This window comes from Kocuria rosea (assembly GCF_006094695.1).
In the GTDB taxonomy this organism is placed as follows: Bacteria; Actinomycetota; Actinomycetes; order Actinomycetales; family Micrococcaceae; genus Kocuria; species Kocuria rosea.
The window spans coordinates 2,895,422-3,009,419 of sequence record NZ_CP035103.1 but is presented as its reverse complement, the minus strand read 5'-3'; the positions used below and the strand labels follow the sequence as shown (position 1 = coordinate 3,009,419).

Here is a 113,998-nt window from a genome sequence, read left to right as displayed (position 1 = left end):
CAGATCCTGCGCCACGTCAAGTTCGTGTCCCTGGGCACCAACGACCTGACCCAGTACACGATGGCCGCCGACCGGATGATGGGCTCCCTCGCGGAGCTCAACAACCCGTGGCAGCCCGCCGTGCTGCGGATGATCCGGTACACCGTGGAGGGCGCCCGCCGGGCCGAGTCCGAGGGCGCCGGTCCGCGCAACGTGGGCGTCTGCGGCGAGGCCGCGGCCGACCCCGCGCTCGCCGTGGTGCTCGTGGGCCTCGGGGTGCACACCCTGTCCATGAGCCCCCGCGGACTGGCCGCGGTCGCCGCCGTGCTGCGCAGCGTCGACCTCGCCACCGCCCAGGCCCTCGCCGAGGTCGCGATCGAGCAGCCCAGCGCGGAGGAGGCCGCCGCCGCCGTGCGGACCGAGCTCAGCGTGCTCGCCGAGCTCGGCCTCTGACCCACCGACCGCACCGTTTCCGCACCACCCCAACCACCGGGGCCCGTCACCCAGGGCCCCGCAACCCGAAGGAGCACCACCATGGCAGAACGCACCGCCACCATCGCCTCGTCCGTCGGCCTGCACGCCCGTCCCGCCGCGATCTTCGCCGAGGCCGCCGGGGAGTACGACCTCGACATCACGATCGCCGCCGAGGGCGAGCCCGAGGACGAGGCGATGGACGCCTCGAGCGTGCTGTCCCTCATGTCCCTCGGCGCCGGCCAGGGGGACAAGGTCGTCCTCCGCGCCGAGGGCGCGGGCGCCGACGACGCGCTCGACGCGCTCGTGCAGATCCTCGAGACGGACCACGACGCCGAGTAGGACCCCGCCGCACCGTCCAGCCACGGCGCCCGCCCACCGCACGGTGAGCGGGCGCCGTCGCGCGTGCCGACCCGCCGCACCGACCTCTCACGTGCTCCGACTACCGTGGAGGGGATGCCCGCACTCTCCGATGGAGGACCGATGACCGCCGATCGACCACCGCTCGACCACCGCCGCCGGGAGCCGGAGCGCGCCGCGCAGGCCCCGCGGCGGGCCCTCGTCGTGGGCACGGGCCGGGACCGGGGGGCCCTCGCGGCGGCGCGCGCCCTCGAACGGGCGGGCTGGCACGTGGGCGTCGGCACCCCGGACGGACCGGGCATGCTCGGCGCCACGCGGGCGGCCGCGGCCCGCCACGAGGTGCCCCGCCCGCGCGGGGACGGCGCCCGCTTCATCGACGGGGTCCGCCGGGCGGTCGCGGAGGGGTCCTACGACGTCGTCTTCGGCGCCGGCGACGACTGGATGGCCGCGGTCTCGGCCTACCGCCAGCACCTCCCGGCGGCGGTGGCGCACCCGGGCCCGGACGTGGTCGCGGAGGCCCTCGACAAGGTCGGGCTCGCGGACCGGGCGGCCCGGGCGGGCCTCGCCGCCCCCCGGACGCTGGCGGCCACGGACGAGGCGCTCGCCGCCTGGGACGGCCCGCTCGTCGTCAAGTGCCGGGCGCACTGGGCGCCCGGGCAGACCCGGCCCCACCGCATCGAGGCCAAGCTCTTCCCGGACGGCCCCGCCGCCGCCGGACAGGTGCGGCGGATCCGCGAGGCCGGTGCCGAGCCGGTGCTGCAGGTGCCCGTGCGCGGCACCCTCGGGGCCCTCATCGGGGTCCACCACGACGGCCGCCTGCGCGGCCGGGTGCAGCAGACCACCTCCCGGCTGTGGCCCACGCCCAACGGCGTCTCGGCCCGTGCGCAGACGGTGCCCGTCGACGAGGAGCTCGCGGCGCGCGCCGAGGTGCTGCTGCGCGACCTGGGCTGGTGGGGCCTCGTGGAGCTGCAGTTCCTCAGCGGGGACGACGGCGTCCCGCAGCTCATCGACCTCAACGGCCGCTTCTTCGGCTCGATGGCCCTGGCCGAGGCCGCCCGCCCCGGGCTGGCCGACGCGTGGGGCCGGCTGGTGCTCGGCGCGCCCGTGCCGGAGCTGCCGGACGCCCGCCCCGGGGTCCGCTACGCCTGGCTCGCCGGGGACCTGCGGCGGGCCTCCGTGGAGCGCCGCGGCGGTCTGGCCGCGGACGTCGCCGACACCCTCCGCTGGGGCCGCGGCGCCCAGCACAGCGTGTGGGACCTGCGCGATCCCGGACCCACGTGGCACCTGGCCACCTGGCGGCTCAGGAACGGCGCCCGCTCCGGGTAGGGCGGCGCCGCGTCAGCGCCTCCGGCGCAGCGTCCGCAGCGTCTCGCCCACGAGCAGGCGCTCGGGAGCCCGCAGCACGACGAGCCCGAGCAGGTACGTCCCGCCCACCACGGCGGCGCAGAGCGCCGCGAGCACGAACGAGGGCAGCTCCGCCAGCGCCTCCCGCGCACCCAGCCCTGCGGCGCCGGCGACGGCCGCCAGCACGAGCGCCCGCGCCACCAGTGCCGTCGTCGCCCTGGCGTCCAGCCCGGCGTGCCGCCGGTGCAGCAGCCACGCGTTGAGCAGCGCCGCCACGACCAGGGACGCGGTCGTGGCCGCGGCGATGCCGGCGAGGCCCAGCACCGGGGCCAGCAGGACGTCGCCGACCACGTTGACGACCATCGCCAGCACCGCCACGACCACGGGCCCGCGGGAGTCGCCGATGGCGTAGGACGCGCGGACCACCACCTGGCGGAAGCCGAGCGCGAGCAGCGCCGGCGCGTACCAGGCGACCGCGGTGGCCGTCGCCGCGACGTCCCCGTCGTCGAACGCGCCGTGCCCGAAGGCCGTGGCGACGAGGGGTCCGGCCGCGACCACGAACACCGCGCACACCGGGGCGAGCACGGTGACGACCACGGACAGCCCGCGGTCGACGAGCCGGCGCAGCTCGGGCCGGTCGTCCGCGGAGGCGCCCAGGGCCGGGTACAGGGGGACGAGCAGGGCCGCGATGACGAGGGTCTCCGGCAGGTCGACCAGGCGCCAGCCGTAGGTCAGCGCCGTGATCGTGCCGTCCTCGAGGGTGGAGCCCACCGCCCGGTCGACGAGGGTGTTGATGTTGACCACGGCGTTGCCCACCAGCATGGGCGGCACGAGCCGGGCGATCTCCCGGAAGCCCGGGTCCCGCAGGTCCCACCGGGGCCGGAGCCGGGAGCCGAGCGCCCGCACGGGGGGCACCTGCATCAGCAGCCGCGCCGCCGAGCCCACCACGTAGCCCACGGCGAGCGCCGAGACGCCGTACCGGGGCCCGAACAGACCTGCCGCGGCGATCATGACGAGGTTGAACGGGACGCCCTGCAGGGAGGACCACGCGAAACGGCCGTGGGCCTGGACGAGCGAGGCCAGCAGGTCCGTGCCGGCCACGAGCACCGTCGCGACGAGGACGATCCGGGTGAGCGAGGCGGCCGTGGCGGTCTGGGCGTCGTCGAACCCGGGGGCGAGCAGGGCCGTCACCGGTTCCGCGAGCAGCCCCGTCACCACGGCGGCCAGGCCGAGGAGGACCACGGTGACGGTGAGGGAGACCTCGAAGCCGCGGTGGCCGCGGCACCCCGTGCCGTCGGCGCGCTCCCGGGCGGCCTCCCGCGAGGTCACGGGGGTCACGGAGCGCGCCATCGCCCAGGCGATCAGGCCGAGGACGACGTTCAGCACGCCTTGGGCCACCAGCCACGCGTCGAGCTCGGCGCCCGCGCCGAAGACGGCGCCGACGACGACGTCCCGGGCGAATCCCAGCACGGTGGAGACGGCGGTCAGTCCGGTCACGAGGACCGCGGCGCGGGCGATGCTCCAGCGCCCGCCCGGTCCACCCACGGCTCCCGCCACCTCCCTGGTCCGGACCGCGCCGGGGATCGGAGCGGACCTGCCGGTGCGCGCCGCGGACCTGCCGGTGCGAACCGCCTGAACAGAATACACAGCGCGGCACCCGGTGCCGCCCCGGCCCCGTCCCGGGCCCGCCGCGGGGACGGGAACGGCGGCGCGGCGCCCGAGCGGCACAGCTCAGAGGCCCCTCAGGCCCGCGCGGTTAGACTGACCGGGGCCGGCCCCCGCCGGCGCACCGGCCCGCCGGCCACCCCCGGCCGGCCGGCCCCGACGACCCCGACGATTGAGAGAGCCTTGCGAGAGTTCACCGCACGCTTCGCCACCGCCCAGGAGATCGAGGCCTGGGACACCCAGGTCACGGCGAACCCGCACGGCGGCAACCTGCTGCAGTCGGCGTCCTTCGCGGACGTCAAGGCGGACCACGGCTGGCGGCCCCTGCACCTCGTGCACGAGCCCGCCGACGGCGGACAGGCGTCCTACAACCTCGTCCTCGAGAAGGCGGTGCCCGCCCTCGGCAAGCTCTGGTACATGATCAAGGGCCCGGACGTCGCCTCCGTCGACGACATCCCCGGGATCGCCGCGGCCAGTGCCCGGCTCGTGGCCGAGCAGCGGCTGAACGTCTTCGCGATCAAGATCGAGCCGGACGTCCTGGACTCCGACTACGCCCGCGGCGTGCTCGCGCGGGCCGGGCTGAAGAAGTCCTTCAACATCCAGCCCAACGACTCCACGGCGGTCCTCGACACCGACCGGGACGAGGAGGCCGTGCTGAAGTCGCTGCACTCCCGCGGGCGCAACGCCGTCCGGCGGGCCCTGCGCGAGGGCTGCACCGTCGAACGCGTCGAGCTGACCGAGCAGAACATGCGCCGGATGTACGCGCTCATGGACACCGTGGGGCAGGGGGACGCGAACGTGAACCTGCGCTCCTACGAGTACTACGCGAAGTTCTGGACGGCGTTCGAGCAGGCCGGCCAGGGGCGGCTGTACTTCACCTACGAGGACGGCGAGCCCTCGGTGGGCGCCTACGTCATCGCCTACGGCACCAAGGGCACCTACAAGGACGGCGGCTCGAAGCCCCGGCGCCGCCAGTACGGTGACTCCCACCTGCTGCAGTGGACCGCGATCACGGACCTCATGCGGGAGCACGGGATCGTCGAGTACGACTTCTGCGGCACCCCGCCGAGCGACCAGCTCAAGAACAAGGAGCACCCCTACTACGGTCTGGGTCTGTTCAAGACGAGCTTCACCAAGACCGTGGTCGACTTCGTGGGCGTCCACGACCAGGTCCTGAGCCCCGCCAAGTACGCGGTGTGGACCAATGTGGCCGAGAAGGTCCAGCGCCAGCTGTGGGTCCGCCGCACGGGCCAGCCCTTCTACTGATCCGACCCCGACCCCGACCGCCCGCCGGGCCCCCGCCCCCGCGCCCCGGAAGGAGGAACGCCGCGTGGTGACCGACCAGCGCGCCCCCCTGCGCCCGTTCGCCGCCTACCCCTCGTCGGACGGGGCCGAGGAGCCCGACCTCCACGTCGTCGAGCCCTTCGGCCCCGGCGGGGACACGACGCTCACGGGCGCCGCCCGCCCGGTCGCCCGGCACGGCGCGGGCCTGCCCACGGTGCGCCCCACCGAGGACCAGGCCCAGCACGCCCGGCGCCGCGCCGGGACCACCGTGCTCGACATCGTGCCCGACGCCCCGCAGGCGCTGCCCGTGCTCAGCATGAGCCTGATCCGCCGGCACGGGGACACCCCCGAGCCGGAGAAGCGCCGCGAGCTGCTCTCCGCCGCCGAGACCGTGCCCCTGCCGGCGTCGGCGCGCCGGCGGCGCCGCACCGGCACCGACACGGTCCCCGTCTCCCGCCCGGAGACGACGACGATCGGACCGCTCCCGGCTCCCGGCAAGAGCTCCGACCGGATGCAGCGGGGCGCCTACCCGTCCACCCGGGCGCAGGGGGCCCGGCCCGGCGGGCGCGCCCGGCTGCGCTCCATCCTGCAGGGGGAGGCCGCCCCGACCGCCCCCATGCGCGTGGTGGAACGGCTCAACGCCTCGCCCTTCGCCAATCTGCGCCGGTTCGGGGAGTCCACCAGCCGGCAGGCTCGGCGCACCCTGAACTTCGCGCTGCGGCTCGCGGAGACCATGTTCCACTACGGCGCGGACGCCCTCGACGTCGAGAACGCCATCATCGCCGTGTGCGCCACCTACGGGGTCGAGAACGTCGAGGTGGACATCACCAACCAGGCCGTGACGATCAACTACATCGCCGACGACCAGCCGGACGGCGGGGACACCCGGACCCGCGAGGACGTCTTCAACGACCCGGACACCAACAGCCACACGGTCATGCGGGTCGTGCGCTCCTGGACGGACAACTACGCGGGGCTGGCCGAGACGCACCAGCTGGTCGCGGACATCACGGGCGGTGAGATGCCCCGCGGGGAGGCGGAGCGGCGCCTGGAGGCGATCAACGCCAAGCCCAAGCCCTATCCGCGGTGGATGGTGCGGGCCGCCACGGCCGCCGCGGCGATGACCATCACCGTCGGCATCGGCGGGGGAGTGCTGGGTGCGCTCGTGGCCGGTCTGTCCTCGGTCGTCAACCAGGTCGTGGCGCACCGGCTGGGCGTCTGGCGGATCCCCGAGTTCTTCACCATGGCCGCCCAGTCGGGGATCCTCACCACGATGGCCCTGCTGATGTCCTGGGCCGGTGTCGACCTGTCCCCGGCACGGGTCATCGCGGGCGGGATCATCCTGCTCCTGCCCACCACCCGCATGGTCTCCACCATGCAGGACGCGATCAACGGGTTCCCCGTCACGGCGGCCGGGCGGCTGCTCTCCACGTCCATGGCGTTCCTCGGCATCGTGGCCGGCATCGCCGGCGGCATCTCCGTGGCCGGCTACGCCGGCATGCCCCGGGTCGACGTCTCGCAGAGCGCCTTCGACCCGGTGGGCCCGCTGACCAACTCCGTGTTCATGCTGATCGCCACCGGGCTCATCGCGGTCACGATGCAGGCCAAGCCCCGTCACGTGCTCTCGACCGTGGCCGCCGCCCTCGGCGGTCTCGTGGTCTACCACACCGGCATGGCCGCCGGCCTGGGCTCCCGCCTGGACACGGCGCTCGCGGCGATCACCAGCGGGTGCGTGGCGACCGTGCTGGCGGCCCGGCACCGGATTCCCCAGCTGGTCCTGGCGATCCCCGCGATGACCTTCCTGTTGCCCGGGCTGTCCATCTTCCGCGGCATGTACACCATCACCGTGGAGACGGACACCTACGGCCCCGGGATCGTGGGGCTCGTCAACGCGATGGCCTCCATCGTGGCCCTGGCCTCCGGAGTGGTGCTCGGCAAGTACCTCATGCGGCCCTTCGTGGGGCACCTCAACGGCACCAGTTCCCGGCGCAACCGGCGCCGCTGACACGCTGACCAGTGTCAGCACCGTAGGGCGCTGTGGGCCGGGCCGGCACCGCCGTGGGCTGTGGGCCCGGGGCAGCACCGGGCTGGATCCTCGGAGCGGCTCAGAACGGGGGCGGGTCGTCGTCCTGCCGGACCCCGTGGGGGCGGACCTGGTGAGGCCGGGCGCCGGAGGGCACGGTCCTGCGGGGTGTCCACAGGACCGCAGCCGGTGACGGCTCGTCCGGTGCCTGCTCTGCCGGGGGGCCGCCGTCGACGGGCAGGTCGTCGGCGATCCGCAGCGGCGAGAGCACGGGGTGGTGGTGCTGCTGGGGGTAGGTCACGTGGACGCGTCCTGCCGGTGAGGTCCATTCCAGGACGCCCTCCGGGGACTCCCGGCGGCGGTGCCGGACCCGCCAGCGCCCGAGCGGGCCGTCCCGGTGCTTGAGGACGTGGTGGTGACGGCACAGATGGGCGAGGTTGTCCGCGGCGGTCGGCCCGCCCTCGACCCAGGCCACGGTGTGGTCGAGGTCGCAGCGCTCGGCACGGCGCCGGCATCCGGGGAACCGGCAGGTGCCGTCCCTCGCTCGCAGCCGGCGCTTGAGATCGGCCGGCACGGCGTACGTGGTGCGGTCGTGGTCCAGGACGGTGCCGGTGACCGGATGTGTCAGAACCCTCGACCAGGACCCGGCGCCGGCGGCGATCCGCTCGGCCACGCTCACCGGGATCGGCCCGTAGCCGGCCAGCTCCGCGCAGCCCGGGCTCCCAGCAGGCCCGCCGCGGCCGGTGGCTCCGCCGGCGCTGCATGATCGGCCGGGGAGCCCGTCTCCGTTGGATGATTCACCGGGGACCGCGTGTCCGCCGGGTGATCTGCCGGGGAGCGCGCCTCCGTCGGGTGATCCTCCGGGAAGCCCGTCTCCGTCGGGCGACCGGCCGGGGGATCCGCGGTCGGGAGTCTGTGCGCTGTGCTCCAGCAGCGAAAGCACGGGAACGGTGACCGTGACCTGCCCGCGGATCCCGCGCAGGTGCTCCGGCATGCAGGCGGGCTCGCCGTCCAGCAGCAGTGCGGCGAGCACGTCCGCGCGCAGCTGCCCTGCCGTGCGCGGCCCGTCCTCCCAGCAGCTCCGGTCGTCGTCCGGGCCCCGGCCCTCAGCGACGCCCTGGCCGCCACACGCGGACCCGGCCAAGTCCGACGACGGGCTGTGCGGATCCACACGGGCGGCGATGGACGCGAGACGGGCGTGGACCGCGTGGGCGGTGGCCGCGTCCAGGAGCGCGCACAGCCGCGCCATGCCGTCCTCCTCGGGTTCTATCCACACCCTGCGCCCCCGGCGGGCCAGCCGGTGACGGTCCTCCTGGGACCCGGCCAGCAGCCAGGCCCGCCACCTCCGGGCCAGCGCCCGGAGCTGCGACGCGGTGGCCGTCGGGGCCTTCTCCAGCAGCTCGTCCACGACACGGGACACGGCCTCGCCGAGCGGCCGCTGCTCGGGCGGCCGACCGGTCACACCCACCAGGTCCCGCCACAGGTCCACGATCACCTCGGTCTGGCGCGGGGCGATCGCCCCGGACTCGAGGGCCTGCAGGACCCGGGGCAGGCTCTCGGCGAGCAGGACCGCGTTCTCCACACGGCGCACCGCCGTACCCGCCGGCAGCCGCAGCGCCGGGCCGATCTCGTCGGCCACGTCCAGCACCGTGCGCTTCTCCGGTTCCGGGACGTGCTGCCCACGACTGCGGGCTCGCTCGTTCGACCAGCGTGCCCGGGCCGCCCGTCGCCGATCGTGCGCCTGCTCCTGCAGCTGCCACATCCGGTGGATCACCCGCAGCTGCCGGCCCGCAGCCCGTGCCTCCGCCCGGGCGTCCTCGACCAGCTCCGTCACAGCACCGGCGTACTCACGGTCGGCAACGGCCGTGTCCTCCCCGAGGACCTCCTCCGGGCTCCGCGGCCGGCCGGCGGTAGTGGTCATGTCTCATGATCCCCACCGGATCCGACACCATAAGGACGGAGACGGAGACGGAGACGGAGACGGAGACGGAGCCCGTGGCCCGGGCCGGGGCCATGCCCTGGGGCGGGGAGGAGCGGCCGTGAGACGCGGAGGGACGGCCCGGCTTCCGGGCGCGTCCGAGAACCGGTGCCCGATCTCGGGACGAGCAGCTCAGCGCCGCGCAGTCCGAAGGATCACCGCTCGCGGGTCCGGCTCAGAGGATCTGGCCGACCGGCAGCTTCTTCTCCGCCTGGAACACGTCCTCGGTGCGGCCCCTCGCCCAGTAGCCGGACAGCGAGACCTGGTCCCGCTCCAGCCGACGGCGCGTGAACAGCTCCTCACGCAGGGCCTTCATGACCTCCCGCTCGCCGTGGGCGAAGACCTGGACCCCTTCCGGGTCGGTGGGCCACCCGGCCTCGCGCACGGCCCGCACCAGGGCAGCGTCCTCTCCGGGACCGATGTCCGCCCGGAACACCCAGCGCACCGCCATCCCGGCCGGGGCGGACACCGGCTGGACGTCGGAGGGCGTGTCCACCTCCAGCAGCACCTCTCCCTGCGCGGAGGCAGGGAGGGTCTCCAGGACGGCGAGGGCGGCGGGGATCGCGGCGTCGTCGGCGGCGATCAGGGTCCACGCGGCGTCCGGGGCCGGCGTCCACCTGCCCCCGGGGCCGAGGGCGATGATGCGGTCCCCGGGCTCGGCGCGGGCCGCCCACGGGCCGGCGAAGCCGTCGTCGCCGTGCAGCACGAAGTCCATCCACAGCTCGTGCCGCTCCGGCACGTACCGGCGGATGGTGAGGTGGCGGGTGACGGGCTGCCGGTCGCCCGGCAGGGTCTCCTTGAGCTCCCAGTAGTCGGGGTTCCGGCCGGGCTCCGCCCCCGGCCGCGACGAGCCTGTGGTCTCGGCGTCAGGAGCGTCCGTGCCGGGGATCGAAGTCCCGGGGAGCGCGGTGCCGGCTTCGCCCGTGCCGGGCCGGAGGAAGACGAGCTTCACGTACTTCTCGGGCGGGACGATGTCCGCGTAGCGCTCGGGCTCGTCGATGCCCAGGACCACCCGGACCATCGACGGGGACAGCAGCTCGCGGGAGCGCACCGTCAGGTTCAGCTGCGGCTTGCGGGGTCTGGCGGGCCGGGCCCCGGGGGTCGTCGTCATGCCGCCCACCCTAACGGAGGCCTCCTGGTGTCACAGCCGCCAGTCGACGGGCTCCGCGCCCTGCTGCTCGAGGAGCTGGTTCGTGCGGGAGAACGGCCGGGACCCGAAGAAGCCCCGGGACGCGGACAGCGGGGACGGGTGCGCGGACTCGACCGTGGGGAAGCCGTCCAGCCACGCGGCAGTGCTCCGCGCGTCCCGGCCCCACAGGATGGCCACCAGCGGGGTTCCGCGGCCGGCGAGGGCCTTGATGGCGCGCTCCGTGACCGCTTCCCAGCCCTTGCCCCGGTGGGAGGCCGGGGCCCCCTCGCGCACGGTGAGGACCCTGTTCAGGAGCATCACGCCCTGCCGGGACCACGCGGAGAGGTCCCCGTGCTCCGGCGGGTCGACGCCGAGGTCGTCCCGCAGCTCCTTGTAGATGTTCTGCAGGGAGCGGGGTACTGGACGCACGTGGGGCTGCACGGAGAAGGACAGGCCCATGGCGTGGCCGGGAGTGGGGTAGGGGTCCTGCCCGACGACCAGCACCCTGACCTGCTCGAGCGGCTCCTGGAACGCCCGCAGGACCGCCGGGCCCTTCGGGAGCGTGCGGTGCCCGTCGGCGTGCTCCTCGCGCAGGAACCGGCCCATCTGCCGGATCTGCGGTTCCACGGGGGCCAGGGCCTCCGCCCAGTCGGGGGCCATGATCCTGTCCAGGGGCTGGGTCTCGCTCACGGTGCTCCTCGGTGCGGGTGCGGGGTCGATGCGGGTGCGAAAACGGGTGCGCCGTGCACCACTCTAGGCCGGTGCCGTGCCGTCCCCGGCGCGGGCGTGCTCCGTGGGGTCGGGACCGGCGTGCCGACGGCGCAGCGCGCGGCCCTCCTCGACGAGCTCCTGCTCCTTCGCTTGCATCCGCCGCACGCCCCGGAGGTCCCGCGGCGGCAGCCGCAGGTTCTCCTCGGCCTCGATCCCGGCCTGGAGCTGGCGTCCGCGCTCGATCTCGGCGTTGAGCTCGGCGCCCGCGAGCAGCACGATGTTCATGATCCAGATCCACAGCAGCAGGACGATCACGCCGCCGATGGCACCGTAGGTGGCGTTGTAGTCGTTGACGTTGGACACGTAGAAGCTGAACCCTGTGGTCGCAGCGCTCATGACCAGGATGGCGACCACCGAGCCGATGCTGAGCCACCGGAACCTCGGCTGCCGGATGTTCGGGGTGGCGTAGTAGAGCAGGGCGATCACGAAGACGAGCAGTAGCAGCAGGGCCGGGATCCGGGCGGCCTGCCAGAGCCGGAGTGCCGCCTCGCCGAGGCCGATCAGCCCGCCGAGCCGCTCGGCGACCGGCCCGGAGAGCAGCAGGAGCAGCATCATGCCCACCACCAGGACCACCAGGGACAGCGTCACCGCGATCATCAGGGGGTAGAGCTTCCAGACGGGGCGGCCCTCCTCGACCTCGTAGATCCGGTTCATGGACCGTCCGAAGGCCCGCACGTAGCCCGAGGCCGTCCACAGGGCGCCGACCAGACCGGTGACCAGTGCCAGGCCCGCGGACGGGAAGCCGGTGAGCTCGCCGATCGGGCCCTCGAGCACGGCCACGGCCCCCTCCGGGACCCCGAACTCGTCGAGCAGGCGCAGCAGGGTCCTGGTGGTCGCCTCGGCCTGACCGACGACGCCGAGCATCGACACCACCGTGAGCAGCCCCGGGAAGATGGACAGCACGGCGAAGAACGTCATCACCGCCGCCGAGTCCGTGCACTCGTCGCGGCGGAACTCGTGGACGGTCCGGCGCAGGATGTAGCCCCAGGAGGGTCTCGTGATCTGCGCCGGCGACGAGGGCTTCTCCGCGCTGTCCGGGTCCGCCGCGGGATCTCCCGCGGCGTGGGGGTCGGCTGCCATGGGGCTCCTCCGCGTGGTCGGCTGCGGGCCAGGATACCGGGGCCGCCCGCCCCGGCCCGTTCCGTCCGGGGCGGGCGGGACCGGCGGCGGACTGGCTAGAGTGGGCGCATGAGCGCTTCCTCCACCGAGACCCGACCCCTCGCCGTCGTCACCGGGGCCACCGGAGGCATCGGCCGCGCGTGCGTGGTGGACCTCGCCCGCGACCACGACGTCCTGGCCCTGGGCCGGGACGCCGGCCGGCTGGCCGAGCTCTCCGGCCTCCCGCACGTCACCGTCCGCGCCGCCGACCTGACCGACGTCGCGGCCCTGCCGTCCGTGGTGGCCGGCCTGGACCGGGTCGACGTCCTGGTGCACTCGGCGGCCGTGGCCGGGCGCACCACGGTGGAGGCCGCCTCCGTGGCGGACTGGCGGGCCCAGCTCGAGCTCAACGTGGTGGTCCCCGCGGAGCTGACCCGGCTCCTGCTGCCGGCCCTGCGAGCGGCCCGGGGGAAGGTCGTGTTCCTCAACTCCGGCTCGGGGCTCAACGCCCGCGCCGGGGACGCCGTCTACGCGGCCTCGAAGTTCGCCCTGCGCGCGCTCGCCGACTCGCTCCGCCAGGAGGTCGAGGCCGACGGCGTCGTGGTCAGCTCGGTGCACCCCGGCCCGGTCGACACGCAGATGCAGCGGGACATCCAGGCGGGCCTGGGCCACGAGTACGTCCCGGAGCGCTACCTCCGGCCGGAGTCCGTGGCCGCGGCGGTGCGCGCCGTCGTGGACGCGGGCGAGGACGCGCAGCTGACCACCCTCTCCCTGCGGCCGCGGGCCGAGTCGCGGTGACCGGCGAGGACGCGGTGCCCGCGGACGCAGTGCCCGACGACGCGGTGCCCGCGGACGCCCGGCCCGGCGACGACGCCGCCCTCGGCGCGGAGCCGGTGCCGGACGGGGAGGCCGCCCTCGACGGGGAAGACCCCGGGGAGGAGACCGGCCTGGACTCCGTGGACCGCGAGATCCTCTCGCTCGAGAACCTGCAGTGGAAGTACCAGGGGGCCAAGGAGATGGAGATCCGCCGCCGCCTGAACCTCTCGCCCACCCACTACTACCAGCGGCTCAACGTCCTGATCGACACCCGCGCCGCCCTCGAGCACGACCCGATGCTCGTGGCCAGGCTGCGCCGGCAGCGAGGAGACCACGGATGACCCGGTACCCGCACGACGAGTTCGACGACGTTCCCGAGGACGGTCCCCGCCAGGGCGCCCACCGCGGTGTCCGGCCGACCGTCCGCGTGGGCGCCCGGGAGCTCACCGCCATCGTCCTGGCCGGGGTGCTGACCCTCGGCGTCGGGGTGTTCTCGTTCCTCAACGCCCCGGGCGAGGCCGCCCCGGCGCCGGGCGCCACGTCCACGGGGTCCTGAGCCGGCCCGGTCCTCGAGGCGTCCCCCATCGGGCTCCGGTCCCGGAGCCCGACCGCTCCGACGCCGTTCACCACGACGTCGTCCACCACGACGTCTTCCACCCCTGACGCCACCGGAAGGAACCACCGTGCAGATCGAAGGAATCCGCGTCCGCGTCCGCGACTGGACCGAGGAGGACCTCGTCGACTACGAGGCGTGGATCATGCCGCCCGCCGGCGGCGGCGAGCACGAGTGGCAGCGCACGGACGGCCCGTTCTACCCGAACTTCACCGCCGAGGGCGCCCAGCGCTGGCTCGGCACCCTCCGGGAGCACGTGACGGCCGGGGACTGGCCGGACCCGCGCGAGACGATGGTGATCGCCGACGCCGCCGACGACCGGTTCATCGGGCAGGTGTCCTGGTACTGGTCGGAGAAGCCCACCGAGGACCCCGGTGACGGCACGCACCTGCTGCCGCTGCGCTCCCTGGGCATCACCGTGTACTCCCCGGAGCACTGGAGCGGCGGCTACGGCACCGAGGCGATGCGCCTGTGGATCGACTACCTCTTCGCCCACTCCGACTCCCACCGCCTCGACCTGGAGACGTGGAGCGGCAACGCGGGCATGTGCCGCGTGGCGGTGAAGCTGGGCTTCACCGAGGAGGCCAGGATCCGCCGGGCCCGCAGGGTCGGCGGCGAGTACTACGACCGGATGGTCTACGGCGTCCTGCGCGAGGAGTGGCAGGGCTGAGCGGAATCGGCTCAGGGGTTTGCACTCTCCGGGGACGAGTGCCAAGATTGCGATTAGCACTCAGTCGTGTGGACTGCTAATGGCTCGGTCCCCGGCCCGACCCGGGCAGCCACCGGCACAGGAGTGACACCTCAACCACCACGGTGAGGTGCCGCACGGCGTCGGGAAGAGTCCGCCGTCGTGCGCGCCGTCCGTCGCGGGCACCGTGGAGGTCGACCGTTTGTCTACCGTCCAGGAGGGACGAAGTCACATGGCAAAGATGATTGCTTTCGACGAAGAGGCACGCCGCGGACTCGAGCGGGGCCTGAACACCCTGGCCGACGCCGTCAAGGTCACCCTCGGCCCGCGCGGCCGCAACGTGGTCCTCGAGAAGGCCTGGGGCGCCCCCACGATCACCAACGACGGCGTGTCCATCGCCAAGGAGATCGAGCTCGACGAGCCGTTCGAGAAGATCGGCGCCGAGCTCGTCAAGGAGGTCGCCAAGAAGACCGACGACATCGCCGGCGACGGCACCACCACCGCCACCGTGCTCGCCCAGGCGCTCGTCAAGGAGGGCCTGCGCAACGTGGCCGCCGGCGCCGACCCGCTGAGCCTCAAGCGCGGCATCGAGAAGGCCGTCGCCGCGGTCACCGAGGAGCTGCTGGCCTCCGCCAAGGAGGTCGAGACCGAGGAGCAGATCGCCGCCACGGCGTCGATCTCCGCCGGCGACCCCGAGATCGGCCGCCTCATCGCCCAGGCGATGGAGAAGGTCGGCAAGGAGGGCGTGATCACGGTCGAGGAGTCCAACACCTTCGGGCTGGACCTCGAGCTGACCGAGGGCATGCGCTTCGACAAGGGCTACCTCTCGGGCTACTTCGTCACTGACGCCGATCGCCAGGAGGCCGTCCTCGAGGATCCCTACATCCTCGTGGTCAACTCCAAGATCTCCGCGGTCAAGGACCTGGTCCCCGTGCTCGAGAAGGTCATGCAGGCCGGCAAGCCGCTGCTGATCATCGCCGAGGACGTCGAGGGCGAGGCCCTGGCGCTGCTGGTGCTCAACAAGATGCGCGGCTCCATCAAGTCCGTGGCCGTCAAGGCCCCCGGCTTCGGCGACCGCCGCAAGGCGCAGCTGGCCGACATCGCCATCCTCACCGGTGGCCAGGTCATCACCGAGGAGGTCGGGCTCTCCCTCGAGACCGCCACCGTGGACCTGCTGGGCCAGGCCCGCAAGGTCGTCGTGACGAAGGACGAGACCACCATCGTCGACGGCGCCGGCACCGCCGAGGAGATCGAGGGCCGCGTGGCCCAGATCCGCGCCGAGATCAACAACTCGGACTCGGACTACGACCGCGAGAAGCTGCAGGAGCGCCTGGCCAAGCTGGCCGGCGGCGTGGCCGTCCTCAAGGCCGGTGCCGCCACCGAGGTCGAGCTCAAGGAGCGCAAGCACCGCATCGAGGACGCCGTGCGCAACGCCAAGGCCGCCGTGGAGGAGGGCATCGTCGCCGGCGGCGGCGTGGCCCTGATCCAGGCCGGCCAGAAGGCGTTCGACAAGCTGCAGCTCACCGGCGACGAGGCCACCGGCGCGAACATCGTGAAGGTCGCCATCGACGCCCCGCTGAAGCAGATCGCGATCAACTCCGGCCTCGAGGCCGGCGTGGTCGTGGACAAGGTCCGCGGTCTGGCCCAGGGCCACGGCCTCAACGCAGCCACCGGCGAGTACGAGGACCTGATGGCCGCCGGCATCAACGACCCGGTCAAGGTGACCCGGTCCGCGCTGCAGAACGCGGCGTCCATCGCCGGGCTGTTCCTCACCACCGAGGCCGTCGTCGCCGACAAGCCGGAGCCCGCGGGCGCCGGTGCCGGTGCCGACGACGGCATGGGCGGCATGGGCGGCATGATGTGATCGACGGCTGACCCGTCGAGCGTGCCCAGCACGCATCCGGCACGGGCCGGGCACCTCGCGGAGGTGCCCGGCCCGTCGTCGTCCCGCACCTGGTGCCGCAGGGCCGGAAGTGGTGTTCAATCGTGAGCACCAGCTGCCGGAGGAGGTGCCGTGGACGTCGTCGTGTGGGACGCGGTCCCCGTCCAGGTCTCGCTCGTGCTGATCGCCTTCGGGCTCACCTCGCTGGTGGGCCTCGAACGGCGGCTGCGGCGCAAGAGCGCCGGACTGCGCACGCACGCCCTGGTCGGCACCGGGTCGGCGGTGTTCACCCTCGTGTCCGCCTACGGCTTCGGTGTCCTGCCCGGCATCGACGCCGGTCCCGACCCCTCCCGCGTGGCGGCCCAGATCATCACGGGCATCGGCTTCCTGGGCGCGGGCGTGATCTTCACGAACCGGGACGTGGTGCACGGCCTGACGACGGCTGCGAGCATCTGGCTCTCCGCGGCCATCGGGATGGCCTGCGGGGCCGGGCTCGTGCCGCTCGCCGTCGTCGCCACGGGCCTGCACTTCGTCTCCGCGATCCTGCTGACCCCGCTCTCCCGCCGCCTGCCCGGGATGGTGGCCCCGCAGGGACTCCGGCTGCGCTACGAGGACGGGCACGGCGTGCTGCGGGAGGTCCTGACGGTGGTCGACGAGCTGCAGCTGAGCGCCTCCGTGGTCTCGAGCCGGACGGTCGAGGGGTCCGAGGGCACCGAGGTGGAGCTGCTCCTGCGGCTCGAGGGCAAGACGGACCTGCGCACGGCGGCCGTGCAGCTGTCGAGGGTCGCCGGGGTGCGCGACGTCGCCCAGCAGCAGCTCGATCAGGAGCCCGGCGACTGAGCCGGGGGCGCACAGGACCCGTGGCGCACGGCGTCCGGGCGCCGTGAAAAGATGAGTGCCATGACGATCACTGCTGCCGCCGACGGCTCCGCGCTGGGCAATCCCGGTCCCGCGGGATGGGCCTGGTACATCGACGACAACACCTGGCGGGCCGGCGGGTGGCCGCACGGCACCAACAACATGGGCGAGCTCAAGGCCGTCCTGGACCTGCTCGAGGCCACGGCCCACCGCCCCGACGAGCCCCTGCGGGTGCTGTGCGACAGCCAGTACGTCATCAACTCGATCACGAAGTGGATGCCCGGCTGGAAGAAGAAGGGCTGGAAGAAGAGGGACGGCAAGCCCGTCCTCAACGTGGAGCTCATGAAGGCCCTGGACGCCGCGATGGCGGGCCGCGACGTGCGCTTCGAGTGGGTCAAGGGCCACGCCGGCCACGAGCTCAACGAGGCCGCCGACGTCCGTGCCCGGGCCGTGGCCACCGCGTTCCAGACCGGTCGCCCCGCGCCCGAGGGACCCGGGTTCGACGGCGCCGCCCGGCACCCGGACGGAGCGGGCACCCGGACCTCGGCCCGGGAGTTGCTGGACGCCCCGGAGCCGGTGGACGCCGCGCCGCTGGTGGAGGCCCCAGGGCCGGGGGAGGACACGGATCCCGGCGCGTTCGAGGACCGGCACGACCCCGATCTGCTGAGCGAGCTGCTCGCCCACGAGGAGGAGCTCGCCCGCGGCCGCACGGCGGGGGAGACCGTCCAGGAGCTCGAGCGGGACCTGCTCCGCCCGGAGGTCAGGGCGGACCCGGGCCGGCTGGGCCAGCTGCTGCACGAGGCCTTCGCCGAGGTCGGTGCCTCGGGGTCGTGGCGCTCCCGGGCGGACGTCCTCGACCGGCTGCCCCGCGAACCCGGGCTCGGCGCGGTGGACGTGCACGTGCTGGAGGCCACCGAGCTCGGCCCCGCGGCCGTGCACCTTGTCTACCGGCTCACGGCGGGGGACCGCACGAGCCTGCGCAGCTCCCTGTGGGTCCGGGAGGACTCCCGCAACGAGCTGGGGCCCTGGCAGCTGCGCTTCCACCAGGGCACCTACGAGTCCTGACGGGCCCGCTCACACCTCCGGGGCGTCGTCGGCGGGCTCGATGCCCGGCACGCGCACGGTCATCGTCGCCCCGCCGCCGGGGGTCTCGGTGAGCCGCACCGTGCCGTCGTGCTGCTGGACGATCGCGGCCACGATGGACAGCCCCAGCCCCGTCCCGCCGGTCTCGCGCGTGCGGGAGGAGTCGGCCCGGTAGAAGCGCTCGAAGACGCGCTCCGCGTCCTCGCCCTGGATGCCCGGGCCGTGGTCGCGCACCTGCAGGACGGCGTTGAAGGAGTCGTCGACCGAGCGCTCCACGCCCACCGCGATCTCGATCGGCGTGCCCTCCGGGGTGTAGCGCAGGGCGTTGGTCACGAGGTTCGCCACGACCTGGCGCAGCCGGAACTCGTCGCCGTGCACCCATGCCGAGACCGGGCCCCCGCCCCCCAGGCCGCCGACCTCGATCCGCCGGTCGGGGGCGGAGGCGCGGGCGTCCCCTGCCGCGTCGAACGCGAGGTGGAGCAGGTCCACGTCGACGTTCTCCGCGGGCCGCCGCTCGTCGAGGCGCGCGAGCATCAGCAGGTCCTCCACGAGCTGCGTCATCCGCTTCGCCTCCGACTCGATCCGGGACATCGCCCCGGCCACGTCCTCGGGCTCCTGCAGGGCGCCGTGCCGGTAGAGCTCCGAGTAGCCCCGGATGGTCACCAGGGGCGTGCGCAGCTCGTGGGAGGCGTCGGCCACGAACCGCCGGAGCTTGGTCTCGGACCGCGTGCGGGCGTCGAAGGCGTCCTCGATGTGGCCGAGCATCGCGTTGAGCGACGCCGAGAGCTGGCCGATCTCGGTCTGCCGGTTGTAGCCCTCCATGCGCTGGGAGAGGTCGCCCTCGGCGATCCGGGCGGCGGTCTGCTCCACCCGGTGCAGGGGCGCGAACGCCCGGGTGACCAGGATCCAGCCGACCGCCATGGCCGCGAACAGGGTCGCCACCCCGAAGCTCAGCGTCAGGAGGGTCACCGCGCTGAGCATCGCGTTCATGTCGTCGAGCGGCTCGGCGACCGCCACCACGAGGTTCAGCCGTTCCGTCTCGGCCGCGACCACCCGCCACCGGCGGTCCGGGGCGTCCACGGAGCCCACGGTCGTCGGCTCGAAGGGGTTCTCCCGCACGTGCTCGAGGTCGACCTGCGACAGGTCCGGCCGCCGCTCGAGCACGCCCTCCGGGGTGTGCACCGCCTCGGCGAGGGTCTCGCCGTCGGCGTCGAGCAGGAACCCGGCGTGCGGCACCTGGACGCCCTGCGCCCCGCCCATGTCGGCGACCAGCACCGTGGAGACCGGCCGGACGGAGTCCCGCAGCCCGCGGTCGATGTCGTTCAGGAGCGAGGTGCGCAGCACCGAGATCGCCACGAAGCTCGTCACCAGGATGGACAGCGCCAGGAGCAGTCCCGTGAGCACCATGAGCTGCGAGCGCAGCGATGCCGAGCGCCACCGGGAGGACAGGGTGTGCATCCCGGGACCGGGTCAGTGGTTCTTGTGCTGGGAGCGCAGGAGGTAGCCGACGCCGCGCTTGGTGTGGATCAGCGGGGGCAGCTCGGGGTCGTTGTCGATCTTCCGGCGCAGGTAGGAGATGTAGGACTCCACGATCGAGGCGTCCCCGTTGAAGTCGTACTCCCACACGTGGTCGAGGATCTGCGCCTTGGACAGCACCCGGTTCGGGTTGAGCATGAGGTAGCGCAGCAGCTTGAACTCGGTGGGGGACAGGTCGATCTCCCGCTCGCCCCGGAACACCTCGTGCGCGTCGTCGTCGAGGACCAGGTCGTCCACGCGCAGCCGGGAGTCGTCCTCCTCGGCGGGCTGCGTGCGGCGCAGGACCGCGCGGATGCGGGCGACGACCTCGTCGAGGCTGAAGGGCTTGGTGACGTAGTCGTCGCCGCCCACGGTCAGACCGGTGACCTTGTCCTCGGTCTCGTCCTTCGCCGTGAGGAAGAGGATGGGGAAGTGCTGCCCGGACGCGCGCAGCTTGCGGGTCACGGTGAAGCCGTCCACGTCCGGGAGCATGACGTCGAGCACCGCGAGGTCCGGGTTCTCGGATTCCGCCTTGGCCAGGGCGTCACGGCCGTTGGCGGCGGTGACCACCTCGAAGCCGGCGAAGCGCAGGGACGTGGCCAGCAGCTCGAGGATGTTGGGCTCGTCGTCGACGACGAGCAGTTTCGCTTCGGGGTTGTCGTTCTTCACGCCGCCCATTTTCTCGGAACACCCTGAACGCCGCCTGAACGGCGCTCACCGGTCCTCGGGGAGTTCGCCGGGGGCCTCGACGACGGCGGCGTCGACGATCCGGTAGGCGTAGCCCTGCTCCGCGAGGAAGCGGCGGCGCCGGGCCGCGTAGTCGGCGTCCACGGTGTCGCGGGCCACCACGGTGTAGAAGGTCGCCGGGCGGCCGTCGTGCTTGGGCCGCAGCAGCCGGCCCAGGCGCTGCGCCTCCTCCTGGCGCGAGCCGAAGGCCCCCGAGACCTGCACCGCGACCGAGGCCTCCGGCAGGTCCACCGAGAAGTTCGCGACCTTGGAGACCACGAGCACCGGCAGCTCCCCGGCCCGGAACGCGGCGAAGAGCTTCTCCCGCCGGGCCGTGCCGGTGCTGCCGTTGAGCACCGGAGCGTCCAGCAGCGCGCCCAGCTCGTCGAGCTGGTCCAGGAACTGCCCGATCACGAGCACCGGCTCCCCGCGGTGGCGGGCCACGAGCCGGGCCACGACGTCGAGCTTGTGCGCGGAGGACGAGGCGAGGCGGTGCCGGTCGGCGTCCTCCGCGGAGGCGTAGGCCATCCGGTCCGCGAGGGGCAGCTCCACCCGGACCTCGACGCAGTCGGCGGGGGCGATGTGGCCCTGGGCCTCGATCTCCCGCCACGGCGCGTCGTAGCGCTTCGGGCCGATGAGGGAGAACACCTCGCCCTCGCGGTGGTCCTCGCGCACCAGGGTGGCCGTCAGGCCCAGCCGGCGCCGCGCCTGCAGATCGGCGGTCATCCGGAACACGGGGGCGGGCAGCAGGTGCACCTCGTCGTAGACGATCAGCCCCCAGTCGTGCCCGTCGAGCAGCTCCAGGTGCGGGTGGATCCCGCCGCGGCGCGCCGTCAGCACCTGGTAGGTGGCGATCGTCACCGGGCGGACCTCCTTGACGGCCCCGGAGTACTCGCCGATCTCGTCCTCCGTCAGGGTGGTCCGGCGCAGCAGCTCGGCCTTCCACTGCCGCGCCGAGACCGTGCTCGTGACCAGGACGAGCGTCGTCGTCGAGCTCGCGGCCATCACCCCGGCGCCCACCAGCGTCTTGCCGGCGCCGCACGGCAGGACGACGACGCCGCTGCCGCCCGCCCAGAAGTTCTCCACCGCGTGGCGCTGGTAGGGGCGCAGGGCCCAGGCCTCGCCCGTCACGGGGTCCGTCTCCGTCAGGGCGACGGGGTGGGGCGTGCCGTCCACGTAGCCGGCCCGGTCCTCCGCCGGCCACCCCACGGTGAGCAGCAGCTGCTTGAGTTGGCCGCGGGCGCTCGCGTGCACCACCGTGGTGGAGCCGTCGATGCGGGGACCGAGCAGCGGGGCGATCTTCCGGTGCCGGGCGATCTCCTCCAGGACGGGGGCGTCGTGGCAGCGCAGCACGAGCCCGTGCACCGCGTCCTGCTCGAGCACCAGGCGGCCGTAGCGGGACATCGTCTCGTCGATGTCCAGGAGCAGGGCGTGGGGGACCGGGAAGCGGGAGCGGGTGAGGAGGACGTCGAGCACCTGCTCGGCGTCCAGCCCGGCGGCCCGGGCGTTCCACAGGCCCAGCGGGGTGATGCGGTAGGTGTGCACGTGCTCCGGGGCGCGCTCGAGCTCCGCGAAGGCCGCGAGCTCCCGCCGGGCGTCGTCGGCGTCCTCGTGGTCGAGCTCGAGCAGCACGGTCCGGTCGCTCTGGACGATCAGGGGTCCCATGTGGCGGCTCCTCCGCTGTCGGTCGGGTCGTCGGTCAGGTCCTCGGCCGGGTCGTCCGGCGGGCGCCGCGCGCGGTCCCGGCCGGTGAGCCGGTCCACCAGGTCCTCGATCTCCTCCGCGGAGCGGACGGGCAGGCGCGGGGCGGGCACCTCGAGCAGCAGGGTCGGGTCCGCGGCGGGGACCTGCGGCGCGGGCTCCGCGGGGGCGACGTCGAGGGCCGGCTCCGTGCCGGTGGCCCGGACGGCCGCCGCGAGCTCCCGGAGCCCGCCCTCCCGGCCGGCGGGTCCCCGGCGCCGGCCGGGGGCCTCCTCCCCGGCGTCGACCACGAGCACGCCGGGGGCGGGCCGCCGCAGCCGCCGCCCCGCGAGGTCCGGGGAGCCGGCGAGCGCCTCCAGCAGCTCCTCCTCGCCGGTGAGCACCCAGTCCGCCCGGGTGATCCGGATCCGCCCGTGCCCCCGGCCGGCCTCCTCGACCAGGTAGGCCAGGGCCTGGGGCACCGGGCCCCTGCCGTGCTCCTCGAGCCAGGCCAGGATCGAGGGCGGGGTCCAGCCGGCGTCGAGCGCCCGGTGCAGGGAGCGCTCGCTGAAGCGGTGCCGCGGGACGGGCCCGTGGCCCTCCGGCTCCGCGAGCCGGTCGAGGGCGCGCGCCACGTCCGGGGCGAGGTGGCCCGTGGCCGTCGCCGTGAGGTCGCTCTGCAGCAGCACCGTCCGCGAGGGCGCGGGCAGCCACCCGGCCACGGAGCGGACGGCGTCCTCGGGCCGGTCCTCCGCGAGCGCCCGGCCGGGCTCGGTGAGGGCGTCGGCGCCCACCAGGCCGAGCTCGGCGGCCTCCGTCAGCATCCCCGGGCCCCACCGGTCCAGGGCGCGGGCCAGCCGCGGGCGCCGCCAGCGGGCGAGCGCCAGCACGTCCTCGGGGCCGTGGCCCCCCGGCGCCCGCTCGGCGAGCTCGGCGTGGGCGGCGAGCAGCGCCCGGCGCACCACCGGGGCCTCCGGGGCGTGCGTGCCGCGGGTGAGGACGCCGACGACCGTGCCGTCCGCGAGGGGCAGGCCCACCGCGGAGGGGACGACGTCGGAGGCCAGCCACGACCGGACCATGTGCCGCCACTGGCCGGCGCGCTCGGCGTCCTCGAAGGGCGCCGGCGCGGGGCGCCAGGCCGAGGTATCCGGGTCCAGCCGCACGAGCCCGGCCAGTTCGCCCAGACCGAGGAGCCGGACGAGCTCGGGGTGCTCGATCCCGAGGGCGGAGCGCAGCCGGCGCAGCTCGCGCACGCCGATCCCGCCCGCCCGCAGGGTGGTCAGCGGGCGGGCCCGCAGCTCGGCGCGCAGGGCCGCGGTCCGGCGCAGCAGCTGCTCGACCGCCGCCGCGGCGGCGTTGTCCCGCAGCCGGTCGGGCACCCGGAGGGCCGGCCCGACCGGCGGCTCCGGGGAGGTCGCGGCCCACGGGTCGGGCCCGCGCAGGAGCAGCCCGACCTCCCTCGGGAGCTCCACGTGGCGGGAGTCCACGGGGAGGAGGACGCCGTGGGCCAGGAGCCAGTCGACGGGCCGGGTACCGGCGTCGACGGCCGGGTCGACACGGCGCAGGGCGTCCGGCAGAGCGCCCACGGGACGGGAGCGGAACCGCTCGAGGACCTCCCGCGCGGGGGCGGACCACTGCGCGAGGTCCTCGGCGGTGCGCGGCAGGGCCGCGGCCCCCGCCGCGTCCGGGGCCCCGCCGCGCAGCCGGGCGGCGAGGGCGGCGAGCACCGGCCGCGGACGGCCCAGGCCCGCCGGATAGCGGCCGAGGGCCTCCGCCAGGCCGGGCACGAGCCGGAGCGCGTCGTCGTCCCGGTGGACCAGGCCCAGACGGTGCAGCCGGTCCCAGGGCGGGCCGGCCAGCAGCCGCGCGGCGGGATCCTCCGGCGGGCCCAGCAGCACGGCGCGCTCGACGGCGTCCAGCTCGGGCCGGGAGAGGGCGTCGAGGGCCCGGCGCAGCCCCGCCCGGGACAGCAGGGCCTCGGCGAGGTCCTCGAGGAACTCCGTGCCCGGGCGCGCGGCGTCGGGCCGGGCGGCGAGCAGCTCGCCCAGCTCGGCGGGGGAGCGGGACGCGAGATCCCGGAGCAGCCCGTCCGGGAGCACGGATCAGGCCCGGCGGCGGCGCAGCAGGGAGCGCACGAGGACCGCGCAGAACAGCAGGAAGGCCACCGGGAACGCGAACCACGGCACCACCGTGAGCCCGTCCCAGGGGTCCGCCCCGACGGCCGTGAGCACGAGCAGCAGGGCGAGGCACACGGCGCACACCAGGCCGAGCACGACCGCGGAGACGCCGAGGACGTCGATCCCGGGGCGTCGGGCGGTGCGGTGCGCGGGCGCGCGGTCGTCGGAGGCAGGCATGCCTCCAGGGTACCGAGCGCAACGGTGTGCCGCTGACCGCGCCCCGGCGGTCCCCGCCCCCGGAGCAGGGCTAGAATGGGAGGTTCCACAGGGTGGCTCGGCGGCAGGGACCGACGGGCCGCCCCTCCACGAACACGAGGACGAGGGAGACAGCGTGCCCACCGGCAAGGTCAAGTGGTTCGATGCGAAGAAGGGCTTCGGCTTCCTGGCGGCCGACGACGGCCAGGAAGTGTTCCTGCCCTCCTCGGCGCTGCCCTCCGGTGCCACCACGGTGAAGCCGGGCACGCGGATGGAGTTCGGGGTGGCCCAGGGGCGGCGCGGCGCGCAGGCGCTCTCCGTCCGGATCCTCGACCGGACCCCGTCGGTCGCGAAGAACGTCCGCAAGCCCGCCGACGAGATGGCGGTCATCACGGAGGACCTCATCAAGCTCCTGGACGAGATGTCCAACGGGCTGCACCGGGGCCGCTACCCCGACTCAGCGCACGGGAAGAAGATCGCGGCCATCCTGCGCACGGTGGCCGACAACCTGGACGTCTGAGGCCGCCGCGCCGTTGCCGTCCACCGATCCCGAGCACCCACCCGCCGGCCCCCGCCGGCACCCACCCGAGGGAGACCAGCAGTGACCGAGGAGACCGTCCAGGACGCGCCCGCCGAGGCCGTGCCGCCGGCGCCCGAGCAGGCGGCACCGGTGGCAGCGGCGCCCCGTCGTCGCCGGGCCCCGAAGCAGGACCCCCTGCTCGTGGCCGACGTCGCCACGGCTCGCGCCGGGGTGGAGCAGATCGCGGAGCCCTCGCAGATCGGCGCCGGTCACCGGGTGACGGTGGAGGAGGACCGGCTGGTCGTCCACCACTTCGAGTGCACCCTGCCCGGGTACCGGGGCTGGAACTGGTTCGCGAGCCTGGCCCGCGCCCCGCGCAGCAAGGCGGTGACGGTCTGCGAGGTCGGTCTGCTGCCGGGGGAGGACGCCCTGCTGGCGCCCGAGTGGGTCCCGTGGTCCGCCCGCGTCAGCGCCGAGGAGAAGGCCCAGGAGGAGCAGGACCGGGCCGAGGACGAGGCCGGGGAGACCGCGGCGGCCGGCGGGCCCGAGGGCTCCGGCGGCGCCCCCGACGGCGAGCCGGCGTCCGGTGACCGGGCCGAGGACAGGCCGGTCCCGCCGCAGGAGGGCGAGGAGCTCTGACCGTCCCGCCGGGGACCGCGAGGACGGACGAGGCCCCGGAGCCCGCGCGCGGGATGTTCCGGTCCTTCCGGTTCCGCAACTACCGGCTGTGGTTCCTGGGCGCGCTCGTGTCCAACATCGGCACGTGGATGCAGCGCACGGCCCAGTCGTGGCTGGTCTTCGACGAGCTCTCGGACCACGACGCCACCGCCATGGGCGTGGTGACGGCCCTGCAGTTCCTGCCCCAGCTCTTCCTCGCGCCCTGGGCCGGCGTGCTCGCGGACCGGCTCGACCGGCGGCGCCTGCTGCTCTGGACCCAGACGGCCATGGCGGTGCTGGCGGCCGGTCTGGGGGCGCTGGTCCTGGCCGACGCGGCCACCCTGTGGCACGTCTACGGCTTCGCCCTCGCCCTGGGCGTCGTCTCCACCCTCGACGCCCCCGTGCGCCAGACCTTCGTCTCGGAGATGGTCGACGACGCCTACCTCTCCAACGCCGTGGCCCTGAACGCGACCTCGTTCAACGCCGCGCGGATGATCGGGCCCGCCGTGGCCGGCGTGCTCGTGGCCTCCATCGGCTCGGGCTGGGTGTTCCTCCTCAACACGCTGACCTTCGGCGCGATGCTCGCCGCCGTCCTGGCGATCCGCGCCGACGAGCTGCGCGGGATGCCGCGCTCCGGCCGGGGGCGGGGCCAGATCCGGGAGGGGCTGGCCTATGTGGCCGGCCGCCCCGACATCGTGGCGGTGCTGGTCACCATCTTCCTCATCGGCACCTTCGGGCTGAACTTCGCGGTCTTCCTGGCCGCCATGGCCGGACCCGAGTTCGGCCGGGGCTCGGAGACCTTCGGGCTGCTCAACTCGGTGCTCGCGGTCGGCACGGTGGCCGGGGCCCTGCTCTCGGCCCGGCGCCGCAGCGCCCGGCTGCGCTACGTCTACGGGGGCAGCGCCGTCTTCGCCCTCAGCTGCCTGGGCGCGGCGACGGCGCCCACCCTGCCGCTGTTCGCGCTGTGGCTGGTCCCCTGCGGGCTGTCCTCCCTGACCATCATGACCACCGCCAACGCGTACGTGCAGTCCACCACCTCGCCGGTGATGCGCGGACGCGTCATGAGCCTCTACATGGCCATCTTCATGGGCGGCACCCCGATCGGGGCGCCGGTCGTCGGCTGGATCACCGACGCCCTCGGGGCGCGCTGGGGCATGGGGGTCGCCGTGGCGGCGGGACTCGGCGGGGCCCTGGTGGGCTTCGTCGTCTGGCTGCGGCTGCGCGCGGAGCGCTCCGCGCCCGAGAACTCCGGCTAGCGCCCGGCTCCTCCGCGGAGCTGCCCGACGACGTGGTCCACGCAGGCCAGCAGCCGGGCGACGTCCTCGGGCTCGATGGAGACGAACGTGGCGATCCGAAGCTGGTTGCGCCCCAGCTTGCGGTAGGGCTCGACGTCGACCACGCCGTGGGCGCGCAGGACCGCCGCGACGGCGGACGCGTCCACGGCGGCGTCGAAGTCCACGGTGGTGATCACGGTGGAGCGGTCCTCGGGGCGTGCCACGAACGGGGACGCGAAGGACGAGGCCTCGGCCCACCCGTAGACCAGGTCCGAGGAGGCCTTCGTGCGGGCCGCGGCCCAGGTCATGCCGCCCTGGTCGTTGAGCCAGCGGACCTGCTCGTCGAGCATCACCAGCGTGGCCAGGGCCGGGGTGTTGTAGGTCTGGTTCTTCCGGGAGTTCTCCAGCGCCGTGGTCAGCCGCAGGAAGTCGGGGATCCACCGCCCGGAGGCGCCGATCCGCTCGATCCGCTCGATCGCCGCGGAGGAGAACGCGCCCAGCCACAGTCCGCCGTCCGAGCCGAAGTTCTTCTGCGGGGAGAAGTAGTAGACGTCCGCCGCGGCCACCTCCGCGGCCATCCCCCCGGCGGCCGAGGTCGCGTCCACCAGCACCAGCGCGTCGTCCGCGATCCCGGAGGGCCGGTGCACGGGCGCGGCGACACCGGTGGAGGTCTCGTTCTGGGGCCACGCGTAGACGTCCACGCCCTCCTCCGCCCGGGCCTCCGGGCGGGTGCCGGGGGCGGACTCCACGATCGAGGAGGGCTCCAGGAACGGGGCGCCGTCGGTGGCCTGGGCGAACTTCGCGCCGAACTCCCCGAACACCAGGTGCTGGGCCCTCCGCTCGACCAGCCCGAACGCGGCGGCGTCCCAGAACGCGGTGGCCCCGCCCAGGCCCAGGAGCACCTCGTGGCCGGAGGGCAGGCCGAGGAACTGCGCGAGGCCCTCCCGCACCGAGCCCACGAGCTCCTGCACCGGCGCCTGGCGGTGGGAGGTGCCGAGCAGGCCGGCCCCGGCGCGCGACACGGCCTCGACCTGTGCCGGGCGGATCTTGGAGGGGCCGGCGCCGAAGCGGCCGTCGGCGGGCAGCAGGTGCTGGGGGATGGTGACGTGTGCGGGCAACGGGCGCTCCCTCGTGGGTGACGTGCGGCGGGTGGTGCGCGACGGGCACGGCCGCCGCGGAGGCCGCTCGCGCCGTTCGCGACTCGGCCCATTCTGCCCCACCCGCGGACGGCGGGCCCCGCGGGCGCCTCCTCCCTCCGGGCGGCCGGAGGGCTCGCGCACTAAGCTCGTGCGGGAAGACCGGACCGGGCGGGATCCCCGGGCCGGGACGGCCGGACGAAGGATGACTGAGGCATGAGCGACCTGATCGACACCACGGAGATGTACCTGCGGACCGTCCTCGAGCTCGAGGAGGAGGGGATCACGCCGATGCGGGCGCGGATCGTCGAGCGCCTCGACCACTCCGGGCCCACGGTCTCGCAGACGGTGTCCAGGATGGAGCGGGACGGGCTGCTGACGGTGGGCCAGGACCGGTCGCTGCTGCTCACCCCTGCCGGCCGTGAGCGTGCGGTGCAGGTGATGCGCAAGCACCGGCTGGCGGAGCGGCTGCTCGCCGACGTCATCGGCCTGGACCTCGCCCAGGTGCACGACGAGGCGTGCCGGTGGGAGCACGTGATGAGCGAGCAGGTCGAGCGGCGGCTCGTGGACCTGCTGCACAGCCCCCGGTACTCGCCGTACGGCACGCCGATCCCCGGTCTGGCCGCCCTCGGGGTCGAGGAGAGCCCCGCAGCGGCGCACCCCTCCCTGCTCGACGCCGCCCGCCACGACCCGGACGGATCGCACACCGTGGCGCTGCTGCCGGAGGTGGTCCAGGCGGACGCGGACCTCCTGGGCGTGCTGAGCGACGTGGGAGTGCTCACAGGGGCGGAGGTCACGGCCCGGGTGGACGGTCAGCTCGTGCGCATCGAGGTGGCGGCCACGGGGCGGTCCGCGGAGATCGACCTGCGCACCGCCGCGGCCATCCGCGTCCTCGCTCCCTGAGGCGCCGCCGCCTCCCGGAGCGGGGCGGCGAACGGTTCGTCCCGGGTGTGGGGACGTTCACAAGCCACTTTCGGCCAGTCCGGCCCAGGCCGGACCCCGGAGGCGCGGCTTCCCTGGTGACAGGCGGATTCCCAGGGCGCTCGAAGGCACTGCACAGCTCGTCACAGGTGCGAATTGATCGTCCCACGCGTCTCAATGGCATGGCATTGAAACCTGAGGCGTTGTCCAGCTGTTATCTGTCGTGATCAAAACGTGACACTTCCGTAATCTGTCATGTACTGTTCAACGCGTGCCGATCACTGGTCGGATCGGCGCCCTCGGAGCACATCGCCGAATTCTGCCGGTGCCCGTGGCCTCTACACAGAAACTGCTTGGCAGAAGCGGGGGAACCATTTTCGGTCCCGGTGATCCGGGTCCTTGGGGTTAAGTCGTCAGAGCGCGTGCGTTCTGCGGCCGGGTGTCTCCCACCCGAATCCGACAGCTCACCTCGTAGGCAAAGGGAGGAACTCAACCATGTCGCTTTTCACGCTGAACGCTGCCCGCCACCGTGCCGAGACCACCTCGCACGTCGTGCGCAACACCACCATCGCCGCCGCCGCCGGCGCCGCGATGATCGGCTCCGTCGCCCCGGCCCAGGCCTTCGCCCAGGCCCCCGTCGAGACCGGCGCGGCCTACTCGGCCCCGGCCTCCGCCTCGCTGGCCGAGTACTCCTCGTACACCTACCAGGCCCCGGTCGCCGCGCAGCCCGCCGCTCCCGCCTACGAGGCCCCGGCCCCGGCCCCGCAGCAGACCGCCGCCACCTCGAGCGTCACCCCGCAGTCCACCGCCACCACCGAGATCGCCCCGGCCGCCGGCGGCGTCGTGGGCACCGCGATGTCCGCGCAGGGTGCGGGCTACGTCTACGGCGGCACCGCCTACGGCGCCTGGGACTGCTCCGGCTTCACCCAGTGGGTCTTCGCCCAGAACGGCATCGACCTGCCCCGGACCACCTGGTCCCAGTTCGCGGCGGGCACCCCCACCGCCAACCCGCAGCCCGGTGACCTCGTCTCGCAGAACGGCGGCGCCCACGTGGGCATCTACATCGGCGGCGGCAAGATGATCTCCGCCCTCAACCCGACCCAGGGCACCCAGGTCCACTCCGTCAACGCCATGCAGCTGGACGGCTACTACACCTTCTGATCCGGTCCGCCGCCCGCGACGACCCCGCTCGTCGCGGGCGGCACCCGATCACCCCCCCCCACCCCGCACGCCGAGAACCGCTCTCCCGGTTCCCGGCGGTGCCTGCTGTCCGACCGGACGGCGCCCCCCTCCTCCGCTCGCCCGGCCGTCGTTCCCGATCCCGGAACGCACCCCTGCCGGCACCGGTCCACCCCGCGCGCTGCCCGGGGTGATCCGTGCTGTCTCCCGCGCCCTCCGGCAGGCCCGGCTCCGAAAGAAAGTCGTCTGAACTCCTCATGACCCGTGATCTGACCTCCTCGAACGGCATCGGCTCGCTCTTCTCCGGCAAGGCCCGCACCGTGGCCGCCGTGGCAGCCTTCTCCGGGCTGGCCCTCGCCACCACCGTCTCCGTGCAGGCCGCTCCGGCCCAGGACGCCTCCACCGACGCCCCGCTGTCCGCCGTGGCCGCGGCCACCCCCGCCGCGGCGCCCACCGTGTCCCTCGAGCCCGTCGCCCACGTGCAGAAGGCCGAGTCCGACCGGAAGGCCGAGAAGAAGACCGAGAAGAAGACCGAGAAGGTCGAGAAGCAGAAGGTCGAGACCGCGGTCGTCGCGGCTCCCGCCGTGGCCGCTCCGGCGCCGAAGGCCGCCGCCGCGCCCGCTCCGGTCGCCGCCCGGCAGCCGGCCGTGCAGGCGGCCCCGAAGCCCGCCGCCGCGCCCGCCCCGGCCCCGAAGGCCGCTCCGGTCGCCGCTCCGAAGCCGGCCGTGCAGGCGGCTCCGGCCCCGAAGCCCGCCGCCGCGCCCGCCCCGAAGCCGGCCGTGCAGGCGGCTCCGGCCGCCCAGCGCACCGTCGCCCCGCAGAGCTCGGCCTCCGGCAAGGGCGCGACCATCTCCTCCGCCGCCATGGGCCAGCTCGGTGTGGGCCAGGACTGCACCGCGCTCGTCACCAACGCGCTGCGCGCCGCCGGCATCAACCACCACGGCTGGCCGGCCTCCTACCTGAGCCTCGGCACGCAGGTCTCCGCTGGTCAGGCCAAGCCCGGCGACCTCGTCTACTACGCCGACGGCGGCATGGGCGCGGCCCACATCGCGGTCTACATCGGTGGCGGCAAGGCCGTCCACGGCGGCTGGAACGGTGGGACCACCGCCATCTCCGGCGTCAATGTGGGCTCCGGCCCCGTCTTCGTCCGCGTGCGCTGACCGCACGCGAGAGCACCTCTTCGGGTGCGCGGTTCCTGGTCGGCCAGACGGGAACCGCGCACCCGCTGTCGTCCCGCCGCCCACCGCGCCGGCCACCACGGCGCCCCGCCGGCGGCCGATAGACTGGGCCCATGTCCACCGACTTCAGCCGCAACGCCCGCACGAGCCTGGATCGCGAGTACGCCTACATGGCCTACGGCATGATCGGCGGCGCGGTGCCCGGCATCGTGGCCGGCTTCGTCGTCGCCGCGTTCGTGGGGCACGCCGCGATGTGGCTCTCGGTGTTCGGGGGCATCGGGATCGTGCTCGGCCTGATCACCGGGATCCTGCTCCACCGGAGGCGGCACGCTGCGGCCGTGACCGAGGACCGCCGGGAGCGCGGCGCAGCGCCGGAATGACGTGCTCCCGCAGCAGCGGGGCCAGGTCCGCGGGCAGCGCGCCGGGGGAGTCCTCGTCGACGGGCTGCCAGCGCAGCTCCTCGATCTCCGCGAGCGGCACCGGCCGCCCCGTGAGAGGTGCCGTGAACACGGTGCACCGCACCCACGTGCCCGCCTCGTTCGCGGCCGGCGCCACGAACACCCCGAGCGGGCGCAGCTGGGCGGCGTCCAGCCGCAGCCCGACCTCCTCCGCGGTCTCCCGCACGGCGGCGGCCGCCGGGGACTCGCCCGGGTCGAGCTTGCCGCCCACCAGCATGAAGCGCTCCGTGCCCCGCTTGCGCACCGTCAGCAGCGCCCCGTCGTCGTCCTGCAGGCACACGGCGGTGATGGTCAGCACCTCGGCGTCCGCCGGGGGAGCGGCCGGGGACTCCTCGGCGGCCGCGCGCAGCCGGTCGATCTCCTCGTCGAGGTTGCGGGCCGCCGCCGGACCCCACCGGCGCTGGGCCGTGTCGGTCCGGAACAGCGGCTGCCGGCCCCGGAGGTCCTCCAGCACCTCCAGCCGGGCCCGGGCGAACTCCGGTCCGGGCACGTGCGCGTACTCCTTCCGCACGCCCGTCGTGTAGGCGGCGTACCCGTCCGGGTCCGCGCCGAGCACGGAGAGGTCGGCGTCCAGGAGCACCCGTCCGGCGGCGTCCCCCTCGGGGACCCGGTGCCCGAGGGTGAGCAGGACGAGCCGCTCGACCTCCGCCACGAGCGGCGCGGCGAAGCCGGCGGCGCCCAGCCGGGTGCGGGCCAGCTCCGCCGACGCCCGCTCGTCCGCTCCGGGGCGGCCCCGGTAGACGGCGTCGTGGAACCAGGCGGCGAGGACCAGGGCGGCGGACCGGTCGGGATCGAGGTCGACGCCGGGCCGCAGCAGGTCGACGGCCTCGAGCACCGCCAGCAGGTGGGCGGGACCGTGGTAGTGCCGGTGCGGCTCGCTCCACCGGTCCACGAGCTCCTCGCCCAGCGCCGGGTGCCCCGGGAAGCGGGCGGCCCACCGCCGCAGCAGGACCCGGGCGATCCGGTCCGGGCGCGCCCGCGCCGGGACGCGCAGCCCGCTGCGCACGAGCAGGCGCGTGAGCTGCCGCCCGTCGACCGGCACCGCGCCCGCGGCCACCGCCCGCCGGTACAGGCTCTCCGGCACGTCGTAGTGGTCCCGGTCGAAGGCGCGCCGGGCCACGCCCAGCCGGTCCGCGAAGTCGTGCAGCTCCTCGTAGGAGGTGTCGGAGACCAGGTGCGAGAAGTGCGTCCCGTGGGCGGGCCAGAGCGGCGGATCGATGTAGACGGGCATGCGACCGATCCTAACGGGGCCGGTTAGCGGGGGTCCGGGGGACCCCCTAGACTGTTCGCGTCGCCCTCGTAGCTCAGGGGATAGAGCACGGCTCTCCTAAAGCCGGTGTCGTTGGTTCGAATCCAATCGGGGGCACGCACGGACGCCCCGGACCGCACGGTCCGGGGCGTCCTTCTGTCCGGAACGGAACCGGCGGGGCCGGGCGGCCTCCGCGCGACCGGGAGCCGGGCTCACCCCCGCTGTCCGGAACGCGGGTCCTGCCGCGGGGCGCCGGCGGTCCTCGACCGGCGCCGCAGGGCCTCCACGGCCACGGCCCCGGTCACGGCGAGCAGCAGCACGAGCAGCACCCAGCGGGCGATCACCAGCACGGACGCCGTGGTCACGGCGGCGCCGTCCCCGGGGTCCGCGAGAGCGGCGTCGATGGCCGCGTTGCCGGCCAGGGACACGGACGCGAAGCCGAGCACCACCGCCGAGCGCAGCCACCGCCGGGCTCGGGACTGCGTGTTGACCGCCACGAACAGCAGCCACGCCAGCCCCACGAACAGCGGCGCCAGCAGCCCGGAGGAGCCGTGCACCGCCTCGTACTGGGCGAGTCCCTCCTCGCCCAGCGCCGCGGCGAGCCGCTGGGCGTGCGCCTGGTCGAAACCGCCCGGCATCCACTCGGGCAGGGTCAGCCCGCCGGCCGCGGCGGCGCCGAACCGGGGGAGGACCCCGGCGTGCACCCAGAGCCACAGGAGCGCCGAGACGGACATGGCCACGCCCACCACGAGGCCCGAGCTCGACCTCGTGGGCTCGGGGCGGAGCTCACCGGGAGCCGCCTCGTGCAGGCGGGTGCCCCGGGCCGGTCCCGGGGGTGCCGCGGTGCCGCCGTGCTTGCGTGCCTTCTGTGCGCGTGTCAGTCCCATGCCCCCATTATCCGGCGCGCGCGCCCGCCGCCCAACGCCGGGACCGCGGGGTAGGCTGGGGCCACCCGCACCGGCCCTGACGGGCCGCACGGGGGGCGGACCGGCCGACGACGACCGGGCGCTCGACGAGGACGACACGGAGGTGCCGGTCATGGAACTGTCCATCGGACTCCCGGACGGCCTGCTCATGCGGCTGACCGAGGGCAACGTGCTGACGCTGTTCGAGAAGGACCACGAGACGGTGCGCCGCACGGTGGACTGCTCCGTCCTCGGAGGCGCCCCCATCGCCGACATGGTGTGGTCGCACAAGCTCTCGGCCGTGATCGTGGCGGTGCCCTCCCTGCACCGGCTCTTCCGCTGGGACCCGTACACCGACGTGCTGTACGAGTTCGCCGGCACGGGCGAGTCCGGGCGGCGGGACGGGAAGGCGGCGCAGGCGAAGTTCGCCGCGACCGTCTCCATCACCGAGGACGGCAACGGCACGCTGTGGCTCATCGACCGGGACTCCTCGTCCCTGCGCTGCATCGAGATCGACACCGACAAGCCCGACGGCTCCCCGCAGGTCTGCACCGTGGTCGGCCGGGCGGGCGCGGGGTTCGCGGACGGGCCCGCGGACGTGGCCCAGCTGGACCACCCCGAGGACCTGCAGATCCTCTACGACGGCTCCATCGTGATCGCCGACACCGGCAACGACGCCATCCGGCACCTCGACCCGGCCAGCCGGGAGCTCGACACCGTCTACGGCGGAGGGACCGAGGGCTCCGTCGAGTTCGACGACGACATCGAGCTGAAGCGGCCCGTCCGGGTCACGGTCGCCGACTCGGAGCTGTGGGTCGAGGACGACAACGGCCGGCACCGGCTCGAACTGCACTTCGTCTGAGGGCCGTTCCCCGGCCGGCCCGGCTGTCACCGGGCCTCGGTAGACTGGGTCCACGATGGACTACCTCTTCGACAACCCGCTCCTGCCCTCCGCCTCCGTGGCCCGCCCCGGCACCGACGCCCGTCCGAGGCGGGGCACCGTCTCCGCCGAGGCCCTGGTGGAGGGGCTCAACGACCCGCAGCGGGCAGCCGTGGAGCACTCCGGCTCACCGCTGCTGATCGTCGCCGGCGCCGGCTCCGGAAAGACCCGGGTGCTGACCCACCGGATCGCGCACCTGCTGGCCACCGGGCGCGCCCACCAGGGCGAGATCCTGGCGATCACGTTCACGAACAAGGCCGCCGCCGAGATGCGCGAGCGCGTGGTGGAGCTGGTGGGGGACTCCGCGAGGTCGATGTCGATCTCCACCTTCCACTCCTTCTGCGTGCGCGTGCTGCGGCGGGAGGCCGCCAGCGTGGGCCTGAAGTCGACCTTCTCCATCTACGACTCCGCCGACTCCCTGCGGCTGCTCACCCTCGTGGCCAAGCAGCACGACCTCGATCCGAAGCGCTTCGCCCCCAAGAGCATCCAGCACCGGATCTCCGCGCTGAAGAACGAGCTCGTCGACGACGAGACGTACCTGTCCCGGGTCTCCGAGACCGACCCCTTCGAGAGCGCCGTGGCCCAGGTCTACCGCGGCTACACGGAGCGGCTGCGCGCGGCCAACGCCATGGACTTCGACGACCTCATCGCCCAGACCGTGCACATGCTCCGGGCGTTCCCGCAGGTCGCCGAGTACTACCGGCGGCGGTACCGGCACGTGCTCATCGACGAGTACCAGGACACCAACCACGCGCAGTACGCGCTGGTCCGGGAGCTCGTCGGGACGGGGGCGGACGCCGGGACCGGGCCGGGGGCGAGCCCCGTGCCGCCCGCCGAGCTGACCGTCGTGGGGGACTCGGACCAGTCGATCTACGCGTTCCGCGGGGCCGACATCCGCAACATCGTCGACTTCGAGCAGGACTACCCCCAGGCCCGCACCATCCTGCTGGAGCAGAACTACCGGTCCACCCAGAACATCCTCACCGCGGCCAACGCGGTGATCGCCAAGAACAAGGGCCGCCGGGACAAGCGGCTGTGGACGGCCTCCGGCAGCGGCGAGAAGATCACCGGCTACGCCGCCGAGAACGAGCACGAGGAGGCCCGCTTCATCGCCGAGGAGATCGACCGTCTCCAGGACGAGGACGGGTACCGCCCCGGCGACGTCGCCGTGTTCTACCGCACCAACGCGCAGTCCCGCTCTCTCGAGGAGATCCTCATGCGCGTGGGCCTGCCCTACAAGGTGGTGGGCGGCACCCGCTTCTACGAGCGCAAGGAGATCAAGGACGCCCTGTCCTACCTGCGCGCGATCGTGAACCCGGACGACGACATCAACGTCCGCCGGATCGTCAACGAGCCCAAGCGCGGCATCGGCGACCGCGCGGAGGGCGCCGCCGCGGCCCTCGCCGAGCGCGAGCGGGTCTCCTTCATGGCCGCGCTGCGCCGCGCCGACGAGGCGCCCGGCATGGCCACCCGCTCCCTGAACGCGGTCAAGGCCTTCGTCCAGCTCATGGACGACCTCGCCTCGGTCGCCGAGGGCTCGGGGGCCGCCACGGTCCTCGAGGCCGTCCTGGAGCAGTCCGGATACCTCGCCGCGCTGCGCCAGTCGCAGGACCCCCAGGACGAGTCCCGGGTCGAGAACCTCGCGGAGCTCGTGGCCGTGGTCCGCGAGTTCGAGCGGGACCACCCCGAGGCCGGGCTGCCCGAGTTCCTCGAGCACGTCTCCCTCGTGGCCGACGCCGACCAGATCCCGAACCGGCCCGCCGCCGGCACCGAGGGCGGACCGAGCGCCGAACAGATCGCGGCGGAGGTCGCCGAGGCCCGCGCCCAGGGCGTGGTCACGCTCATGACCCTGCACACCGCCAAGGGCCTCGAGTTCCCCGTGGTCTTCCTGACCGGCATGGAGCACGGGCTGTTCCCGCACCAGCGCTCCCTCACGGACGAGAAGGAGATGGAGGAGGAGCGGCGGCTCGCCTACGTGGGGCTCACCCGGGCCCGCGAGCGCCTCTACCTCACCCGCTCCGAGTTCCGCTCCATGTGGGGGCAGTCCCAGTACAACCCGGCCAGCCCGTTCCTCGACGAGATCCCGGCGGAGCTCCTCGACTGGAAGCGCGAGGGGTCCTCGGCCCCGGCGTCCTGGGGTTCCTCGCTGCACGGCGGCTCCGGGCAGCGGGACCCGATGCGGGGGTCCTACTGGGGCGCCGCCGCGGCGTCGAACGCGGCCTTCGAGCGGATGGCACCGTCCCGGGCCACCACGGCCGGACGGGTCCAGCCCAACAAGGAGATTCCCAGTCTCGCGGTCGGCGACACCGTGGACCACACGGCGTTCGGGAAGGGCACCGTGGTGTCCCTCGAGGGCGCCGGCGACAAGACCGTGGCGAAGGTGCGCTTCGGGGCCGACGAGAAGCGGCTGCTGCTGCGCTACGCGCCGCTGACGAAGGTCGGCTGAGCCGACCCGGTTCCGCCCGCCCCCGCGGTGGTCGTACCGGTGGTCCCGCCTCCGGTCCCGTGCCGGAGCGGGGGCGGGACGTGCGAAGAGCCTCCGGCCGGAGCGTGGTCAGGGACCACGTCCGGCCGGAGGCTCTCCTCGGGTCAGGGCGTCCCCGCCGCTGACCTCTCGGGCTTGTTCCCTAGGAGGACTTCGCCTTCACCGTGTAGATCGCGCCGGTCGAGACGTCCTCCTCGAGCGCCTCGAGGGTGCGTCCCCGCGTCTCCGGGACCTGGGTGTAGACGAAGATCAGGGACAGCACGCCGAACCCGGCGAAGAGGAAGAACGTCCCGGTGATCCCGACCGCGTCGACCAGGGAGGGGAAGTAGAGCGCGAGGACGCCGTTGGCCACCCAGAGCATGAAGACGGACACGCCGATCCCGAAGCCGCGCATGTGCAGGGGGAACACCTCGGAGAGGTACACCCAGACCGCGACGTTGAGGAAGGTCTGCATGGAGCCGACGAAGGCCACCACGAGGGCCAGGATCACCCAGGGCCGCAGCGGGTTGTCCACCGTCATCGTCATCGCGGCGATCCCGATCAGCAGGTGGCACGTGGTGGTGAGGCTCAGACCGATCATGAAGGTCTTGCGCCGGTCGAGCCGGTCCATCATGTACAGCGCGATGAAGCCGCCGACCACGGCGATCACCCCGGGGGCGATGTTGGCGATGAGGGCCGCGCCGGCCTCGAAGCCCGATTCGATCAGCACGATCTGCCCGTAGTACATGATCGAGTTGATGCCGGTGAACTGCTGGACGATGCCGAGGCCGATGCCGACGAGCAGGATGCGGAGCAGGTGCTTGTTGGTCAGGATCGCGCCCAGCCCGATCCGGTTCTCGGCGCGCTCCTCCTCGGTGATGTGCTCGACCTCGCCGAGCTCGGCGATCGCACGGTCCTCGGAGCGCACCGTCTTGAGCACCTCGAGGGCCTCCGCGTGCCGGCCCTTCTCGACGAGCCAGCGCGGGGACTCCGGCATCCGGAGCATGCCGATGAACAGCGCCACGGCCGGCAGCGCGCAGATCGCGAACATGATCCGCCAGACGCCGGTGACGTCGCTGAAGACGTTGCCGATGATCGCGTTGATCACGAACGCGGAGAGCTGGCCGATCACGATGGCCACCTCGTTGCGTCCCGCGATCGAGCCGCGGATCTCGTACGGGGCCATCTCCGCGAGGAAGACGGGCACCACCGCCGAGGCGCCGCCCACGGCCAGGCCGAGCAGGACGCGCCCGAGCACGAGGATCTCGTAGTTGGGGGTGAGCACGACGACCAGGGTCCCGACGAAGAACAGGACGGCCAGCAGGAGGATGGTCTTCCGGCGCCCCCAGGCGTCCGAGAGGCGTCCGCCGGACAGCGCGCCGACGGCGGCGGCGAAGACGAGCGAGCTGGTGACCACGCCCTCGGTGAACGGGGTGAGGCCGAGCTCCTCCGACATCGGGCGGAGCGCGCCGTTGATCACGCCGGTGTCGTAGCCGAAGAGCAGGCCGCCGAAGCAGGCGACGACGGAGATGAGACCGAGGCGCTTGCGATGCGGCCCGGACGTGAGGGGAGGCAGCGTGGCTGCTGCTTCCCGGGGTGAGGAGGTGGCCATCGGGAGTTCCTTTGCTCGGACGCAACCGGTGCGCTCTGCACGGTGCTGACGGGTCGGACGGGTCACTCCGTGCGTGACGCACGTCTCAGTGGTCCTGATGTCATTATGTTAGGACATATGGCCGGGGTGGGGAACCCCGGCGGGCAGATTCTTGTGATCGCCGCAACATTTCTCCGCCACGGTCCTGCCCGGGTCGGAGCCGGAGGGGCGCACGGCGACAGGGGCCCCGGCCGACGCCGCTAGACGAACAGCAGCACCGCCACGGCCGCGGGGGCCGTCCAGCGCAGCGACCTGCCGGTGAGGTTGTGCACCACGCCCAGCAGCGTGCAGCAGACCACGGCCGTGGCGACGGAGGCCCAGCCGCCCAGGACCAGCCCGGGCAGGGCGAGCAGGAGCCCGAGGACGAGCCCGCCCACCGGGGCGACCCGTGCCCAGGGGGCCGGCCGGCGCAGCTCCGCGGCCCGCTGCACGCACGTCAGGACCAGTGCGAGGAGCAGGGCCCGCCCCACGTGGTAGGCGGCGAAGCCCACCATGCCGAGCCACGCGCCCGCGCCGTACTCCGCGTAGAGGTCCAGGTAGAGCTGGATCGGCTGCACGCGCCACTCGCCCACGAGGAAGACGGGCAGGATCACCCCGAGCAGGACGGCCAGCACGAAGACGACGAGGGCCGTGGTGGTCCGCCGGTGGTCGACCGCGGAGGAGGGGGCGGGGTCCGAGGGCGCAGGGACCGCGGGGTCCGCCGCCCGGTGGCGCAGCCACGCCACGAGGCCCCGCTGGATCGCGAGCCACGCCGCGCCGAGGGTCAGCCAGGTGACGACCTGCCAGCCCAGCGGGTAGACGTCGGGGATCCCGCCGGTGAAGGTGAGCACCGTGCCGTCGACCACGGCCTCCAGTCCGAGGGCCACGAACGCGAAGGTCGCGATCGAGACGAGGAAGCCGGCATCGGCAGGGGCGAACGCCCGGTTCTCGGGGGAGTCGACAGAGCTCATGGGGCCAGTCAATCAAGAATCGCCGGGCCGCACGCGCGCGCCCCCGGTTGTGGCCGCAGTTTCAGCATGCACTACAGTCTCGTACAGGGAGTGCACCGGTACGTCCCGCGCCCGGAACGGCTCCGCGGAACGGCCCGGACGCATCCTGCCGGCCCCGGCCGGGAGGATGCGCAGTGCTCCGTTCACCACCAGGTCGGAGGACGACCCGCACACTGCCCGGGTCGCCGCCGCCCACGACTTCGACGAAGAAGGGCATTCACCCGTGGACCTGTTCGAATACCAGGCACGCGACCTGTTCGAGAAGCACGGCGTCCCCGTGCTCCAGGGCATCGTCGCGACCACCCCCGAAGAAGCAAGGGCCGCCGCCGAGAAGATCGGCGGGGTCACCGTCGTGAAGGCGCAGGTCAAGGTCGGAGGCCGCGGCAAGGCCGGCGGCGTCAAGGTCGCCAAGACCGCCGACGAGGCCTACGAGTACGCCCAGCAGATCCTCGGCATGGACATCAAGGGCCACACCGTCCACCGCGTCATGATCGCCCAGGGCGCGGACATCGCGGAGGAGTACTACTTCTCGATCCTGCTGGACCGTGCCAACCGCTCCTACCTGGCCATGTGCTCCGTCGAGGGCGGCGTGGAGATCGAGCAGCTCGCCGTCGAGCGGCCCGAGGCCCTCGCCCGCGTCGAGGTCGTCCCGACCGAGGGCATCACCGAGGCCAAGGCCCAGGAGATCGTCCGCGAGGCGAAGTTCGACGACGAGACCGCCGCGAAGGTGGTCCCCGTGCTCGTGAAGCTGTGGGACGTCTTCAAGAAGGAGGACGCCACGCTCGTCGAGGTCAACCCGCTGGTGAAGACCGGCGACGGGCAGGTCATCGCTCTCGACGGCAAGGTCACCCTCGACGAGAACGCGGAGTTCCGCCAGCCGGAGCACGCCTCCCTCGCCGACAAGTCCAGCGCCGACCCCCTCGAGGAGAAGGCCAAGGAGCACGACCTCAACTACGTCAAGCTCGACGGCGAGGTCGGCATCATCGGCAACGGCGCGGGCCTGGTGATGTCCACCCTGGACGTCGTCGCCTACGCCGGCGAGAAGCACGGCAACGTCAAGCCGGCCAACTTCCTGGACATCGGCGGCGGGGCCTCGGCCGAGGTCATGGCCGCGGGCCTGGACGTGATCCTCAACGACCCGCAGGTGAAGTCCGTGTTCGTCAACGTCTTCGGCGGCATCACCGCGTGCGACGCCGTGGCCAACGGCATCGTGAAGGCCCTCGAGATCCTCGGGGACGAGGAGGACAAGCCGCTCGTGGTCCGCCTGGACGGCAACAACGTCGAGGAGGGCCGGCGCATCCTGGCCGGCGCCAACCACCCGCTCGTCACCCTCGCCGAGACCATGGACGAGGGCGCGGACAAGGCCGCCGAGCTCGCCCACGCCGCCAACTGATCCGCCGACCGGACGAACACTTCTAAGGAACGAACAGCAATGTCAATCTTTTTGAACAAGGACTCCAAGGTCATCGTTCAGGGCATCACCGGCGGCGAGGGCACCAAGCACACCGGCCGCATGCTCGCGGCGGGGACGCAGGTCATGGGCGGCGTCAACGCCCGCAAGGCCGGCACCACCGTGGCCCACCAGGACAAGGACGGCAACAGCGTCGAGCTGCCGGTCTTCGGCACCGTCGCCGAGGCCGTCGAGAAGACCGGCGCGGACGTGTCGATCGTCTTCGTGCCGCCGGCCTTCACGAAGGACGCCGTGATCGAGGCCATCGACGCCTCGGTCCCGCTGGTGGTCGTCATCACCGAGGGCATCCCGGTGCAGGACTCCGCCGAGTTCTGGGCCTACGCGAAGTCGAGGACCGGTGCGGACGGCAAGCAGACCACCCGCATCATCGGCCCGAACTGCCCCGGCATCATCACCCCGGGCGAGTCGCTCGTCGGCATCACCCCGGCGAACATCACCGGCAAGGGCAAGATCGGCCTGGTCTCCAAGTCGGGCACCCTGACCTACCAGATGATGTACGAGCTGCGCGACATCGGCTTCACCACCGCCATCGGCATCGGCGGCGACCCGGTCATCGGCACCACCCACATCGACGCCCTCGAGGCGTTCGAGGCGGACCCCGAGACCGAGGCCATCGTGATGATCGGCGAGATCGGCGGCGACGCCGAGGAGCGCGCCGCGGACTTCATCAAGGCGAACGTCTCCAAGCCGGTCGTCGGCTACGTCGCCGGCTTCACCGCTCCCGAGGGCAAGACCATGGGCCACGCCGGCGCCATCGTCTCCGGCTCCTCGGGCACGGCGCAGGCCAAGAAGGAGGCCCTCGAGGCCGCGGGCGTGAAGGTCGGCAAGACCCCGTCCGAGACCGCCCAGCTGATGCGGGAGATCTTCGAGACGAAGTGATCCGGCGGGCTCCGGCCCGTCGACCCAGCACCCGGGGAAGGCCCCGTCCGCGAACACCGTGGACGGGGCCTTTCCCGTGCGCCGAGCCGGCCGAGGAGTCAGAGCCGGCCTTCGAGGAACTGCGCGACGCCCTCGCCGAAGGACCAGTCCTCGCGGGTGTTCTCGGTGACGGAGACGATGAGGTCCTGCGGGTCCAGCCCGGTGCGGGCGCGGAGGCGGTCGGCCAGGGCCCGGTACATGGCCTGCTTCTGGGCCTCGCTGCGGCCCTGCTGGACCACCTGGACGATGACGAGGTCGTCGGTGCGGGTGAAGCCGAGGCCGGTGTCCTCGGCGATGATCTGGCCGGGCCGGTGCTCGGTGATGATCTGGTAGCGGTCGCGGGGCGGGGCCGCGAAGGTGTCGAGCATGACGTCCTGGACGGTGTCGGCGAGCTCGCGGAGCTGTTCGGGGGTTCGACGGTCTTCGATGACGTCGATGCGCACGAGGGGCACGGGTGGGTCCTTCCGGTGGATGGCACGTGGTGGACGACTGTTCCACCATGCTCGAAAGTATGTCAACACATTACGACAAAGAAAAGACCTGATGGGCGTCCCTTGCCCCCTCCGGTGGCCACGAATCGGGTCTCGGGGATCGCCGGGCGCGCAGTTAGACCGTATGTCTTTACAAACTGACCTGATGTCGTATTCTGGTTGTGATCCGGACCACTGATCGGCCGGGCGCACGGGATCCGCACCGTGACGCCGGTCCAGCACCAGAAAGCAGGGCACCATGGCGCAGCAGAGCGCGACCTCCACGACCGCCGGCGCGGCGGCACAGCAGCAGAACCCCGTCCTCATCGGCACCGCCCCCGACTCCTGGGGCGTGTGGTTCGCCGACGACCCGAAGCAGACCCCCTGGGAGCGCTTCCTCGACGAGGTCGCCGAGGCGGGCTACTCCTGGATCGAGCTGGGTCCCTACGGCTACCTGCCCACGGACCCCGCCCGGCTCGCCGACGAGCTCGCCCAGCGCAGCCTGAAGGTCTCGGCGGGCACCGTCTTCACGGCGTTCCATCGCGGCGCCGGCCAGTGGCAGGAGGCGTGGGAGCCCGCGCGGAAGGTCGCTGAGCTGACCGCCGCCATGGGTGGCGAGCACATCGTGGTGATCCCGGCCATGTGGCGGGACGACGTGACGGGCCAGGCGCTCGAGAACGAGCACCTGAGCACCGAGCAGTGGAACGCGCTGTGCGAGGGCCACGACCGGCTGGGGAAGGTGCTGCGCGAGGACTTCGGTCTGCAGCAGCAGTTCCACTCCCACGCCGACTCCCACGTGTGCGGCCAGCCCGACATCGAGACCTTCCTGCAGCGCACCGACCCCGAGCTGGTAACCCTCTGCCTGGACACCGGCCACGCCGAGTACGGGGGAGCGTCCTCCGTGGACCTCATCCGCCGCTACCCCGAGCGGATCGGCTACCTGCACCTGAAGCAGATCGACCCCGTGGTCCTCGAACGCGTGCGCCGGGAGAACCTGACCTGGGCCGCGGCCAACCTCGCCGGTGTCATGGTCGAGCCGCCCGCCGGCCTGCCGGACCTCGCGGAGGTCATCGCGGAGGTGGAGAAGCTGGAGCGACCGGTCTTCGGCATCGTCGAGCAGGACATGTACCCCGTCTCCTCCTTCGACGTCCCGCTGCCCATCGCCACCCGCACGCGCTCCTACCTGCTGGGCTGCGGCTCCCGCACCCGCGTCCGCTGACCCGTCCGCGCACCACAGACCTGGAGATCCGCCCATGAAGATCGCCCTCGATCCCACCCCGTTCCATTCCACCCACTCCCTGCTCGAGTTCCCGCAGCTCGCCGCGGACCTGGGCTACGACCACCTGCAGCTCACGCCGCACGCCGACTTCCTGCCCTTCTTCGGCCACCCCAAGGCCGACGACCGGCTCGTCGCGGACCTGCGGGCGGCCTGCCGTGCCGCCGGGGTGCAGATCGCCTCCGTGCTGCCCGTGCTGCGCTGGTCCTCCCCGGACCCCGACGCCCGTGAGGCCGCCGTGCGGTACTGGAAGCGCGCCGTCCGGATGACCGTGGACCTCGGGGTGCAGCAGATGAACACCGAGTTCTCGGGCCGGCCCGAGCTCTCCGAGGAGTCCGAGCGCGCGTTCTACCGCTCCATGGAGGAGCTCCTGCCCCTCATCGAGGCGGAGGGCGTGCACATCGCCATCGACCCGCACCCCGACGACTTCGTGGAGCAGGGCCTGGCGGCGTGGCGGGTGATCCGGGGCGTGAACTCCCCGAACCTCGGCTTCGCCTACGTGGCCCCGCACACCTTCCACATGGAGGACGCACCCCTGGAGATCATGGCCGCGGTGGGCGACCGCCTGCGCGTGGTGCACGTGGCGGACACGATGGACCACCACCGCTCGCACGGGCTGCGCTACATCACCAACCCCCCGGGCAACGCCGCCCGGGTGCACCAGCACCTGAAGATCGGCGACGGCGACGTCGACTGGGACGAGTTCTTCGGCGGCCTCGCCACCAACGGCTTCCTCGACCGGGCGGACTCCGTGATGGTCTCCTCGGTCTTCGCCGAGGACGAGAGCGCGATGGAGGTCTCCCGCTACCAGCTGGAGCAGATGACCGAGCGCGCCGAGGCGGCCCGGAAGGCCGCCGCCGGCACCCCGCAGCACACCGAGCAGAGGACGGAGGCCCACGCGTGAGCTACGACGTCGTGACCCTGGGACGCATCAGCGTCGACATCTACCCCGACGACATCGGCGTCGGACTCGAGGACGTGACCACGTTCCGCAAGTACCTCGGCGGATCGCCGTCGAACGTGGCGGTCGCCGCGGCCCGCCACGGCGAGTCCACCGCGGTGATCACCCGCACCGGCGACGACCCGTTCGCCACCTTCCTGCACCGCGAGCTCACCCGCTACGGCGTGGACGACCGGTTCGTGAGCGCCGTGCCGGGGCTGCAGACCCCCGCCACGTTCTGCGCGATCCGCCCGCCCGAGGACTTCCCGCTGTACTTCTACGGACGCTTCCCCACGGCCCCGGACCTGCAGATCCGGCCCGAGGAGATCGACACCGAGGTCGTGGCCGACACGCGGATCCTGTGGTCCACCGTCACGGGCCTGTGCCAGGAGCCGTCCCGGGCGGCCCACTTCGCCGCCCACGAGGCCCGTCCCCGCGAGCAGCTGCGGGCCGACCAGCACACGATCCTGGACCTCGACTACCGGCCCATGTTCTGGGAGTCCGAGGAGGACGCCCGCGCGCAGGTCCACGAGCTGCTCGGCCACGTGACCATCGCCATCGGCAACGACAAGGAGTGCGCGGTGGCCGTGGGGGAGGGCACCCCCGACGAGCAGGCCGACCGGCTGCTGGAGGCCGGCGTGCGGATCGCCGTCGTCAAGCTCGGCCCCGAGGGGGTCATGGCCAAGACCCGCGACGAGCGCGTGGTCTCGGCCCCCGTCCCGGTGGAGACCGTCAACGGCCTCGGCGCCGGCGACTCCTTCGGCGGGGCCTTCTGCCACGGCATCAACCAGGGCTGGAGCCTCGAGCAGGTCCTCGACTACGCCAACGCCTCAGGCGCGATCGTGGCCTCGAAGATCTCCTGCTCCGACGCCATGCCCACCCCCGCCGAGGTCTTCCAGCTGCTGCGCGAGCGCGGCCGCGCCGTACCCGAAGGAGCCACCCGATGACCACGACCACCCCCCTCGAGCTCGACACGGCGGACCCCCGCCGCTACGAGCACCTGACCCGGGTCCGGCTGGAGGACCCGCGCGCCGTCCAGCGCGCCGCGGACTCCCGCCGTCGTCACCCCGGACCCGTGCACGGGCGGCAGAACTTCGTCGTCGCCGCCGACCACGCGGCCCGCGGCGCCCTGCGGGTGCGCGGCGAGGCCGACGCCATGGCCGACCGGCGCAGCCTGCTCGACCGGCTGCAGATCGCCCTGGCGGACCCCCAGGTGGACGGCGTGCTCGCCTCCCCGGACGTGCTGGACGACCTGCTGCTGCTCGGGGCGCTCGAGGGCAAGCTCGTCTTCGGCTCCATGAACCGCGGCGGACTGCCGGGCCTCGTCAACGAGATCGACGACCGCTTCACGGGGCACACCGCCGAGGCCCTGGACCGGATCGGCGCCGACGGCGGCAAGATGCTCACCCGCATCTGCTTCGAGGACCCGCACACCACCTCCGTCCTGGAGAACACCGCCAGGGCGGTGGACTCCCTCGCCGCCCTCGGCCTCATCGCGATGGTGGAGCCGTTCATCTCCCGGATCACCGGCACCGGCATCGTCAACGACCTCTCCGCCGACGCCGTGATCCAGTCCGTGGCGATCGCCCAGGGGCTCGGGGGAACCTCCGCGCACACGTGGATGAAGCTTCCCGTGGTCGAGGACATGGAGCGCGTCATGGCGGCCACCACCCTGCCCACGGTCCTGCTGGGCGGTGACCCGAGCGGCCGGCCCGACGAGGTCTTCGCGACCTGGGAGGCCGCCCTCGCGCTGCCCGGCGTGCAGGGCCTGACCGTCGGCCGCACCCTCCTCTACCCCGAGGACGGCGACGTCGCCGGCGCCGTGGCCACCGCCGCGTCCCTGCTCAAGGGGCACACCGTCGAGGAAGGAGCCGCCCGATGAGCACCCGCACCCTCTCCGTCTCCCAGGCGCTCGTGGAGTTCCTGGCCAACCAGTGGACCGTCGACCGGATCGGTGCCGAGGAGTACCGGCAGCGCACGATCCCGGGCATGTTCGGCATCTTCGGCCACGGCAACGTGGCCGGGGTGGGGCAGGCCCTGAAGCAGTACCAGGCCCAGGACCCCGCCCTGATGCCCTACTACCAGGGCCGCAACGAGCAGGCCCAGGTGCACCAGGCCGTCGGCTACGCCCGGCACACCCGGCGCCGGGCCACCTTCGCGGTGTCCACCTCGATCGGCCCCGGCGCCACCAACATGGTGACCGGCGCCGCCCTGGCCACCACGAACCGGCTGCCCGCGCTGCTGTTCCCCTCGGACCAGTTCGCCTCCCGGCGCCCGGACCCGGTGCTCCAGCAGCTCGAGCGCCCCGACGCCAACGACATCACCGTCAACGACGTCTTCCGGCCGGTGTCCCGCTACTTCGACCGCGTCTGGCGGCCGGAGCAGCTCTTCTCGGCGCTGCTCAACGGCATGCGGGTGCTCACGGACCCGGCCGAGACCGGCGCCGTGACGATCGCGCTCCCGCAGGACGTGCAGGCCGAGCCGCTGGAGGTGCCCGAGGAGTTCCTCGCCCCCCGGGAGTGGCGGATCCGCCGGCCGGCGCCCGAGGAGGAGGACGTCCGCGCGGCCGTCGCGGCGATCCGTGCGGCCGAGCGGCCCGTGGTCATCGCCGGCGGCGGGGTGCACTACTCCTTCGCCACCGAGGCGCTGGCCGAGTTCGCCGAGACCACCGGGATCCCCGTGACCTACACCCAGGCGGGCGTGGGGGTCATGGACTGGGACCACCCGCTGTGCCTCGGGGCCGTCGGCTCCACCGGCTCCACGGCCTCCAACGCCGTGGTCGCCGACGCCGACCTGGTGATCGGCATCGGCACCCGGTACGAGGACTTCACCACCGCGTCCCGCACCGCGTTCCAGCACCCGGACGTGCGCTTCGTCAACATCAACGTCGCGGCGTTCGACGCCTACAAGCAGGGCACCGCCGTGCCGGTCGTCGCCGACGCCCGCAAGACGCTCGTCGAACTGACGCAGGCGCTGGGCGGGTACCGGGTCGGTGCGGACCTCGCGGCGACCGTCGAAGCCGAGAAGCAGCGCTGGGACGCGACCGTGGACGCGGCGTTCTCCGAGCGGCACCTGCCGCTGCCCAGCCAGAACGAGATCATCGGGGCCGTCAACGAGGCCATGGACGACCGCGACGTCGTCGTGTGCGCGGCGGGCTCGCTGCCCGGTGACCTGCACAAGATGTGGCGGGTCAAGGACGCCTTCGGCTACCACGTCGAGTACGCGTTCTCCTGCATGGGCTACGAGATCGCCGGCGGGCTCGGGGTCAAGCGGGCCGCCGTGGCCGAGGCCCAGCGGGCCGGGACGCCGCAGGACGCGCGCGACGTCGTCGTCATGGTCGGGGACGGCTCCTACCTGATGATGCACACCGAGCTCGTCACGGCCGTGGCCGAGGGGCTCAAGCTCGTGGTGGTGCTGATCCAGAACCACGGCTACGCCTCGATCGGCGCGCTCTCGGAGCAGCTGGGGTCCCAGCGCTTCGGCACGAAGTACCGCTACCTCGACGGGGCCCGGCACAGCTTCGACGACGGCTCGACGCTGCCGATCGACCTCGCCACGAACGCCGAGTCCCTCGGCGTGCGCGTGCTGCGGGTCGAGCCCGGCGAGGGCGTGATCGACCGGCTGCAGCGGTGCGTGGCCGAGGCCAAGGCCGTGCCCGAGGGCTCCGGTCCCGTGCTCGTGCACGTGGAGTCGGACCCGCTGATCGACGCGCCCAGCTCCGAGTCCTGGTGGGACGTGCCCGTCACGGGCACCGCCACCCTCGAGTCCACGAACGAGGCCTACGAGGCCTACCAGCAGCACAAGGCCCGGCAGCGTCCGCTGCTGGGGAACTGAAGGAGGAGTCCCATGACCCAGCAGATCGACAGGACCGACCAGCAGATCCAGCACGTCGAGCACTTCATCGCCGGGGCCCGCACGCCCGGCACCGGTGACCGCACCCAGGAGATCTACAACCCCGCCACCGGGCAGGTGTCCGGCATCCTGCACCTGGCCACCGACGAGGACCTGCAGACCACGGTGGCCGCGGCCCGGGCGGCCGCCGACTCGTGGGGCGACGTGTCCCTGGCCAAGCGCACCGCCGTGCTGTTCAAGTTCCGCGAGCTCGTGGCCGCCCACACCGACGACCTCGCCGCCCTGATCACCGCCGAGCACGGCAAGGTGCTCTCAGACGCCAAGGGCGAGGTGGGCCGCGGCCTCGAGGTCGTCGAGTTCGCCTGCGGGATCGCCGAGCAGCTCAAGGGGGAGTACTCCGACCAGTTCTCCACCGGCATCGACGTCTACTCCTTCCGCCAGCCCCTCGGCGTGGTCGCGGGCATCACCCCGTTCAACTTCCCCGTCATGGTGCCGCTGTGGATGGCGCCGGTGGCGATCGCCACCGGCAACGCCTTCATCCTCAAGCCTTCCGAGCGGGACCCCTCCCCGGCCCTGCTGATCGCCGAGCTGTGGCAGCGGGCCGGACTGCCGGACGGGGTGTTCCAGGTGCTGCACGGCGGCAAGGAGGCCGTGGACGGGCTGCTGACCCACCCGGACGTGGACGGCATCTCGTTCGTGGGCTCCACCCCGATCGCGCAGTACGTGCACGAGACCGCGACCAAGCACGGCAAGCGCGTCCAGGCCCTCGGCGGGGCGAAGAACCACGCGATCGTGCTGCCGGACGCGGACATGGACTCCGCGGCCGACAACCTCACGGCGGCCGCCTTCGGCTCCGCCGGGGAGCGCTGCATGGCCGTGTCCGTGGCCGTGGCCGTCGGCGAGGCCGCGGACCTGCTCGTGGACAAGCTGGCCGCCCGCGCCAAGGACATCACCGTGGGCAACGGCATGGACGCCTCCTCCGACATGGGCCCCGTCATCACCCCCGCGTCCCGGGACCGGGTGCGCCGAATCGTCACCGCCGCCGAGCAGGACGGCGCCGCCGTCGTCGTGGACGGCCGCGACCTGATCGTGAAGGACCACGAGGACGGCTTCTTCGTGGGCCCCACCGTCCTGGACCGGGTTCGGAAGGACATGCAGGCCTACGAGGAGGAGATCTTCGGGCCCGTCCTCGTGGTGCTGCGCGTGGACACCCTGGAGGAGGGCATCGAGGTCATCAACGCCAACCCGTACGGCAACGGCACCGCGATCTTCACCTCCTCCGGCGCCTACGCCCGCCAGTTCAAGCGGCAGGTGACCGTGGGCATGATCGGCGTCAACGTCCCGATCCCCGTGCCCGTCGCCTGGCACTCCTTCGGCGGCTGGAAGGCCTCCCTGTTCGGCGACCACCACATCTACGGGCCCGACGGCGTGCGCTTCTACACCCGCGGCAAGGCCATCACCGAGCGCTGGCCCGAGCCGCACCACGCCTCGGGGGCGTCCTTCGCCTTCCCGTCCTCGTCCGACCACTGACCCGCACGCCACCCGCTCCCGCCGGTCCCCGGACCGGCGGGAGCGCCCCGCACATCCCGCCCCGCAGGGGCGGCGGAAGGAGAACACCATGAACACCCCGCTGCGCGTAGCCGTCGTCGGAGCCGGCCGCATGGGCGCCGACCACATCGAGCGCATCCACCGCCGGATCAACGGCGCCGAGATCGCCGCCGTCGTCGACATCGACCGGGCCCGGGCCGAGGCCGCCATCGCCCACATCCCCGGCGCGGTGGCCCACACCGACTTCCAGGAGGTGCTCGACCGGGACGACATCGACGCCGCCCTCATCGCCACCCCCGGGTTCCTGCACGAGCAGGTGCTGCTGTCCGCGATCGAGCACGGGCTGCCCACGCTGTGCGAGAAGCCGCTGACCCCGGACGCGGAGTCCTCCTGGCGCGTGGTCGAGGCCGAGGTCGCCGCCGGCCGGCAGCTGATCCAGGTCGGCTTCATGCGCCGCTTCGACGCGGGCTATCTCGCCCTGCGCCGGATGATCGAGGAGCAGACCTACGGGGAGCTGCTGACCCTGCACCACCAGCACCGCAACCCGACCACCCCGCCCGGGTTCACCAACGAGATGATCATCAACGACTCCGTGGTGCACGAGTTCGACGCCGTGCGCTTCTTCACCGGGGAGGAGATCACCTCGGTCCAGGTCCGGATCGGGCGCTCCACCCGCAACGCCCCGGAGGGCCAGAAGGACCCGCAGCTGGTGCTCATGGAGACCGAGTCCGGGATCCTCGCCCAGGTCGAGGCCTACGTCAACGCGCAGTTCGGCTACCAGGTCGCCACGCAGGCGTCCTTCGAGACCGGTGTGGTGGGCATCGGCGGCGACACCGAACCCTACGTCCGCACGGCCGGCACCTGGGGCGGCAGCGTCACCCCGGGCTTCGAGGAGCGCTTCGTCGAGGCCTACGACCGCGAGATCCAGGCGTGGGTCGACGCCGCCGCGCGCGGGCAGATCGGCGGGCCCTCCGCATGGGACGGCTACGCCACGGCCGCGTGCTGCGAGGCCGGCGTCCGGGCGCAGGCCAGCGGGGAGATCGTGCCCGTGCGGATGCAGCCGAAGCCGGAGCTCTACAGCACGGCACCGGTGGCCGCCCGCGCCTGAGTGGCAGCGGGGGCCGGCGTCAGGGCGCGGCGGGGCGAGGGCCCCGCCGCGCCCTGACCCGTTTCCCCGGCGCGGCGGCGGGGCGCTCGCGGGGCCCCGCCGTCACCCGGTCGCGCGGGGTGCCGCCGTGGAGCCGCGGACGACCAGCTCCGGCTCGAGCAGGACCGCCGCCCCCGTGTCCGGGCCCCCGCCGATCCGGGCCACCAGCCGCTCGGCGGCGACCGCGCCAATCTCCGCGTTGCGGCTGTCGACGGTGGTCAGCCGCAGGAGATGGGTGGAGGCGATGGGGGAGTCGTCGTAGCCGACCACCGAGAGCTCATGCGGCACGCGCAGCCCGCGCTCACCGGCCGCCGCGAGCGCCCCCATGGCCATGGTGTCGTTGGCGGCGAAGACCGCCGTGGTCTCCGGAGCGGCGTCGAGCAGGCGCACCGCGGCGGCGTAGCCGTCCTCCTCCGTGGTGGCACCGTGCCCGGCGACGGTGCGGGGCTCGAGGCCGGCCGCGGCCATCGCCGCCGCGAAGCCCTCCGCCCGCAGCCGGGCCGCTCCGCCGCCGCCCGTGAGGTGGCCGATGCCGCGGTGGCCGAGGCCGATCAGGTGCTCCGTCGCCAGGCGCGCGCCGAGCCGGTCGTCGTTGGCGACGACCTCGGCACCCGGCACCACGCCCTCCCGGTGGCCGGCCACCACGACGGGCAGTCCCTCGGGCACGCGCATGGCCCCGGTCGGCTCGGTGGCGATCACCAGCCCGTCGACGCGCATCGACAGGAAGCCGTCCAGCGGGTGCGCCTCCACGTGCGCGTTGAGCGTGTGGTCGGCGACCGCGATCCGCAGTCCGTGCGGCGCCAGGCCCTCCTGCAGACCGCGCAGCAGCTCCACGAACCACAGGTTCCGCCAGTCGTCGATGACCACCCCGATGGTGCGCGTCGTCGCCCCGGCCAGCGCCGCGGCGGCCTGGCTGGGGCGATAGCCCAGCCGCTCCACCGCCTCCAGGACGGCGGTCCGCCGGGCCTCGGAGACGCTGGGGGAGCCGCGCAGGACGAGGGACACCAAGGACTTGGAGACGCCCGCGCTCCGGGCGACGTCGTAGATGGTGGGCGGTCGAGTGTTCACCACAGCATTGTCCCCGATCGCTCTCCCGAATTTGTCCTGACAAATCTCTTGACCCGGTCCGCAGAAGATCCTACGCTCGTTGGAGCGCTCCAATCGTGACCGGTGCCACAGGGCCCGGAGCGACGGCCGCTCTTCGTGCGTGTTCGTCCCCTTTCCCGAACCGTCCCCGTCCCGTCCCCAGTCCAGGAGAGAAACATGACCGACAGCATCGGCATCGCCGTCATCGGCGCCGGCATGGCAGGCCAGGCCCACGCGGCCGCCTACCGCGTGGCCCCCACGCTCTACGACCCCGTCCTGCCCCCGCTGCGCTACGTCGCCATCGGCGACGTCAACGAGACCCTCGGTGGCCACGTGGCCCGCCGCTACGGCTATGAGAAGGCCGTCGGCTCCTGGGAGGCGGTCGCGGAGGACCCGGAGATCGACGTGGTCAGCGTCGTCATCGCGAACCGCTTCCACCGCCGGGCGGTCGAGGGCCTGCTGGAGGCGGGCAAGCACGTGCTGTGCGAGAAGCCGCTCAGCGACACCCTCGAGGACGCCCGCGCCATGGCCGCCGCCGCCGAGCAGGCGGAGTCCGTCGCCCGGATCGGCTTCACCTTCCGGCGCACCCCCGGCATCGCCGCGATCCGCGACCTGATCCAGGACGGCACCCTGGGCAAGGTCCTGCACTTCAGCGGCCGGTACTGGACCGACTACGGGTTCAACCCCAAGGCCCCGATGAGCTGGCGCTACAAGGGCGGCCCCGGCTCCGGTGCGCTGGCCGATGTCGGCAGCCACCTGGCCTACGTCGCGGAATTCCTCTGCGGCGACATCGCCTCCGTGTCCGGCGGACGCCTGGCCACCACCATCACCGAACGCCCCCTGCCCCTGGGCGCGGTGACCGGCCACCACCTGGTGGAGGTCAGCGACGTCCACGAGCCGGTCGAGAACGACGACTACGCCGCCTACTCCGCGGAGTTCGCCTCCGGCGCCGGCAGCCTCGAGGTCTCCCGGGTGGCGGCCGGGCACCCCAACACGCTGACCTTCGAGGTGTTCTGCGAGAAGGGTGCGGCCCGGTTCAACCAGCTGCGCCCGGCCGAGATCGAGCTGTTCCTCCGCGAGGGGCCCGAGGCCACCAACGGCTACCGCACCGTCAACCTCGGCCCCGGCCACCCCTACCTGTCGCAGGGACTGGCCATGGACGCCCCCGGCGTCGGCTTCGGCCAGAACGACGCCTTCGGCTACCAGGCCCGCGCCTTCCTCGAGGAGGTCGCAGGTCTCGACGAGTCCGTTTCACTGCCGCGCAACGCCTCCTTCGCGGACGGCGTGCACAACATGGAGATCCTGCAGGCGGCCGTGGAGTCGGCCACCCACCACGGAAAGAAGGTCGTCCTGTGAAGCTCGGCGTCTACAACGCGATCCTGCACGACCGCCCGCTCCCGGAGGCCCTGAAGGTCATCGCCGACCTCGGCCTGACCGGCATCGAGATCAACACCGGTGGATTCCTGCCGGCCGTCCACGTCCCGGACATGGACCAGATCCTCGAGAGCGACGCCGCCCGCGACGACTACCTGGGCGTCTTCGAGGGCACCGGCGTGTCGATGGCCGGGCTGAACTGCAACGGCAACCCGCTGCACCCCAAGCGTGCCATCGGGGAGAAGCACGCCGAGGACATCCGCCGCTCCATCCGGCTGGCCGAGCGGCTGGGCCAGACCCGGGTGGTCACCATGTCCGGGCTGCCCGGCGGGGAGCCCGGGGCCACCGTGCCCAACTGGGTCGTCAACGCCTGGAACTCCGCCTCCCTGGACGTGCTGGACTACCAGTGGGGTCTCGTCGCCGATTTCTGGCGGGAGACCGACCGGATGGCCGCCGACCACGGCGTGAAGGTGGCCCTGGAGCTGCACCCGCAGAACGTCGTCTTCAACACCGCCGACGTCTACAAGCTCGTCGAGCTGACCGGTGCCACCCACGTGGGCGTGGAGCTCGACGCCTCGCACCTGTTCTGGCAGCAGATGGACCCGGTCGCCGTGGTCCGCGAGCTCGGCCCGCTGATCCTCCACGCGGCCGCGAAGGACGTGCGGATCAACCAGGACAACGCCGCGCTCTACGGTGTGCTGGACAACAGCTTCCGCCGCCTCTCCGCCGAGGAGGACCGCACCAACCTCGGCGGGGACGAGTGGGCCAACGAGTGGCCGAAGGACTCCGCGTGGGACTTCGTGGCACTGGGCCGCGGCCACGACACCGCCTACTGGGCCGAGTTCCTCACCGCGCTGCACGAGGTCGACCCGGACATGGCCGTCAACATCGAGCACGAGGACGTCTCCCTGGGCCGGATCGAGGGCCTCGAGATCGCCGCCGGCGTCCTGAAGGACGCCGCCGCGTCCGTCGGCGCCCTGCGCTGACACCGTCCACGGACGACGACAGGGCCCCCTCCGGGTGGAGGGGGCCCTGTCGCGCACCTGGGCCGGTGGAGCGGGGGCTCAGAACTCCTCGTACTCCTCGGGGTCCTGGCCCCAGATGCGACCCTGCTCCAACCTGTCGACGGCGGCCATCTGCTCGGGACTGAGCTCGAAATCCAGTTCCCGGTTGACGCGGCGTCGCTCCGGGTTCGCGGAGGTGCGGATCGGGACGACCCCCTGCTGGACGTGCCAGCGCAGCACGACCTGACCGGTCCCGACGCCGTGGGCGCGGGCGATCTCCTCCAGCGCCGGTTCGGCCAGCAGGGCCCCGCCCCGCCCGAGCGGGCTCCAGCTCTGTGTGAGGATGCCGTGCTCGGCGTGGAACTGTCGCTGCGGGCGCTGTCCGAAATAGGGGTGCATCTCGATCTGGTTCACCACCGGAGTCACCCCGGTGGCCTCCTAGCTCAGGGCGGTGTCCAGCAGCCGGTAGCCCAGGTCCAGGGCGTGCTCGGTGACTGCGGCGGAGTCCGCCTCTTCGTGCGGGAAGGTGCCGAAGCCGAGGGCCGGCAGGGTCGTGGCGTCGCTGAGCGGGCGTTCGGGAAGAGCGGTCATGGTGTCCTCTTTCCTGAAGGGGTGCGGGGTGGCGCCGGGACGGTGGTGGCGTGCCCGCTGACGTGCTCGGCCACCGAGGGTGGGAGCCGCAGCGCACTGACCAGGGGCAGCAGGAGCAGGGTTGCCATGACGGCGAAGGCCGCCCGGTACGGGAGCAGGTCTCCGGCCTCGGGGAGAATTCCGGCAGCGGCCGAGGCCAGCTGCAGGACGAGGGCTCCCACGGCGATCCCCAGCCCGGTGGCCAGTTGCGCGCTGGTGGCGGACAGGGTGTTCGCCGAAGAGATCTGCGCCGGTTCCACGTCGGCGAACTGCAGGGAGTTGTAGGCGGTGAATCCGATCGAGCGCAGCGCCCCGCTGGCCAGCAGCAGCAGGGTGACGAGCCACAGGGGCGTGCCCGGAGCCAGGAGCAGGAACGTCGCGATGCAGACCGCACCGCCGGACACGGAGGCGATGAGGACGGTGCGGAACCCGAACCGGCGCAGCAGCGGGGTGGTGGCCGGCTTGACGCCCACGTTGCCGAGGAACACGGCGGTGACGAGCAGACCGGACTCCACGGGCGACCGGCCGAATCCGTCCTGGAGCAGCAGCGGCAGCAGGAACGGGACCGAGCTGACGACCGCCCGGTAGACGAAGCCGCCCGAGTTCGCCGCCCGGTAGCCGGCGATCCGGTAGACCCGCAGGTCCAGCAGGGGGTTCGCGGCGCGCAGCAGCCAGCGCACGGCGACGGCTCCGCTGAGGGCCGCGACGCACAGCAGCCCGACCGCGGCGCCGGCCCATCCGGCGTGCGGGACGAGCTGCAGACCGGCGACCAGGCCGAACACGGCGACCGTGCACCACAGCAGCCCCGGCACGTCGAGGGACCGGCGTTCGGTCTCCGTGTCGCGGACGAGCCGCAGCGCCGCGACGAGGGCCGCCGCGCCCACCGGGACGTTGATCAGGAAGATCCAGTGCCAGCTCGCCCAGGAGGTCAGCAGCCCGCCCACGAGCGGGGCCAGCACGGGCGCGAGCAGCGCCGGCCACGTGATCCATGCGATGGCCCGCAGCAGATCGCGCCGGTCCGTGGCGCGCAGGACGATGAGCTGCCCGACCGGGACCATCATGGCCCCGCCGAGGCCCTGAAGGACCCGCGCCGCCACCAGTGCCGGGAGGCTGCTGCCGGCAGCGCACAGGAGGGAGGCGAGCGTGAAGACGACAATGGATGCGCAGAACACCCACCGGGGCCCGAATCGGCCGGCGAGCCAGCCGCCCACGGGGATGAACGTGGCCACCGTGACGAGGTAGACGGTCATCGCGAGGCCGATCTCGGCGCTGCCGACGCCGAGATCGGCCGCGATGCTCGGCGCCGCGGTGACGAGGATCGTGCCGTCGAGGTGCTCCATGAACAGCACGGTGGACACGAGCAGCGCGAGCCGGCGGCTCCATGTGCGGGCGGTCCCGTCGTCCGGGGGACGAGTCCGGGTGCGGTCGCCCGGACGGATCGGCACGGAACCGGTCAGCGGCCGAAGGGCAGCCGGGGGTCGACGGCCGACTCGTCCCAGGTCCGGCGGATCCAGCCGTGGTGGGGGTCGTCGCTGATCAGCCACTCCCGCACCCGGCCCGGCCCGGCCATGACGTTGAGGTAGTACAGGTCGTAGCCGGGGGTCGCCATGGCGGGCCCGTGCCAGCCGTAGGGCACCAGGACGACGTCGCCGGAGCGCACCTCGGCGCTGACGTCGATGGGGCGGTCGTCCGAGGCGTAGACCCGCTGGTAGCCCATCGGGTCGGTGCCGCCGGACTCCGGGGCGGGCATGCCCTCGGCGAGCTGCGTCTCGAAGTAGTAGATCTCCTCCAGGGCGGTCTCCCCGTCCTTCTCCTCGTCGTGCTTGTGCGGCGGGTAGGAGGACCAGTTGCCGGCCGGGGTGAGCACCTCGCACACGATGAACCGGTCGGCCTCCAGCGCGGCGGGCGTGCCGAAGTTGTGCACCTGGCGCGAGCAGTTCCCCGCCCCGCGCAGCTCCACCGGGATCTCCTCGCGGGTCACGAGCCGCGTCGGGTGCTCCGCGCGGGCGGGCGCCGAGGCCACGGCCACCCGGCCGCCGGTGGCGGTGGACACGGTCAGGTCCCGGCGGATCCCGGTGTAGAGGACGTCGGTGGGGCCGGCGAAGACCGACGGCCGGCCGGCGAGGTCGTAGCTCTCACCATTCGTCTCGGCGGTGAAGCTCCCCGCCAGGGGCACCACGATTCGCTCCTCCTCGGCGGCGTCCAGGCGGATCCGTCCGCCCGGGCAGAGGTCGGCCACGCGCAGGCCCGTGTGGGCCCAGCCGGGGACCTCGGCGGCGGAGTCGTGGCCGCCCAGGGAGACGAACCAGCCGTCCTGGGCGGCGGAGTCCTTGGGGTGGACCCATTCGGGGCGGGAACTGTCGGTGTGCATGGGTCGGTGTGCCTTCCGGTGTCGTCGTCGTGCGGTGGTCTCGGGCCGCGGCGGTGGTCCGGCGCTCAGCGCTGGACGAGAGTCAGCTCGAAGGTGTACTTGTCGGCCCGGTACACGTGCCGGCCGGTCTCCACCTGCCGGCCGAGGTCGTCCATGGCGGTGCGGTGCATGCTGACCAGCGCGGCGCCGGGCTCGACGCCCAGCTGCTCCGCCTGGAACGCGTCGGCCGAGACGGCGCCCACCCGCTGGTGGGCCAGCTGGAAGTTGACGCCCTGGCCGCGCATCAGGGAGTACAGCCCTTCCTGCTCGAGCTGCTCGCGCGTGAGCTTGCACAGCGCGCAGGGGATCCAGTTCTCCATGAGGGCCAGCGGCTCGCCGTCCGTGCCGCGCAGGCGCACGAGGTGGTAGACCTCGTCGCCCGGCGCGATGCCCAGCAGCAGCGCCACCTCGTCGTCGGCAGGGATCCGCGCGAAGTCCAGCACGTCCGTGCTGGGACTGCCCCCGCTGCGCTGGAGGTCCTCGTGCAGGCTGGTCAGCTCGAGCGAGCGGCGCACCTGGCTGCCCACCACCTGGGTGCCCACACCGCGCTTGCGCACCAGCAGCCCGGCGCGCACGAGCTGGTCCATGGCCTTGCGCATGGTGGGCCGGGACAGGTTGAGCCGGTTGGCGAGGTCGATCTCGTTGTCCAGCTTGGTTCCCGGGGGCAGCTCACCGCTGCGGATCGCGTCCTCGAGCCCCTGCGCCACCTGGTGGTAGAGGGGCACGGGGGAGGTCTTGTCGACCGTGAGACGGAGTGGGCCGGACATGGTGGACCTCCAAGGAGTGGAACCGAGCGGGCGGGACCGCCGACTTCCTCCATTGTGAAGGGCGAGATGTGAATATGTCCATACATTCTATTGACATCTGTGATCCGGGTCACCCAGGATGATCCCCAAGCGGACGGCCGAGGCGGCGCCCGGAGGCGCGAGGCCCCGCATCGACACGAGGAGAACATCCCATGACTGCACGACGTCCTTCCCCCGAGAACCTGCGGCCCAGGGCACCCCGGCGTCTCCTGGCGGCCGCCGCCCTGCTGGTCCCCGCCATGGCGCTCGCCGGCTGCTCGTCCGAGGGCGGCCGGGAGACCACCGCCGCGGGCGAGGGCGGCGGCGGCCAGGCGGCCCAGACCGAGCAGATCAAGATCGCCATGATCACGCACGCCGCCCCGGGCGACACGTTCTGGGACCGGATCCGCGCGGGCGCCGAGGAGGCCTCGGCGAAGGACAACGTGGAGTTCCTCTACGCCTCCGATCCCGAGGGCGGGCGCCAGGCCCAGCTCGTGCAGCAGTACATCGACCAGGGCGTCGACGGGATCGCCGTGACCCTGGCCAAGCCCGACGCCCTGCGGGACGTGCTGGCCCAGGCCGAGGAGGCCGGCATCCCGGTGGTGACCCTCAACGCCGGCGAGAACGAGTTCGAGGACCTCGGCGCGTTCGCGCACTTCGGGTCCGACGAGCAGCTGGCCGGGCAGACGGCGGGGGAGCGGCTCAAGGAGGAGGGCCTGCAGCACCCGATCTGCGTGATCCAGGAGCAGGGCCACGTGGGCCTCGAGGCCCGGTGCGCCGGCGTCAAGGAGGCGCTGCCGGAGACGGAGATCCTCTACGTGCAGGGCACGGACATGACCCAGGTGTCCTCGACCGCCACGGCCAAGCTGCAGGCCTCGACGGAGGCCGACTCGATCATCGGGCTCGGCGCGCCCTACACGATGACCCTGCTCGAGGCGAAGGAGTCGGCCGGCAGCGACGCGACCGTCGCGTCCTTCGACATGAACGGCGACCTCGCCCAGGCCGTCGTCGACGGCGACGTGCTGTTCACCATCGACCAGCAGCCGTGGCTGCAGGGCTACCTGTCCGTGGACTCCCTGTGGCAGAACCACCGGGGCGCCTTCAAGATCGGCGGCGGCCAGGCGACGCTCACGGGTCCCGCCGTCGTGGACTCGTCGAACGCCGAGGACGTCCTCGAGTACGCGAACGAGGGCATCCGCTGAGCGGGCCCGGGAACCAGGAGCAGAAGACCATGACCTCCACCCGTACACCGGCCGCCGCACCGGCGCCGGACCGCGGCTCCTCCGGAGCCCCCTCCACGCCCACCGCCGCGGCTCCGGCCGACGAGCGCATCCAGACCAAGGGCCTGCTGGGCACCTTCCTGGCCCGCCCCGAGATCGGGGCGCTGGTCGGGGCGATCGTGGTGGCGCTGTTCTTCGCCGTCGCCGCCCCCTCGATCACCCAGGCCCAGTCCATCTCCACCGTGCTGTACGGGGCCTCGACCATCGGGATCATGGTGGTGGGGGTGTCCCTGCTGATGATCGGCGGGGAGTTCGACCTCTCCACCGGGGTGGCCGTGATCACCTCCGCGCTGGCCGCCTCGATGTTCAGCTGGTTCTTCGCCGTCAACGTCTGGGTCGGGGTGGGCATCGCCCTGCTGACCTCGCTGGCGATCGGGCTGATCAACGGCTGGCTGCTGATGCGCACCAAGCTGCCCTCCTTCATCGTGACCCTGTCGACGTTCCTCATGCTCACCGGGCTCAACCTGGCTCTGACCCGGCTCATCGGCGGCTCGGTCTCCTCGCCCTCGATCAGCACCATGGACGGCTTCGACTCCGCCAAGGCGATCTTCGCCTCCTCGGTGACCATCGCCGGGGTGAACGTGCGGATCACGGTGTTCTACTGGATCGCCCTGGTGGCGGTCGCCACGTTCATCCTGCTCAAGACGAGGATCGGCAACTGGATCTTCGCGGTGGGCGGGGACGAGAACGCCGCCCGCGCCGTGGGCGTGCCGGTGGCGAAGACCAAGATCGGTCTGTTCATGGGCGTGGGCCTGTGCGGCTGGCTGCTGGGCATGCACAACCTCTTCGCCTTCGACTCCGTGCAGTCCGGGGAGGGCGTCGGCAACGAGTTCCTCTACATCATCGGCGCCGTGATCGGCGGGTGCCTGCTCACCGGCGGCTTCGGCTCCGCGATCGGCGGCGCTCTGGGCGCGCTGATCTTCGGCATCGCCTCCCGCGGCATCGTCTACGCCGAGTGGAACCCGGACTGGTTCAAGTTCTTCCTGGGCCTGATGCTGCTGCTGGCCACCATCGTGAACATGTACGTGCGCAAGCGCGTCGAGAGGAAGTAGGTGACCACCGTGTCGACGCAGAACACGCCCACGGGCACCACCACCGACACCGCCGCGCCCCTGGTGGAGCTCGCGGACGTCGGCAAGCGCTACGGCAACATCATCGCCCTGCGCGAGGTCACCATGACCGTCGACGCCGGGAAGGTCACCTGCGTGCTCGGCGACAACGGGGCCGGCAAGTCCACCCTGATCAAGATCATCGCCGGACTGCACCAGCACACCGACGGGACCCTGCGGGTCGGCGGGGAGGAGACCACCTTCACCTCGCCCCGGCAGGCCCTCGACGCCGGGATCGCCACCGTGTACCAGGACCTCGCCGTGGTCCCGCTGATGCCGGTGTGGCGCAACTTCTTCCTGGGCTCCGAGCTCACCACCGGGTTCGGGCCGTTCAAGCGCCTGGACGTGGCGAGGATGAAGGAGACCACCAAGCAGGAGCTCGCCGACATGGGCATCGACCTGCGCGACGTGGACCAGCCCATCGGCACCCTCTCGGGTGGGGAGCGCCAGTGCGTGGCCATCGCCCGCGCGGTGCACTTCGGGGCGAAGGTGCTGATCCTGGACGAGCCCACCGCGGCCCTGGGCGTGAAGCAGTCCGGGGTGGTGCTGCGCTACATCCTCCAGGCCAAGGAACGCGGCCTGGGCGTGGTGTTCATCACCCACAACCCGCACCACGCCTACCCCGTGGGGGACCGGTTCCTGCTGCTCAAGCGCGGGCGGTCCATCGGCTACTACGAGAAGAAGGACATCCTGCTCGGGGACCTCACCGCCCAGATGGCCGGCGGCGCCGAGCTGGAGGAGCTCACCCACGAGCTCGAGCAGCTCGGCGGGCACACCTCGCAGATGCAGCAGGTCCAGGCCGACATGGCCGAGTCTCAGGCCCGCCCCCGCGCCTGACCGGACCCCGGCCCCGCGCCCCCGGAGAACTCCGGGCGCGGGGTCGGTCCCACCGCACCCCTCCCCGTCGAAAGGACTCCCCGCCATGACCGTCCGGATCGGACTGATCGGCGCCGGCCGCATCGGCGCCATGCACGCCGCCCACCTCGCCGCCCTGCGCGGTCCCGGGGGTGAGCCGGCGGTGCGGCTGAGCATCGTGGACGCCGTGCCCGAGCAGGCGGCCGCCGTGGCCGGCCGGACGGGGGCGGTGCCGCAGCCCACGGTCGAGTCGCTGCTCGAGGACGGGGTGGACGGCCTCGTCGTGGCGACCGGCACGGCCACGCACCCGGAGCTGATCCGGACGGGTCTGGCCGCGGGGCTGCCGGTCTTCTGCGAGAAGCCGGTGGCGCTGTCCGTGGCGGAGGCGCTGCCCCTGCTCGACGAGATCGAGCGCGTGCAGGGCGTGGTCCAGATCGGTCACCAGCGCCGCTTCGACCCCGGCTACGTCCGGGCCCGGGAGCTGTACGCCGCGGGCGAGTTGGGCTGGCTGCACACCGTGCGCGCGATGACCGGTGACATGACCCCGCCGCCGGTCGAGTTCCTCGCGACCTCGGGCGGGCTGTTCCGGGACTGCTCCGTGCACGACGTCGACGTCCTCCGCTGGATCACCGGCCGCGAGGTCGTCGAGGTGTACGCCCGCGGGTCCAACCGCGGGGACCCCCGGATCGGCGAGGTGGGCGACGTCGACACCGCGCTGGCCGTGCTCACCCTCGACGACGGCACGGTGGCCACCGTGGCCGCGACCCGCTACAACGGCGCGGGCCACGACGTGCGGCTCGAGCTGCAGGGCTCGAAGGGCTCGGTGGCCGTGGGGATGGACGAGCACATGGCGATGCGCTCGGCCGAGCCCGGGGTCGGGTTCCCGGCCGGGCCCCCGCACACCACGTTCCACGAGCGCTTCGCCGAGGCCTACCGCCGCGAGATGACGGCCTTCGTGCGGGTGGTGCGCGGGGAGATCGCCAGCCCCTGCACGGCCCGCGACGCCGTGGCCGCCTCCCGGGTGGCCGACGCCGCGCAGCACTCGCTCGAGACGGGCGCCCCGGTCCGGGTGGAGCCTCTCGGGGCGTCCGACGGCTCGGCGCCGCCGGTCCGCCGGCCCGCCCGCGCATGAGCGCGCCCGGCCGCCCCGGGGCGCGGGGGCCGGGTCAGACCAGGACGATGGTGCGGTTGCCGGAGAGCACCACGCGGCCCTCGGCGTGCCACTTCACGGCGCGGGACAGCGCCTGCATCTCGGCGTCGCGGCCCACCGCCACGAGGTCCGCCGGGGTGTGGGCGTGGTCCACGGGCATGACGCGCTGGGCGATGATCGGGCCCTCGTCGAGGTCCGCCGTCACGTAGTGGGCGGTGGCCCCCACCATCTTCACGCCCCGGGCGTAGGCCTGGTGGTAGGGCTTGGCGCCCTTGAACGAGGGCAGGAAGGAGTGGTGGATGTTGATGCACTTCCCCGACAGCTCCCGCGTCAGCTCGTCGGAGAGCACCTGCATGTAGCGGGCCAGCACGACCAGCTCGACGTCGTAGCGGTCCACGAGCTCGAGCAGCCGGCCCTCGGCCTGCGGCTTGGTCGCTGCCGTGACGGGGATGTGGTGGAAGGGGACCTCGTGCCACTCCACGAGGCTCTTGTGGTCGAGGTGGTTGGAGACCACGGCCACGATCTCGATGGGCAGCTCGCCGATCCTGGTGCGGTGCAGCAGGTCCGTGAGGCAGTGGGAGAAGCGGGACACCATGACGAGCACCCGGGTTCGGCGCTGCACGGAGACCAGCCGGAACCGCATGTCGTGCTGCTCCGCGACCGGGGCGAAGCCCTCGGTCAGGGACTCCACGGTGGCGGTGCCGGCCTCGCTGACGGTGTGGCAGCGGATGAAGAACTCGTCGGTGAAACGGTCCGAGAAGTGCTTCACGTCGAAGATGTCGCAGCCCTGCTGCGTCAGGTTGGACGTGATGGCGCTCACGAGCCCGTGGGCCTCGGGGCAGTGGACGGTCAGGACGTGTTCGACGGTCCCCTGGGCGGGCATGGGCGGGCTCCTCGGCGCTGATGACGGGTGCGCCGCGCGGTCCGGTCTCGACGACGGCGGGCGCGGCCCTACGATCCTAGCCCCAGCGGGCAGGGCGCCGGGACGGCGTGCGGAGCGGGACGACCGGGGCGGAGGTGGTGCGGTGTAGACCGATGGCCGCGGGAACGGGCGGTAGGAGTCCGCCCGGCGCGGGGAGAGATGCGCCTCCCATGGAGGACCCGCGGCCATCGGCAGGCGTTGAACGCCTCAACAGAGGAGAGCCGTGGGCTGAGCGGCTTTCAGAACACGGATGCCGCAGACGGTGCACCCCCCAGTGCGTCCGAATCGGTCCGATCCGTGCAATTTCCCCCATTGCTGTGGTTCTCACCACGATCGCAACCTTATCCGACGCGGTGCCGCGTCCGCACCCGGTTTCCGCGGGGAATTCGCGGGGCGGGCCCTGAGCCGCCGGCCGCCCCCGGAACGTGGGCCCGTCGGCGGGGCGCGGGGGCGGCGGAATCGGCAGGGAATCCGCTCCGACCAGGGGTTTCGCGGACGGCTGCGGAGCCGGGGGCTCCGCCGGCCGCCCGGGATGTCCCCTCAAGTGAGGACAGCCTCGGTTTGCCTTCGTGACGACCGGTCAGGCGACGCTCGTGTTGAAGAGCAGGCCGAGGAGATACGTGGCCAGGGCGGCGCCGTAGCCGATGGCCAGCTGGCGCAGCCCGCGCTTCCAGGGTGAGGCCCCGGAGAGCAGCCCGACCAGGCCGCCCGTCACCAGCAGGGCGAGCCCCACGAGGACGAGGGCCACGAGCATCGCGGGGACCCCGGTGAGGCCCGCCAGGTACGGCAGGATCGGGATGATCGCGCCGGAGGCGAAGAAGCAGAAGCTCGACGCCGCGGCCCCCAGGTCGGTGCCGAGGGCCACGGTGGAGTGCGGCGCCGGCTCGTCCTCGACGGTGTCGCGGAACGACCGGGAGGGATCGCAGTCGCACTCGAAGAAGCCCAGCCGCTCCGCCGCACGGTGCTCGGCGGCCTCCTCGCTCATGCCCCTCGCCCGGTAGATCAGCACGAGCTCGTTGGCGTCCAGGTCCAGGTTCGGCGCCACGTGCAGCGTCACCTGGGTCGGCTGGGAGGCGTCGAGCAGCTCGCGCTGCGAGCGCACGGACACGAACTCCCCGGCCCCCATGGACAGCGCCCCCGCGAGCAGGCCGGCGATGCCCGCGAAGAGCACCATCCCGGGGGAGGTGCCGGTGGCGCCCACGCCCATGACCAGCGCGAGGTTGGACACGAGGCCGTCGTTGGCGCCGAAGACCGCTGCCCGGAAGTTGCCGGAGAGCTTGTGCCGGCCCTCGGTGGCGAGGGCGCGGATGATCTCCTCGTGCACCGCCTCGTCGGCCGCCATGGCGTCGGACGCGTCCTCCTCCCGGTCGTAGGGGGAGCGGCTCTCGGCGCGCTGGATCAGGGCCAGGACGAAGACGGAGCCGAAGTGCGTGGCGAGGAAGATCAGCAGCCGGGAGTACAGGGACGGCCGGGCCTCGGCCTCCGCGTGGGGGCCGAGCAGCCGGACCCAGTGCTCGGCGTGGCGCTGCTCGGCCTCGGCGACCTGGTGCAGGATCTCCTGCTCCCGGCCGGTGCTGCGGGCGGCGAGGAGGCTGTAGATCCGCGCCTCGGCGCGCTCCTCCGCGAGGTACTTGCGCCAGCGGCGGATCTGTCCGCGCTCGGGCCGGGCCGGGCGGGCGGGGTCTCCCCGGGGCGTGGGGGCGTGGGCGTCGGGTGCGGGTGTCATGCGGCCTTCCTCGGGCCCGGCGCGGCCCGGGGCGGCACGGGGCGCGCGGGGTCCGACCGGGGTGCGGTGTCGTCCGGAAGGTCTCGTTCGCCCGCGGGCACGGGTGGGCTGCCGGGACTCCTCGTCGAGACCGGGATGGCGACAGACCGACGGGTGCACGGCACCCGGGAACTACTCCCCTTCGCTTCCCGACGAGTGTAGACCCGGGGCGCCGGCCCCGGGATTCGGTGCGCCGAAGCCGCGCGGGAGTGCTCAGCGGGTGGCGGCCGCCGCGGGGCGGCGCAGGATCGCGTACGACCCGATGCCCGCGAGCATGCCCCAGAACGGGGAGACGATGCCGTAGGGGGCGATGCCGGAGACCGTGACCACCAGGGTGATGAGCGCCGCCTCGATGACCGCCGGCTGGTGCCGGCCGGGGTGCATGCTGTCGAAGAAGGACCCCTGCAGGGCGCCCAGCAGGGCCACCCCCGCGAGGGCCGTGATCATCCCCGGGGGGATCGCGGCGAACGCGGCGACGAGGGTGTCCGCGAACAGGCCGAAGAGGACGTAGAAGACCCCGCACGAGATGCCGGCCACGTAGCGGCGGCCGAGGTCCGGGTGGGACTCGGGGCTGGTCGCGATGCCCGCGGTGACGGCCGCGAGGTTCAGGGCGTGGCTGCCGAAGGGCGCGAAGGCGACCGACGCGACGCCCGAGGCGCCGAGCAGCAGGCGGTCGCGGGCGGCGTAGCCCGCCGTGTGCATCATGGCCAGGCCCGGGGCGTTCTGCCCGGCCGCGGTCACGATCAGCAGCGGGATGCTGATCCCGGCGATCGCCTCCCACGAGAACGTGGGCACGGTCAGCACCGGCTGGCTGAGGGACAGGTCCAGGGCCACGGGCTCGATCCGGCCTCGGAAGAGAGCCGCCAGCACGCCCAGGCCCAGCGCGGCGAAGACGGCGTAGCGGGGGAAGAACCGCCGGCCCAGGAGGTAGCCGAGGACGAGGGCGCCCGCCACCCACGGGTTCTCGACGACGGCCGCCGCCACCTTGATGGCGAAGGGGAAGAGCACGCCGGCCAGGACGGCGGCGGTGATGGGCTTCGGCACGGCGGCCAGGATCCGGCCGATCAGCCCCGTCACGCCCAGGACCAGGCCCAGGACGCCCGTGACCACGTAGGCGCCCACGGCGTCGGAGAAGGAGTAGCTGCCGAGCGAGGTGATGAGCAGCGCAGCCCCCGGGATGGACCACGCCACCATGACGGGCTGGCGCGTCCACAGGCTCATGAGGGCGCAGGTGACGCCGGAGCCGACCGAGACGGCCCACAGCCAGGAGGAGGTGAGCTCCGGGCTGAGCCCGCCCGCCCGGGCGGCCTCGAGGACCACGAGCACGGGCCCCGAGTAGGAGACGACGACGGCCACGAAGCCCGCCAGGGCCGCCGACGCCGACCAGTCCCGCCGGAGGCCGCGGGCAGGCTGCCCGTCCTGCCGGGTGGTGCTCGGCACGTGGCGGCTCATGGGGTGCTCCTGGGGGCGGGGTCGGGTGACGGCGTCCGGCCGCAGGACCGGACGGCGGCGTCAGGACCGGACGGCGCCACCCGGTGGCGGAACAGCGGACCGTGCCAGCCTAGGACGCCGCTCACCCGGGGATAAATATCGATCCTGCATGATTCTCCGCCCCCGGCATATGAGTGGGCGGGCGGGGCTCAGGAGTCGACGGTGTCCGGGGCCGCCGGGGTGCGCCACTGCCGGCGCTCGGGGGCGATGACCGAGGCCTCGTCGCGGGTCTCCGCGGGGAAGGAGCCCACGCCCCAGTGGAAGCGGTACGGATCGGCGCAGCCCCAGCCGAAGCGCAGGCCCTCGACGAGCTTCTGCGCCGCCTCCGGGAAGTCAAGCGGGGCCGTGGTCCACGGCTGGTCCCAGCCCGTGGGCTCGTTCCACTCGTCCTCGTGGAAGAAGGTGGCGTCCACGGGCCAGGCCGCGTGCGCGAGCTGGCCGCCCGAGAGCACGGCGCACTCCACGCCGTGCGGGCCGACCCCGGCCCACGCGACGGGCGCCTCCGACCGGTCGTCGTCGCGCTCGTACTCCACGACGAGGAAGTCGTTCCAGGGCAGCCGGGCGAGCACCGTGGCGATGAGCCGGCGCAGGTCCTCCCACACGTCCTCGCCGGCCACCGGGGCCGCCGCGTCCGGCAGGACCACGCCGATGCCGGCGCGGCCCAGCATCTCCTGGGCCTCCGGGGTGGCCAGGTCGGACCAGGTCCTCGTGTCGGCGAAGCCGTCCCCCGCGGGCTCCCCGGCCGGCTGGCGGGCGGAGGCGAAGCGCATGGCCTCCTCCCATGAGCCGAAGAAGCGGCGGACGCCGTCGAAGTAGGGGCGGCGGGTGCTGCCCGCCTCCTGCTCGACGACCCACCGGCCGTAGCGGGCGGTGGTCGGGTGGTGGCCGGTGCTGCGGCAGTGGGAGAGGAACGCCGTCACGGCGGTCGCGTACTCCTCCTCCGTGAAGACGTGCTCGAGGGCGGGCTCCGCGCCGGCCTGCAGCCCGATCCGCTCGAGCGCCACGTCCCACCGCCCGCCGCCCAGGCGCTGGGAGACGGTGCGCTCGGGAACGGGCCAGTGGTGGGCGAGCACGCACAGGAAGTCGGACTCCGTGCACAGGCCCAGCCGTGCGATCTCGTAGCTGTGCGCGCTGAGCGGGGGGCAGGAGGCCTTCTCGGCGCAGTGCTGCTGGGCGGCCCCGATCAGCCCCAGAGTCCGCCGGGTGAGCGAGCCGTCGGCGTCGGACGCCGCGAGCAGCCCCGTGACGTCGCGGACCAGGGCAGTGCTCAGGTTCAGCGCCGCGTAGTCGGGGGCCGGGGCCAGGCCGAGGTGCTGGGCCATGACCAGCCACACGCCGGCGCCGACCGCGCCGTCGTTGAGGTCCGGGGCGGAGGCGTCCCGCGGGAAGCGCTCGCCCAGGTGGGCGATCGCCGCGTCCAGCAGGGCGGTCGACTCCTCGGGGAACAGCAGCTGGAAGCGCATCCGCACCTGGCCGCGGGTCATCCCGCGGTCGGCCATCGCGTGGATCAGGGAGCCATAGCGCTGCACGAAGGCTGCGAGACCCGCCACGGCATGAGGCATGGAGGATCCTCCGGTCGGATGGTCAGATGGTCGGATCGGCTCGGGGAAGGCGCCCGGGCCGAGGGGGCCGCGCCGCCGTACGACACCACGCCGCCGCACGACACCACGCACTTCCGATGCTAGTGCCTGCTCCCCGGTCGTCGCGCGTGCGGGGGAATGTGACCCCCTGATGACGCGTCCAGCAACGGCCGGTGGACGAACCCGCAGGTCACGGCGTGAGCAGGCCCCGGATGTCCTCGGCGGTGAGGGCGCTGGAGAACATCCTGTCGTCGTCCAGCACGGCGGTGAACAGCCTGGCCTTGCGCTCCTTGAGCTCCATGACCTTCTCCTCGATCGTGTCCCGGGCCACGAGCCGGTAGACCATGACCTTCTTCTGCTGACCGATCCGGTGGGTCCGGTCCACGGCCTGCTCCTCGGTGGCGGGGTTCCACCACGGGTCCAGGAGGAAGCAGTAGTCCGCCTGGGTGAGGTTGAGCCCGAAGCCGCCGGCCTTGAGGCTGACCAGGAACACGGGGACCTGCCCGGACGTGAACCGCTCGAGCACCCTGGCCCGGTCCGTCGTGGAGCCGTCGAGGTAGGCGTAGGGGATCCGCAGCTCGTCCAGGCGGGCCGCAGCCTTCTTGAGGAAGCTCGTGAACTGGCTGAACACCAGGGGCCGGTGGCCCTCCGCCACGATCTCGGGCAGGTGCTCGAAGAGCAGGTCGAGCTTGCTCGAGGAGACGTCCGCCGTGGGGTCCACGAGGGACGCGTCGAGGCTGAGCAGGCGCAGGGTGGTCAGGGACTGGAAGATCGTGAACCGGTTGCGGTCGAGGTCGCGCAGCAGGCCCAGGACCTTCTGCCGCTCGCGCTGCAGGCGCGTGTCGTAGATGCGGCGGTGCGCGGGGGAGAGCTCCACCTCGATGGTCTGCTCGAGCTTGGGGGGCAGCTCCAGGTCCACGGACTCCTTGGTGCGGCGGAGCATGAGGGGCTTGACGCGGCGGCGCAGCCGGGCGAGGGCGGCGGCGTCCTCCCCGCGCTCGATGGGGCGCTGGTAGGTCTCCGTGAACTTCCGCCGGGACGGGAACAGGCCGGGCGCCGTCAGGGACAGGAGCGCCCACAGCTCCACGAGGCTGTTCTCGAGGGGGGTGCCCGTGATCGCCAGCTTGAACGGGGCGTCCAGGTCCTTCGCGGCCCGGTGCGCCTTGGTCCGCGGGTTCTTCACGAACTGCGCCTCGTCGAGGAGCACCCCCGCCCAGGACATCCCCCGGTAGGCGGCCTCGTCCAGGCGCAACAGGGTGTAGGAGGTCACCACCACACGGGCGCCGGCGGCGGCGTCCACGAGATCGGTGCCGGCCTTGGCCTGGGTGTCGGTCACGCCCACGACCGGCAGGGACGGGGCGAAGCGGCGGATCTCCGCCGTCCAGTTGGGCACCACGGAGGTCGGGGCGACCACCAGGAACGGGGGGAGGTCCGGGTCGCGCTCGACGGCGCGGCAGATCAGGGCGATGGCCTGCACGGTCTTGCCCAGACCCATGTCGTCGGCGAGGATCCCGCCCAGGCCGTGGTCCCACAGCACGCTCAGCCACGAGTAGCCGTCGCGCTGGTACGGCCGCAGCTCGGCGTGCAGGGTCGCGGGCACGGGGGGCGCCTCGAGGGTCCCGAGCTCGAGCAGGGAGCGCACCCCCTCCCGCCAGGCCTCGGCCTGGTCGGTGTCCGTCGCGACGTCCTCGAAGTCCTGCCACAGCCCGGCCTGGTGCCGGTGGATGCGCAGCGGTCCCTCGGGGGTCTCCTGCAGCGAGCGGGCCTCGGCGATCAGCTCGCGCAGCCGGTCGAACTCGGGGCGGTCCAGGGAGAACCAGGACCCGTCCGGGGCCAGCATCACGTCCTGGCCGAGGTCGAGGGCGCGGAAGACGTCGGCGAAGGAGATGTAGAACTCGCCCACCTTGACCGTGACCCCGAGGTCGAACCAGTCGCGGCGCTCGGTGGCGGCGGTGCTGACGGTGATGGTGGGCGGGTCGGCGATCTGCTGGTAGGCCATGCGCCCACCGGTGTGCTCGATCCGCAGGTCCGGGACCTTCTCGAGGGCGGGCAGCCACTCCCGCACGAGCACCAGCGCGTCCTGCGCCACGTAGCTCGAGCGGCGGAAGTCCACCCCCGGCGCCCGGTGCCGGACGGCGGCGGTGACCGCCGTCTCCCAGGACGACTCGCGGTGCACGGGCTCGTCGGCGAGCGGGTCCTCGGGGCGGAAGGGCAGCAGGATCCGGTCGCGGCCCTTCTGGTACTCCCACTCCCAGCGGGCGCGGATCGTGAGCTCCTGGTGCTCCAGGGTGAGCACCAGCTCCGGGTCCGCGACCTGCGGCAGCTCGATGGACCCGTCCCCGGTGTCCACGTCCATGCTGCGGTGCAGGCGCGGGAAGTAGCGGTCGAAGAACTCCTCGACCTCGTCCTCGGGGATCCGCAGACCGCCCGCCGTGTCCAGGAACCGCCGCTGCTCGCGGGTGAGCCGGGTGGCCAGGGGCACGAGGCGCAGCGGGAAGACGTTGAGGTCCTCGGTGTCGGCGACGTCCTGCGGGTCCCCGTCCGGGGCGAACAGCCCGTGCCCGGGGTCCCCGATGATCCGGGCGGTGCCCAGGGCGATCCGGCGGCCGCCGCTGTCCACCGTGGGCCGCAGCTCGAGGTCCTTCCCGGGCCCGCGCAGCACGTCCACGTGGAAGCGTCCGGGCTCCTCGACCGTCACGGGCAGCCCGTGCTCCCGGCCGACCAGGGTGATCCCGGCGGTCTCCGCCCGGGCGAGGATGCCCCACAGGAGGGGGGAGGCGTAGGAGTCGAGCCGGATCCAGTGCCGGTCGTGCACCGCGTAGGGGGAGCGGGTGGCGCTCAGCGCCCGGAGCTCGTCGAACCAGTCGACCTGGGCGGGGCTCAGCGACCACCGGCCGGCGTCGGCGGTGACGCTCTCCCAGTCCAGCCCGCCCTTGATCCACCCGCCCCGCCGGCCCCGGCGCACCGGGCGGACGTAGAGGTGCCACGGCGAGCCCGCCCGGCCCGTGCCGTGCACGTAGCGGTACGGCTCCCGGCGCAGGTCGAACTCCAGGGCCACCCCCTCGGGCTCCTCCGCGGGCGGTTCCGCGGCGTCCGGCCCGCCCAGTATCTCGGTCAGGGCGTCCTTCCAGTCGGGCGCCCCGCCGCGTCGCCCGGGCGCGGTGCCCGCCCGGGGGGCGGCACCCTCGGGGGCCGCGGCGCCGGCCGGGGACGACGGCGCCGCGGTCCCGCCCTGCTGGTGGGCCCGGACCGCGGTCTCGAAGTTGTGGCGCAGCACGGTGGCCACGGCGTGCTTGCAGAACCCGCCGGCCGGGCAGCTGCACCAGGCCGGTCCCGGGGCGCCGCCGGCCCCGACCCGCACGGAGACCGAGTACACCGACCCGGAGCCCTCGACCTCGGCGGAGAGGCTGCCGGACCCCTCGGCGCCCGGGGACCAGCGCACGGCGCGCACACGTCCGGTGCGGAAGTACTCCTGGCCGCGGCGGAAGACGGCGGGCCCGGAGGCGGCGACGAGCCGCCGGGAGTCCACGAGGGGACCGGGAGGGGAGTGCATCGTCCCACCGTATCGGGCCGGGGCGCCGGGCGCCGCGCGTGCGGAGCGGCCCCGCGGGCTCTCTATAATCGAGGCGACCCCTCGAACGACGACAGCGGCCCCACGTGCGGCCGCGGACGGAGGACTCGTGCCCGACACTGCTGGGCTCCGCCTCGGAGACCATGCCATTGCCGACAGTGCCGAGGAGCTCGCCTACCTCCGCTGGAACGACGCGGTCTGCGCGGCGTTCTTCGGCCCGGAGCGGGCGGGAGAGCTGATCTACCTCGACCTCGACGACAAGACGCTCGCCGCGATCGGCGAGGAGCGCGGCCTCGACGGGCCCTCGACCCTGCGGGCGCTCGCCGACTCGGTGACGCCCCTGCTGGTGACCGAGGACGGGCGGCGCTCGGTGTTCGACGTCTTCAACCGGCTCAACGGCCAGTGGTACCGCGCCACCCGCCGCAGCCTGGACTCCATCGCGGAGATCCCGCCGCCGCCCGTCGTCGCCCTGCTCGCCCTGTTCGCGCTCGCCGGGCGGCACATGTCGACCCTGGCCGCGCGCACGGGCAACAAGTCCGTCTCCACGTTCTTCCTGCCCCTGACCGTGCTCCTGCAGGCCGGCCCGGAGAACGCGAAGGCCCTCGAGTCCTCCTTCAAGAAGGACACCGAGGCGTACTGGGACGCGCTGCGCTACTGGCTCGAGCTGCGCAACGGCGAGATCGGGCTGCCCACGGCGTACGCGGTGAACCAGCGGCCGGTCGGGCTCGCGCTGTCCCAGACGATGTTCGGCGAGGCCGAGCGGCGCCAGCTGCACCGCATGTTCGAGGACCTGGGGATGACCACCGCGCAGGGGCTCTCCGCCGCCGAGCTCGGGGTCTACCTCGACTTCTGGCTCGACATGGCCGAGACGAAGGCGTCCAAGGCCATGAAGCAGGTCTGGGCGAACCCCCTCACCCGCGAGCCCGGTCTCGAGATCGCGCTCGCGGAGCTCGCGGTCTGGGAGCAGTCCCGCGAGCAGGCCCGCGCCGAGGTCCGCGCGAACGGCCGGGGGCCCGGCCGCAGCGCCGTGAAGTCCTGCTCGCTGTCCCTCACGGACAGCACCGACTACGTGGGCAACCCCGTGTTCGAGCTCGGCTTCGTGGTGCCCAAGCGCTTCCTCTCCGGCCGGGAGGTGGAGCTCGAGACCACGGCGGGGCCCCGCACCGTGTTCCTGTCCTTCATCGGGGACGCCTTCCTGGGGGTCTCCGCCTACACCGCGCGGATGGACCCGGGGACGCTGCTGGGCGGGACCCTGCAGCTCAGCGCCGGGGACGTGCGCTTCGAGCGCCACCCGCGTCCCGTCGTCATCTTCGCGAAGGACGGGTTCTCGGACACCTTCATCTCCGTGGACCACATCCCCGCGGCCTGGCCGTGCCGGATCATGGTCCGGGACGAGCCGGAGTGGATCGCCCAGATCAAGCGGATCCTCGACGACTCCGCCTCCCCGGACTACCGCTTCGTGGAGGCCGGCAGCCACGGCCTCGCCGAGGGGTGGGTGATGTTCGACGACGTGCAGGTGCTGCGCGCGGGCAACCCGGAGCTGACCGCGAACGACAACTTCTCCGGCCTGGTGCCCCGTCTCGTGCCCGCCGTGACCCTCTCCGGCGGGCTGCGGATCCCCGGCGACGTGGTGCGCTGGTCCGCGCTGCGCCCGCCGCAGGTGACCATCACCTCGGACACGGACGCGCCCCTCACCGTGGAGTGCGAGTGGCGCAACCCGCACTCCTTCAAGCTGGAGAAGGCCAAGCTCGTGGAGGGGCGTGTGCCCCCGTTCCAGATCTCGCTGCACGGCACGCCGATGGCGCGGGCGGACCGGACCCTCAAGCCCAACGACTACACCCTCGTCCTCAAGGCGGGGCGCACGGTCCGGCAGCGCCGCGAGTTCAAGCTCCGCGACTCGTCCTTCCACCTGACCCAGCGCTCCCTCGGCTACGAGGGCGAGATGGTGCACGTCGAGGAGGAGCCCCTGTGGCCCGTCACCGCGGGCATCGTGGCGGAGCTGCCCGAGCGGTACGTGCAGGGCGCCTTCGACAACCTGCCCGCACGGGAGGCCGCCGGGGACCACGAGGTCCCCGGCGCCCCGGGCTGGCACTCCTCGGAGGGGCAGCTGCTGCTCGAGCGCACCAACGCGCTGCCCGAGCCGGAGGGGCGCTCCTGCCTGGCCACCGGCCGGCACCGCATCGTGCTGCCGGCCATGGAGCCCAAGGCGAAGGCGCCGTGGATCTTCGGGCAGTGCGCCCAGTGCGGGCTGCAGAAGCGCTATCCGGGCCGGCTCACGAAGCCCTCCGCGCTCACCTCCACCGGCTCCGTGGAGGCGCTGCGCTTCATCGGCCCGGACGAGGGGGAGTACCCGACGTCCTGGGCGCCGTTCCGGGACGCCCTCACGTTCCTGGGCGGCGGGAAGCGCTCGAGCCTGTCCATCGTGGCCCGCCAGCTCGAGGACTCCGAGCGGTTCGAGGAGTGGTTCGTGGGCCACCTGCAGGCCCTCGGCTTCCTCGAGGTGGTCCGCGACGAGCACTGGACCGTGCGGCGCTGGCAGGTCTGCGGGCCCTCGCTCACCCAGCTCGTGGACGGCTCCGTGCTGCTCACGGGCGGCTGGACCCCGGAGAAGGAGGCCGTGGTCGCGGAGGCGGCCGCGGCCCAGGAGGCGTCCGTGGTGGTGCTCTCCCCGGAGGACCACGGGACCACCCTGCTGCAGGACGTGGACCTCGGGACGCTGCAGGAGGCGCTGCCGGTGGGGCTGTGCGACGTCGTCTTCGACGCCGGGCCCGCGATGCTGGAGACCCTGCCCCCGCTGTCCGAGGTCGAGGAGCAGCTGCGGCGCGCGGAGATGCAGTACAACGGGGTGGCCGAGCGCTTCGTCCCCGAGGACGCCACGTGGGAGCTCACCGAGGACCGGAACCGCCCGGGGCTGTACCGGATCAACCACCACCACCGGACCCGGTACGCGTTCCGCACCCCGGCCGACGTCGAGTCCGGCCACGCCCGGTTCGTGGCCTCGGGCATCGGCAAGCACTTCGCGGCCCGGCAGGCGGGGGTGCCGATCGTCTCCTACGACCCCGAGCTGGAGCTGCTGTCCGTGCCCATCGGCGCGGAGCTGGCCGGGCTCTACGCCCGCGCCGCCGTCCTGTGCTCCGGGCTGCTGCCCGCCAAGGTGGACGAGGACTTCTCGCTCAACTACGGGGACGTCACGCCCGAGTTCGCCCAGGCCCTGGTGGACAAGCTCATGAGCTGAGCTGAGCTGAGTGGGCGGCCGGGACGGACGGGCCCCGGGTCGGTGTGCGACCCGGGGCCCGTCCGCGCCCGGTCCGGCGGCGGGGGTGCTGCGCGGGAGGCGCTCAGGCGTCCGCGGCGATCAGCTCCGCCGCGCGCTCCCCGATCATGTAGACGGTGATGTTGGGGTTCACCGTGGTCAGCTCCGGCATCACCGAGGCGTCGGCCACGCGCAGGCCCGCCACCCCCTTGACCCGCAGCTGCGGGTCCAGCGGGGACATCGGGTCGTCGGCCGGTCCCATCCGGCAGGACCCGGCCGGGTGGTAGACGGTGTTGTGGGTGCGCCGGACGTAGTCGGCGATCTCCTCGTCGGTCTGCACGTCCGGGCCCGGGAACAGCTCCGCACCGGCCCACTCGGCCAGCGCCGACTGGGCGACGATCTCCCGGGCCCTGCGGATCCCGGCGGTCATGATGCGCAGGTCGTAGCCCTCGGGGTCGGTGAAGTAGCGGGGGTCGACCCGGGGCTTGTCCCGGAAGTCCCGCGAGCGCAGGCGCACCGTGCCGCGGGAGCGCGCGTGGGTGACGTTCGGGGTGAGGCAGAAGGCGTTGTCCGAGGTGGGGTAGCCCTGCCGGTAGGTGTGCAGGTCGAAGTTGACCGAGCCGTAGTGCATCATCAGATCCGGCCGGTCGGTGTCCGGGTCCACCTGGGTGAAGATCCCGGCCTCCCACCACTGGGTGGACTCGGTGACCATGGGCCGGCGGGCCTCCCACTGGAGCACGCCCTCGGGGTGGTCCTGCAGGTGCTCGCCGACGCCGGGGGCGTCCACGAGCACGTCCACGCCGACCTCGCGCAGGTGCTCGGCGGGTCCGATCCCGGAGAGCATCAGCAGCTTGGGGGTGTCGATGGCGCCGGCGGAGACGACCACCTCGCGGCGGGCGCGCACGGTCCGGGACGTGCCGAAGGCGTTGTCCACCACCTCGACGCCGGTCGCCCGGCCGTCCTCGACGACCACGCGCTTGGCCTGGGTCGAGTGCAGGACCGTGAGGTTGTCCCGGTCGGCGGCCGGGTGCAGGTAGGACACGGACGAGGACGCCCGGGTGCCGTCGGCGCGGCGGTTGACCTGGAAGAAGTTCGCGCCGTTGACCACGGTCTTGCCGGTGTTGAAGGTGGTGCGCGGGATCCCCGCCTGCTCGCAGGCCTCGAGCAGGGCGACGCCGCAGGGGTCGTCGTCCGGGATCTGCATCAGGTGCACGGGCCCGTCGTGGCCGTGGTGGGCGCCCTCGTCGTCGTTGGTCTCGAGCTTCTGGTAGAGCCGGAAGGCGGTCTCGGCGTTCCAGCCCTCGGCGCCGTGGACCTCCTCCCACTCGTCCAGGTCCTCGGCCGGGGCCCAGAACGCGATGCACGAGTTGTGCGACGAGCAGCCGCCCAGCACCTTGGCGCGGGCCATGCGCATGTGCGAGTTGCCGTTCTCCTGCTCCTCGACGGGGTAGTCCCAGTCGTAGCCGGACTCCAGCAGCTCCATCCACCGGCTGAGGGTCAGCACCTCGTCGATGTCCCGGTCGTGCGGTCCGGCCTCGATCAGCCCGACGCTCACGGACGGGTCCTCGGACAGGCGGGCGGCGACGACGGCGCCGGCGGAGCCGCCGCCGACCACCAGGTAGTCGAACTCCTGCGGGGTCTCTGGCGCTGGGGTGGTGCTGGGCGTGGTCATGTCTCTCCTCGGGAAGGTCTCGGGAAGTTTTCGGGGCGTGGCAGTTCTAGGGGCGCGCCGGCGTCGTCGTCGTGCGGGCGACGACGCCGGGCGGGCGGGCACGGGTCAGGATGCGGCGAACCAGCCGGTCACGGCGGGGGCCGTGTTCTGGTAGACGTGCTTGAGCTCCTGGTACTCGCCCAGGCCGGTGGGGCCGAGCTCGCGCCCGACGCCCGACTGCTTCATCCCGCCCCACTCCGCCTGCGGCAGGTAGGGGTGGAAGTCGTTGATCCAGATCGTGCCGTGGCGCAGCCGGCCCGCCACGCGGTGGGCGCGGCCGGCGTCCGCGGTCCACACGGCCCCGGCGAGGCCGTAGATCGTGTCGTTGCCGATCTCGACGGCCTCGTCCTCGGTGCGGAAGGTCTCGACCGTGACGGTGGGGCCGAAGGCCTCGTCGTGCACGCAGTCCATCTCGCGGGTGCAGCGGTCGATCACGGTGGGCGGGTAGAAGAAGCCCCGTCCGAGGTCCAGCGACCCGTCGGCGGACGTCCCGGTGGAGTGCTCGCCGCCGGTGCGGACGCGCGCACCCTGCTCGCGGGCGCGCTCCACGTACGCGTGCACCTTCTCGCGCTGGGCCGCCGAGATGAGGGGCCCGGTCTCGGCCTGCTCGTCGAAGGGTCCGCCGAGGCGGATCCGCTCGGCCCGGCGGACGAGCTCGTCGACGAAGCGCTCGGCGATCGGCTCCTCGACCACCAGGCGAGCCCCGGCCGAGCAGACCTGCCCGGAGTGCACGAACGCGGCGTTGAGGGCGTTGTCCACGGCGGCGTCGAAGTCGGCGTCCGCGAAGACCACGTTGGGGTTCTTGCCGCCGAGCTCCAGGGCGACCTTCTTCACGGTGGGCGCGGCGGCGGCCGCGATCCGCCGGCCGGTCAGCACGCCGCCGGTGAAGGAGACGAGGTCCACGTCGGGGGAGGAGGACAGCGGCGCGCCCACCTCGGTGCCGGCGCCCAGCACGAGGTTGGCCACGCCGTCGGGCAGGCCGACCTCCTGGAGGACCTGCATCATCAGGATCGCCGTGTGAGGGGTGAGCTCGGCGGGCTTGAGCACGAAGGTGCACCCGGCGGCGATCGCCGGGGCGATCTTCCACGCGGCCTGGAGCAGCGGGTAGTTCCAGGGCGTGATCATCCCGCACACGCCCACGGGCTCGGTGACGACCTTCGAGACCACGGTGGGGTCCCCGGCGTCGACGACGCGCCCGGCCTGCTCCGCGGCGGCCTTGCCGAAGTACGTGAAGCACGCGGCGATGTCGTCCATGTCGATCTCGGACTCGACCAGCCGCTTGCCGGTGTCGAGGGACTCGGCGCGGGCGAACTCGTCCTTGCGCTCGCGCAGCCGGGCGGCGACCCGGAGCAGCAGGTCCCCGCGCTCCGGCGCCGGCACGGACGACCAGCGGCCGTCGTCGAAGGCGCGGCGGGCCGCGGCGATCGCGCGCTCGGTGTCCTGCGCGGTCGCCTCGGCGACGGTGCCGACCTCGGCGCCGTCGGCGGGACAGACGATGGTGCGGGTGCCGCCCTCGGCGGCGGCCTGCCACTGGCCGTCGATGAACAAGGTGCTGCTCACGGGTGTGCCTCCTTCGCCGCGGGGATCTGCCCCGTCGGCACGTCGTGGATGTCGGTGGACCAGTCGGGGTGGCCCTGCTCGCCGTCCTGGATGACGGACGGCCCGTCGTGGATGCTCAGGAAGGCCAGGTGCGCCTCCCAGCTGTCGAGGACGTCGTTGATGACCTGCTCGTGGCTCCAGTCCATGACGTCCGTGCCCTGGGAGCCGGTCTCGTTGAAGACCTCCAGGCGGTAGTACAGGTCGGAGTCCGGGTTGGTGCGGAACCCGCCGAAGGCCGGCACGGGTGTGGCCACCGGATAGATCTGGTAGCAGAAGTCCCGGTCCTCGCCCATCCGCACGGTCAGCGTGTGCTCGGACAGGTCCTGGTAGCCGACCACCGAGCTGGTGAGCTCGGCGTCGAGGCCCTGGGCCCGGAACTCCTCGACGACCTCCGCGAGGGCGGGGACGAGCGCCTCGTCCTCGTAGCGGCGCACGGCCTTCGGGCCCGGGAACGAGCCGGTCCGGGAGAGCCGCCGGCGCCAGTGGCTGTCCGGGCCGGGGATGCGGGACGCGGCCGCGGAGCGGCGGGTGGAGCTGCGCCCCTCGCGCTGGGAGCGCTCGGCGCGCAGGGCCTTCCAGAACCCGATCATGACCAGGTACATCACGATCGAGAAGGGCAGGCCGATGATCAGCGTGGCGGCCTGCAGGGTCGGCACCCCGCCCACCAGCAGCATCGCCAGGGTCAGCAGCCCGGTGGCGGCGGCCCAGAAGATGCGCAGCCACTTGGGCCCGTCCTGGGTGGGGTCCTGGATCGTCGAGGTGAACGTCGACATCACGAGCGCGCCCGAGTCGGCGCTCGTGACGTAGAACAGCAGCCCGGCCAGCGAGGCGAGCGCGATGAGCACCGGCGCGCCCGGGTACTGCTCGAGCAGCGAGTAGAACGCCCGCTCGGGGGTGTTCATGGCGGCCTGGCCGAAGGCGTCGTCGCCGCCCGTGACGATCGCCAGGGCGCTGTTGCCGAAGACCGAGACCAGGATGAGGATGAACAGGAACGGCACGGTCAGGGTCGCGATCACGAACTCGCGCAGGGTGCGGCCCCGGGAGATCCGCGCCAGGAACAGGCCGACGAACGGCGCCCAGGCGATCCACCAGGCCCAGAAGAAGAGGGTCCACCCCGCCATCCACTCCGCCGCACCGGTGTAGGCGAACGTCTCCATGGTCATCCCCGGCAGCGAGGAGACGTAGTCGCCGAGGTTCTGCACCGTGGCGTCGAGCAGGAACGAGGTCCGGCCGGCCACGAGCACCCAGACGATCAGCGCCACGGCCATGAGCACGTTGAGCTCGGAGAGCCTGCGGATGCCCTTGTCCACGCCCGAGACGCACGAGGCGGTGGCCATCACCACGGCCACGACGATCAGCCCGATCTGCGCCGCGGTCCCCTCCTCGATCCCGAAGAGCAGGTAGAGGCCGTAGTTGAGCTGCACCACGCCGATGCCCAGCGAGGTGGCCACGCCGAAGATCGTGCCGAGCAGCGCCGCGATGTCCACGACGTCCCCCGTGCGCCCCTGCACCCGCTTGCCGATCAGCGGGTAGAGGGCCGAACGGATGCTCAGGGGCATGTTCCACCGGTAGGCGAAGTAGCCGAAGGCCATGCCCATCAGCGCGTACATCGCCCAGCCCGTGACGCCGTAGTGGAACAGCGTCCACACCACGGCCATGCGGGTGGCCTCGGCCGTCCCGCCCTCCCCGGCGGGCGGGCCGTAGTACTGGGTGACGGGCTCGGCCACGGAGAAGAACAGCAGGTCGATGCCGATGCCGGCGGCGAAGAGCATCGCGGTCCAGGTGAACAGGTTGTACTGCGGCTTCGAGTGGTCGGGGCCCATCTTGATGGTCCCCTCGCGGGAGAACGCCACGACCAGGACGAAGACCGTCACCACCGTGGCGGTGAGGACGTAGAACCAGCCCATGTTGGTCGCGATCCAGCCGACCACGGCGCTGATCACCGCGGAGGCCTGGTCGGGGGCGAGGATCGCCCACAGGGAGAACAGGACGATGGTGATGCCCGAGCCGGCGAAGACCGTCCGGTTCACGGCCGGCCGGGAGCGCCCGGCGGGTGGGGTGCCGCTCTCGGGCGGTGACTGGTGCAGGGCGGAAGTCATGGGACGAGTCCTCCTGGAAGTGGTGATCCGGGTCGGGGAGCACCTGCCGGGTCCAGCGCGGACCGGGCAGGGGCGGGACGTCGTCGTGCCCGCGGACCGGTGCGGCGGCCGAAACCCGCGCCCCGGGGATGCTCAACATCGTGTCACCACCCTTCCGGTTGGTAAAGTTCTTTCTCATGAGCACCTCCTCCCGCGAGCGCATCCTCGACGGCGCCCTCGAGCTGATCCGGGGCGGCGGCACGGTCTCCCTGGCGTCGGCCGCGCGGCAGGCGGGTCTGACCAAGCCCGGGGTGATGTACCACTTCCCCACCAAGGAGGCGCTGATGCTCGCCCTGGTGGACCGGGTGATGGACGGCTGGGACGCGCAGATGGCCCGCCGCCTGCCCGGCCCCCCGGAGCAGGTGCCCGCGGCGGAACGGCTGCGCGCCTACCTCGACTGGTGCCTGTCCGGGGAGGTCGACGAGACCGACCTCGTGATGCTCACCGACCAGCGGCTGCGCGCCACGCTCAAGGAGCGCTGGGTCGCGCGGGTGGAGCCGTGGGTGCACCTGCCCGCGGACCTGCCCGCCGAGCGCCGGAGCCGGCTGCTGGCCGTGCGGCTGCTCGCCGACGGCGTGTGGTTCGCCGACGCCGCGGGCGTCTTCGCCCCCGACCCGCAGGAACGGGCCCGGGTCAGGGCGGTCGCCGACGAGCTCCTGGAGGGCTGAGCCGTGCTGCGCCGGCTGCTGCTGCTCGCCGCCGTGCTCGCCGAGGTGGCGGCCACGCTGTCGCTGAAGGCGGCTCTGGACGAGCCCGCCTGGTACGCGCTCGTCGTCGCCGGCTACCTCGCCGCGTTCACCCTCCTGGCGGCCGTGCTGCGCCGCGGCATGCCGGTGGGGGTCGCCTACGGCGTGTGGGCCGCCCTCGGGGTGATGCTCACCGCTCTGGCGGCGGCCGTGGTCTACGGTGAGCGGCTGAGCCCGGCCGTGCTGGCCGGGATCGTGCTGGTCGTGGCCGGCGTGCTCTGCGTGGAGCTCGGCTCCCGCCGCCCCGCCCGCGAGACCGAGGAGGCGGCCTGATGGCCTGGCTCTTCCTCAGTGTCTCGATCCTCACCGAGGTCGCTGGAACCCTGTCCCTGCGGATGGCCGCCCGGGGCCGCCGCCGCTGGTACGCCGCCGTGGCCGTCGGCTACCTGGTGGCGTTCACCTGCCTGAGCCTCGTCCTGGCCGAGGGCATGGCGCTGGGCGTCGCCTACGGCATCTGGTCGGCCTCCGGCGTGGCGCTGACGGCACTGGCCGGCCGGGTCCTGTTCCGCGAGCCGTTCACCTGGGTGACGGCGGCCGGGGTGGCCCTCATCGCCGGCGGAGTGCTCCTCATCGAGCTCGGCGCCCCGCCGGTCTGAGCGGTCCCCGGTGCCGGGCCGGGTCCGGCGCCCCGTCCCGGGTGGTGCGGCGCCGGATCTCGTGTAGAGTAGTCCGCAGTTGTTGAGGTTCGTTTTTGTCTTTCAAGCAGTTCGGCCCACTCGGGTGCAGCAGTTTTTCTGAGAAGACGTTTTCCATGCATCACAACTGTTTTGTTTCTCGAACGTCGGGAAACGTTCATCTCATGAAGGATCAGGTCTCCCATGACTACCGGTATCGTCAAGTGGTTCAACGCTGACAAGGGCTTCGGCTTTATCACCCCCGAGGACGGCTCCAAGGACGTCTTCGCCCACTTCTCCGCGATCAACTCGAACGGCTTCCGCTCGCTGAACGAGAACGACCGCGTCGAGTTCGAGACCCAGGACGGCCCCAAGGGCCCCCAGGCTGCGAACATCAACGTCATCTCCTAAGGATCTTCCGCGGGCTCCGGCCCGTTGATCCTCCAGAACCGTCGTCGGGCTGCGCCCGGCGGCGGTTCTGTCGTCGTACCCGCCGAGCAGCACCGGGAGGAAGCGCCGTGACCATTCCCGATCCGCTCCCCGCCGCGGAGGAGCCGGAGGACCCCTTCGTGGTGAACCGGGTCTCCGACGCCGAGCTGGACGTCTCCGTGCCGTTCGAGGTCGAGGCCTCCGAGTGGGGATTCGACGGCTCCGCCGACGAGGCCGGCGGCGGCTGGGGCTCGGCGGGGGACTACGGCCTCGAGTGAGCACCCCGCGGGTCCCACCGGCGCTCCGGACGTCACCGTCCTCCCGCACGATGGAGGCCGCAGCCCGACGGGCTGCGGCCTCCGTGCGCTCCTGTCCGCCGGCTATGCCGACAGCGGGAGGGACGAGGGGTGGAGCTTGAAGAACGGGTGCCGTCCGGTCGCCGCGAGGGCTCCGGGAACGAGGAGCTGGCGGTACTTGGCGCACCATTGCGCCGTACCCTCCGTGTGCTCCGCCGCGGCGGCCAGGTCGTCGGCCTCGGGGCTCAGGTACTCCTGCACGTCCCCGTCGGTCGACGTGAGACGGACGAGGTGGAGATCGGGGAGGGCGGTGACGGTCACGTCGATCCACTCCTCGCGCTGGTCGGTGGTGATGGCTGTTCTTTCTTCGGACATGGTCATGTTTTCTCCTGACGTTCTTGCAGGCATCCGATGGCGTTGCCCGCCGCTTCGTCATCCGATCCACCCGGGAACATCGGGTTGGCGCGCAGCGGGTCGGAGCCCCTCCACGGTTCCGCCGGGGATCGTCGATCTCCGGCCGAGGGCGTGGACGCCGCATCTCGAGAAGCAGGTTCAGGCTACCCCGCGGCACCGACACCTCGACAAGCGAGTCGTGAGTTGTGTCACTGAAACGTAATGCGCGGGGCCGTCGCCTGCGCCGTCCCCGGTACTACGGGACCCATTCCAGCGCAACGATGTGTCGTCGAGATGTCCGGGCGGTGACACCCCGGGGAAGGCCTGTGCACAGGAGGGGGCACCGGATCCGGCCGGGTCGCCGCACGCGGACACGGTTCGGCCGATGTGGTTCAATGGGGAGAGCTTCAAGAGACCCGGTCGGCAAGCTCCGACTTGACCGGGCACCAACCCCATGTTCACGGGTGGTTCGGATGACGAAGCGGCTCGCATCGCCGCAGCAGCGGTACCCGGTGCGAGCAAGAGCGCACGAAGGATCCCGGTCATGTCCGACCTCCGCCACTCCGCCGCCCGCACGGGCGCGTTCCCCCAGCCCTCCCACGCCGTCCCGGCCACCGGGGACGGGACCCGCCGCGACCCCGCGCCGAGCGTCCCGGCGATCAGCGTCTCCGCCATGAGCGTCGAGGACTACGCCCGCGTGGTGCAGGTCCGCACCGAGTTCGTGGACTTCCTGCTGGCTCCGGCCCGCGGGGAGCTCGCCGCCGCGGCCTGAGGCCCGCCGCCGTGGACCTCCTCCTGGACCGTTCCGTGCTGCTGGGGGTGCGCACCCCGGAGCGCTGCCCCGAGCTGGCCGAGGTCCTGCGCCGGCACGGACACCGGCGGCTGTTCCTGCCCGCCACGGTGCTCGGGGAGCTGCTCGCCGAGCGGCCCGACGAGACGCTGTGGGCGGAGCAGCTCGAGCTGCGCTTCCCGGGCCGGGTCCTCCCCGCGGACGCCGCCGTGGCCCGGGCGTGGGGAGCGCTGGCCGCGACGGGGGCGGCCGATCCGCTCGCCGGGCTCACCGCGGCCACGGCCCTGGTCCACGGGCTGACCGTGCTGACCGCGGAGCCGGGGCGGTACGCCGGCACCGGGGCGCCCGTGCTGGACGCGTCCCCCGCCCGCCGGTAGCCCTCAGACGGCCCGGCGGTGCCGGCGGCTGCGCCCCTGCCCCTGCGCCGAGAGCGCCACGGCGCGCTCGTAGTGCTCGAGCAGCTGCCCGACCAGCACGTCCCACGTCCGGCCCTGGACCGCCGCGTGCGCCGCGACGCCGAACGCGGCCCGCTTCGCCTCGTCGCCCAGGAGATCCGCCACGTACCCGCGCAGCGCCCCGAGGTCGCCCGGGGGATAGAGCCAGCCGGTGCGGGACCGGTCCACGAGGTCGAGGGGACCGCCCCGGCCGGTCGCGACCACCGGCACCCCCGAGGCCATGGCCTCCTGGATCGTCTGGCAGAACGTCTCGAACTCGCCGGGGTGGACGAACACGTCGAAGGACGCCATGATGCGCGCCAGGTCGGCACCGCTGCGGCGCCCGGTGAAGTGGGCCTGCGGGAGCCGGCGGCGCAGGGCGTCCTCCTCCGGGCCCGAGCCCACGACCACCAGGCGGGTGCCGGGCAGGTCCGCGACCGCGGAGAGGTCCTCGACCTGCTTCTCCGGGGCGATCCGGCCCACGTAGCCGACGATCCGCCGGCCGCCGCCGACCTCCTCCCGCCACCGCTCGTCGCGGTGCCGGGGGGAGAAGCGGGTGGTGTCCACCCCGCGCCGCCACAGGTGCACGTCCTGGACGCCGTGCTCGGTGAGCTGCCGGACCGCCGCGGTGGACGGCGCGAGCGTGAGCGTGGCGAGGTTGTGCATGGAGCGCACGTGCCCCCACAGGAGCTGCTCGAGGAACGGGGCCCCGTACTTGGCCGCGTAGCCGGGCACGTCGGTCTGGTAGACCGCCACGCACGGCACCCCGAGCTGCTGGGCCGCCAGGATCGCCCGGCGGCCCAGCACGAACGGGGAGGCCACGTGGACCACGTCAGGCCGGAAGCGCTCCAGCTGCCGCCGCACCCGGGCCACGGTCCCGCCGGCCACCCGCACGGCGGGGTAGCCGGTGAGCGGAACGGCTGGCAGCCGGTGCACCGGCACCCCGTCGAGGTCCTCGACGACCTGCTCCGCCGGGCGCCCGAGCGGCGCGGGTTCGTAGGAGGGCGCCACGACCACGACGTCGTGCCCGCCGGCGACCAGCTGCTCGACGACCCGCAGCACCGAGTGGGTGACTCCGTTGAGGTGGGGGAGGAACTGCTCGGCGACCACGGCGACTCTCATGCTCCCGAGCCTGCCGGGGCCGGGCGACCGGACGGCGAGCGGGGCGTGGCCCGCCGGTGAAGGCGCCGTGAAGCCTCGGCCGGGGTGCCGCCCGGGCGTGGGAGGATGGTCGGTGATGAACTCCCAAGGCCTGTCCTCCCCCGCTGCACGCCCGGACCGCCGGGGTGTGCCCATGCCGCTGTGGCTGCAGGGCGTGCTGGAACTCGGCTCCGTGGCCGTGGTGTCCTACCTGCTGGTCCTGCTGACCGTCCTCATGGTGTGGCTCGCCGACGGCTTCGACACCCTCGGCCTGACCGGCGGGTTCGTGCTCTCCGGTCACGTGTGGCTGCTCGCCCACCTCACCCCGCTCCAGGTGGCCCTGGACCCGGGCGCAGGGCTGCCCGCGACCACCGGGACGCTCAACCTCGTCCCGCTCGGGCTCACCCTGGTGCCGTTCGCCCTCTCCTGGCACGCCGGGAGACGGCTGGCCCGCGCCTGCTGGGAGGGCCAGTTCTGGCAGCCGTACCTCAGCGGACTGGCCGCCTACTCCGCGTTCGGCGCCGCCGCCGCGCTGCTCTTCAGCGGAGGGGAGGTCTCGGCGAGCCCGGCCGCGGCCGCCGTCTTCCCGCTCGTCCCCGTGGCCCTGGGCGGCTTCGTGGGCGCGTACCGGGCCTCCCGGTCGCTGCCGGGACTGATCGGCGTCAACGCCGCCGCGTGGGTCGAGCGCACGAGCCAGTACTCCCGCTGGGCCGGGTCCTACGTGTGGGCGGTGCTGCGCGCCGGCTTCGTCGCGGCCGTGGCCGGGGTCGGGGCCGGGGCCGCCCTGCTGGCCGCCGCCCTGTTCTGGAACTGGAACGACGTGGTGGGCGTCTACCAGCGGCTGGGCACCGGCGTGCCGGGGGACACCGCGCTGACGGGACTCCAGCTCGGCTACCTGCCCAACCTCGCGGTCTACGCCCTGGCCTGGGCCACGGGCGCGGGCTTCGAGCTCGGCTCCGGCACGCACGCCTCTCCGCTGGGCACCGAGGCCGGGCCCGTGCCGCTGCTCCCGGCGCTCGCCGCGCTGCCGCCCGCCGAGCTCCCGGCCTGGGCGCTCGTGGTGGTCGTGCTGCCGGTCCTGGCCGGCGTCCTCGCCGGCTGGTGGTTCCTGCGCGAGGGGGAGAACCACCTGGACGACTGGATGGCGCTGCGGCTGCCCGCGCGCTGGATCACGTACCCGCTCTCGACGCTGCTGACCGGGGTCTTCGTGGGCGCCGTCGCCGGCGTGCTGGTGATGCTGCTGAGCTGGCTCGCGCACGGCTCGCTGGGGCTCGGGCGGCTCACGGACGTGGGACCGGACGGTCCCGCCGTGCTGCTGCTGTTCGGCGCCGAGGTGGCCGTCGGGGCGGCGGTCGGCTGTGTGCTGGGACCGTGGCTCGAGCACGAGCCGCCGTTCGCGCCGCCCCGCGGCGGCGAGGACGGCGAGGACCGGACGCCGGCCGGCCGGCGGGCGGCGCGCCGGCGGCGCCGGGAGGAGACCGCGGCCCGGCGCGCCATGCGCTCGGCCGGCCGGCGGAGGCCGCGGCCCGCACGCGGGCACGGGGCCGACCAGCACGGGACCGAGGGGCACGGCGCGGACGGGCCCAGGACCGGCCGCAGCACCGCGGACGGGCACCGGGACGCGGGCCCGTGGGCGGCTCAGGGGCCGGCCGTGGCGGAGACCGGGTCCGCGGAGGCGTTCGACGTGGACGCGGCCGAGGCACCCGCGGCGTCCTCCGACGCCGGCGCCGCCGGGCCGCCGGAGAGATAGCTCCAGATCCCGTCCTCGAGCTCCTGCTGGCACTGCGCCGCCCCGGAGAGGGTGAGGGTGCCGGCGACGCACTCCTGGTAGGCCTCGGCCACCGGCCACAGGGCCAGACGGGCCCCGCCGGTGAGCAGGCTCAGCGCGCCCAGCACGATCGCGGCGACCGCGCTCAGCACCAGCAGCCGGCGCGTGCCGGTCCCGCGGGAGCGCACGAGCGCCGCGACGCCCAGCCCGATCCCGAGGACGGCCAGCACGACCCCGGCCACGGTCGGCCACAGGGCGGAGCCGACGAGCACCAGGGCGACCGCCGCGCACACCAGCGCGCCCCCTGCCGTGCGGGTCGCGGCGGCGCGTCGTGCGTCCGCGGGGGCTGCCTCGGGGGTCGGGCGGGGAGGGGTCATGCCCTTCACTCTAGGGCACCCCGGGGGCCCCTCCCCGCCCGCCCGACTAGACTCGGGGGCATGCGCATCGTGGTCATGGTCTCCGGCTCCGGCACCAATCTGCAGGCGGTCCTCGACGCCGTCCGGGAGGGCCGGATCGACGTCGAGATCGCCGCCGTGGGCGCGGACAAGCCCTGCACCGGCCTGGAGCGGGCCCGGGAGGCCGGCGTCGAGACGTTCCTCGTCCGGCCCGGCGACCACCCCGACCGGACGCGGTGGAACCGTGCCCTGCAGGAGGCGGTGGCCGCCCGGGAGCCCGACCGGATCGTCTTCGCGGGGTTCATGCGGATCGTGGACGCCGAGTTCGTCGAGGCGTTCGCGGGGCGCATCGTCAACACCCACCCCTCGCTGCTGCCGTCCTTCCCGGGGGCGCACGCGGTGCGGGACGCCCTCGCGCACGGGGTGAAGGTCACCGGCGTCACCGTCCACGAGGTCGTGGCCGACGTCGACGCCGGTCCGATCCTGGCGCAGGCGGCGGTGCCCGTGGAGGAGGGGGACACCGAGGCGCAGCTGCACGAGCGGATCAAGGCCGCCGAGCGCGAGCTGCTCGTGCGCACGCTCGGCGCGGCGGCCCGGCAGGGAGCCCTGCACGACGCCCGGTGAGCAGGCCCGGCGAGGGTCCGTAAAATGGTTCCCGGCGGATCCCGCCGGCAACCCCAGACCTCGAACGCTTGGAGAACCTGTGAGCCCCACCCAGCTTGACCGCGTGCCCCTCAAGAGGGCGCTGGTGTCCGTCTACGACAAGACCGGGCTGGAGGGTCTCGCCACGGGGCTGCACCGGGCCGGCGTCGCGATCGTGTCCACCGGTTCGACCGCACGGCGCATCGCCGACCTGGGCGTGCCGGTGACGGAGGTCGCGGAGGTCACCGGGTTCCAGGAGTGCCTGGAGGGGCGGGTCAAGACCCTGCACCCGCGGGTGCACGCGGGCATCCTCGCGGACCGCCGGAAGCAGGACCACATGGACCAGCTCGCCGAGCTGGAGATCGAGCCGTTCGACCTCGTGGTCGTGAACCTCTACCCGTTCGTGGACACCGTGCGCTCCGGCGCGGGCCAGGACGAGGTCGTCGAGCAGATCGACATCGGCGGCCCCTCCATGGTCCGGGCCGCTGCGAAGAACCACGCGGCCGTGTCCGTGGTCGTGGACCCGTCCTCCTACGACGCGGTCGTGGAGGCGGCGGCCTCGGGCGGCTTCGACCTGCGGGCACGCCGCCGGCTGGCCGCCGCGGCGTTCGCGCACACCGCCGCCTACGACACCGCGGTGGCCACCTGGACGGCCCAGCAGTTCGAGCAGGACGAGGACGCCAACTTCTGGCCGCCCTACGCCGGCCTGGCCCTGCAGCGCTCGGCCTCCCTGCGCTACGGCGAGAACCCCCACCAGAAGGGGGCGCTCTACGTGGACGAGGCCGCGTCCCCCGGCATCGCCCAGGCCGACCAGCTGCACGGCAAGGAGATGTCCTACAACAACTACGTGGACGCCGACGCCGCGCTGCGCGCCGCCTACGACTTCGACGAGCCGGCCGTGGCCGTGGTCAAGCACAACAACCCCTGCGGGCTGGCCGTGGCCACCCCCCGCGCCGAGGACCCGATCGCCGACGCCCACCGCAAGGCCCACGCGTGCGACCCGCTCTCCGCCTACGGCGGGGTCATCGCCGCGAACCGGACCGTGACCCGGGCGATGGCCGAGACCGTGCAGGACATCTTCACCGAGGTCGTCGTGGCCCCCGGCTTCGAGCCGGCGGCCCTGGAGATCCTGCAGGCCAAGAAGAACATCCGTCTGCTCGAGCTGCCCGAGGGCTTCGAGCGGGACGTCCTCGAGTACCGGCAGATCTCCGGCGGCGCGCTGCTGCAGGTCTCGGACCGGCTCGACGCGGCGGGCGACGACCCCGCCGGCTGGACGCTGGCCGCGGGGGAGCCGGCGGACGAGCGGACGCTCGCCGACCTCGCCTTCGCGTGGACGTCGCTGCGGGCGGTGAAGTCCAACGCGATCCTGCTCGCCGACCGCGGCGCGTCCGTGGGCATCGGCATGGGCCAGGTCAACCGGGTGGACTCCTGCAAGCTCTCCGTGGAGCGGGCCAACGCCCTGGGCGAGGACGGCGCCGAGCGCGCGCGCGGCGCCGTGGCGGCCTCGGACGCGTTCTTCCCGTTCGCGGACGGCCTCCAGGTGCTCCTCGACGCCGGCGTGCGCGCCGTGGTCCAGCCCGGCGGCTCGATCCGGGACGAGGAGGTCGTGGCCGCGGCCGAGGCCGCCGGCGTGACGATGTACTTCACCGGGGCCCGGCACTTCTTCCACTGAGCCGTCTCCCGGGCGGCATGCCCCGCGCACGGCAGCGGCCGCACTCCCCGCGGGGAGTGCGGCCGCTGCCGTGCGTGCTGCCCGTGCCGGAGCGCGCGGTCGGCCCGCGCGCTCCGCTCAGGCGCTCCGCTCAGGCGCTCAGCTCACGCGCTCAGCTCACGCGCTGAGCGAGGAGAGGACCCGGTTGAAGGTCTCCGAGGGGCGCATCACCGAGAACGTCTTGGCGTCGTCCGGGCGGTAGTAGCCGCCGATGTCGGCGGGACGGCCCTGCACGGAGAGCAGCTCCTCGTTGATCGCGTCCTCGTTGGCCGCCAGCTGCTCCGCCACGGAGGCGAAGGCCTGCGCCAGCTCGGCGTCCTCGTCCTGGCGGGCCAGCTCCTGGGCCCAGTACAGGGCCAGGTAGAAGTGGCTGCCGCGGTTGTCGATCTCGCCGGCCTTCCGGCTCGGGGACTTGTTCTCCTCGAGGAACGTGCCCGTGGCCCGGTCGAGGGTCTCACCGAGGATCCGGGCGCGCTCGTTGTCGGCCGTGGTCGCCAGGTGGTCGAGGCTCGCGGCGAGGGCGAGGAACTCCCCGAGGCTGTCCCAGCGCAGGTGGTTCTCCTCCACCAGCTGCTGGACGTGCTTCGGCGCGGACCCGCCGGCGCCGGTCTCGAAGAGCCCGCCGCCGTTGATGAGCGGGACCACCGAGAGCATCTTCGCGGAGGTGCCCAGCTCGAGAATCGGGAACAGGTCCGTCAGGTAGTCGCGCAGCACGTTGCCGGTGACCGAGATGGTGTCCTCGCCGCGGCGGATCCGCTCGATCGAGAACGCGGTGGCCTCCTCGGGGGACATGATCTCGATCTGCAGGCCCTCGGTGTCGTGCTCGGTCAGGTACTGCTCGACCTTCGCGATGAGGTTGGTGTCGTGGGCGCGGGTGCGGTCCAGCCAGAACACGGCCGGCGTCGCGGAGGCCCGCGCGCGGGTCACGGCGAGCTTGACCCAGTCGCGGATCGCGACGTCCTTCGTCTGGCACGCCCGCCAGATGTCCCCGGGGGAGACCTCGTGCTCGATGAGCACGGCGCCGGAGGAGTCGACGACCTGGACGGTGCCCTGCACGGGGATCTCGAAGGTCTTGTCGTGGGAGCCGTACTCCTCCGCCTTCATCGCCATGAGGCCGACGTTGGGCACGGAGCCCATGGTGGTCGGATCGAACGCGCCGTGGGCGCGGCAGTCGTCGATGACCACCTGGTAGACCCCGGCGTAGGAGCTGTCCGGCAGCACCGCGAGGGTGTCCGCCTCCTCGCCCTCGGGACCCCACATGTGCCCGGAGGTGCGGATCATGGCCGGCATCGACGCGTCGACGATGACGTCGGAGGGCACGTGCAGGTTCGTGATGCCCTTGTCGGAGTTCACCATGGCGAGCTTCGGGCCCTCGGCGAGGCCCTTGTCGATCGCGGCCCGCACGTCGTCGCGCACGTCGGCGGGCAGGGCGTCGAGGCCGTTGAGGATCGCCGCGAGCCCGTTGGCGGGGGAGAGACCCGCCTTCTCCAGGGCCGCGCCGTGGGCGGCGAAGAGCTCCGGGAAGAACGCCTCGATGACGTGGCCGAAGATGATCGGGTCGGAGACCTTCATCATGGTGGCCTTCAGGTGCACCGAGAGCAGGACGTCCTCCCGCTTGGCGCGCTCGACCTGCTCCGCGAGGAACGCGTCCAGGGCGGCGGCCCGCATCACGGTGCCGTCGACGACCTCGCCGGCCAGCACGGGGACGGACTCCTTGAGCACCGTGGTGCTCCCGTCCTCGGCCACCAGGCGGATCGTCAGGGTGTCGTCGCCGTCCATGACCACGGACTTCTCGTTGTCCCGGAAGTCGTCGGCGCCCATCGTGGCGACGTTCGTCCTCGACTCCGCCGTCCACTCGCCCATGCGGTGCGGGTTCTTGCGGACGTAGTTCTTGACCGAGGCGGGGGCGCGGCGGTCCGAGTTGCCCTCGCGCAGCACCGGGTTGACGGCGGAGCCCTTGATCTTGTCGTAGCGGGCCCGGGTCTCCTTCTCCTCCTCGGTGCGGGGCTCGTCCGGGTAGTCGGGGAGGGCGACGCCCTGCTCCTGCAGCTCCTTGACCGCGGCCTTCAGCTGCGGGACGGAGGCGGAGATGTTGGGCAGCTTGATGATGTTGGCCTCGGGCTTCTTGGCCAGCTCGCCCAGCTCGGCGAGGGCGTCGTCCACCCGCTGCTCCGCGGGGAGGCGGTCGCCGAACGCGGCGATGATGCGCCCGGCCAGGGAGATGTCGCGGGTCTCCACCTCGACGCCGGCGGTCGAGGCGTAGGCCTCGATGATCGGCTTGAAGGAGTAGGTGGCGAGCAGGGGCGCCTCGTCGGTGCGGGTGTAGATGATCTTGGCCATGTGCGGGCTGTCTCCCAGGATGTCGTCGGATCGGTGGTGGTGCTTCCTGGTGCCAAGATACCCGAGGCGGCGCCCCGCCCGCTGGCCGGGCCCGCCGTCCGGCCGGAGGCCGCGGGCGGCCCGGGCACGGCGGCGGGCCCGTTCCCCGCGGGGAACGGGCCCGTGGCCGTGGGGCCCCGCCCGGGGGCGTGCCGGTGCCGGGGGCCGGGCTCAGCCCTCCGTGGACTGGGTGGACCCGGCGCCGTTGACGAGCTCGCCCTCGCCGATCACGCGGTCGCCGGACTCGTCCCGGCCCTCGCCCAGGGCCTGCTGCTCGCCCTGTCCGGAGACCACCTGGATCTTGCGCGGCTTGGCCTGCGCCGAGACGGGGATCGTGACCGTGAGCACGCCGTTGTCGTAGTTCGCGGCGATGTTCTGGATGTCGATGCCCTGGCCCAGGTTGAGCTGGCGGACGAACGAGGAGCTCTGCCGCTCCCGGGTGATCCACTGGACGTCCTGCACCTCGGGCAGCTCCCGCTCCGCGCGGATCGTCAGCAGCTGGCCGTCGACGTCGACGTCGACGCTCTCCGGGTCGATGCCGGGCAGGTCCGCCCGGAGGATGTACTGGTCGCCGTCCCGGTACAGGTCCATGGGCATCTCGCGCAGGCCCTGCCGGGCGAACAGCGAGGCGGCGAGCCGGTCGAAATCGTTGAACGGGGTGAACATCGTGGCCACGTCAATCATCTCCTCAACCATATGAGCAATGTCTTCGACATTTAGTTGAGTCCGATCAACTCAACTGTTGACCATGATAATCCCGCTCCCCGCGGTCTTCAACGGGTCCCGGCCCCCATCGCCCAGGGCGAACCGCCCTCAGCGGGCGTCGTGGGGATACCGCACGCCGATCTGCGCCCGCACCCGGTCGAAGAGCTCCACGAGCTCGAGGGAGTCGGCCCACGGCATCACGGGGGACTCGAGCAGGCCCTGCTGCACGCAGCGGGTGGCCTCGCGCATCTCGAACACGTATCCGGCGCCCGCCACGTCCACGCGCTCCACGAGGGGGGCGGCGCCCGTGCGGGCGCCCTCGGCGGTCTGCAGCACCAGGGTGGTCGGGCAGTTGATCCGTCCGTCCACCCGCAGCCAGCCGTCCGTGCCGCTGATCGTCACCTGGTGGGGGACCGTGGCGGACAGGGTGCCGCTCACGTGCGCCCGGCCGTGCCCGAAGTCCAGGGTCAGGGCGGTGTCCAGGTCCACGTCCGTGGCGCCGAGCTCCGCGCGGGCGCTCCAGCGCTCCGGGGCCCCCAGGACCGCGGAGGTCCACGTCAGGGGGTAGACCATCATGTCCAGCAGCACCCCGCCGCCGTCGGCCCGGCGGAACAGGCGGTGGGCCGGGTCCAGGGCCCGGTGCGTGCCGATGGACCCTTCGACCGAGCGGACCCGGCCGAGCCGGCCCTCCCGGACCCAGCGCATCGCGGTGCGGAAGCCGGGGGTCATGCGGGTCCAGACGGCCTCCATGAGGAAGACGCCGTGCTCGCGGGCCAGGCGGAACAGGTCGCGGACCTCCATCGCGGTCATGGCGAGGGCCTTCTCGCACACCACGTGCTTGCCGGCCCGCAGCAGCGCCGAGACGTCCCGGTGGTGGTAGCCGTGCGGGGTGGCCACGTAGACGATCTCCACGTCCGGGTCGGCCGCGAGCCGGTCCAGTCCCGTGCTCGTGGCGGTGCCGCCGTAGGCCCGCTCCACCCCGTGCCGGCGGGCGAAGTCCTCGGCGCGGTCCTGGTCCCGCGAGCTCACGGCCACGAGCCGGGCGTCGGGCAGCGCCGCGATGTCCGGGACCACCTTCTCCGCGATGTCGGCGGTGCTGACCACGCCCCATCCGAGCGTGCGGCCGGTCGCGGTGCCGGGGTCGTCCAGGTGGGCGGCGTCGAGGGAGGCGTCGACGAACGGGCTGAGGGTCTGGGCAGGCATGGGCGCATTCTGCCACGCCGCCCGGCGCCGGGTCCCCGTCCGCCGACTCCGATCGAACGACCGTTCGTGGCGTAGGCTGAGGGCGTGCCCCGGGTGAGCCAGCAGTACAAGGACGAGCGCCGCCGCGAGATCGTGGCGGCCGCCAGCGAGTGCTTCCTCGAGCACGGCTACGAGGGGGCGTCGATGCACCGCATCATCGCCGCCACGGGGCTGTCCGCGGGGGCGCTCTACAACCACTTCCCGAGCAAGCAGGAGCTCGTGGCCGCGGCCGCCCGCGCGGCCCTGGACCGGGTCCTCGCGGCCGCGGAGGACGAGCCCGGCACCGACCCCGCGGCGTGGGTCGTGGGACTGCTGGAGCGGCTGGCCGCGGATCCCGCCACCACCCGCCTGCTGCTCATCACGTGGGGCGGGGCGGTGAGCGACCCCGGTCTGGCCGCGCTTGCCGGGGAGCACCTGGGGCGGGTGCGGGACCGGGTGGAGGAGCGCTACGGGCGGTGGGCGGTCGAGGAGCTGGGCCTCGACGACGACGCGGCCCGCGAGTGGGCCGGCATGTTCGCCCAGGCCATCCTCTCGGTGCTGCAGGGCTGGGTGGTGCAGTCCTGCCTGCTGCCCGGCTTCGACCACGGCGCGTACCTGGACTACGCGCGCACCCTCGCGGCGCAGTGACGGGCCGCCGGGCCCGGCTCAGGCGGTGAGCCGGCGGTGCTCGGCGGAGAGCCGGACGTAGGTGCGCGCGTTGGCACGGACCTTCTCCTGCTCCTCGTCCGTGAGCTCGCGCCGGACCCTGCCCGGCACCCCCGTCACGAGGGAGCGGGGCGGCACCACGGTGCCCTCGAGGACGACGGCGCCCGCGGCCACCAGCGAGCCCGTCCCGATCACGGCGCCGTTGAGGACGGTCGCGTTCATCCCGATCAGGACCTCGTCCTCCACGGTGCACCCGTGCACCACTGCGCCGTGGCCGACGCTCACGTCCGCGCCGATCGTGCAGGGGTGGCCGGGGTCGGAGTGGACCACCACGTTGTCCTGCAGGTTGGACCGCGCGCCCAGCCGGACGGGGGAGCGGTCGCCGCGCACCACGGCGCCGTAGAAGACCCCGGACTCCGGCCCCAGCTCGGCGTCGCCCACGACCGTGGCGGTCGGGGCCACGAAGGCGGAGGAGTCGATCCGGGGCTCGTGCCCCCCGTGCGGGAGGACCGTGCCGGGCGTCGTGGAGTGTGCCATGGGCCCAGCCTAGCGGCGGGCCCGCCGCCCGCGGCTCAGACGCCCTGCCGCGTGACGGCCGGCCGCGGGGGGCGCTGGTGCCCGTGCTGGATGGCCACGCGGATCTTCTGGCCGCCCTTGAGCACGTACTCCGCGCCGTGCACGTGGATCGTGACGTCGTCCGCGCGCCGGGAGGCCCCCTCGAGCTCCAGGACGTGGTGGTCGATGCAGACCCGGATCACCTGGCCGCGGTACAGCACCGTGAACGAGACGGCGTCCAGCTGGCTCGGCAGGGCCGGGTCGAACTCGAGCCAGCCGCCGCGCACGCGCAGCCCCGCGTAGGCGCGGGTCACGACGTCGACGGAGCCGGCCATGGCGCCCAGGTGGATGCCCTCGCCCGTGGTCCCGCCCTGGGTGTCGTCGAGGTCCACCAGGAGGGCGTCCTGGAACGAGGACCACGAACGGTCCGGGTTCAGCCACGCGAGCACCGAGGCGTTGACCACCCGGGACAGGGAGGAGCCGTGCGAGGACCGCGCGATGTAGAAGTCGACGGTGCGCTCGATGGCGGCGTGGTCCACCTCGTAGCCCATCCGGCCGAGCTCCTCGACCAGGCCGTCGGGACCGAAGAGGTAGACCAGCATGATCGTGTCGGCCTGCTTGGCCAGCTTGTAGTTGTTGGTCATGTCGCCCTCGTTCTCCAGCAGGAGGTCGAGGCGGCCGATGTTGCGGTACTTGGCCCGGTAGTACTCCCAGTCCAGCTCGTCGAGGTCGTCGTAGCCGTGGAACTGGCTGATGGTGCCGTCCGTGTTGAACGGCACGAACATCCGCTCGGCCATCCGCTGCCAGGTCCCGACCTCCTCGGCCGAGAGGTCGAAGCGGGCGGAGAGCTCCTCGCGCTGGTGCTCCACCATGTCGTGGAAGATGTGTGCGCTGTGCCGGAACAGCCAGGCCGCCAGCACGTTCGTGTAGGCGTTGTCCTTCAGCCCGCCGCCGTGCTGGCCGCGCGGGCCGTCGTGGTACTCGTCCGGGCCCATGACGCCGGCGATGTGGTAGCGGCCGTCCGCGGGGTCGTAGTCGGTGAGGGACGCGAACAGCCGGGTGATCCCGATGATCAGCTCCGAGCCCTGCCCCGCCAGCCAGTCGAGGTCACCGGTGGTCTCGTAGTAGATCCAGGCGTTGTAGGCGATCGCGAGGCCCACGTGGAACTGCCGCCACGAGTTGTCCGGCAGCCACCGGTTGGAGTGGTGGTTGAACAGCTCCGGCGGGGTCTCCTCCCGGCCGTCGGAGCCGGACTGCCACGGGAACGCCGCGCCCTCGAGCCCGAACTCGGTGGCCCGGTGCTTGGCCATGGGCAGCCGGCGCCACCGGTAGGAGAGCAGGGCGCGCGTCACCTGCGGCTGGTGCAGGTTGACGACCGGGAGGATGTAGAGCTCGTCCCAGAAGATGTGCCCCCGATAGCCCTCGCCGTGCAGGCCGCGGGCCGGGACCCCGGCGTCGCGCAGGGACATGTGCGGCGCCAGCGTCTGGGCCACGTGGAACAGGTGCACCCGCAGCGCCAGCTGGGTGATGGCCAGCTCCCCGGTGCGCTCCTCCGGGTCCGGGCACACGTCCACGTCGAAGCGGTCCCACAGCAGGGACCACTCGATCTCGTGCGAGGGCAGCAGGCCCCGGACGCCGCTGGGGTTGCGGTCGAGCTCCGCGAGGGCGCCCTCGCGGGGCGAGCCGATCGCGGCGTCGCGGCTCGTGACCACGGCCGTGGTCGAGTCGATGATCACCGGGCGGCCGTCGGCGATGTTGACCTGGTGGCGGCGGAACTCGGTGCCGCCGGGCCGGATCTCGCGGCGCTCCCGGACGTTCTGGCCGCCCTCGATGGTGGTGCGCTGGGCCGTGGTGATCTCGATCTTGGACTGGGTGGTGCGCACGTGCGAGAGCAGGGTCTCGTGGTCGTCGGGCAGCGAGGTCGACTCGAGGTCCACCAGGTGGTGGTCGTTGAGGTCCTGGTACTCCGCGACCCCGTTGTTGCGCACGCTGGGGTCGATGCCCGTGCGCAGGTGCAGCCGCCCCGAGAACCCCCGGGCCGTCACCGTGGTCTCCTGCGCCCCCAGGTGGCGGAAGCGCAGCGACACGAGGCGGCGCTGGACGATCTCCAGCCGGGCGTGGGCCCCGTCCTCGCCCCGGTCGCCGTTGAGGTCGGTGAGGATCAGGGACCGGATGAGCAGCCCGCGGCGCAGGTCGAGCTCGATCCGCTCCTCGGACGGGCGCAGCCCGCCCTCCGACCACCAGTCGCCGCCGGAGACCCGCAGGTCCAGGTGGGTCCAGTTGGGGGCGTTGACCATGGACTCGTGCTCGACGTCGCGGCCGCTCAGGTGGCTCACCACCCGGTTGAAGATGCCGGCCAGGTAGTTGCCGGGGTAGTGCACCCCGTTGTCGGGGAACTCGCAGGCCGACCCGCGCACGCCCATGTAGCCGTTCGCCAGCGTCAGCAGGGTCTCCCGCCGGGCCTCGGTGGCCGGGTCGAAGCCCTCGAAGACCAGCTTCCAGGGGTCGTCGCGGCGGGCGCCGAGGTCGAGCTCGCCGACGTCGTTGAGCACGACCGTGGCCCCGGCCCGGTACAGGTCCTTGCGCTCGCCGTGGCGGCGGATCCCCACCACCATGCCGAAGCCGCCGGCGGCGGCGGCCTGCACCCCGGACACGGCGTCCTCCACCACCGCGGAGCGGGCCGGGTTCACCCCGAGCATCTTCGCGCAGGTCAGGAACGTGTCCGGCGCCGGCTTGCCGGGCAGCCCGTGCTCGGCGGCGAAGTGGCCGTCCACGATGATGTCGAAGGAGTCCTGCAGCCCGGCCGCCGCCAGCACGGGGACGCTGTTGCGGCTCGCGGTGACGAGACCCACCGGCACCCCGGCGGCGCGCAGCCGCTCGATGAGCGCCACGGTCTTCTCGAACACCCGGACGCCCTGGACCTGCAGGGCGTCCTGGAAGTAGGTGTTCTTCAGCACGGCCTGGCCCTGCACCGTCCACGCCCCCGGCGTCTCGTCGCCCTCCGGCAGGCAGGCGCCCCGGGCGGCGAGCAGGGAGCGGATCCCGTCCTCGCGCCGCCGCCCGTCCACGTAGTGACGGTAGTCGGCGTCGGCGTCGAAGGGTCGGCGGTCCACCGTGGTGCCGGCCTCGGCCGGCTCGAGCCGGTCGTCGGCCAGGATCGCGTCGAAGAGAGTCTTCCAGGCCGTCGCGTGCACGGCGGCGGTGTCCGTGACCACCCCGTCCATGTCGAAGATCACGGCCTCGTGGGGGATGCGCAGCTGGTCGACCGCCTGCGGCAGCGCGTCCGCGCCCTGGATGCGCGGCAGGGAGGCGGTGAACGGGGCGGTGGGCAGTGCGTTCACGAGAGTTCCTCCGGAAGGTGGGTGCGGCGTCCGCGACCCCTCGGAACCGCACGGAGAAACCCCCAGCACGCGGCACGCGACGGACCCCGGACGCGGCGTTGCGGTTTGGCACTGGAGCGGGGACGGCCGTCCGTGCCGACGGTTCCTGACCAGCTCATTAAACGGCCCGGGGGCCGCGGGGGCAAGCCGCGTCCGCTCAGCGGTCGGCCAGGGGGAGGCGGACGGTGAACCGGGTGCGGCCCGGGACGCTGCTGACGTCGATCCGCCCGTGGTGGGCGCGCACGATGGCGTCGACGATCGAGAGGCCCAGGCCGGCGCCGCGGGAGCTCGCGGCGCGGGCGTGGTCCTCCCGGGCGAAGCGGGAGAAGATGTGCTCGAGGAAGTCGGCGCCGATGCCGGGGCCGTCGTCGCCCACGGCGAGCACGGCCTCGCCGCCGGGCCCCGGTCCGGCGCCCGCCTCCGTCCCGAGCGAGGCCGTGACCGTCGTCCCCGCGGGCGTGTGCTGGTGGGCGTTGGCGAGCAGGTTGATGAGCACCTGGCGCAGCTGGGCCGGGTCCCCCCGCACGAGCACGGGCTCGTCGGGCAGCTCGAGGCGCCAGACGTGGCCGGGCGCCGCGACCCGGAGGTCGCTGACGGTCTCGACCACCAGCTCGAGGAGGTCGACGTCCTCGGTGACCGCGGCCCGGCCCTCGTCCAGGCGCGCGAGCAGCAGCAGGTCCTCGACGAGCGCGGTCATCCGGGCCGCCTCGGACTCCACCCGGGACAGGGAGCTGCGGCCCTGCGCGCTCATCGGCTCCGTGAGCCGGATCAGCTCCGCGTAGCCGCGGATGCTGGCCAGGGGAGTGCGCAGCTCGTGGCTGGCGTCGGCCACGAACCGGCGCACGCGCGTCTCGCTGCGCTGGCGGGTAGCAAGCGCGTGGGCGACGTTGTCCAGCATCCGCCCGAAGGCGTGGCCGAGCCGGCCCACCTCCGTGTCCGGGTGCGCGGCCGGCGCCACGGCCCCCACCGGCAGGACCACCTCCCCGTGGTCGAGGTCGAGCTCAGAGATGCGGGTCGCCACGTCGGAGAGCCGCTCCACGGGGCGCAGGGTGCGCCGGACGACGACGAGCCCGACCAGCCCCGTGGCGGCGATGGCGCCGGTCGAGATCGCCGCGGTGCTCACCCCGAAGCTGCGCAGGGTGTCCTCCTTGTCGGCCAGCGGCAGACCGGTCAGCACGAGGCCCCAGTCCCACGGGTCGTCGACCACCAGCACGCGGTAGCCGCCCACGGCCAGCTCCACGTCCACGGGGCCCCACTGCCGGCCCCCCTCGTCGTCCGACTCGGCGCCGAGCGCCGTCACGAGCTCCCCGATCCGCCGCCGGTCCTCGTCGGTCAGCTCCTGCCGCGTCCCGTCGGGGGCGAAGAGCCCGGCGCGGACCACCTCGCCGTCGACGACCCGGGCGTTGAGGGTGCCGGCGCCCTGCGCGGGGACGTCCATCATGGCCTCGAGCTCCTCCGAGGGCCCGGCGGCGGCACGGACCCCGTACTCGATCGTGCGGAACGAGGCGTCCCGGACCCGGCCGTCCAGCTGCTCGCCCAGGGACACGTTGAGGACCGCGAGACCCAGGGCGCCCACCGCGGCGCACGCGACGGTCAGCAGCGCCAGGACCGTCAGCAGCAGCTTGGTGCGCAGCTGCAGCGCCCGTCCCGCTCCCCGCGGCCGGGCCCGCGCCCCGGTCGCCTCCGGGTCCGTGGGACCGGTGCCCGTCGGGCCGGTGCCGGTCGGATCGGTGCTGGTCGGATCGGTGCTCGTGGGACCGGTGCTCATGGGGCGGCACGTCCTCGGCGGGTGCTCACTCGGCCGGTTTGAGCACGTAGCCGGCGCCGCGCACGGTGTGGATCATGGGCGGGCGCCCGGCGTCGATCTTCTTGCGCAGGTAGGAGATGTAGAGCTCCACCACGTTGGTCTGGCCGCCGAAGTCGTAGCCCCAGACCTGCTCGAGGAGCTGCGGCTTGCTCAGCACCCGGCGCGCGTTCTCCATGAGGCAGCGGAGCAGGTCGAACTGGGTGGCCGTCAGCGCGATCTCGTCGCCCCCACGGCTGACCTCCCGGGTGTCCGCGTTGAGCACGAGGTCGCCCACGACCAGCTCCGCGGCGTCCGGGTGGGCGATGCCCGCGCGCTGCACCAGGCGGTGCAGCCGCAGCAGCAGCTCCTCCATGTCGAACGGCTTCGTCACGTAGTCGTCCCCGCCCGCCGCCAGGCCGGTGATGCGGTCCTCGGTGCTGTCCTTCGCGGTGAGGAACAGGGCCGGGACGGTGGGGGAGAAGGAGCGGATCCGCTCGAGCACCTCCACCCCCGAGCAGCCCGGGAGCATGACGTCCAGCACCAGGACGTCGGGCCGGAAGCCGCGGGCCTCGGCCACCGCGGCGTCCCCGTCGTGGGCGGAGCGCACCTGCCAGCCCAGCATCGACAGCCCCATGGACACCATCTGGGCCAGCAGCGGCTCGTCGTCGACGACGAGCGCGCGCACCGGTGCCCCGTCGGGGTGCCGCAGGCGCGGGAGGTCCACGGCGGTGGGCCGCTGCACGGGCTCGGTCACGACGGAATCCCTCCTGGTCCCCGCCGGCGGCACCGGCGTCCTCGGACCGTCCTCAGCGTAGCGCCGCACCGGCCCCCGATCACCTGCGGATCGTTTGCGGACGCACTTCACAGCCCCGGCACAGGAACCCGATAAGAGCGCCACATCCCCGTCTGCTGGAGTGGATCCACGACCGGGCCCGGAGGCCCGGACCCCCGGGCAGGTGCCCGCGGGGCACCACGAGAGGGGAACCACCGCCATGCTGCACACCCGCCACCCCGCCGGACAGGCCCGGGCCGCGGAGCCGTCCGCGGGCCCGCCCGCCCGCCGGCGCCTGGTCGGGATCGACGCGGCCCGCGGCCTCGCCCTGCTCGGCATGGTCTCCGTGCACATCCTGCCGTCCTGGGACCCGGAGACCTTCGAGGCCACCGCCCAGTGGACGCTGTTCTCGGGCCGGGCCGCCGCCCTCTTCGCCCTCCTCGCCGGCGTGGGCCTGGCCCTCGGCTCGGGCGGGACCCGGGTGCACGAGGGCCGGCGGGCGACCGCCGACCGGGCCGGCCTGCTCGTGCGCGCGGTGCTCATCACCGCGCTGGGGCTGCTGATCAACCAGCTCTCGCCCGGCGACCCGCCCGCCTACAACATCCTGGTCTACTACGGCGTGTTCTTCCTGCTCGCCCTGCCCTTCCTGCACCTGTCCGTGCGCGCCCTGCTCGCCTGGGCGGCGGGGCTCGCCGTGCTCGGTCCCGTGCTGGTGCACTCGCTCGGCCCCGTGCTGCCCGGGTTCACCGTCTACAACCCCGGCCTCGCCGAGCTCGTCACCGAGCCGGGCACCACCCTCGCCCAGCTGCTCGTGACCGGTTCGTACCCCGGGGTGACGTACCTCGTCTACCTCCTCGCAGGCCTGGCCCTGGGCCGGCTGGATCTCTCGGCCGTGCGCACGCAGGCCGGCCTCGCGATCGGCGGGGCCGCGCTCGCGGTGTTCTCCGCCGTCACCTCCTGGTTGCTGCTGCACCCCCTCGGCGGCATCGAGCGGCTGCTCGCCGCGAGCCCCTCCCTGGACCGGGGGGACGTCCAGGACGTCCTCGTGTACGGGCCGGACCCCGTCCTGCCCTCCGCCACCTGGTGGTGGCTGGCCGTGACCGGGCCGCACACCAACACCCCGCTCGCCCTGCTGAGCGGGGTGGGCACCGGCGCCCTCGTGCTCGGCCTGTGCCTCCTCGTGGCCCGCCGGGCCGAGCACGTGCTGCTGCCGCTGGTCGCGGCCGGCTCGATGACGCTCACCCTGTACTCGGCGCACCTGCTCGGGCTCTTCCTGGAGCTGCACTACGAGCAGCCGGTGCTGTGGTTCCTCGTGCACGTCCTGGTGGGCACCGTGTTCGCCGTCCTGTGGCACCGCGCCCGGGGCCAGGGACCCCTCGAGCGGGTCGTCGGCCGGGCCGCCCACGCCGGACGGGACCGGGTGCTCCGCCATCGCCTAAACTCGTAGACGGTCCACCCAGGTCCCCGACTTCAGGAGCGGCATGTCCACGAGCACGTCCCCGTCCGTCACCAACCAGCCCCTCGCCGAGGTCGATCCGGAGATCGCGGCGGCGATCGCCGACGAGCTCGGCCGCCAGCGCGGCACCCTCGAGATGATCGCCTCCGAGAACTTCGCGCCCCGGGCGGTCCTCGAGGCCCAGGGCTCGGTGCTGACGAACAAGTACGCCGAGGGCTATCCCGGGCGCCGCTACTACGGCGGCTGCGAGTTCGTCGACGTCGTCGAGAACCTGGCCCGGGACCGGGCCACGGCCCTGTTCGGCGCCGAGCACGCCAACGTGCAGCCGCACTCGGGTGCCCAGGCCAACACGGCCGTCATGCAGGCGCTCATGACCCCCGGCGACAAGCTGATGGGCCTCTCCCTGGCCCACGGCGGCCACCTCACCCACGGGATGAAGCTCAACGTCTCCGGCAAGCTCTACGAGATCGCGGCCTACGAGGTCGACCCCGACACCTACACGATCGACATGGACAGGGTCCGGGAGCAAGCCCTCGCCGAGCGCCCGCAGGTCATCGTGGCCGGCTGGTCCGCGTACTCGCGGGAGCTGGACTTCGAGGCGTTCCGCGCGGTCGCCGACGAGGTCGGGGCGAAGCTGTGGGTGGACATGGCACACTTCGCCGGCCTCGTGGCCGCGGGCCTGCACGCCAACCCCGTGCCGCACGCCCACGTGGTCACCTCGACCGTGCACAAGACCCTCGCCGGACCCCGCTCCGGCGTGATCCTGACCACGGGCGAGCTCAAGAAGAAGATCGACTCCGCCGTCTTCCCGGGCCAGCAGGGCGGCCCGCTCATGCACGCCATCGCGGGCAAGGCCGTGGCCTTCAAGATCGCGGCCACCGAGGAGTTCCGCGCCCGCCAGGAGCGCACCGTCGAGGGCGCCCGGATCCTCGCCGAGCGCCTCGGGGCCGACGACGTCGCCCGGGCCGGGGTGTCCGTACTGACCGGCGGCACCGACGTGCACCTGGTGCTGGTGGACCTGCGCGACTCCGAGCTGGACGGCAAGCAGGCCGAGGACCTCCTGCACCGGGCGGGGATCACCGTCAACCGCAACGCCGTGCCGTGGGACCCGCGCCCGCCGATGGTCACCTCCGGGCTGCGGATCGGCACCCCCGCGCTGGCCACGCGCGGCTTCGGCGCACCGCAGTTCGAGGAGGTCGCCGAGATCATCGCCACCGCCCTGAAGCCCGGGGCCGACATCGACGCCCTGCGGGCCCGCGTGGACCGGCTGGCCGCGGACTTCCCGCTCTACGACGGCCTCGAGGAGTGGTGAGCGTGGGCGCACGGATCCTCGACGGACGGGCGGCCTCCGCCGCCATCAGGACCGAGCTCGCCGAGCGCGTGGCCGTGCTGGCGGAGCGGGGGGTCACCCCCGGCCTCGGCACGGTGCTGGTGGGCGAGGACCCCGCCTCGCACTCCTACGTGGGCGGCAAGCACCAGGACTGCGCCGAGGTCGGCATCTCCTCGATCCGCCGCGACCTGCCCGCGGACGTCTCCCAGGAGGAGCTCGAGCGCGTCCTCGACGAGCTCAACGCGGACCCCGCGTGCACCGGCTACATCGTCCAGCTGCCGCTGCCCGGGCACATCGACACCAACGCGATCCTCGAGCGCATCGACCCGGACAAGGACGCCGACGGGCTGCACCCGACCAACCTCGGCCGCCTCGTGCTCAACGTCTCCGAGCCGATGACCTCCCCGCTGCCGTGCACGCCGAACGGGGTGATCGAGCTGCTGCGCCGCAACGACGTCGAGCTCGCGGGCCGGCACGTGCTCGTCGTGGGCCGCGGCGTGACCGTCGGACGGCCGATCGGGCTGCTGCTGACCCGCAAGGAGATCAACGCCACGGTCACCCTCGCCCACACCGGCACGCAGGACCTCGACGCGCTGCTGGCCCAGGCCGACGTCGTCGTGGCCGCCGCCGGGCGGCCGCACATGATCACGGCCGACAGCCTCAAGGACGGCGTGGTGCTCCTCGACGTCGGGGTCTCCCGCGTGGAGGACCCCGGGACCGGGAAGAAGAGGCTCACCGGGGACATCGACCCGGCCGCCGCGCAGAAGGCCTCCTGGATCTCCCCCAACCCCGGCGGGGTGGGGCCCATGACCCGGGCCATGCTGCTGCTCAACGTGGTGGAGACCGCCGAGCGGCACGCCGGCCTCCGCTGAGCGCCGTCCACCGCGCCGCGCCCCCGGGAGCCCTCGCTCCCGGGGGCGCGGCCGTCCCCGGCGCCGGGCGGGGACGGCGCCCGCGCCGGTTCGTGGCCCGGGCCGGGATTTGAGACAATGGGGACCATGCGCTCCCTCGGATCCCCGACCCCGTCCACCGCCCCGGCCGCCGAGCCCGCCTCCCGCACCGCCCTGTGGGGCACGGTGATCGGACTGGCCGTGCTCGTGGTGATCTTCGTGGTGGCGCTGCTGCAGGCCGCGAACGCCAACTCGTGGCTGGGCTGGGCGCTCGCCGGCATCGCCCTCGGCTGGCTGCTGCTCGCCACCTGGGTGGTGCTCATGGTCCGCAAGGCCGCCCGCTTCGGCCGCCGGCAGGTCGACGAGGCCCGGGAGCAGCTGCGCACCGGCACCGGCCGCGCCCCCACCGTCACCGGGTCCGCCGCCGCCGGCTCCATGCGGGACGAGAAGCTCTCCCACAGCTTCCAGATCGTCCTGGTCCAGTCCAAGGTGATCAAGCAGGAGCTCGCCGCGCTGCCCGTCGAGGGCCCCGAGCGCGAGGCGCTGGACCGCGCCCTCGACACCATCGACATCACGGCCGGCAACGGGATGAGCATGCTGCGCCAGGAGCCCCTCAGCGGCACCGTGGTCGACTGACCCCGACCGCCCCGCGGCACGAACCCCCGCAGCACGACCCCGCTCACCACCACCCGGAAGCCAGGTGCCCCCGCATGTCCCGCCCCGAGAACGTCCTGCGCGTCGCCACCGTCAACGTCAACGGCATCCGCGCCGCCTACAAGCGCGGCATGGCCGACTGGCTGGCGGGCCGTGACGTCGACATCCTGTGCCTGCAGGAGGTCCGGGCCCCCGACCGGATCGTCCGGGACCTGCTCGACGAGCAGGTGTGGGACGTCCACCACGCCGAGGCCGCCGACAAGGGCCGGGCGGGCGTGGCCGTGGCCACCCGCCGGGACGCCCGGGACGGGTCCCTGCTGCCCGTGCGGCGGCGCGACTCCATCGGCCACGAGCACTTCGAGACCGCGGGCCGGTGGGTCGAGACGGACCACGCCCTGGCCGACGGCACCACGCTCACCGTGGTCTCGGCCTACGTCCACTCCGGGGAGGTCGGCACCCCCCGCCAGGACGACAAGTACCGCTTCCTCGACGTCATGAGCGAGCGGCTGCCCGAGCTCGCCCGCACGCGGGAGCACGTGCTCGTCGTCGGCGACCTCAACGTGGGGCACACCGAGCTCGACATCAAGAACTGGAAGGGCAACGTCAAGAACGCCGGCTTCCTGCCCGAGGAGCGCGCCTACTTCGACCGCTTCTTCGGCGAGCACGGGTACAAGGACGTCGCCCGGGAGCTGGCCGGACCGGTCCCCGGGCCGTACACGTGGTGGTCGTACCGCGGCAAGGCCTTCGACACCGACGCCGGGTGGCGCATCGACTACCACATGGCCACCCCGGGGCTCGCGGCCCGGGCGGTGACCGCCGCCGTGGACCGCGCCCCCAGCTACGACACCCGCTTCTCCGACCACGCGCCCGTGGTGGTCGACTACCAGCTCTGACCCGTTCGCCCGCTCCGCGCCCCCGCCGGCGCCCGCCCGATCGAAGGACCCCGCACCGTGACCCCTGAGCCCGTACCGTTCGACGTCCCCACCGCCTCCGGCAAGCCCCGTGTCGTCTCGGGGGTGCAGCCCTCGGCGGACTCCCTGCACCTGGGCAACTACGTGGGGGCCGTGCGCAACTGGGTGGACCTGCAGGACGACAACGAGTGCGTGTTCTTCGTGGCCGACCTGCACGCCATCACCGCCGAGCAGGACCCGGCCGCCCTGGCCCAGCGGACCCGTGTCACGGCGGCCCAGTACATCGCCGCGGGCATCGACCCCGAGCGCTCCACCCTGCTGGTGCAGTCCCACGTGCCCGAGCACGCCCAGCTGGCCTGGGCGCTCAACTGCATCACGGGCTTCGGCGAGGCGTCCCGGATGACGCAGTTCAAGGACAAGTCCGCCCGGCAGGGCGCCGAGAACGCCACGGTCGGCCTGTTCGCCTACCCGGTGCTCATGGCCGCCGACATCCTGATCTACCAGGCGCACCAGGTCCCGGTGGGGGAGGACCAGCGCCAGCACCTCGAGCTGACCCGCAACCTCGCCCAGCGCTTCAACACCCGCTTCGGGGACACGTTCGTGGTGCCGGACGCGAAGATCCTCGCCGAGTCCGCCAAGGTCTACGACCTGCAGAACCCCACCGCCAAGATGTCCAAGTCCGCCGCGTCCGAGAGCGGGCTGATCCGGCTGCTCGACCCGGCCAAGAAGAACGCGAAGAAGATCAAGTCCGCGGTCACCGACGACGGCACGGAGATCCGCTTCGACCGCGAGGCCAAGCCGGGCATCGCCAACCTGCTGACCGTGTACTCGGCGCTCACCGGCCGGCCCGTGGCCGACCTCGTGGCGGAGTACGAGGGGAAGCTCTACGGCCACCTCAAGGTGGGGCTGGCCGAGGTGGTCACCGAGACCCTGGACCCGATCCAGGCCCGCGCCCAGGAGCTGCTGGACGACCCCGCGGAGCTGGACCGCCTCCTCGCCCGGGGCGCCGAGAAGGGCCGCGAGATCACCGTCCGGACCCTGGCGGGGGTCTACGACCGGATGGGCTTCCTGCCGCGCCTGGGCGGGTCCGGGGGGCTGGGCTAGGCTGGGTCCCGTCCTGTGAGGAGTTGAGTTGACCCGAACGCAGCAGTCCCCCACCATCCGCCCCGGCCAGGTGTACGCGGGCGTGGTGATCGAGCTGCCCGAGCCCGTGGGCCGGGAGCTCCAGGACTGGCGCGCGTCCTTCGGGGACCCCGCCTCCTACGCCGTGCCGGCGCACATCACGCTGATGATCGCCCCGCAGGCGGAGCGCTGGGCGGACGTCGTGCAGCGGGTCGGGGCCGTGGCCCGCGAGTGGGACCCGTTCCGGGTGGAGATCAACGGCACCGGCACGTTCCGCCCCGTGAGCCCGGTGGTCTACCTGCGCATCCAGGAGGGCGAGGAGCAGTGCCGCGCGCTGCACGACGCCCTGCACGAGGAGCAGCTCGTCTCGGCGTCCCCCTTCGAGTTCCACCCCCACGTCACGATCGCCCAGGCCGTGGAGGAGGAGGACCTCGACCGCGCCCAGGAGATGCTGCGGACCTACCGCGCCGGGTTCCTCGTGGACCGGATCGGTCTCTACGAGCTCGACGGCCGGGGCGTCTGGCGGATCCGCGAGGAGTTCCCCTTCACGGGGCGCGACCGCGACCGGCGCTGAGCCGCCCGGCCATGAGCACCCGCGCCGGCCCCCGCACCGGCCCCGCCCCCGAGCAGCCGCCGCGCGCGATCGACCGCCACGGCATGCGGCGCGAGGCCCTGCGCCAGCGGGCGCTGCTGCGCGAGAAGCGGGCCGCCGGCGCCGGCGCCCTCGGGCTGGCCGGCTCGGTGCTCGCCGTGGCGCTCGCCGAGACCTACCGGCGGATGCCGGTCCGCGTGGTCCTGCACTACCTCTTCCACGGCGGGCCCCTCATGGCGGCGGGCCTGTCCTTCGTGCTGATCTTCGCGTCCACCGCCCTGCTGGTGATGGGCTTCTCCGTGATCGGCGTGTTCCTCGGCAACGACCCCCTGGTGCGCGACGCCGTGGTGGAGGCCGTGACCGAGCGCGTCCCCGGCCTGCTGGACACCGGGGACGGGGGAGTGGTCCCCCTCGAGCTGCTCGAGGACACCCGGCCCTTCACCCTGGCCACGGTGATCGGCGCCGCGGTCCTGTTCTTCTCCGGCTGGCGCTGGGTCTCCGGGGTGCGGCTCGCGTTCCGCCGGCTCTTCGAGGTGCCCCCCGCGCAGGGCCTGCCCATCGCGGCCGTGCCGCGGGACCTGCTGGGGCTGCTGCTGCTGGGCGTGCTGCTCGCCCTCTCGGTCGTGGCCAACGGCGCGGCCTCGGGCCTCCTGGGCTTCCTGCTGGACACCGCCGGCGAGCTCGGCTGGGGCAGCGGCCCCGACTGGCTGCGCACCGGGCTGACCTGGGCGCTGAGCACCCTGCTCGTCGTCGTGCTGGACGCCCTGTTCGCCCTCGAGCTCGTGCGGGGCGTGGCCGGGCTGCGGATCACCCGCCGCGCCCTGACCGTCACCGTGCTCGCCGCAGCGGCCGGCAGCTTCGCGCTGCGCTACATCGGGGGCACGGTGGTCGCCGGGGCCACCACCAACCCGTACCTGCTCTCGGTCGCCCTCGTGGTGGGCGTGCTCCTGTGGTTCTACCTGTTCAACCAGATCCTGCTGTTCTCGGCCGCGATCGGGGCGATCGTGCACGCGGACCAGCGCGGCGGGCGGGTGCACCCCGACGGGGAGAACGTGGCGATCACCGTGGTGCCCATGGCCGCCCTGACCGGGCGCCGCTGAGCCGCCGCCGCGCACGGACGACGGCGGCCCGCCCCCTGCCGTGCAGGGGACGGGCCGCGGCGGCCTGGGGCACGCTCACATGGAGCGGCTCAGGATGGCGTTCTTGACCTCGGCGATGGCCTTCGTGACCTGGATGCCGCGCGGGCACGCCTCGGTGCAGTTGAAGGTCGTGCGGCAGCGCCACACGCCCTCCTTGTCGTTGAGGATCTCCAGGCGCAGGTCCCCCGCGTCGTCGCGGGAGTCGAAGATGAACCGGTGCGCGTTGACGATCGCCGCCGGACCGAAGTACTGGCCGTCGGTCCAGAACACGGGGCAGGACGACGTGCACGCGGCGCACAGGATGCACTTGGTGGTGTCGTCGAAGCGCGCCCGGTCCTCCTGGGACTGGTAGCGCTCCATGGTCGGCTCGTTGCCGCCGGCCACGAGGAACGGCATGATCTCGCGGTAGGACTGGAAGAACGGCTCCATGTCCACGATCAGGTCCTTCTCGCACGGCAGGCCCTTGATGGGCTCCACCGTGACGGGCTTGGACAGGTCGAGGTCCTTGAGCAGCACCTTGCAGGCGAGGCGGTTCTGGCCGTTGATGCGCATGGCGTCCGAGCCGCACACGCCGTGCGCGCAGGAGCGGCGGAAGGACAGCGAGCCGTCGATCTCCCACTTCACCTTGTGCAGGGCGTCCAGCACGCGGTCGGTGCCGTACATGGTCAGCTTGTACTCGTCCCAGCGGACCTCGTCGGAGACCTCCGGGTTGTAGCGGCGGATCTGCAGGGTGAGGTCGAAGGTCGGGATCTCGTCGCTGCCCTGCTGCTCCTCGGGCAGGTCCACGCGCGCGGCGGGCTCCCCGCCCTCGGCGTTCTCGGCGGCGGGGTCCACGGCCGGGGCCGCGGCCTCGTCGCGCTCGTCGACCGACCCGGCGTCCGCGTCGGTCTTGTAGCCGGCACGGTCGTCCTGGGCGTGGCCCGGGGCGTGGCCGTGCTCGGGGGCGCGGTCCTGGGGGTCGTCGTCGCGGCCGTCCTCGGGCCGGTCGGGAGTGTGTGCGGTAGACATCAGTACTTACGCTCCATGGGCTCGTAGCGGGTGAAGATGACGGGCTTCGTCTCCTGCCGGATCCCCGCGGTGGGGGAGGAGGGGTCGAGGTAGACCATCGAGTGCTTCATGAAGTTGGCGTCGTCGCGCTCCGGGAAGTCCTCCCGGAAGTGCCCGCCGCGGGACTCGGTGCGGTGCAGGGCGGCCACGGTCATGACCTTCGCGAGCTGCAGGAGGAAGCCGAGCTCCACGGCCTCCAGCAGGTCCAGGTTGAAGCGCTTGCCCTTGTCCTGGATGGAGATGTTCGCGTACCGGGCCTCGAGGGCGGCGATGTCGTCCAGCGCCGTCTGCAGGGTGTCGGCGGTGCGGAACACCTGGACGTTGAGGTCCATGGTGTCCTGCAGGTCCTTGCGGATCGCGGCGACCTTCTCGGTGCCGGTGCCGTTGCGGGCGTTGTCGAGCAGCGCCACGGTGCTGTCCAGGGCGGTGTCCGGCACGGGCACGAACTCGGCCCGCTGCGCGTACTCGGCGGCGTAGATGCCGGCGCGCTTGCCGAACACGTTGATGTCCAGCAGCGAGTTGGTGCCCAGGCGGTTGGAGCCGTGCACGGACACGCAGGCGACCTCGCCGGCGGCGTACAGGCCCGGGACCACGTTCTCGTTGTCCTGGAGCACCTCGGCCTTGATGTTGGTCGGGATGCCGCCCATGGCGTAGTGGCAGGTCGGGAACACCGGGACGGGCTCGGTGTAGGGCTCCACGCCCAGGTACGTGCGGGCGAACTCCGTGATGTCGGGCAGCTTCGCGTCGATGTGCGCCGGCTCCAGGTGGGTGAGGTCGAGCAGGACGTAGTCCTTGTTCGGCCCGGCGCCGCGGCCCTCGCGCACCTCGTTGGCCATGGAGCGGGCCACGATGTCGCGAGGGGCGAGGTCCTTGATGGTCGGGGCGTAGCGCTCCATGAACCGCTCGCCGTCGGCGTTGCGCAGGATCCCGCCCTCGCCGCGGGCGGCCTCGGAGACGAGGATGCCCAGCCCGGCCAGGCCGGTGGGGTGGAACTGGATGAACTCCATGTCCTCGAGGGGCAGGCCGTTGCGGAACGCGATGGCCATGCCGTCGCCGGTGAGCGTGTGGGCGTTGGAGGTCGTCTTGTAGACCTTGCCCGCCCCGCCGGAGGCGAAGACCACGGACTTGGCCTGGAAGACGTGCAGCTCCCCGGAAGCGAGGTCGTAGGAGACGACGCCGGCGACGCGGCGCTGGCCGTCGACCTCGGTCATGATCAGGTCCAGGACGTAGTACTCGTTGAAGAACTCCACGTTGTGCTTGATGCAGTTCTGGTACAGCGTCTGGAGGATCATGTGGCCGGTGCGGTCCGCAGCGTAGCAGGCGCGGCGCACGGGGGCCTTGCCGTGGTCGCGGGTGTGGCCGCCGAAGCGTCGCTGGTCGATCTTGCCCTCGGGGGTGCGGTTGAACGGCAGGCCCATCTTCTCGAGGTCGAGGACGGCGTCGATGGCCTCCTTGGCCATCACCTCGGCGGCGTCCTGGTCGACCAGGTAGTCACCGCCCTTGATGGTGTCGAAGGTGTGCCACTCCCAGTTGTCCTCCTCGACGTTGGCGAGGGCCGCGCACATGCCGCCCTGCGCCGCGCCGGTGTGGGACCGCGTGGGGTACAGCTTGGTCAGTACGGCAGTGCGGGAGCGCTGACCGGCCTCGATGGCGGCGCGCATACCGGCACCACCGGCGCCGATGATGACCACGTCGTACTTGTGAACCTGCATACCGGTTGTTCTTTCTGTTGGGTGTTCCGTCGGATGTGCTGGGGCCCGGTCGCCTGTGACCGGACGGCGGAGACGGCCCGCCGCGGGGCGGGCCGTCTCCGGCAGGGATCAGCCCGCGGTGCAGAAGCTCGCGAGCAGCGCGGGGTCCGCGCCGGCCGGGCAGGGCTCGAAGGTGAAGATGACGAGGGTGCCGAGCAGGATCACGAAGGCGGACGTGGTGAAGAGGAAGACCTTCAGCCAGAACCGGGTCCGGTCCTTCTCCGCGTAGTCGTCGATGATCACGCGCAGCCCGTTCGTGCCGTGCAGCATCGCCAGCCACAGCAGGAGCATGTCGAAGACCTGCCAGAACGGGCTGGCCCACTTGCCGGCCACGAACGCGAAGTCGACGGCGTTCACGCCGCCCTCCGGGCCCACGAGGTTGACCCAGAGGTGGACGAAGACGAGCACCAGCAGGATCACGCCGGACAGGCGCATGAACAGCCACGCGAACATCTCGAAGTTGTTGCGGCGGGACGAGGAGCGGTTGTACTTGATGCCGTTGACCTCGAGGTCCTTGCTCCGGGGGACCGAGATGCTTGCCTTGAGCGGAGTGCTCATAGTGATTAACCCCCGAAGACGTGGGACAGGTGACGGATGAGGAAGGGGATCATGACGACGACCCACAGGGCCAGGACGCCCCAGAGCATCTGCTTCTGGTACTTGGTGCCGCTGGACCAGAAGTCGACCATGATGATGCGCAGGCCGTTGAAGGCGTGGTAGACGATGGCCGCCACGAGGCCGGCCTCGCCCAGGCCCATGACCGGGTTCTTGTAGGTCGCCATGACCGCGTTGTAGGCCTCGGGGGAGACCCGCACGAGCGCCGTGTCCAGGACGTGGACCAAGAGAAAGAAGAAGATGGCCACGCCGGTGATGCGATGGGCCACCCAGGACCACTGGCCATGAGCCTGGCCGCGGTACAGGGTGCCCTTGGATGTCTTCGCCACTGAAAAACCTCCCTGAGTCGCTCGCCGTCGTGCGCTCTAGAAATGTTCGGGAATTCGCACTGCGCACGACGTGAGCGGAGCCCTCCGGCTCTGTGTCGGATGATGCGCGAGTTCCCTCCCACGATACCAGCACGACCGGTGTTTACTGA

At 73.1% G+C, this 113,998-nt stretch carries 99 protein-coding genes, 1 tRNA gene, 2 pseudogenes and 2 riboswitches (1 of these 104 only partly in view); of the genes and pseudogenes, 57 read left to right on the top strand and 45 right to left on the bottom strand.

What is annotated here, in order from left to right; translation table 11 throughout:
* From ptsP to EQG70_RS13775, 3 genes are all read left to right on the top strand, one after another.
* Positions 1 to 432, top strand: partial view of a phosphoenolpyruvate--protein phosphotransferase gene (gene ptsP, locus EQG70_RS13785; protein ID WP_031282639.1) — the final stretch only. The gene continues 1,269 nt to the left of window position 1, outside the view; 432 of the gene's 1,701 nt are visible here — the last part of the coding sequence; its start codon lies off the left edge, out of view; the stop codon is at positions 430 to 432.
* An 81-nt stretch (positions 433 to 513) separates the two neighbouring features.
* Positions 514 to 792: an HPr family phosphocarrier protein gene (locus tag EQG70_RS13780; RefSeq protein ID WP_017832764.1), complete on the top strand. Its 279-nt coding sequence runs from the start codon at positions 514 to 516 to the stop codon at positions 790 to 792.
* A gap of 141 nt (positions 793 to 933) precedes the next feature.
* Complete coding sequence (locus EQG70_RS13775) at positions 934 to 2,136, top strand: ATP-grasp domain-containing protein (RefSeq protein ID WP_109268843.1); 1,203 nt, start codon at positions 934 to 936, stop codon at positions 2,134 to 2,136.
* 12 nt (positions 2,137 to 2,148) lie between these two features.
* Here the strand turns inward: EQG70_RS13775 and murJ are convergent, their stop codons facing one another.
* The gene (murJ, locus tag EQG70_RS13770) at positions 2,149 to 3,699 is read right to left on the bottom strand and encodes a murein biosynthesis integral membrane protein MurJ (RefSeq protein ID WP_035926867.1); all 1,551 of its coding nucleotides are present in this window, start codon (positions 3,697 to 3,699) and stop codon (positions 2,149 to 2,151) included.
* A 303-nt stretch (positions 3,700 to 4,002) separates the two neighbouring features.
* On the opposite strand from murJ, the gene EQG70_RS13765 reads away from it, so the two are divergent.
* A complete protein-coding gene (locus EQG70_RS13765) occupies positions 4,003 to 5,085 on the top strand; it encodes a lipid II:glycine glycyltransferase FemX (protein WP_017832760.1) in 1,083 nt (360 codons plus the stop codon).
* Positions 5,086 to 5,149: 64 nt separating this feature from the next.
* Positions 5,150 to 7,108 (top strand): threonine/serine exporter family protein, encoded by a 1,959-nt coding sequence (locus EQG70_RS13760; protein ID WP_109268842.1) that lies wholly within the window; start codon positions 5,150 to 5,152, stop codon positions 7,106 to 7,108.
* A gap of 100 nt (positions 7,109 to 7,208) precedes the next feature.
* Here EQG70_RS13760 and EQG70_RS13755 read toward each other — a convergent pair whose 3' ends face one another.
* From EQG70_RS13755 to EQG70_RS13740, 4 genes are all read right to left on the bottom strand, one after another.
* A complete protein-coding gene (locus tag EQG70_RS13755) occupies positions 7,209 to 9,047 on the bottom strand; it encodes an HNH endonuclease signature motif containing protein (RefSeq protein ID WP_109268841.1) in 1,839 nt (612 codons plus the stop codon).
* A 232-nt stretch (positions 9,048 to 9,279) separates the two neighbouring features.
* Positions 9,280 to 10,215, bottom strand: coding sequence for a siderophore-interacting protein (locus EQG70_RS13750; RefSeq protein ID WP_109243330.1), 936 nt, complete (start codon positions 10,213 to 10,215; stop codon positions 9,280 to 9,282).
* A 30-nt stretch (positions 10,216 to 10,245) separates the two neighbouring features.
* Positions 10,246 to 10,923 carry a uracil-DNA glycosylase gene (locus EQG70_RS13745; RefSeq protein WP_109243239.1) on the bottom strand — a complete coding sequence of 226 codons (678 nt, stop codon included), beginning with the start codon at positions 10,921 to 10,923 and terminating at the stop codon, positions 10,246 to 10,248.
* A gap of 63 nt (positions 10,924 to 10,986) precedes the next feature.
* On the bottom strand, positions 10,987 to 12,084 hold the full coding sequence (locus EQG70_RS13740; protein WP_109268840.1) for a YihY/virulence factor BrkB family protein: 1,098 nt from the start codon (positions 12,082 to 12,084) through the stop codon (positions 10,987 to 10,989).
* Between the two features lie 108 nt (positions 12,085 to 12,192).
* Here EQG70_RS13740 and EQG70_RS13735 point away from each other — a divergent pair, with 108 nt between their 5' ends.
* The 7 genes from EQG70_RS13735 (at position 12,193) to EQG70_RS13705 (ending at position 18,024) form a co-directional block, all read left to right on the top strand.
* Positions 12,193 to 12,900 (top strand): SDR family oxidoreductase, encoded by a 708-nt coding sequence (locus tag EQG70_RS13735; protein WP_017832753.1) that lies wholly within the window; start codon positions 12,193 to 12,195, stop codon positions 12,898 to 12,900.
* A gap of 14 nt (positions 12,901 to 12,914) precedes the next feature.
* Positions 12,915 to 13,259 (top strand): DUF3263 domain-containing protein, encoded by a 345-nt coding sequence (locus EQG70_RS18850; protein ID WP_109268848.1) that lies wholly within the window; start codon positions 12,915 to 12,917, stop codon positions 13,257 to 13,259.
* On the top strand, positions 13,256 to 13,474 hold the full coding sequence (locus EQG70_RS13725; protein WP_109268839.1) for a hypothetical protein: 219 nt from the start codon (positions 13,256 to 13,258) through the stop codon (positions 13,472 to 13,474). Before EQG70_RS18850 ends, EQG70_RS13725 begins: the two co-directional genes overlap by 4 nt.
* A 127-nt stretch (positions 13,475 to 13,601) precedes the next feature.
* On the top strand, positions 13,602 to 14,201 hold the full coding sequence (locus EQG70_RS13720; protein WP_017832750.1) for a GNAT family N-acetyltransferase: 600 nt from the start codon (positions 13,602 to 13,604) through the stop codon (positions 14,199 to 14,201).
* A gap of 250 nt (positions 14,202 to 14,451) precedes the next feature.
* Positions 14,452 to 16,083: a chaperonin GroEL gene (gene groL / locus EQG70_RS13715; protein WP_035926880.1), complete on the top strand. Its 1,632-nt coding sequence runs from the start codon at positions 14,452 to 14,454 to the stop codon at positions 16,081 to 16,083.
* A 150-nt stretch (positions 16,084 to 16,233) separates the two neighbouring features.
* Positions 16,234 to 16,941, top strand: coding sequence for an MgtC/SapB family protein (locus EQG70_RS13710; protein ID WP_232035338.1), 708 nt, complete (start codon positions 16,234 to 16,236; stop codon positions 16,939 to 16,941).
* 60 nt (positions 16,942 to 17,001) lie between these two features.
* Positions 17,002 to 18,024, top strand: a complete 1,023-nt coding sequence (locus EQG70_RS13705) for an RNase H family protein (RefSeq protein WP_017832747.1) — start codon at positions 17,002 to 17,004, stop codon at positions 18,022 to 18,024.
* 9 nt (positions 18,025 to 18,033) lie between these two features.
* On the opposite strand, the gene EQG70_RS13700 is transcribed toward EQG70_RS13705, so the two are convergent.
* From EQG70_RS13700 to EQG70_RS13680, 5 genes are read right to left on the bottom strand one after another with little or no spacing between them, the layout of a single operon-like run.
* Positions 18,034 to 19,500 (bottom strand): sensor histidine kinase, encoded by a 1,467-nt coding sequence (locus EQG70_RS13700; RefSeq protein WP_017832746.1) that lies wholly within the window; start codon positions 19,498 to 19,500, stop codon positions 18,034 to 18,036.
* A gap of 12 nt (positions 19,501 to 19,512) precedes the next feature.
* Positions 19,513 to 20,235, bottom strand: coding sequence for a response regulator transcription factor (locus EQG70_RS13695; protein WP_109268838.1), 723 nt, complete (start codon positions 20,233 to 20,235; stop codon positions 19,513 to 19,515).
* 36 nt (positions 20,236 to 20,271) lie between these two features.
* Positions 20,272 to 21,948 carry a DNA repair helicase XPB gene (locus EQG70_RS13690; protein ID WP_109268837.1) on the bottom strand — a complete coding sequence of 559 codons (1,677 nt, stop codon included), beginning with the start codon at positions 21,946 to 21,948 and terminating at the stop codon, positions 20,272 to 20,274.
* Positions 21,936 to 24,062, bottom strand: a complete 2,127-nt coding sequence (locus EQG70_RS13685; RefSeq protein ID WP_109268836.1) for a helicase-associated domain-containing protein — start codon at positions 24,060 to 24,062, stop codon at positions 21,936 to 21,938. Before EQG70_RS13685 ends, EQG70_RS13690 begins: the two co-directional genes overlap by 13 nt.
* A gap of 3 nt (positions 24,063 to 24,065) precedes the next feature.
* Positions 24,066 to 24,317 (bottom strand): hypothetical protein, encoded by a 252-nt coding sequence (locus tag EQG70_RS13680; protein ID WP_035926896.1) that lies wholly within the window; start codon positions 24,315 to 24,317, stop codon positions 24,066 to 24,068.
* A 154-nt stretch (positions 24,318 to 24,471) separates the two neighbouring features.
* Here EQG70_RS13680 and EQG70_RS13675 point away from each other — a divergent pair, with 154 nt between their 5' ends.
* The 3 genes from EQG70_RS13675 (at position 24,472) to EQG70_RS13665 (ending at position 26,768) form a co-directional block, all read left to right on the top strand.
* Positions 24,472 to 24,855, top strand: a complete 384-nt coding sequence (locus EQG70_RS13675; protein WP_017832742.1) for a cold-shock protein — start codon at positions 24,472 to 24,474, stop codon at positions 24,853 to 24,855.
* Positions 24,856 to 24,936: 81 nt separating this feature from the next.
* On the top strand, positions 24,937 to 25,494 hold the full coding sequence (locus tag EQG70_RS13670) for a DUF3027 domain-containing protein (RefSeq protein WP_109268835.1): 558 nt from the start codon (positions 24,937 to 24,939) through the stop codon (positions 25,492 to 25,494).
* Positions 25,495 to 25,547: 53 nt separating this feature from the next.
* Complete coding sequence (locus EQG70_RS13665; RefSeq protein ID WP_035926901.1) at positions 25,548 to 26,768, top strand: MFS transporter; 1,221 nt, start codon at positions 25,548 to 25,550, stop codon at positions 26,766 to 26,768.
* Here the strand turns inward: EQG70_RS13665 and serC are convergent.
* The gene (serC, locus tag EQG70_RS13660; RefSeq protein ID WP_109243244.1) at positions 26,765 to 27,904 is read right to left on the bottom strand and encodes a phosphoserine transaminase; all 1,140 of its coding nucleotides are present in this window, start codon (positions 27,902 to 27,904) and stop codon (positions 26,765 to 26,767) included. The two genes, EQG70_RS13665 and serC, sit on opposite strands and share 4 nt — an antisense overlap.
* Positions 27,905 to 28,138: 234 nt before the next feature.
* Between serC and EQG70_RS13655 the strand changes: the two genes are divergently transcribed.
* From EQG70_RS13655 to EQG70_RS13640, 4 genes are all read left to right on the top strand, one after another.
* Entirely contained in the window at positions 28,139 to 28,825 is a 687-nt protein-coding gene (locus tag EQG70_RS13655; RefSeq protein WP_109268834.1) for a metal-dependent transcriptional regulator, read from the top strand.
* Positions 28,826 to 29,183: 358 nt separating this feature from the next.
* Positions 29,184 to 29,333, top strand: a riboswitch (cyclic di-AMP (ydaO/yuaA leader).
* A 5-nt stretch (positions 29,334 to 29,338) separates the two neighbouring features.
* Positions 29,339 to 30,004 carry a C40 family peptidase gene (locus tag EQG70_RS13650; protein WP_035926910.1) on the top strand — a complete coding sequence of 222 codons (666 nt, stop codon included), beginning with the start codon at positions 29,339 to 29,341 and terminating at the stop codon, positions 30,002 to 30,004.
* Positions 30,005 to 30,279: 275 nt separating this feature from the next.
* A complete protein-coding gene (locus EQG70_RS13645; protein ID WP_109268833.1) occupies positions 30,280 to 31,182 on the top strand; it encodes an NlpC/P60 family protein in 903 nt (300 codons plus the stop codon).
* A gap of 131 nt (positions 31,183 to 31,313) precedes the next feature.
* Entirely contained in the window at positions 31,314 to 31,580 is a 267-nt protein-coding gene (locus tag EQG70_RS13640) for a hypothetical protein (protein WP_035926916.1), read from the top strand.
* On the opposite strand, the pseudogene EQG70_RS18935 reads toward EQG70_RS13640, so the two are convergent.
* A pseudogene (locus tag EQG70_RS18935) lies at positions 31,498 to 31,884 on the bottom strand (NUDIX hydrolase); the annotation flags it as partial. The gene EQG70_RS13640 and the pseudogene EQG70_RS18935 sit on opposite strands and share 83 nt — an antisense overlap.
* A gap of 129 nt (positions 31,885 to 32,013) precedes the next feature.
* Positions 32,014 to 32,889: pseudogene (locus EQG70_RS18930) on the bottom strand (DUF4031 domain-containing protein); the annotation flags it as partial.
* Between the two features lie 62 nt (positions 32,890 to 32,951).
* On the opposite strand from EQG70_RS18930, the gene EQG70_RS13630 reads away from it, so the two are divergent.
* Positions 32,952 to 33,024: transfer RNA gene (locus EQG70_RS13630), tRNA-Arg, on the top strand.
* A gap of 95 nt (positions 33,025 to 33,119) precedes the next feature.
* Here the strand turns inward: EQG70_RS13630 and EQG70_RS13625 are convergent.
* A complete protein-coding gene (locus EQG70_RS13625; RefSeq protein ID WP_017832733.1) occupies positions 33,120 to 33,794 on the bottom strand; it encodes a hypothetical protein in 675 nt (224 codons plus the stop codon).
* Positions 33,795 to 33,945: 151 nt separating this feature from the next.
* On the opposite strand from EQG70_RS13625, the gene EQG70_RS13620 reads away from it, so the two are divergent.
* Together EQG70_RS13620 and pcrA are read left to right on the top strand one after the other, a co-directional pair.
* On the top strand, positions 33,946 to 34,674 hold the full coding sequence (locus EQG70_RS13620) for an NHL repeat-containing protein (RefSeq protein ID WP_109222567.1): 729 nt from the start codon (positions 33,946 to 33,948) through the stop codon (positions 34,672 to 34,674).
* Between the two features lie 55 nt (positions 34,675 to 34,729).
* Positions 34,730 to 37,198, top strand: a complete 2,469-nt coding sequence (pcrA, locus tag EQG70_RS13615; protein WP_017832731.1) for a DNA helicase PcrA — start codon at positions 34,730 to 34,732, stop codon at positions 37,196 to 37,198.
* Positions 37,199 to 37,379: 181 nt separating this feature from the next.
* On the opposite strand, the gene EQG70_RS13610 is transcribed toward pcrA, so the two are convergent.
* Positions 37,380 to 38,828, bottom strand: a complete 1,449-nt coding sequence (locus EQG70_RS13610; RefSeq protein WP_017832730.1) for a sugar porter family MFS transporter — start codon at positions 38,826 to 38,828, stop codon at positions 37,380 to 37,382.
* A gap of 239 nt (positions 38,829 to 39,067) precedes the next feature.
* Entirely contained in the window at positions 39,068 to 39,817 is a 750-nt protein-coding gene (locus EQG70_RS13605; protein WP_035926927.1) for a hypothetical protein, read from the bottom strand.
* A 262-nt stretch (positions 39,818 to 40,079) separates the two neighbouring features.
* Here EQG70_RS13605 and sucC point away from each other — a divergent pair, with 262 nt between their 5' ends.
* Both sucC and sucD read left to right on the top strand, forming a co-directional pair.
* Positions 40,080 to 41,249 carry an ADP-forming succinate--CoA ligase subunit beta gene (gene sucC / locus EQG70_RS13600; protein ID WP_017832728.1) on the top strand — a complete coding sequence of 390 codons (1,170 nt, stop codon included), beginning with the start codon at positions 40,080 to 40,082 and terminating at the stop codon, positions 41,247 to 41,249.
* A 39-nt stretch (positions 41,250 to 41,288) separates the two neighbouring features.
* Positions 41,289 to 42,206 (top strand): succinate--CoA ligase subunit alpha, encoded by a 918-nt coding sequence (gene sucD, locus EQG70_RS13595; RefSeq protein WP_031282624.1) that lies wholly within the window; start codon positions 41,289 to 41,291, stop codon positions 42,204 to 42,206.
* A 98-nt stretch (positions 42,207 to 42,304) separates the two neighbouring features.
* Here sucD and EQG70_RS13590 read toward each other — a convergent pair whose 3' ends face one another.
* Entirely contained in the window at positions 42,305 to 42,697 is a 393-nt protein-coding gene (locus tag EQG70_RS13590; RefSeq protein ID WP_017832726.1) for a tautomerase family protein, read from the bottom strand.
* Between the two features lie 277 nt (positions 42,698 to 42,974).
* Here EQG70_RS13590 and EQG70_RS13585 point away from each other — a divergent pair, with 277 nt between their 5' ends.
* The 7 genes from EQG70_RS13585 to EQG70_RS13555 all read left to right on the top strand — a co-directional run bounded on the left by EQG70_RS13585 (position 42,975) and on the right by EQG70_RS13555 (position 51,439).
* Entirely contained in the window at positions 42,975 to 43,934 is a 960-nt protein-coding gene (locus tag EQG70_RS13585; protein ID WP_052132931.1) for a sugar phosphate isomerase/epimerase family protein, read from the top strand.
* 34 nt (positions 43,935 to 43,968) lie between these two features.
* On the top strand, positions 43,969 to 44,895 hold the full coding sequence (locus tag EQG70_RS13580; protein WP_109243250.1) for a sugar phosphate isomerase/epimerase family protein: 927 nt from the start codon (positions 43,969 to 43,971) through the stop codon (positions 44,893 to 44,895).
* A complete protein-coding gene (iolC, locus tag EQG70_RS13575; protein WP_035926933.1) occupies positions 44,892 to 45,878 on the top strand; it encodes a 5-dehydro-2-deoxygluconokinase in 987 nt (328 codons plus the stop codon). Before EQG70_RS13580 ends, iolC begins: the two co-directional genes overlap by 4 nt.
* The gene (locus EQG70_RS13570) at positions 45,875 to 46,813 is read left to right on the top strand and encodes a Cgl0159 family (beta/alpha)8-fold protein (protein WP_035926938.1); all 939 of its coding nucleotides are present in this window, start codon (positions 45,875 to 45,877) and stop codon (positions 46,811 to 46,813) included. The genes iolC and EQG70_RS13570 overlap by 4 nt, the downstream gene beginning before the upstream one ends.
* Positions 46,810 to 48,765: a 3D-(3,5/4)-trihydroxycyclohexane-1,2-dione acylhydrolase (decyclizing) gene (gene iolD, locus EQG70_RS13565; protein ID WP_109268832.1), complete on the top strand. Its 1,956-nt coding sequence runs from the start codon at positions 46,810 to 46,812 to the stop codon at positions 48,763 to 48,765. The genes EQG70_RS13570 and iolD overlap by 4 nt, the downstream gene beginning before the upstream one ends.
* Positions 48,766 to 48,777: 12 nt before the next feature.
* On the top strand, positions 48,778 to 50,313 hold the full coding sequence (locus EQG70_RS13560; protein WP_109268831.1) for a CoA-acylating methylmalonate-semialdehyde dehydrogenase: 1,536 nt from the start codon (positions 48,778 to 48,780) through the stop codon (positions 50,311 to 50,313).
* Between the two features lie 88 nt (positions 50,314 to 50,401).
* Positions 50,402 to 51,439, top strand: coding sequence for a Gfo/Idh/MocA family protein (locus EQG70_RS13555; protein WP_017832130.1), 1,038 nt, complete (start codon positions 50,402 to 50,404; stop codon positions 51,437 to 51,439).
* Between the two features lie 102 nt (positions 51,440 to 51,541).
* Here EQG70_RS13555 and EQG70_RS13550 read toward each other — a convergent pair whose 3' ends face one another.
* On the bottom strand, positions 51,542 to 52,549 hold the full coding sequence (locus EQG70_RS13550) for a LacI family DNA-binding transcriptional regulator (RefSeq protein ID WP_109268830.1): 1,008 nt from the start codon (positions 52,547 to 52,549) through the stop codon (positions 51,542 to 51,544).
* 192 nt (positions 52,550 to 52,741) lie between these two features.
* Here EQG70_RS13550 and EQG70_RS13545 point away from each other — a divergent pair, with 192 nt between their 5' ends.
* A complete protein-coding gene (locus tag EQG70_RS13545) occupies positions 52,742 to 53,920 on the top strand; it encodes a Gfo/Idh/MocA family protein (RefSeq protein ID WP_109268829.1) in 1,179 nt (392 codons plus the stop codon).
* Positions 53,917 to 54,924, top strand: coding sequence for a sugar phosphate isomerase/epimerase family protein (locus tag EQG70_RS13540; protein WP_109268828.1), 1,008 nt, complete (start codon positions 53,917 to 53,919; stop codon positions 54,922 to 54,924). Before EQG70_RS13545 ends, EQG70_RS13540 begins: the two co-directional genes overlap by 4 nt.
* Before the next feature lie 78 nt (positions 54,925 to 55,002).
* Here the strand turns inward: EQG70_RS13540 and EQG70_RS13535 are convergent, their stop codons facing one another.
* The 5 genes from EQG70_RS13535 to EQG70_RS13520 all read right to left on the bottom strand — a co-directional run bounded on the left by EQG70_RS13535 (position 55,003) and on the right by EQG70_RS13520 (position 58,749).
* Entirely contained in the window at positions 55,003 to 55,356 is a 354-nt protein-coding gene (locus EQG70_RS13535; RefSeq protein ID WP_237740407.1) for an aldo/keto reductase, read from the bottom strand.
* Positions 55,357 to 55,380: 24 nt separating this feature from the next.
* Complete coding sequence (locus EQG70_RS18350; RefSeq protein WP_197722661.1) at positions 55,381 to 55,533, bottom strand: hypothetical protein; 153 nt, start codon at positions 55,531 to 55,533, stop codon at positions 55,381 to 55,383.
* Positions 55,530 to 57,017: an MFS transporter gene (locus tag EQG70_RS13530; RefSeq protein WP_109268827.1), complete on the bottom strand. Its 1,488-nt coding sequence runs from the start codon at positions 57,015 to 57,017 to the stop codon at positions 55,530 to 55,532. The genes EQG70_RS18350 and EQG70_RS13530 overlap by 4 nt, the downstream gene beginning before the upstream one ends.
* 8 nt (positions 57,018 to 57,025) lie before the next feature.
* Positions 57,026 to 57,943, bottom strand: a complete 918-nt coding sequence (gene iolB / locus EQG70_RS13525) for a 5-deoxy-glucuronate isomerase (RefSeq protein WP_109268826.1) — start codon at positions 57,941 to 57,943, stop codon at positions 57,026 to 57,028.
* A 65-nt stretch (positions 57,944 to 58,008) separates the two neighbouring features.
* Positions 58,009 to 58,749, bottom strand: a complete 741-nt coding sequence (locus EQG70_RS13520) for a GntR family transcriptional regulator (RefSeq protein ID WP_109268825.1) — start codon at positions 58,747 to 58,749, stop codon at positions 58,009 to 58,011.
* Between the two features lie 191 nt (positions 58,750 to 58,940).
* On the opposite strand from EQG70_RS13520, the gene EQG70_RS13515 reads away from it, so the two are divergent.
* The 4 genes from EQG70_RS13515 (at position 58,941) to EQG70_RS13500 (ending at position 63,143) form a co-directional block, all read left to right on the top strand.
* On the top strand, positions 58,941 to 59,969 hold the full coding sequence (locus EQG70_RS13515; RefSeq protein WP_109268824.1) for a substrate-binding domain-containing protein: 1,029 nt from the start codon (positions 58,941 to 58,943) through the stop codon (positions 59,967 to 59,969).
* Positions 59,970 to 59,998: 29 nt separating this feature from the next.
* Positions 59,999 to 61,099 (top strand): ABC transporter permease, encoded by a 1,101-nt coding sequence (locus EQG70_RS13510; protein WP_017832140.1) that lies wholly within the window; start codon positions 59,999 to 60,001, stop codon positions 61,097 to 61,099.
* A 9-nt stretch (positions 61,100 to 61,108) separates the two neighbouring features.
* Positions 61,109 to 61,993 (top strand): ATP-binding cassette domain-containing protein, encoded by an 885-nt coding sequence (locus EQG70_RS13505; RefSeq protein ID WP_370658532.1) that lies wholly within the window; start codon positions 61,109 to 61,111, stop codon positions 61,991 to 61,993.
* 85 nt (positions 61,994 to 62,078) lie between these two features.
* Positions 62,079 to 63,143 (top strand): Gfo/Idh/MocA family protein, encoded by a 1,065-nt coding sequence (locus EQG70_RS13500; protein WP_109268823.1) that lies wholly within the window; start codon positions 62,079 to 62,081, stop codon positions 63,141 to 63,143.
* 34 nt (positions 63,144 to 63,177) lie between these two features.
* Here the strand turns inward: EQG70_RS13500 and purU are convergent, their stop codons facing one another.
* The 5 genes from purU to EQG70_RS13475 form a co-directional block, all read right to left on the bottom strand.
* A complete protein-coding gene (gene purU, locus EQG70_RS13495; protein WP_017832143.1) occupies positions 63,178 to 64,044 on the bottom strand; it encodes a formyltetrahydrofolate deformylase in 867 nt (288 codons plus the stop codon).
* Between the two features lie 619 nt (positions 64,045 to 64,663).
* Positions 64,664 to 65,809 (bottom strand): VIT1/CCC1 transporter family protein, encoded by a 1,146-nt coding sequence (locus EQG70_RS13490; RefSeq protein ID WP_035926957.1) that lies wholly within the window; start codon positions 65,807 to 65,809, stop codon positions 64,664 to 64,666.
* Between the two features lie 252 nt (positions 65,810 to 66,061).
* The gene (locus EQG70_RS13485; protein ID WP_109268822.1) at positions 66,062 to 67,300 is read right to left on the bottom strand and encodes a benzoate/H(+) symporter BenE family transporter; all 1,239 of its coding nucleotides are present in this window, start codon (positions 67,298 to 67,300) and stop codon (positions 66,062 to 66,064) included.
* A 188-nt stretch (positions 67,301 to 67,488) separates the two neighbouring features.
* Entirely contained in the window at positions 67,489 to 68,901 is a 1,413-nt protein-coding gene (locus EQG70_RS13480) for a TY-Chap domain-containing protein (RefSeq protein ID WP_126346503.1), read from the bottom strand.
* 208 nt (positions 68,902 to 69,109) lie between these two features.
* Positions 69,110 to 72,472, bottom strand: a complete 3,363-nt coding sequence (locus tag EQG70_RS13475) for a DEAD/DEAH box helicase (protein WP_109268820.1) — start codon at positions 72,470 to 72,472, stop codon at positions 69,110 to 69,112.
* Positions 72,473 to 72,599: 127 nt separating this feature from the next.
* Here EQG70_RS13475 and EQG70_RS13470 point away from each other — a divergent pair, with 127 nt between their 5' ends.
* Complete coding sequence (locus EQG70_RS13470) at positions 72,600 to 75,725, top strand: hypothetical protein (RefSeq protein ID WP_035926970.1); 3,126 nt, start codon at positions 72,600 to 72,602, stop codon at positions 75,723 to 75,725.
* Between the two features lie 103 nt (positions 75,726 to 75,828).
* Here EQG70_RS13470 and EQG70_RS13465 read toward each other — a convergent pair whose 3' ends face one another.
* The 3 genes from EQG70_RS13465 to betT all read right to left on the bottom strand — a co-directional run bounded on the left by EQG70_RS13465 (position 75,829) and on the right by betT (position 81,152).
* The gene (locus EQG70_RS13465) at positions 75,829 to 77,415 is read right to left on the bottom strand and encodes a GMC family oxidoreductase (protein WP_109268819.1); all 1,587 of its coding nucleotides are present in this window, start codon (positions 77,413 to 77,415) and stop codon (positions 75,829 to 75,831) included.
* 105 nt (positions 77,416 to 77,520) lie between these two features.
* Complete coding sequence (locus EQG70_RS13460; RefSeq protein WP_109268818.1) at positions 77,521 to 79,014, bottom strand: aldehyde dehydrogenase family protein; 1,494 nt, start codon at positions 79,012 to 79,014, stop codon at positions 77,521 to 77,523.
* Complete coding sequence (gene betT, locus EQG70_RS13455; RefSeq protein ID WP_017832151.1) at positions 79,011 to 81,152, bottom strand: choline BCCT transporter BetT; 2,142 nt, start codon at positions 81,150 to 81,152, stop codon at positions 79,011 to 79,013. The genes EQG70_RS13460 and betT overlap by 4 nt, the downstream gene beginning before the upstream one ends.
* A 176-nt stretch (positions 81,153 to 81,328) precedes the next feature.
* Here betT and EQG70_RS13450 point away from each other — a divergent pair, with 176 nt between their 5' ends.
* The 5 genes from EQG70_RS13450 to EQG70_RS13430 all read left to right on the top strand — a co-directional run bounded on the left by EQG70_RS13450 (position 81,329) and on the right by EQG70_RS13430 (position 83,258).
* On the top strand, positions 81,329 to 81,859 hold the full coding sequence (locus EQG70_RS13450; protein WP_035926976.1) for a TetR/AcrR family transcriptional regulator: 531 nt from the start codon (positions 81,329 to 81,331) through the stop codon (positions 81,857 to 81,859).
* 3 nt (positions 81,860 to 81,862) lie between these two features.
* Entirely contained in the window at positions 81,863 to 82,210 is a 348-nt protein-coding gene (locus tag EQG70_RS13445; protein WP_109268817.1) for a DMT family transporter, read from the top strand.
* Entirely contained in the window at positions 82,210 to 82,533 is a 324-nt protein-coding gene (locus EQG70_RS13440; RefSeq protein ID WP_017832154.1) for a DMT family transporter, read from the top strand. Before EQG70_RS13445 ends, EQG70_RS13440 begins: the two co-directional genes overlap by 1 nt.
* Before the next feature lie 222 nt (positions 82,534 to 82,755).
* Positions 82,756 to 82,962: a transcription antiterminator/RNA stability regulator CspE gene (gene cspE / locus EQG70_RS13435; protein WP_017832155.1), complete on the top strand. Its 207-nt coding sequence runs from the start codon at positions 82,756 to 82,758 to the stop codon at positions 82,960 to 82,962.
* Positions 82,963 to 83,069: 107 nt separating this feature from the next.
* Positions 83,070 to 83,258: a hypothetical protein gene (locus EQG70_RS13430; RefSeq protein WP_109268816.1), complete on the top strand. Its 189-nt coding sequence runs from the start codon at positions 83,070 to 83,072 to the stop codon at positions 83,256 to 83,258.
* 102 nt (positions 83,259 to 83,360) lie between these two features.
* Here EQG70_RS13430 and EQG70_RS13425 read toward each other — a convergent pair whose 3' ends face one another.
* Entirely contained in the window at positions 83,361 to 83,657 is a 297-nt protein-coding gene (locus EQG70_RS13425) for a hypothetical protein (protein WP_017832157.1), read from the bottom strand.
* Between the two features lie 417 nt (positions 83,658 to 84,074).
* A riboswitch (SAM riboswitch) is annotated at positions 84,075 to 84,200 on the top strand.
* 13 nt (positions 84,201 to 84,213) lie between these two features.
* Between EQG70_RS13425 and EQG70_RS13420 the strand changes: the two genes are divergently transcribed.
* The gene (locus tag EQG70_RS13420) at positions 84,214 to 84,441 is read left to right on the top strand and encodes a hypothetical protein (protein ID WP_109268815.1); all 228 of its coding nucleotides are present in this window, start codon (positions 84,214 to 84,216) and stop codon (positions 84,439 to 84,441) included.
* 11 nt (positions 84,442 to 84,452) lie between these two features.
* Positions 84,453 to 84,836 carry a PIN domain-containing protein gene (locus tag EQG70_RS13415; protein ID WP_017832159.1) on the top strand — a complete coding sequence of 128 codons (384 nt, stop codon included), beginning with the start codon at positions 84,453 to 84,455 and terminating at the stop codon, positions 84,834 to 84,836.
* 3 nt (positions 84,837 to 84,839) lie between these two features.
* On the opposite strand, the gene EQG70_RS13410 is transcribed toward EQG70_RS13415, so the two are convergent.
* Positions 84,840 to 86,015, bottom strand: coding sequence for a glycosyltransferase family 4 protein (locus EQG70_RS13410; protein ID WP_161976658.1), 1,176 nt, complete (start codon positions 86,013 to 86,015; stop codon positions 84,840 to 84,842).
* Between the two features lie 115 nt (positions 86,016 to 86,130).
* On the opposite strand from EQG70_RS13410, the gene EQG70_RS13405 reads away from it, so the two are divergent.
* Complete coding sequence (locus tag EQG70_RS13405) at positions 86,131 to 87,783, top strand: cell division protein PerM (protein ID WP_232035337.1); 1,653 nt, start codon at positions 86,131 to 86,133, stop codon at positions 87,781 to 87,783.
* On the opposite strand, the gene EQG70_RS13400 is transcribed toward EQG70_RS13405, so the two are convergent.
* Positions 87,672 to 88,178 (bottom strand): hypothetical protein, encoded by a 507-nt coding sequence (locus EQG70_RS13400; protein ID WP_109268814.1) that lies wholly within the window; start codon positions 88,176 to 88,178, stop codon positions 87,672 to 87,674. The genes EQG70_RS13405 and EQG70_RS13400 overlap by 112 nt on opposite strands.
* A gap of 60 nt (positions 88,179 to 88,238) precedes the next feature.
* On the opposite strand from EQG70_RS13400, the gene purN reads away from it, so the two are divergent.
* Both purN and purH read left to right on the top strand, forming a co-directional pair.
* The gene (gene purN / locus EQG70_RS13395) at positions 88,239 to 88,820 is read left to right on the top strand and encodes a phosphoribosylglycinamide formyltransferase (protein WP_017832163.1); all 582 of its coding nucleotides are present in this window, start codon (positions 88,239 to 88,241) and stop codon (positions 88,818 to 88,820) included.
* A gap of 79 nt (positions 88,821 to 88,899) precedes the next feature.
* Positions 88,900 to 90,510, top strand: a complete 1,611-nt coding sequence (purH, locus tag EQG70_RS13390) for a bifunctional phosphoribosylaminoimidazolecarboxamide formyltransferase/IMP cyclohydrolase (RefSeq protein ID WP_109268813.1) — start codon at positions 88,900 to 88,902, stop codon at positions 90,508 to 90,510.
* Between the two features lie 156 nt (positions 90,511 to 90,666).
* Here purH and EQG70_RS13385 read toward each other — a convergent pair whose 3' ends face one another.
* The 3 genes from EQG70_RS13385 to EQG70_RS13375 all read right to left on the bottom strand — a co-directional run bounded on the left by EQG70_RS13385 (position 90,667) and on the right by EQG70_RS13375 (position 94,836).
* Entirely contained in the window at positions 90,667 to 92,889 is a 2,223-nt protein-coding gene (locus EQG70_RS13385) for an NADP-dependent isocitrate dehydrogenase (RefSeq protein WP_109268812.1), read from the bottom strand.
* 210 nt (positions 92,890 to 93,099) lie between these two features.
* Positions 93,100 to 93,612: an Hsp20/alpha crystallin family protein gene (locus EQG70_RS13380; protein WP_285842172.1), complete on the bottom strand. Its 513-nt coding sequence runs from the start codon at positions 93,610 to 93,612 to the stop codon at positions 93,100 to 93,102.
* Positions 93,613 to 93,741: 129 nt separating this feature from the next.
* Positions 93,742 to 94,836, bottom strand: a complete 1,095-nt coding sequence (locus EQG70_RS13375) for a Gfo/Idh/MocA family protein (protein ID WP_109268811.1) — start codon at positions 94,834 to 94,836, stop codon at positions 93,742 to 93,744.
* Between the two features lie 84 nt (positions 94,837 to 94,920).
* Between EQG70_RS13375 and EQG70_RS13370 the strand changes: the two genes are divergently transcribed.
* Entirely contained in the window at positions 94,921 to 95,502 is a 582-nt protein-coding gene (locus EQG70_RS13370; RefSeq protein ID WP_031282322.1) for a TetR/AcrR family transcriptional regulator, read from the top strand.
* Between the two features lie 18 nt (positions 95,503 to 95,520).
* Here the strand turns inward: EQG70_RS13370 and EQG70_RS13365 are convergent, their stop codons facing one another.
* From EQG70_RS13365 to EQG70_RS13350, 4 genes are all read right to left on the bottom strand, one after another.
* Complete coding sequence (locus tag EQG70_RS13365; RefSeq protein ID WP_109222547.1) at positions 95,521 to 96,057, bottom strand: gamma carbonic anhydrase family protein; 537 nt, start codon at positions 96,055 to 96,057, stop codon at positions 95,521 to 95,523.
* A gap of 35 nt (positions 96,058 to 96,092) precedes the next feature.
* Positions 96,093 to 99,416, bottom strand: a complete 3,324-nt coding sequence (locus tag EQG70_RS13360; RefSeq protein ID WP_109222548.1) for a beta-phosphoglucomutase family hydrolase — start codon at positions 99,414 to 99,416, stop codon at positions 96,093 to 96,095.
* A 196-nt stretch (positions 99,417 to 99,612) separates the two neighbouring features.
* Positions 99,613 to 101,223 (bottom strand): sensor histidine kinase, encoded by a 1,611-nt coding sequence (locus EQG70_RS13355; RefSeq protein ID WP_109268810.1) that lies wholly within the window; start codon positions 101,221 to 101,223, stop codon positions 99,613 to 99,615.
* A 25-nt stretch (positions 101,224 to 101,248) separates the two neighbouring features.
* Positions 101,249 to 101,995: a response regulator transcription factor gene (locus EQG70_RS13350; protein ID WP_017832172.1), complete on the bottom strand. Its 747-nt coding sequence runs from the start codon at positions 101,993 to 101,995 to the stop codon at positions 101,249 to 101,251.
* Positions 101,996 to 102,233: 238 nt separating this feature from the next.
* Between EQG70_RS13350 and EQG70_RS13345 the strand changes: the two genes are divergently transcribed.
* The 8 genes from EQG70_RS13345 (at position 102,234) to EQG70_RS13310 (ending at position 110,068) form a co-directional block, all read left to right on the top strand.
* A complete protein-coding gene (locus EQG70_RS13345) occupies positions 102,234 to 103,460 on the top strand; it encodes a heparan-alpha-glucosaminide N-acetyltransferase domain-containing protein (RefSeq protein ID WP_109268809.1) in 1,227 nt (408 codons plus the stop codon).
* 34 nt (positions 103,461 to 103,494) lie between these two features.
* The gene (gene glyA, locus EQG70_RS13340; protein WP_017832174.1) at positions 103,495 to 104,781 is read left to right on the top strand and encodes a serine hydroxymethyltransferase; all 1,287 of its coding nucleotides are present in this window, start codon (positions 103,495 to 103,497) and stop codon (positions 104,779 to 104,781) included.
* A gap of 2 nt (positions 104,782 to 104,783) precedes the next feature.
* Positions 104,784 to 105,671 (top strand): bifunctional methylenetetrahydrofolate dehydrogenase/methenyltetrahydrofolate cyclohydrolase, encoded by an 888-nt coding sequence (locus tag EQG70_RS13335; RefSeq protein ID WP_109268808.1) that lies wholly within the window; start codon positions 104,784 to 104,786, stop codon positions 105,669 to 105,671.
* 126 nt (positions 105,672 to 105,797) lie between these two features.
* On the top strand, positions 105,798 to 106,325 hold the full coding sequence (locus EQG70_RS13330) for a hypothetical protein (RefSeq protein ID WP_232035336.1): 528 nt from the start codon (positions 105,798 to 105,800) through the stop codon (positions 106,323 to 106,325).
* A gap of 74 nt (positions 106,326 to 106,399) precedes the next feature.
* Positions 106,400 to 107,236: an exodeoxyribonuclease III gene (locus tag EQG70_RS13325; RefSeq protein ID WP_109268806.1), complete on the top strand. Its 837-nt coding sequence runs from the start codon at positions 106,400 to 106,402 to the stop codon at positions 107,234 to 107,236.
* Between the two features lie 57 nt (positions 107,237 to 107,293).
* Positions 107,294 to 108,358 (top strand): tryptophan--tRNA ligase, encoded by a 1,065-nt coding sequence (gene trpS, locus EQG70_RS13320; protein WP_109268805.1) that lies wholly within the window; start codon positions 107,294 to 107,296, stop codon positions 108,356 to 108,358.
* 28 nt (positions 108,359 to 108,386) lie between these two features.
* The gene (locus tag EQG70_RS13315; RefSeq protein ID WP_109268804.1) at positions 108,387 to 108,950 is read left to right on the top strand and encodes a 2'-5' RNA ligase family protein; all 564 of its coding nucleotides are present in this window, start codon (positions 108,387 to 108,389) and stop codon (positions 108,948 to 108,950) included.
* Positions 108,951 to 108,961: 11 nt separating this feature from the next.
* Positions 108,962 to 110,068 carry a YihY/virulence factor BrkB family protein gene (locus tag EQG70_RS13310; protein ID WP_109268803.1) on the top strand — a complete coding sequence of 369 codons (1,107 nt, stop codon included), beginning with the start codon at positions 108,962 to 108,964 and terminating at the stop codon, positions 110,066 to 110,068.
* 75 nt (positions 110,069 to 110,143) lie between these two features.
* Here the strand turns inward: EQG70_RS13310 and EQG70_RS13305 are convergent, their stop codons facing one another.
* From EQG70_RS13305 to sdhC, 4 genes are all read right to left on the bottom strand, one after another.
* Positions 110,144 to 111,115, bottom strand: coding sequence for a succinate dehydrogenase iron-sulfur subunit (locus EQG70_RS13305; RefSeq protein WP_017832181.1), 972 nt, complete (start codon positions 111,113 to 111,115; stop codon positions 110,144 to 110,146).
* Positions 111,115 to 112,866, bottom strand: coding sequence for a succinate dehydrogenase flavoprotein subunit (gene sdhA, locus EQG70_RS13300; RefSeq protein ID WP_017832182.1), 1,752 nt, complete (start codon positions 112,864 to 112,866; stop codon positions 111,115 to 111,117). The genes EQG70_RS13305 and sdhA overlap by 1 nt, the downstream gene beginning before the upstream one ends.
* A gap of 108 nt (positions 112,867 to 112,974) precedes the next feature.
* On the bottom strand, positions 112,975 to 113,463 hold the full coding sequence (locus EQG70_RS13295; protein WP_017832183.1) for a succinate dehydrogenase hydrophobic membrane anchor subunit: 489 nt from the start codon (positions 113,461 to 113,463) through the stop codon (positions 112,975 to 112,977).
* Positions 113,464 to 113,468: 5 nt separating this feature from the next.
* Complete coding sequence (gene sdhC, locus EQG70_RS13290; RefSeq protein ID WP_017832184.1) at positions 113,469 to 113,849, bottom strand: succinate dehydrogenase, cytochrome b556 subunit; 381 nt, start codon at positions 113,847 to 113,849, stop codon at positions 113,469 to 113,471.
* Positions 113,850 to 113,998 lie beyond the last annotated feature (149 nt).

Bases quoted from the DNA above. Each gene is read 5' to 3' on its own strand.
- EQG70_RS13780 (WP_017832764.1), top strand. From the start codon at position 514: ATGGCAGAACGCACCGCCACCATCGCCTCGTCCGTCGGCCTGCACGCC.
- EQG70_RS13775 (WP_109268843.1), top strand. From the start codon at position 934: ATGACCGCCGATCGACCACCGCTCGACCACCGCCGCCGGGAGCCGGAG.
- EQG70_RS13755 (WP_109268841.1), bottom strand. From the start codon at position 9,047: ATGACCACTACCGCCGGCCGGCCGCGGAGCCCGGAGGAGGTCCTCGGG.
- EQG70_RS13750 (WP_109243330.1), bottom strand. From the start codon at position 10,215: ATGACGACGACCCCCGGGGCCCGGCCCGCCAGACCCCGCAAGCCGCAG.
- EQG70_RS13740 (WP_109268840.1), bottom strand. From the start codon at position 12,084: ATGGCAGCCGACCCCCACGCCGCGGGAGATCCCGCGGCGGACCCGGAC.
- EQG70_RS13735 (WP_017832753.1), top strand. From the start codon at position 12,193: ATGAGCGCTTCCTCCACCGAGACCCGACCCCTCGCCGTCGTCACCGGG.
- EQG70_RS13725 (WP_109268839.1), top strand. From the start codon at position 13,256: ATGACCCGGTACCCGCACGACGAGTTCGACGACGTTCCCGAGGACGGT.
- groL (WP_035926880.1), top strand. From the start codon at position 14,452: ATGGCAAAGATGATTGCTTTCGACGAAGAGGCACGCCGCGGACTCGAG.
- EQG70_RS13705 (WP_017832747.1), top strand. From the start codon at position 17,002: ATGACGATCACTGCTGCCGCCGACGGCTCCGCGCTGGGCAATCCCGGT.
- EQG70_RS13700 (WP_017832746.1), bottom strand. From the start codon at position 19,500: ATGCACACCCTGTCCTCCCGGTGGCGCTCGGCATCGCTGCGCTCGCAG.
- EQG70_RS13695 (WP_109268838.1), bottom strand. From the start codon at position 20,235: ATGGGCGGCGTGAAGAACGACAACCCCGAAGCGAAACTGCTCGTCGTC.
- EQG70_RS13690 (WP_109268837.1), bottom strand. From the start codon at position 21,948: ATGGGACCCCTGATCGTCCAGAGCGACCGGACCGTGCTGCTCGAGCTC.
- EQG70_RS13680 (WP_035926896.1), bottom strand. From the start codon at position 24,317: ATGCCTGCCTCCGACGACCGCGCGCCCGCGCACCGCACCGCCCGACGC.
- EQG70_RS13665 (WP_035926901.1), top strand. From the start codon at position 25,548: ATGTTCCGGTCCTTCCGGTTCCGCAACTACCGGCTGTGGTTCCTGGGC.
- EQG70_RS13655 (WP_109268834.1), top strand. From the start codon at position 28,139: ATGAGCGACCTGATCGACACCACGGAGATGTACCTGCGGACCGTCCTC.
- EQG70_RS13650 (WP_035926910.1), top strand. From the start codon at position 29,339: ATGTCGCTTTTCACGCTGAACGCTGCCCGCCACCGTGCCGAGACCACC.
- EQG70_RS13645 (WP_109268833.1), top strand. From the start codon at position 30,280: ATGACCCGTGATCTGACCTCCTCGAACGGCATCGGCTCGCTCTTCTCC.
- EQG70_RS13640 (WP_035926916.1), top strand. From the start codon at position 31,314: ATGTCCACCGACTTCAGCCGCAACGCCCGCACGAGCCTGGATCGCGAG.
- EQG70_RS13625 (WP_017832733.1), bottom strand. From the start codon at position 33,794: ATGGGACTGACACGCGCACAGAAGGCACGCAAGCACGGCGGCACCGCG.
- EQG70_RS13620 (WP_109222567.1), top strand. From the start codon at position 33,946: ATGGAACTGTCCATCGGACTCCCGGACGGCCTGCTCATGCGGCTGACC.
- pcrA (WP_017832731.1), top strand. From the start codon at position 34,730: ATGGACTACCTCTTCGACAACCCGCTCCTGCCCTCCGCCTCCGTGGCC.
- EQG70_RS13610 (WP_017832730.1), bottom strand. From the start codon at position 38,828: ATGGCCACCTCCTCACCCCGGGAAGCAGCAGCCACGCTGCCTCCCCTC.
- EQG70_RS13605 (WP_035926927.1), bottom strand. From the start codon at position 39,817: ATGAGCTCTGTCGACTCCCCCGAGAACCGGGCGTTCGCCCCTGCCGAT.
- sucD (WP_031282624.1), top strand. From the start codon at position 41,289: ATGTCAATCTTTTTGAACAAGGACTCCAAGGTCATCGTTCAGGGCATC.
- EQG70_RS13585 (WP_052132931.1), top strand. From the start codon at position 42,975: ATGGCGCAGCAGAGCGCGACCTCCACGACCGCCGGCGCGGCGGCACAG.
- EQG70_RS13580 (WP_109243250.1), top strand. From the start codon at position 43,969: ATGAAGATCGCCCTCGATCCCACCCCGTTCCATTCCACCCACTCCCTG.
- EQG70_RS13570 (WP_035926938.1), top strand. From the start codon at position 45,875: ATGACCACGACCACCCCCCTCGAGCTCGACACGGCGGACCCCCGCCGC.
- iolD (WP_109268832.1), top strand. From the start codon at position 46,810: ATGAGCACCCGCACCCTCTCCGTCTCCCAGGCGCTCGTGGAGTTCCTG.
- EQG70_RS13560 (WP_109268831.1), top strand. From the start codon at position 48,778: ATGACCCAGCAGATCGACAGGACCGACCAGCAGATCCAGCACGTCGAG.
- EQG70_RS13555 (WP_017832130.1), top strand. From the start codon at position 50,402: ATGAACACCCCGCTGCGCGTAGCCGTCGTCGGAGCCGGCCGCATGGGC.
- EQG70_RS13545 (WP_109268829.1), top strand. From the start codon at position 52,742: ATGACCGACAGCATCGGCATCGCCGTCATCGGCGCCGGCATGGCAGGC.
- EQG70_RS18350 (WP_197722661.1), bottom strand. From the start codon at position 55,533: ATGACCGCTCTTCCCGAACGCCCGCTCAGCGACGCCACGACCCTGCCG.
- iolB (WP_109268826.1), bottom strand. From the start codon at position 57,943: ATGCACACCGACAGTTCCCGCCCCGAATGGGTCCACCCCAAGGACTCC.
- EQG70_RS13520 (WP_109268825.1), bottom strand. From the start codon at position 58,749: ATGTCCGGCCCACTCCGTCTCACGGTCGACAAGACCTCCCCCGTGCCC.
- EQG70_RS13515 (WP_109268824.1), top strand. From the start codon at position 58,941: ATGACTGCACGACGTCCTTCCCCCGAGAACCTGCGGCCCAGGGCACCC.
- EQG70_RS13510 (WP_017832140.1), top strand. From the start codon at position 59,999: ATGACCTCCACCCGTACACCGGCCGCCGCACCGGCGCCGGACCGCGGC.
- EQG70_RS13500 (WP_109268823.1), top strand. From the start codon at position 62,079: ATGACCGTCCGGATCGGACTGATCGGCGCCGGCCGCATCGGCGCCATG.
- purU (WP_017832143.1), bottom strand. From the start codon at position 64,044: ATGCCCGCCCAGGGGACCGTCGAACACGTCCTGACCGTCCACTGCCCC.
- EQG70_RS13490 (WP_035926957.1), bottom strand. From the start codon at position 65,809: ATGACACCCGCACCCGACGCCCACGCCCCCACGCCCCGGGGAGACCCC.
- EQG70_RS13485 (WP_109268822.1), bottom strand. From the start codon at position 67,300: ATGAGCCGCCACGTGCCGAGCACCACCCGGCAGGACGGGCAGCCTGCC.
- EQG70_RS13480 (WP_126346503.1), bottom strand. From the start codon at position 68,901: ATGCCTCATGCCGTGGCGGGTCTCGCAGCCTTCGTGCAGCGCTATGGC.
- EQG70_RS13475 (WP_109268820.1), bottom strand. From the start codon at position 72,472: ATGCACTCCCCTCCCGGTCCCCTCGTGGACTCCCGGCGGCTCGTCGCC.
- EQG70_RS13465 (WP_109268819.1), bottom strand. From the start codon at position 77,415: ATGACCACGCCCAGCACCACCCCAGCGCCAGAGACCCCGCAGGAGTTC.
- betT (WP_017832151.1), bottom strand. From the start codon at position 81,152: ATGACTTCCGCCCTGCACCAGTCACCGCCCGAGAGCGGCACCCCACCC.
- EQG70_RS13450 (WP_035926976.1), top strand. From the start codon at position 81,329: ATGAGCACCTCCTCCCGCGAGCGCATCCTCGACGGCGCCCTCGAGCTG.
- EQG70_RS13440 (WP_017832154.1), top strand. From the start codon at position 82,210: ATGGCCTGGCTCTTCCTCAGTGTCTCGATCCTCACCGAGGTCGCTGGA.
- cspE (WP_017832155.1), top strand. From the start codon at position 82,756: ATGACTACCGGTATCGTCAAGTGGTTCAACGCTGACAAGGGCTTCGGC.
- EQG70_RS13425 (WP_017832157.1), bottom strand. From the start codon at position 83,657: ATGACCATGTCCGAAGAAAGAACAGCCATCACCACCGACCAGCGCGAG.
- EQG70_RS13420 (WP_109268815.1), top strand. From the start codon at position 84,214: ATGTCCGACCTCCGCCACTCCGCCGCCCGCACGGGCGCGTTCCCCCAG.
- EQG70_RS13410 (WP_161976658.1), bottom strand. From the start codon at position 86,015: ATGAGAGTCGCCGTGGTCGCCGAGCAGTTCCTCCCCCACCTCAACGGA.
- EQG70_RS13405 (WP_232035337.1), top strand. From the start codon at position 86,131: ATGAACTCCCAAGGCCTGTCCTCCCCCGCTGCACGCCCGGACCGCCGG.
- EQG70_RS13400 (WP_109268814.1), bottom strand. From the start codon at position 88,178: ATGACCCCTCCCCGCCCGACCCCCGAGGCAGCCCCCGCGGACGCACGA.
- purN (WP_017832163.1), top strand. From the start codon at position 88,239: ATGCGCATCGTGGTCATGGTCTCCGGCTCCGGCACCAATCTGCAGGCG.
- EQG70_RS13385 (WP_109268812.1), bottom strand. From the start codon at position 92,889: ATGGCCAAGATCATCTACACCCGCACCGACGAGGCGCCCCTGCTCGCC.
- EQG70_RS13380 (WP_285842172.1), bottom strand. From the start codon at position 93,612: ATGATTGACGTGGCCACGATGTTCACCCCGTTCAACGATTTCGACCGG.
- EQG70_RS13375 (WP_109268811.1), bottom strand. From the start codon at position 94,836: ATGCCTGCCCAGACCCTCAGCCCGTTCGTCGACGCCTCCCTCGACGCC.
- EQG70_RS13365 (WP_109222547.1), bottom strand. From the start codon at position 96,057: ATGGCACACTCCACGACGCCCGGCACGGTCCTCCCGCACGGGGGGCAC.
- EQG70_RS13355 (WP_109268810.1), bottom strand. From the start codon at position 101,223: ATGAGCACCGGTCCCACGAGCACCGATCCGACCAGCACCGATCCGACC.
- EQG70_RS13345 (WP_109268809.1), top strand. From the start codon at position 102,234: ATGCTGCACACCCGCCACCCCGCCGGACAGGCCCGGGCCGCGGAGCCG.
- glyA (WP_017832174.1), top strand. From the start codon at position 103,495: ATGTCCACGAGCACGTCCCCGTCCGTCACCAACCAGCCCCTCGCCGAG.
- EQG70_RS13330 (WP_232035336.1), top strand. From the start codon at position 105,798: ATGCGCTCCCTCGGATCCCCGACCCCGTCCACCGCCCCGGCCGCCGAG.
- EQG70_RS13325 (WP_109268806.1), top strand. From the start codon at position 106,400: ATGTCCCGCCCCGAGAACGTCCTGCGCGTCGCCACCGTCAACGTCAAC.
- EQG70_RS13310 (WP_109268803.1), top strand. From the start codon at position 108,962: ATGAGCACCCGCGCCGGCCCCCGCACCGGCCCCGCCCCCGAGCAGCCG.
- EQG70_RS13305 (WP_017832181.1), bottom strand. From the start codon at position 111,115: ATGTCTACCGCACACACTCCCGACCGGCCCGAGGACGGCCGCGACGAC.
- sdhA (WP_017832182.1), bottom strand. From the start codon at position 112,866: ATGCAGGTTCACAAGTACGACGTGGTCATCATCGGCGCCGGTGGTGCC.
- EQG70_RS13295 (WP_017832183.1), bottom strand. From the start codon at position 113,463: ATGAGCACTCCGCTCAAGGCAAGCATCTCGGTCCCCCGGAGCAAGGAC.